This window comes from Novosphingobium sp. CF614 (genome assembly GCF_900113255.1).
Taxonomy (GTDB): Bacteria; Pseudomonadota; Alphaproteobacteria; order Sphingomonadales; family Sphingomonadaceae; genus Novosphingobium.
This window is the reverse complement of the sequence record NZ_FOOR01000011.1, coordinates 1-102483: the sequence shown is the minus strand read 5'-3', so window position 1 is coordinate 102483 and position 102483 is coordinate 1. Positions and strand designations below refer to the sequence as shown.

The following is a 102483-nucleotide window of genomic DNA, read 5'->3' as shown; positions in this document are numbered from 1 at the left end:
GACCTCAAGGCATGGCAGCGCAATCCCGATCCCAAACGGGCCAGAGCCCTGCGCGCCCGCTTCGATCGCATCTTCACCAGGCTCACCGGCAACGTGATGCTGGACCGGCTCCTGACGCGTCTTCATCGTCAGAAAGCCTCGCTGCTGCGCGTCCTCGAGTGCCCCGAGATCCCGCTGCATACCAACGGTTCGGAAAACGACATCCGGGCCTTCGTCACCAAGCGCAAGATCTCCGGCGGAACCGTCAGCGAGGCCGGAAGGATCGCTCGCGACACCATGATCGGCCTCATGAAAACATGCGCCAAGCTCGGGATCTCGTTCTACAAGTTCCTCGGTTGCCGCTTCGCCGTTCCCAAAGCACGACACATTCCCTGGTTGCCAGACCTCGTCATCGCAGCTCAGGCATAAATGCCCCGGGTTCTGCCCCGGTTACGTGCAATTCGGAATAATACACTGAAAAATAATCGTTCTATCCGGTAAGCTGTTGATCTAAATCCGCCGGTATCGAAAGTACCAGACCTTAACAGGGCTTTGAACATCGCCAGCGGCGGCCATGCCGGCTCGCCCTTGGCTGCCGAATAGAGTGGATCGAGCAGCATTGCGACCTGGCTCCAGTCGATCAGCGATACCAGCGCCTCGATCGACGAAGCCGCCCGCTCGCGCCCTGCAAAACCAAACTGCTCCTGTCCAATCGAACGTCGCGCCACCTGCCGCTCTCCTCCTGGGAAAGCCTATAGAATCAGCAATCAACGCTCCTGTCTACGACCACCCGCGCACAGGTCTCATAACGCATGCTCGTATTACTGCGGCACCGGCAGCGGAGCCTCCACGGTTGCCTTGGCGCTGGCATCCTCGGCGGCGTCCTGTTCGGCCTGCTGGCGCTTCTGTTGTTCGAAATAGGCTTTCTCGGCCTCTTCAACGCGTTGCTGCTGGGCGGCCGCATCAGTGTCGATGGCCGAGAGGCGCTTCTGGCGTTCGGCGGCGATCAATTCGCTGAACTTGACGTCGCTGCCGTTCTTCTTCTCGGCATAGGCGCGATCGATCAGCTGCTGGGTGCAACCGAGCGAACCGCCCGCGCCGACCGGCGAGCAGCTGAGGGTCCCGAAAGCGCCGACCGTTTCGTAGGCTTGGACTTTGTTGGTCCAGGCATCCGCCTTGGGCGAATCGATCCCACGCAGCGGTGCGGGAATGCGGTAGCGTTCCTCTTCCGGCTTGCGGGCGCAGACCGTAATCTCACCCTCGGCCGAGGCCGGGCAAGGGTCCTCGCCATAGACGATAAGCTGGTTGACCTTCTCGCCGTCCGGGCTCCCGGCCTCGTCCTGCGCGGCGGCGGGCATGGCCGTCAAAGCCAAGCCCGCCAGGAGCAGGCCCGAGGCGACAAGGGCGGCGGCAGTCGGACGGCGCGGCATCGGCATGCTCCAATCAATCGAATTGCTGTGTTTCAGGCCCCTTGATAGGGGCGCCCGGGGTTGAACGATAGCTTAAGCATGGTCCGGCACCTTGCCCACGATCAAACAAACCCGCGGATCGTCAAATCCGCTCCGAAAGCTTGATGGCGGCGCGGCAACCCAGCCGGATTGCGTTGAACAGCAGCGGATAGGCCGGCGCCTTTTCCGCCCCCGCCGCCAGCGCCGCGTCGCGGTGCTCACGCTCGTCCTCGCGGAATTCACGAATCGCGTCGCCAAGTTCGGGGTCTTCGCCGCCCAGCTCATCGAGCTGCTCGCCATAGTGCCGATCGATCTCGGTTTCGATCGCGGCGGTGCAGGCCATGGCCGCTTCCGGACCGATCAGGGCCGTCACCGCGCCAAGGGCGTAGCCGGCGGCGGACCATACCGGCTGCAGCAAGGTGGGACGCACGCCGCGCTTTGCCATCATCGCCTCGAAGCGGGCACGGTGATCGGCTTCCTGCGCGGCCATGCCCGCGATTTCGGTCGCCTGCGGCGCGCGGGTGCCCATCACGGCCAGTTGCCCCGCATAGATGCGCGTGGCGCCGTACTCGCCCGCCTGGTCGACACGCAGCATGCGCGCACTTCGGGATGAGGTCATGATCGCACCTTTCCGCCACCTTGTCCGCCACCTTGCGCCAAGAGAACGAACACCGCCAGCGCCCCGGCGGTGGAAATGAGGAAGTTCCAGCCCGCCAGCGATATTCCGAACAAGGCCCAAGGCGCCACGTCGCAGCGGATCACGGGGGCGCTCATGATCGCTTCAAGCGGATCGCCGCCCGCCGCGAAGGGGCTCGCGGTGCAAGCGGTCAGGCCTTTCCACCAGCCGTACTCGACCCCGGCATGAAACCCGCCGATGAGCCCCGAAACGAGGATTCCCAGCGCCGCCATCGCCACCAGCGGCCGTACCGGGCGCCAGAAGAAGGCCAGCGCGGCGAAGGCGATCGCGAACATGTGCGGATAGCGCTGCCACCAGCACATCTCGCAGGGGTGCAGGCCGAATCCGTACTGGCTGACATAGGCTCCGCCCAGCAGCGCGGTGGGAACGGCCAACGCCAGCCAGCGGGCAACGCGCAGCGGCGTGGCGACGGGAATGGCCATTGTCTCTGCCCTCTGGTCTGCCTGTGTCCCGTCCGTCAGTCCTTGCTCTGGCCCTGTGCGGCGGCGAGCGCGGGCTTGCCAGCGGTGCGTTCCAGCGTGCTGATCGCATAGTGCAGCTGGAAGTCGGTAATCCCTTCCTTCTTCAGTTCCTCGGCGGAGACCTTGAAGCGCGGATCGTCCATCTTGTCCGTTTCCAGCTCCTTGTCGTCGAGCGACGCCTCGTTGATGAGATGGCCGCGCAAATCCGATTCGCGCACGGCGCGCTCGGCCCGGGCACGCGCATCCGGATCGGAGAGCTGCGGCACCTTGATGTCAGGCACGATGCCGCCTTCCTGGACCGAATGACCCGAAGGGGTGAAATAGCGCGCCGTGGTCAGCTTCACCGCGCTCTTGGGATCGAGCTGGATGAACGACTGGACCGAACCCTTGCCGAAAGTGCGCTCGCCCATCACCACCGCGCGGTGCTGGTCCTGGAGCGCGCCTGCGACGATCTCGGAAGCGGAGGCCGAGCCGGCATCGACCAGCACCACCACCGGCAGGCCCTTGGCGACGTCACCCTTGAACATGGATTCAGCACGGTAGAACTGGTTCTCGCTGGCCAGGCGCCCGCGCTGCGAAACGATGTCGCCCTTGTCGAGGAACAGGTCCGACAAGGCCACCGCCTCGTCCAGCGAGCCGCCGGGGTTGGACCGCAAGTCCAGCACCAGCCCGACCAGCTTGCCGCCGCCCTTGAGCGCCGCCTGCTTCTTGAGGTCGGCAACCGCCTGGTTCACATCGTTGCCGACATTGCGCGAAAACTCGTTGACGCTGATGACACCGATATTGTCCTTGAGTTCCCAGGTCACCGGTTCCAGCTCGATCACGCCGCGCGTCACCGTCACGTCGAAGGGCTCGTCGCGGCCCGGGCGATAAATGGTCAGCCGGATCGCGGTTCCGGCCGGTCCGCGCATCTTCTCCACCGCCTCGTCAAGGTCGCGCTCGTAATAGAGCACGCCGTCGAGATGCGTTATGTAATCGCCGGCCTTGAGCCCCGCCTTCTCGGCCGGGCTGCCCTTGAACGGCGAGATGATCTTGACCGCGCCGTCGTCCTCGATGACGGAGAGGCCAAGGCCGGTGTATTTGCCGTCGATCATCGTCTCCAGCCGCTGGAGCGAGGGACCGTCGAGATAGTTCGAATGCGGATCGAGGCTGGCGAGCATGCCGTCGATCGCACCCTTGAGCAGCTTGTCATCGTCCACCGGGTCGACATAGTTCTGCTTCACCAGCTCGTAGATGGTGAAGAGCTTGTCGAATTCGTGGTTGGCACGGCTGTCCACCGCAGCCAGCCCGGACGTCGCCGCAGGGAGCACGGCGACGGCGGAAACCAGCAGCGTGGCGCGCATCAGGGGAGCGAGTTTCATCGGGCGATATGCCTCTCGTTCTTCACGTCCACCCTACACCGGGCGGAGTATTCGCGCCCGATCCTATCGATCCTTCGCGGCAAATGCCAGCGGCGCGCGTTGCAGGAAGCGACGGAAACGGGATTCGCATCATAGCGAGCGAATATATTGCAGGGGGTTAACGGGCTCACCGTCGCGGCGCAATTCGACCATCACCTGCGGCTCGCCCGGGCCGGTCATGCCGAGGGGCGATCCCGCGACCACGGTATCACCCACCGCCACGTCGAGACGGGCGAGGCCGGTGACCAGCGAAGTCCAGCCGCCCTCATGCTCGATGATGACGATGCGCTCATAGCCGCGATAGGATCCGGCAAAGGCCACGCGGCCCGGCGCGGGGGCGACAACTTGGGCATTGGCGCGCGTCGCCAGCACCAGCCCGACCGAACGCGCCTGCCCGGGCACATCCTCGCCGAAGCCGGTCAGCACCCGGCCGGTCGCGGGGAGCATGTAGCTGGGCAGCCCCTCGGGCGGCGGCGTGAACTGCGAGGCTTCCAGGACTTGCGCCTCTTCGGGGCGCGGCGGGCGCATGATCGGGCCGGGCAGCGCCGCCAGCTGCTCGCGCAGCTCGCCCTGCTTGCCCACCTCCTCCACCAGCTCGCCAAGGTCGCGCGCCTTTTCCGCCAGGGCCAGCGCCCGCTCGCTCTCGCGCGCGGCTATGCCGGATGCTTCGCGGCTGGCCAGCCGCTGGCCCGATTCGATGACGGCGAGCTGCCTGCGGCGCTCCCCCATCTCGTCCTGGGCCTGCCGCAATTCCATCGTGGCCGCCTGCGCCTGCACCTCCAGCACTTTCGCGCGCTGAAGCTCCGCTCGCAGGTCCGCCGTGCGCCGTTCCACTTCAGGCAGCATCGTATCGAGCAGCGCGCGCATGTAGACCGCGTCGCGCACCGTGCCGGGGCGCAGCAACGCGAGCACCGGGGGCCGGCGTGAAAGGCGCTGCAACGAACCGGTCAGCCGCACCAGAGGCTCCTGCCGCTCGGCCAGCCGCGCGCGCAATTCGGCCCGCTGCGAGGCGATCAGCGCGATCTTCGCCCGTTGCGCGGCGATCGCCGCCTCGGTCTCCTGGATGCGCGCCGCCACCGCCGCCGCCGCGCGCGCGGTCCGGTCGGCCTTCTCGGTAACCGCGCGCGCGCGCGCTTCGAGCTTTTCCGCCCGCCGGCGCGCCGCCTCGCCTTCGCGCCGGGCGGCCAGCATATCCTCCTGCGCCCTGGTCGCATCGACCGCCGGATCGAGCACGGCGAACGCGCCCTGTTGCGTCAAGGCCCGGCCTGCCAGCACGGCGACGATGCAGGCGGCGGCAATCAGGACGGGGCGCGTGACAGGCTTCACGGCGGATTAACTAGGACAGCGCGAGTCCCGCGGAAAGAGGGAACCGGCCACACGCACGGGAAGAAGGGACCGACGCACTCGATGCCGGCCCCTTCCCCATTCCGCCGAGGGGCGGTTTCGCGTTATTTCGCGGCGTTGACGTCGTCGGTGGTAACCGGAGTTATCTTGATTTCGACGCGGCGGTTGAGCGCGCGGCCTTCCGGCGTCGCGTTGTCGGCAACCGGGTAGTTTTCGCCCATGCCCTGGGTCTGGATGCGGGAGGAGGAGACGCCGCGGCTAATCAGGTAGCGCGCGACCGAATCGGCACGGCGTTTGGACAAGTCCATGTTGTAGGTTTCCGAACCGGTCGAATCGGTATGGCCGTAAACGTCGATCAGGCTGTTGGGGTACTGGACCATCGACTGTGCGACTTTGTCCAGGCTTGCCTGGAACGCTGGGCTGATCGCGGTGGAATCAACGGCGAACGTCACGTCCGGCAGATTGACCAGGATGCCGTTGCCTTCCTGCGAGACGTCGATGCCCGAACCGGCGGTCTGCTCCTTGAGCTCCTTGATCTGCTTGTCCATCTGGTAGCCCACGACACCGCCAGCGACGCCGCCGATGCCCGCGCCGACGATGCGCGCGGTCTTGCCGCCGATGACGCTGCCCAGCAGATAACCCAAGCCCGCACCGCCGATTCCGCCGATGGCCGTGCGCGAAACCTTCTTCTCTCCGGTATTGGGATCGGTGACGCAGGCAGACACCGCGATGAGCGACAGAATCGCCGCTGCCGATGTAATCAGGCGCGATTTGTTCATGATTATGGCCCTTCCTCTGTATGAACCTTGCCCGGTTTCTGTGTGGTAGTGAACATGAATGGCAAATGGATGATGGTGTCAGAACACGCCTGGGAACCTTGTGTTCCCTCTGGCGCTCGCAGGCGGCCGCGACGATCGAAATGCAAGCCGCCCTTCGCGAACGCGGCAATCTCTGCTAGCGCTGGCATATTGTGACGCCATTCCCCTGGACCGACCTCTTCATCATCGCCGGCCTGATCCTGCTCAACGGTCTGTTCTCGATGTCGGAGCTGGCCATTGTCTCGGCCCGTTCGGCACGCCTCAGGGTCGCGGCCGAGAAAGGCAGCGGCGGCGCCAAGGCCGCGCTCGAACTCGCGGCCGATCCGGGCAAGTTCCTGTCGACCGTGCAGATCGGCATTACCCTGATCGGCATCATCGCGGGCGCCTATTCGGGCGCGAGCCTGGGCGGGCCGGTGGGTGAACGGCTGGTGATGGTGGGCGTGCCCGAACGCTTCGCGGCGGAGGCGGGCTTTGCGCTGGTAATCATCGCCACCACTTACGCCAGCCTGGTGATCGGCGAACTCGTCCCCAAGCAGCTGGCGCTGCGCTTGGCGGAGCCGGTGGCGCTCGCCATGGCTCGGCCGATGGTCTGGCTGGCCCGGATGATGGCCCCGATCGTCTGGCTGCTCGACAAGTCGTCGGGAGTGATCCTGCGCCTGTTCTCGATCCGGGGCGGCGGCGGCGAGCAGCTGACCGCCGAAGAGCTGCACATGATCTTCGCCGAGGCCACCCGCTCGGGCGTGATCGAGGAAGAGGAACGGATGATAATGACCGGCGTCATGCGCCTGGCCGACCGCCCGGTGCGCGAGCTGATGACCCCGCGCAACCAGATCGACTGGATCGATCTCGACGCCGACGAAGCCGCGCTGCGCGCCAAGATCGAAGCTTCGCCGCATTCGCTGCTGCCGGTAATCGACGAAGCTTCGCCCGACAATGTGGTCGGCATCCTCAAAGTCAGGGAAGTGCTCGCCGCGCTGGTCGCTGGGCGCCCGGTGGATATCCGCGCCATGATGCGCAAGGGCGAAGTGATCCCCGATCAGCTCGATGCCATGGACGCCTTGCGCAAGCTGCAAACCGCCGAAGTGGCGATGGCCGCGGTGCATGACGAATACGGCCACCTTGAGGGGCTCGTCACGCCGTCGGACGTGCTGGCGGCATTGGCGGGCACTTTCGTCAGCCACCGCGACGATGGCGACGAGCCGCTGGTGGTCGAGCGCGAGAACGGATCGCTGCTGGTTTCGGGCGCGATGCCCGCCGATGCGCTGGCCGGCCGGCTGGAGATGGCCCTGCCCGAGGATCGCGAGTTCGCCACCGCCGCCGGCTATGTTCTCGCCGTGCTCAAGAAAGTGCCCAAGGAAGGCGAGCATTTCTTCGACCAGGGCTGGCGCTTCGAAGTGGTCGACATGGACGGCCTCAGGATCGACAAGATCCTGGTCGAGCGCGAGGACGACGAACACGGCGAGGAAGGGGTGTCCGGCGACTGACGCCGCCGGCCCAGGCAGGCCCGACGTCTTGGTCGGTGGCTTCGCCGCCCTCGCAACGACCCCTCCCGACGACAAGGGGGGAAGGGGGAAGGGGAACAAGAGTTCCGATCAATGGAATCCGGCATTCCTCGCGGATCGTTTGAAAGGATGGCCGTTTCGGCTCCTCCTCGCCTTGACCCAAAGGAAAACCCCGGCCGTTTCCGACCGGGGTTTGCCGTAATCCTGCGATGCAGCGCGGGTTCAAAGCTTCGAAGTCAGCTCCGGCACGGCGGTGAACAGGTCCGCCACCAGGCCGATGTCGGCGACCTGGAAGATCGGGGCGTCCTCGTCCTTGTTGATGGCGATGATGGTCTTGGAATCCTTCATGCCGGCAAGGTGCTGGATCGCGCCGGAGATGCCGACGGCGATGTAGATTTCCGGGGCGACGATCTTGCCGGTCTGACCGACCTGATAGTCGTTGGGCACATATCCCGCGTCGACCGCGGCGCGGCTGGCGCCGACCGCCGCACCGATCTTGTCGGCGAGCGGCATGATATATTGCTCGAACGTGGCCGAGTCCTTGAGCGCGCGGCCGCCCGAGACGATGATCTTGGCGCTGGTCAGCTCCGGACGCTCAAGCTTGGCAAGCTCCGCGCCCACAAAGCTGGACAGCCCCGCATCACCCGGACCGGCGACATCCTCGATGCCGGCCGAACCACCGGTGGCGGCGGCCTTCTCGAAGGCGGTGCCGCGCACGGTGATGACCAGCTTGGCATCGCTGCTCTCGACAGTGGCGATGGCATTGCCCGCGTAGAACGGACGCGTGAAGGTCTTCTCGCCCTCGACCGAGAGGATGTCTGAGACCTGCATCACGTCGAGCAGCGCGGCGACGCGCGGCGCGACGTTCTTGCCGGTGGTGGTGGCGGGCGCGAGGAAAGCGTCGTGGCTGGCCATCAGCTCGGCGATCAACGGCGCCAGGTTTTCGGCCAGGCCGTGACCGTAGGCGGCATTGTCGGCAAGGTAGACCTTGGCGACACCGGCGATCTGCGCGGCGGCCTCGGCCACGGCGCGGCAGCCGGAGCCGGCGACGAGCAAGTGGACCTCACCCAGCTTCGAGGCGGCCGTGACCGTGGCGAGCGTCGCATCCTTGAGCGACGCGTTGTCGTGTTCGACCCAAACGAGAGTCTTCATGTTCATGCTACTCCCATTTCCTTGAGCTTGGCGACGAGCGCATCGACGTCGGGCACCTTGATGCCCGCCTGGCGCACCGGCGGCTCGGTGACCTTCAGGGTCTTGAGGCGCGGGGCGGTCTCGACGCCGTAATCGGCCGGCGATTTCACGTCGAGCGGCTTCTTCTTCGCCTTCATGATGTTGGGCAGCGAGGCGTAGCGCGGTTCGTTGAGGCGCAAGTCGGTGGTGACGATCGCCGGCATCGCCAGCTTGACCGTCTCGAGGCCGCCATCGACCTCACGCGTGACCGAGACGCTGTCCCCGTCGATCACCACCTTCGAAGCGAAAGTGCCCTGGGGCCGGCCGAGCAGCGCGGCGAGCATCTGGCCGGTCTGGTTCGAATCGTCGTCGATCGCCTGCTTGCCCAGGATCACCAGGCCGGGATTCTCGTCACCGACGATGGCCTTGAGGATCTTGGCGACCGCGAGCGGCTCGACCTCGTCGTCGGTTTCGACCAGGATCGCGCGGTCGGCGCCCATGGCGAGCGCGGTGCGCAGCGTTTCCTGCGCCTTGGCCGGGCCGACCGAGACCGCGATGACCTCTTCGGCCTTGCCCGCTTCCTTGAGACGGATGGCTTCCTCGATCGCGATCTCGTCGAACGGATTCATGCTCATCTTGACGTTGCTCAGGTCAACGCCGCTGCCGTCGGACTTCACCCGCGGCTTCACGTTGTAATCGATCACCCGCTTCACGGGGACGAGGATTTTCATTGCGATCAGTCCTCTCACTGCGGCGCGGCAAGGGGTTTAACCGCGCGATTAAATCGGTCGGAGGCCGCTATTGCGCCCCGCGCGCCCGGCGTCAAGCCTTCGTGCCGTCGGATCGCGCCGATGTCACGGTGCAATTGACATGGGCCTAGAAGGCAATCCAGGGCACGGCGCCGGCGTGAAATGCGCGCGGCGGAGACCGGTGTGATCCCCGCCGCGGTAACGATCTCGCCGCGCGGCGCCGGGGCGCGGCGATCAGGCCGCCTTCTTGACTTCGGCGACGATCTTCTGGGCGGCATCACCAAGGTCGTTGGCCGCCACGATCGGCAGGCCCGAATTGGCCAGGATATCCTTGCCCTGCTGGACATTGGTGCCTTCGAGGCGGACCACCAGCGGAACCGAGAGGTTCACGTCCTTGGCCGCCGCGACGATGCCCTCGGCGATGATGTCGCACTTCATGATGCCGCCGAAGATGTTGACGAGGATGCCCTCGACCGCCGGGTCCGACAGGATGATCTTGAACGCCTCGGTGACCTTCTCCTTCGAAGCGCCGCCGCCGACGTCGAGGAAGTTGGCCGGGAAGGCGCCGTTGAGCTTGATGATGTCCATCGTCGCCATGGCCAGGCCCGCGCCATTGACCATGCAGCCGATGTTGCCGTCGAGCTTGATGTAGGCAAGATCGTACTTGCTGGCTTCGATCTCCGCCGGGTCTTCCTCGGTCTCGTCGCGCAGTTCCATCACGTCGGGATGGCGGTAGAGCGCGTTGGGATCGAAGCTCATCTTGGTGTCGAGCACCAGCAGCTTGCCGTCCTTGGTCTCGACCAGCGGGTTGATCTCGAGCATCGCGCAGTCGAGCGCCACGAAAGCGTCGAAAAGCTGCTTGGTGAGCTTCTGGGCCTGCTTGTTGAGATCACCGGTCAGCTTGAGGCCGAAGGCGACGGCGCGGCCGTGGTGCGGCTGGAAGCCCTCGGCCGGGTCGACGGTGATGGTGGTGATCTTCTCGGGAGTCGAGTGGGCGACTTCCTCGATATCCATGCCGCCCTCGGTCGAGGCGATGATGGCGACGCGGCCGGTCTTGCGGTCGACGAGCATCGAGAGGTAGTATTCCTTGGCGATATCGACACCATCGGTCACATAGAGACGATTGACCTGCTTGCCGGCTTCACCGGTCTGGATGGTGACCAGCGTGTTGCCGAGCATTTCCTTGGCGAATTCTTCCACTTCCTCCACCGACTTGGCGAGGCGCACACCGCCCTTGGCGTCGGGACCGAGTTCCTTGAACTTGCCCTTGCCGCGGCCGCCGGCGTGGATTTGGGCTTTCACGACATAGAGCGGCCCGGGAAGCTGCTTCGCGGCGGCAACCGCTTCCTCAACGGTCAGGGCGGGGATGCCGGCGGGGATGCCCACGCCAAACTTCGCAAGCAGTTCCTTGGCCTGGTATTCGTGAATGTTCATCGCTGAATCGCTTTCTGCTGGAGTTTCGTAGAAAGGCGCGGGGAGCCGGCGTTTTTTGCAGCGCCGCATAAGCACATCGCCGCGCGCTTGAAAAGTCCCGTTCCCCGCGCGATTTCATCGCCACGGCCCGAAAGAAGATTTCCCGAATGATCGATCGCCACAGACTCGAAGCCATCGTCCGCGAAGCCGGGCGCATCGCGCTGGCCGGCTGGCCGGGCGACGGCCATGTGCTCGACCACTGGGAGAAGTCGCCGGGCAATCCGGTCTGTGCGATCGACCTGGAAGTGGATTCCTTCCTCAGGCACGAACTGCGCGCGCTGCTGCCCGCCGCCGGCTGGCTTTCAGAGGAAACCACCGACGCGCCCGAGCGGCTCGGCGATTCGCTCGTCTGGCTGGTCGACCCGATCGACGGAACCCGCGATTTCATTCGCGGGCGCGATGGCTGGGCGGTATCGGTGGCGCTGGTCAACAATGGCCGGCCATTGTTCGGCCATCTCTATGCCCCGGCACGGCGGCGCGACGAACAGGGCGAATTCTGGTTCGGCGAGGCCGGCAAAGGATCCTGGCGCAACGGCACGCGGCTGGCCGCCAGCCGCCGCCAGTCGCTCGCCGGTGCACGGGTGCCGGCCCGCAAGCTCGCGCCCGAGGATATCGACCTGCAAACAGTCGACCAGCCCAATTCGATCGCGCTGCGCATGGCGATGGTCGCCGCCGACGAGGCGGACCTGCTGGCCACCCTGCGCTGGGGCTACGAATGGGATATCGCCGCCGCCGGACTGATCGCCCGCGAAGCCGGCGCCGTCGTCACCGACGCCTTCGGCCAGCCGCTCAACTACAACAAGCACGACCCGCGTGCTTTCGGCGTGCTGGTCACATCCTACGCCATCCACGGCGACGCGGTGGAGCGCCTCGCCGACCGGGCGCGCAAATTCTCCGCGTGACGGGCAAAGCGGCGTGGACGCGCGGCGCACGCGCCGGGTCGCTCACCTGCTCAGCCCGACCGGTGATAGGGATGTCCCGCCAGGATCGCCGTCGCGCGCCATAGCTGCTCGGCCAGCATCGCCCTTGCCATCAGGTGGGGCCAGGTCATCCGGCCCATACACAAGAGGTGATCGGCCCGGGCGCGGGCTTCGTCGCCGTGGCCGTCGGCAGCGCCGATCAGGAACCGGCATTCGCGCACGCCTTCATCGCGCCAGCGGCCGAGGAGGGCGGCGAATTCCTCGCTCGACATCGCCTTGCCGCGTTCGTCGAGCAGCACGTCGCGGCTGGGCGTCTGGGACGGGGGCGGTATCTTGCCGCCCACGTCGGGAAGCTCGCTGTGCCTGAACGGCCAGGTGATGCGCCGGGCATAGCGCTCCAGCAACTCGGCCTCGGGCGAGCGGGCGATCTTGCCCCTGGCGATGACGTGTAGAAGCATGGCCTTGGCATGCACGGCACCACGGCGCCGATCCGCGCTTGATCCTCTCTATTGACCCGGCCCCTTCGCGGCCGGGCTATTCCTCTCGGTCAGGCCGCACCGGACGGTCCGTCGAAGCCCCACATCCTCTCGAGGTTGTAGAAGCTGCGCACTTCCGGGCGGAAGAGATGGACGACAACGCCGCCCGCATCGACCAGCACCCAGTCGGCCGCCGGCAGACCCTCTATGCGGGGATTGCCGAAGCCGCCGTGTTTGAGCCGCTCGCCGAGTTTCTGCGCCATCGCGGCAACCTGCCGGGTCGAACGGCCCGACGCGATCACCATATAGTCCGCAATGCTGGATTTGCCTTCGAGGTCGATGGTCACGAGTTCCTGCGCCTGATCGTCGTCAAGGGACTGCAGGACAAGGGCCAACAGCGGATCGTCGCTTTCGACCATCGCCGGGGGCGTGATGCCGGTCGAAACCGGCTGTAGGTGTGCCTGTGGCATCTAGTTGGGTACTGCTCCTTTCAGGGATCGTCCGGGCAGGATGGAAACCATCGTCCCGTGCTCGATCGTGTGCTGGGTATGCCGGATGGGCAAAAGAAGGGCCGCTGGGCCGTTCACGCTGCCGTTCCGGGGATGGGGCGGTGCGTGACGGCGTCGCGCGAAAGTCCGGTAGGAGACTTCCGGGCCCAGTCCGGATCGGCGCGGCGCAATGCCGTTGCCGACCGCGTGTCGGGATCGAATCGCAATGTCACTAGCGCGGGTGCGCTCCACCTTTCCGGATGGACCAGACTGGATCGGGGCCTCCGGATTCGCCCCAAGCAGGCCATCGCGGGGCTCGCGAGGGCAGCAGCATCATACCCTGGACGCGCGATCACCGCAATCGGCATCAATTTCGCAATGTCGCGCCAGTGTTTCCACTTGTGGAACTGCGCAAGATTGTCCGTTCCCATCAGCCATACGAAGCGCCGCCGGGGATAGCGCAGCAGCAGCGCGCGCAGGGTATCGACGGTAAAGCGCGTGCCCAGTTCGCGCTCGATCGCGGTGACGCGAATAGGCGCACGCCGCGCCTGCCTGCGCGCCGAGGCGACGCGCGTGGCCAGCGGCGCCATGCCGGCGGCGGGCTTGAGCGGATTGCCCGGCGAAACCAGCCACCACGCCTCGTCGAGCGCAAGCGCCTTCATCGCGAACAGGGTGATGCGCCGATGCCCGCCATGCGCCGGATTGAAGCTGCCGCCCAGCAGCCCGGTGGCCGGGCCGCGACGCTTGCGCACGGCCATCCCGTTCAGGGACGCGCCTGCCCGCTGCCGCGCACCTGCCATTTGTACGTGGTCAGCCCCTCCAGCGCGACCGGCCCGCGAGCATGAAGACGGCCGGTGGCGATCCCGATCTCGGCACCGAGGCCGAATTCCCCGCCATCGGCGAACTGGCTGGAGGCATTGACCATGACGATGGCGCTATCGACTTCGACAAGGAAACGCTCGGCCGCCGCTTCGTCGCCGGTAACGATCGCGTCGGTGTGGTGCGAGGAATGCGCGGCGATGTGTTCGAGCGCCGCGTCGAGCCCATCCACCACCGCCACCGAGAGCACGGCGTCGAGATACTCGGTATCCCAATCCTCCTCGCTGGCGGGCAGCACGCGGGGGTCGAGCGCCTGCGCGCGGGCATCGCCGCGCAGCTCGCAGCCGGCATCGAGCAGTCCCGCGACCACCGAGGCGCTTTCCGGGAACTGCGTGTCGAGCAGCAGCGTCTCCATCGCCCCGCAAATGCCGGTACGGCGCATCTTGGCGTTAAGCGTTACCTTGCGCGCCATCTCCGGATCGGCGGCGGCGTGCACATATGTGTGACAGATGCCGTCAAGATGCGCGAGCACCGGCACCCGGGCGTCGGCCTGCACACGCGCAACCAGGCTCTTGCCGCCGCGGGGCACGATCATATCGATGAGCCCCGCCGCGGTCAGCATGGCTCCGACCACCGCGCGGTCCTGCGTGGGCACCAGTTGGATCGCGGCGGCGGGGAGGCCGACGTTTTCCAGCCCTTCGGCCAGGGCCGCGCGAATCGCCCCGTTCGAATGCAACGCCTCGCTGCCTCCGCGCAGCAGCACCGCGTTGCCCGAACGCAGGCACAGCGCAGCGGCATCGGCGGTAACATTGGGGCGGCTTTCATAGATGATCCCGATCAGGCCGATCGGGATGCGCACCCGGCTGAGTTTCAGGCCATTGGGCCGTTCGGTCGCTTCGATAACCTGCCCGACCGGATCCGGCAGGGCGGCGACCTGCTCCACCGCGTCGGCAACGCCCGCCAGGCGCGTGGCATCGAGTCGCAGGCGGTCCAGCATGGCGCCGCTCAGGCCCTTTGCCTCGCCGGCCGCAAGGTCGCGCGCATTGGCTTCGAGGATCGCCGGCTGCGCGAGGCGCAGCGCGGCGGCGGCGGCACGCAGCGCCTCGGCCTTTTGCGCATCGCTCAGCCGCGCGAGCACCCGCTGTGCCGCGCGGCCATCGCGGGCGAGGCGCGCAACCAATGCTTCAGGCGATTCGGCAACCATATCGGCGGGCATATCGGCGGGAGTAGTCTGCACGTTCATCGCCGCCGCCTAGCACTCCAGCGCGCGATTGTCACCGATCCCGCATGGCCCGGCCGCGACGGGCACGGCTTTTTGCCTGCCGAGGGTCCGATGCGTTAACTGCAAATAAGCATAGTTCCCTCAACTCGTCGCGCCTTTTGTTCGCTTCATCCGGATTCAGCAAAGGACCGGGCCAGGCCGATTCGCCTTTGCGGCCCTCCCTTGCTAGCCAGCCGTCCCGGGACTGAGATAGCAAATTTCAAGCGGGGTCGTTTTGAAATCCACATCTGCGGGGGCGTTCCTCTCACGCCTCAAGGCCGCGTTTCCCGACCGCGAGTTCATCATGCGGTCGCAGGGACAGGTTCGTTTTATCCGTATCTCGTCGCGCCTGCAGATCGCGGCGACAAGCGTCGTGGCCGCTCTCCTGGTGGCCTGGCTCGGCACGATGGGTACCATCGCCGTGACCCGCCTATCGGCCAGCAGCGAATATGCCGCCCTGCTTCACCGCGAGGCCGCCGTCACCAGTGCCGAAAGCCGTGTCGAGGCCTATCGCGACAACATCGACAACACCGCCGCCGACCTCGCCCGCCGCCAGCACTTCATCGAGCAGATGGTGGAAGCCCATATCGGCGATCTGCCCGACGACAAGCAGGCCGGAGAAACCGTCTCCGACAGCGCCGGCGAAGCCGCCGAAACCGTCAAGAAGGTCAGCGCTGTGGTTCCCGAGGCACGCGGCCTGGCCCGGATCGAAGCCGAACAGCTCGCATTCGCCGAACGCCTGACTCGGTACGCCGACCGCCGCGCCGCCGCCGCCAGCGCGGCGATCCGCCGGCTGGGCCTCAATCCCAACGCGATGATCGCCGGCTCGAGCCGGGCCGAGGGTGGTCCGCTGATGATCCTCGCCACTTCGGCCGATGGCACGCTTGATCCGCGCTTCCAGCGGATGGGCGCCAGCCTTGCCCGCATGGGCGCGCTGGAGAACGGGCTTGCATCGATCCCGCAGGTGAGCCCCGCGCATGTCGCCTATGTCTCGTCCAGCTACGGCTTTCGCGCGGACCCGTTCACCGGCGGCGCCGCGTTCCATGCCGGTCTCGACTTTCCCGGCCCGCTCGGCTCGCCGATCTATGCCGCCGCCAAAGGCATGGTCAGCTTCGTCGGCCAGCGCCAGGGCTACGGCAACTGCATAGAGATCAGCCACGGGAACGGGTTGATGACCCGCTATGCCCATCTTTCAGGCTTCCGGTCATACGTGGGCAAGGAAGTGGGCGCCGGCACGGTGATCGGCGCGATGGGCAGCACCGGCCGCTCGACCGGCCCGCACCTGCACTTCGAAGTCCGCATCTACGACCGCCCGGTCAATCCGCGCCCCTTCCTCGAGGCAGCCCGCAATGTTCAGCAAGAAATCCGGTAACATGGCCAAGGCTCCCGCGAGCGCCCGGCCCGCCGGCGCCTCGACTTTCTCGATGCTCGGCTCAGATACCGCGATTACCGGCAATATCGAAGCGAGCGCAGATCTGCATATCGACGGCCGCGTCGAAGGCGACGTCGCCTGCAGCGCGCTGGTGCAGGGCGAAAGCAGCGAGATCACCGGCGCCATCCGCGCCGAAACGGTGCGGATCGCCGGAGCCGTGCACGGCACCATCGCGGCGCGTGAAGTGGTGATCCTGAGGACCGCCCGGATCGAGGGCGACGTGGCCTACGACACGCTCACCGTCGAACAGGGCGCCCGCCTCCAGGGCCGGCTCAGCCCCAACGGAGGCCAGACCCCGCCTGCGATCGCCCAGCTTCCCAAGTCGCACGAGGCGGAGCTGGTGCTGGCGGAGTGAGGCGGGCGGCGCCCCTCAGACCGTAAAGCTCTCCCCGCAGCCGCAGCTGCCCTTCGCGTTAGGGTTGTCGAACACGAAGCCGGCGGTGAAATCGTCTTCCTTCCAGTCCATCGTGCTGCCGACAAGGTAGAGCACCGAGGCACCGTCGATATAGAAGACGCCGCCGGGGGTTTCGATCTTCTCGTCGAACCGGGCCTCCTCGGTCACGTAGTCGACCGAGTAGGCCAGGCCCGAGCAGCCCCGGCGCGGGGTGGAGAGCTTGACGCCGATCGCGCCTTCGGGGGCATCGCCCATCAGCTTGGCGATGCGCGCTTCGGCGCCGGCCGTCAGCACGACGGCGGCCGGACGCTGGCGAGGCTTGGTCGTGGTCGTCATAGCTTCTTTTCCCAGAATTGCGCCGTCCCCGCCTGCGGATCGAGCGCATAGTTTCCGTAGCCGAGCGCGGCGTAAAGCGCCTTGGCGCGTTCGTTGCCGCTCAGCACTTCCAGCGTGACCTTGCAGGCGCCGCGCGCCCGCGCCTCCGCCTCGATCGCGGCGAACAGCGCGCGGGCGATGCCCTTGCCGCGCTGGCCGGGGATCACCGAGACGTCGTGGATATTGACGAGCGGCCGCGCCGCGAAAGTCGAAAAGCCCGTGAAACAGGTAGCCCCGCCCACCGGCTCGCCGCCCAGCCGGGCGATGAAGGCGAAGGCGCCCGGGAATTCGGCCAGCACCGGGCAAAGCCGCTCGCGCACGTCCGGAGCCAGCGGCCGGCCCCCGCCCATCGGATCGCGCGCGTAGGCGTCGAGCACGAAAACCAGCGCGGCGGCATCCGCCGGATCGGCGAAGTCCACCGCGTCGATCCGCAGGTCAAGGGCGAGGGCGTCGCTCACAGCATTCCCAGCTCCAGCTTCGCCTCGTCGGACATCTTGGCCATGTCCCATGGTGGATCCCAGACGAGATTGACCTCGCAGTCGCGCACGCCGGGCACTGCCGAGACGCGCAGTTCGACTTCACCGGGCATCGATTCGGCGACCGGGCAATGCGGCGTGGTCAACGTCATCGTCACCGCGACCGAAGCCTCGGGCGAGACATCCACCCCATAGATCAGGCCGAGGTCATAGATATTGACCGGGATTTCCGGATCGAAAATTTCCTTGAGCGCGGCGACCACGCCCTCGTAGACCGCGCCGCCCGGCTCGGCGGGATCGGCATCCCGCGGTTTCTCGGCCAGGAAGCCCTCGAGATAATCGCGCTTGCGTTCCAGCTTTTCGGTCACCGTTTCGACAGCCATTTCGACAGGCGCATCCTCGACCCGCGCACGTTGCGGCGGCGGCGCCGATTCGACCTGCTCGACGGCGAAGGTGGGCTTCTCGTCGTTCATCCAAAGATTCTCCTGGTGCGCTCGATCCCTTTCAGGAGCGCGTCGATATCGCTTTCATCATTGTAGAGCCCGAAACTGGCCCGCGCGGTGGCGGGAACGCCAAGGTGGTCCATCAGCGGCTGCGCGCAGTGGTGGCCGGCGCGGATCGCGACCCGCGTTCCATCGGGGGCTTCTTCATCCAATATGGTGCCGAGATCGTGCGGATGAACCCCGTCAAGCGCGAAACTGACGATGCCGGCCGAATCCTCCGGGCCGAACAGCGTCACGTCGTTGCGCTTGCGCAGTTCCTCGCGCAGCCGGGTGGCCAGATCGCGCTCATGCTTTTCGGCCCGGTCGAGGCCGATGGCACCGAGCCAGTCCATCGCCGCCGCCATGCCGATCGCCTCGACGATCATCGGCGTGCCCGCTTCGAAACGCTGCGGCGGCGGCGCGAACGTCGTCCTTTCGAAAGTGACGCGCTCGATCATCGCGCCGCCGCCGTGCCAGGGCGGCATCCCGTCGAGAATCTCCTCGCGCGCCCAAAGCACGCCGATGCCCGTGGGCCCATAGAGCTTGTGCGCGGAAAAGACGTAGAAATCGCAATCGAGCGCCGCCATGTCGAGCGCGATGCGCGGCGCTGCCTGGCACCCGTCCACCAGCAGCTTCGCGCCCACCGCATGGGCAAGGTCCGCCGCGCGCCTGACGTCCAGCACCGAGCCGAGCACGTTGGAGACATGCGCGAAGGCGACCAGCTTGTGCGCCGGGGTGAGCATCGCCTTGGCCGCGTCGAGATCGATCCGCCCGTCCGCCGTCAGCGGGCAGACGTCGATCGCCACGCCGGTGCGCTCGCGCAGCAATTGCCAGGGCACGATGTTGGAATGATGCTCCAGCGTCGAGAGGAGGATGCGATCACCCGCCTCAAGGTTTTCCGCGCCCCAGGTATTCGCCACCAGGTTGATCGCCTCGGTGGCGCCGCGCGTGAACACCACTTCGTCCTCGCGCGCGCCCAGGAACGCCGCCGTGCGCCGCCGCGCCGCCTCGAAGGCGAGCGTCATCGTCGCGGAGCGCGTGTAGACGCCGCGATGCACGGTGGCGTAGTCGCGGCCCATGGCATTGACGGTGGCGTCGATCACCGCGCGGGGCTTCTGCGCGGTGGCGGCAGTGTCGAGGTAATGCCAGCCGCCGGCGAGGCCGGGGAACTCGTCCTTCAGAGTGAGAGTAGCCGTGCTCACAGTATCGCCTCCAGCCGGGCCAGCGCCGTTTGGCCAAGCTGCGCTTCGCCGGACGCGCCGGTGAAGGCCTCGGCGATGAAGGCCTGCAGCATCAGCCGCTTGGCCTGCGGCGGCGTGAGCCCGCGCGACATCAGGTAGAACAGGCCCATGGCATCGAGTTCGCCGACCGCGCAGCCATGCGCCGCCTTGACGTCGTCGGCATAGATTTCGAGCTCGGGCCGGGCATTGGCGGTCGCCGTGCGGTCAAGCAGCATGGCACGCACCGACTGTTCGGCATCGGTCCCGTCGCTCCCGCGCGCCACCGCCACGCGGCCCAGATAAGTTCCGGTGGCATGGCCGGCCAGCACCGTGCGCACGACCTGGCGCGACGTGGCGTTGGGCGCGGCATGCGTGACTTCGGTGACGATCTCCAGCGTCTCCGAACCAGTGGCGATCTGCGCCGCGCCGAGCGTGAAGCCCGCGCCTTCGGCAAGCCTCACATCGATGGCGATGCGGCCATAGGCCGGACCCGCCGTCAGGACGCGCAAGTCCAGCTTCGCGCCCTTCCCCAGCCGGATATCGAGATGCCGCGCCACCGTGCCTTCTCCCAGCTCGATCACCTGGCGCGATTCGACAAGACCCGCGACGACTTCGATCTCCTCGCGCGGGACCGGCCAGACCGTGCGCAGGGCATCGATGTCCGAGTAGCGGAAATCCTCATCCTTGCGCGTGGGAAGGGTCAGCTCGACGTTCACGCCCAGTCCTTCCCGGCACGGGGAGGGGAGCCGCCGAAAGCAGTGGTGGAGGGCACTCGCGGCAAGCGCCGCGCCCGGAGGAGACTCCCCTCCGTCAGCGCCGCGCGCTGCCACCTTTCCTTATGGCGGAAGACAAGTTCGCTCGGCATCACGCCACCGCCTCGTAGCCCTGTTCCTCCAGCGCCAGCGCCAGCTCCGGCCCACCGGACTTGACGATGCGCCCGCCCGCAAGGACGTGCACGAAGTCCGGCTTCACGTAGTCGAGCAGGCGCTGGTAGTGCGTAATCAACAGCACCGCCTTGTCCGGCGCGCGCATGATCGCGTTGATACCCTCGCCGCAGATGCGCAGCGCGTCGATGTCGAGGCCCGAATCGGTCTCGTCGAGGATCGCCAGCTTGGGATCGAGAATGCCCATCTGCACCATCTCGGCGCGCTTCTTCTCGCCGCCCGAGAAGCCGACGTTCACCGGACGCTTGAGCATGTCCATGTCCATGCGCAGCAGCCCCGCCTTCTCCCGCGCCAGCTTGAGGAACTCGCCGCCGGACAGCGGCTCTTGCCCGCGCCCCTTGCGCTGCGCATTGGCCGCCTCGCGCAGGAACTGGACGAAGGACACGCCGGGAATCTCGACCGGATACTGGAAGCCGAGGAACAGGCCGGCGGCAGCGCGCTCGTGCGGTTCGAGGGCGAGCAGGTCATGGCCGAGAAAATCCACCGATCCACCGGTCACTTCATAGCCCGGCCGGCCGCCCAGCGTGTAACCCAGCGTCGACTTGCCCGCACCGTTGGGGCCCATGATCGCATGGACCTCACCCGCGTTGATAGTGAGCGAGAGGCCCTTGAGTATCGGCTTGTCGACAACGGTGGCGTGGAGGTTGGAGATTTCGAGCATGCTCATCCTTCGACGCCCTCGATCCTGAGGGCGGTCTGCTTGCGAATCCTGGGCCGTGAGAACGGCTTGTTCAGTTCGGCGTTGATCTCCCTGACCACGCCGTCGATGCCGGTCAGCACTTCGCTTTCGGCAAAGCGCAGGACGCGTATGCCCACGTCCGTCAGTTTCCTGTCCTGCAAGGCATCGACGTCGGCGTTGCCGTCCTCGGTGCTCAGCGAGACGACGATCCAGCGCGAAGGACAGGCGAAATCGACCACCGAGGAACCCACCACCGCCTGGCGGGTGAACTTCACCCCGCCGAGCTTCGAGCCGGACATCTCGGTCCAGAGCGCCTTCTGTGCCTCGGTCGGGTGGCGCCGCTGCTCGCGCGCGCGTTCCTTCAGGCGTTCGAGACGCGCGCCGGTGAGGGCGAAACCGGCGGTGGCGTCCGCCTTCGGCGCGGCGGCGTGGCTGACGCCCAGGGTCTTGCGGGCGGCGGTCATGCGGGGATTCCTTCACAATGGACAGGTTCAGGACGACGGGGGAGAAGAGATGAGCCGGAATGCATCATCCCACGCTCCCTTCCAGCGAAATCCCCAGCAGCTTCTGCGCCTCTACCGCGAATTCCATCGGCAGCTGCTGCAGCACTTCCTTGGCGAAGCCGTTGACGATCAGCGCCACGGCCTGCTCGGTGTCGAGCCCGCGCTGCATGGCGTAGAACAGCTGGTCGTCGCTGATCTTGCTGGTGGTCGCCTCGTGCTCGATCTGGGCGCTGGGGTTCCGCACTTCAATATAGGGAACGGTGTGCGCGCCGCACTCCTTGCCGAGCAGCAGCGAATCGCACTGGGTGAAGTTGCGCACGCCCTCGGCACCTGGGGCCACGCGCACCAGGCCGCGATAGGTATTGTTCGACTTGCCCGCGCTGATCCCCTTGGAGATGATGGTCGAACGGCTGCCGCGTCCGTTGTGGATCATCTTGGTGCCGGTATCGGCCTGCTGGTGGTTGTTGGTGACCGCGACCGAATAGAACTCGCCAACCGAATCCTCGCCGTTGAGGACGCAGCTCGGATACTTCCAGGTGATCGCCGAGCCGGTTTCGACCTGGGTCCAGGAAATCTTCGAACGCGCGCCCTGGCACAGCCCCCGCTTGGTGACGAAGTTGTAGATCCCGCCCTTCCCCTGCGCATCGCCGGGATACCAGTTCTGCACGGTGGAATACTTGATCTCCGCGTCCTCCATCGCGACCAGCTCGACCACGGCGGCGTGGAGCTGGTTCTCGTCGCGCTGGGGGGCGGTGCAGCCTTCCAGGTAGGAGACGTAGCTGCCCTTGGCGGCGACGATCAGCGTCCGCTCGAACTGGCCGGTGTTCTCCGCGTTGATGCGGAAATAGGTGGAAAGCTCCATCGGGCAGCGCACGCCTTCGGGCACGTAGACGAACGTGCCGTCCGAAAAGACCGCGCAGTTGAGCGCCGCGAAGTAGTTGTCGTGCTGCGGCACCACTTTACCCAGCCACTTCCGGACCATTTCGGGATATTCGCGGATCGCCTCGGAGATCGAGCGGAAGATGACCCCCGCCTGTTCCAGCTCCTTGCGGAAGGTGGTGGCGACCGAAACCGAATCAAACACCGCGTCGACCGCGATCTTGCGCGCGCCCTCGACACCGGCGAGCACTTTCTGCTCCTCCAGCGGAATGCCCAGCTTCTCGTAGACGCGCAGGATCTCGGGATCGACCTCGTCCAGGCTTCGCGGGCCGTCCTTCAGCTTGGGCGCGGCCCAATAGTAGGCATTCTGGTAGTCGATCGGCGGGACCGAGAGCTTCGCCCAATCCGGCGGCGTCATCTCCAGCCAGCGGCGGTAGGCCTTGAGCCGCCATTCCAGCATCCACTCGGGCTCTTCCTTCTTGGCCGAGATGAAGCGGACGGTATCCTCGGACAGCCCCTTGGGGCCGAACTCCTGCTCGATATCGGAAACCCAGCCGTGCTCGTACTCGGCCACGCGCGCCACCGCCGCGCGCGCGGCGGCATCGCGCACGGTTCCGTCGTGCGCCTCGGCGCGGGCGGCAGGGAGGGCTTCTTCGGTCATTCAAATATCCTCGGCAAGCTGGGTAAGCGCCACTTGCGCCAGGGCCCCGCGCAGGGCCGCGTTCACCGCCGGCCAATGGCCGCGCACGTTGCAGCCGGCCTCCAGCGTGCAGTCGCTCTTCGCCTGGTCCAGGCAGGCGGTAAGCGCGATCGGCCCTTCCACCGCCTCGACGATATCCGCCAGCGAAATCGCGGCCGGCGGGCGGGCAAGCTTGAGCCCTCCCCCGACGCCACGCGAAGAACGCATCAATCCCGCCGCGGCAAGCTTGCTCACAAGCTTCTGCACCGTCGGCACCGGAAGCCCGGTTTCCATCGCCAGTTGCCCGGCCGAGACGCGCGCGCCGCCACAATGCCGCGCGGCGGCGGACATGATGACGACGGCATAATCGGCCATGCTGGACAGGCGCATAATGCTGGTTTCCGGACCCGTGAGCTAAATCGGATTGATTCTTTCCGATTTCACCTAGTGCAGCACCGCTTCTGTTTCAATGGGGCTGTATGTCAATAGGTGCGGGTGCCCGCAGGAACCTTCCGCGCCGCGAAGGCGTTCTCGATAGGAGAAAAAAGGCGGTTTCCGGTCGAAACCGGAAACCGCCATCAAGGTAATAAAGAACTCGTGCGCATCCCGCTACGAGCCCTTCGGGTCGCGGCTTTCGTGTATGCCCCGGTCCCGGCGATTCATTGTAGATTTGCGACATGTCTTGTCCGATCCAGGCGATGCAACCGATTTTACCCCGATGCGCGGCGGGACTGTCCCGCAAGGAAGCATTTGAGCAGCGCCCTCGTCGGGGTTATGCGCTGCCCCCGTGCTCTATTCCCTCATCAGACCCGCCCTGTTCCGAATCGAGGCCGAGAAGGCCCACGGCCTTGCCCTTGGCGCGCTGAAGCTGGCCGCGCCGATGCGCCCGCGCGCATCCCCGGCCTGCCTGGCGACGCGGGTGGCCGGACTGGACTTTCCCAATCCAGTCGGCCTGGCCGCCGGATTCGACAAGGACGGCGAAGTGCCCGATGCCGTGCTGGCGCTCGGCTTCGGTTTCGTCGAAGTCGGCTCGATCACGCCGCTGCCGCAAGCCGGCAATCCCAGGCCGCGCCTGTTTCGCCTCGTCGAGGACCGCGCGGTAATCAATCGCATGGGCTTCAACAACGGCGGGGCGCAGGCCGCCGTCTACCGGCTCGAGGCACGTGCGGGGCGCCGGGGCGTGGTCGGCATCAATATCGGCGCCAACAAGGATTCGGCTGACCGGATTGCCGACTATGCGATCATGACCCGGCTGATGGCGCCGCTCGCCAGCTATCTCGCGGTCAACATCTCCAGCCCCAACACGCCGGGCCTGCGCGCACTCCAGGACGAATCGGCGCTGACCGGCCTGCTCGATGCCGTTGCCGCGGCGCGCGATTCGGTCTGCGGCGAAGACCATCGCCCTCCCGTGTTCCTCAAGGTCGCGCCCGATCTCGAGCCGGCCGATATCGACGCCATCGCGCGCATCGCGATCGACGGGAAGCTGGGCGCGCTGATCGTTTCCAACACCACGATCTCCCGCCCGAAGCTCGCATCGCCGCACGGGGGCGAGGCCGGCGGCCTGTCCGGCGCGCCGCTGCGCGAGCTTGCCCATCGGCGCCTGCGCGACTTTCGCCGGGCGACCGGCGGCATGATCCCGCTGGTGGGCGTGGGCGGCATCGCCACGGCGGAAGATGCCTGGGCGCGCATCCGGGCCGGGGCCAGCCTCATCCAGCTCTACAGCGCCATGGTCTACCAGGGCCCGGGCATCGCCCGCGCCATCTGCAAGGGGCTGGTCGAACTGATGAAGCGCGATGGCTTCACCTCGATCGCGGAAGCGGTTGGAACCGAATAGGGCATCGTGCCCAAAGCCTGCTCCACCCTGGCCGGCGAAGCCCGAGTTGCCGCGAACACAAGGCCCGCGTAGAGCGTTGTCCGGGCCGGCCGTTCACCGCGGGCGGCTCGCAAACGGGCAACGGCCAACGATGACGAGCATTCCCGCTCGATTTCGTCTATAATCAAACGGGAGGACACAAGGTCGTCATGGACCTCGCGGATTTCGACAGGAGCACCAACGTCGTCTCGTTGTTCCTTGCCCGGGCCGATGCGCTCGGCGAGGCGCCCATGCTCTGGGCCAAGCATGACGGTCGGTGGGTTTCGCTCAGCTGGGCCGAGGCCGCCCGCCGCGTCTGCCTGCTGGCCGGCGCGCTGCGCCGGCTTGGTCTGGAGGGGGGAGACCGCGTGCTGATCGTCTCGGAAAACCGCCCCGAATGGTGCCTGGCGGACCTTGCGATCATGGCCGCCGGCTGCGTGACGGTGCCGGCCTACACCACCAACACCACCCGCGATCACACCCATGTGATCGAGAACTCCGGCGCCCGGGCCGCGATCGTCTCCAATGCCAGGCTGGGCAAGGCGCTGTTGCCGGCGATCGTGCAGACCGACATGTGCCGCCACGTGATCGCCATCGAACCGCTCGCCCCGCCGCAAGGCGGCATCGTCGAGACCCATCGGTGGGATGCGATGCTCGAAGGCGATCCGGTCCAGGCGCGGGCCGAAGTGGACGCCCGGCTCGCCGCCATCGGCCGCAAGGATCTCGCCTGCATCATCTATACCAGTGGCACCGGCGGCGCCCCACGCGGCGTGCGCCAGCACCATGGCATGCTGCTGATGAACGTCGCCGGCGCCGCCGAGGTCATTGCCGAGGACTTCGGATGGCAACCCGGCGAGACTTTCCTGTCCTTCCTGCCGCTCAGCCACGCCTATGAGCATACCGGCGGCCAGTTCCTGCCGATCGGCCTGGGCGGCCAGATCTACTATGCCGAGGGACTCGAAAAGCTCGCCGCCAATATCGAGGAAGTGCGCCCCACCATCATGATCGTGGTCCCGCGCCTGTTCGAGGTGCTGCGCGCGCGAATCATGAAGCAGATCGAAAAGCAGGGCCCGGTCCCAAGGCGGCTGATGGAGTGGGCCATGGCAAGCGCGGGGCGCCGGGAATGCGGCCGGCGGCGCATCGCCGACCGCGCGGTCGAGCTGCTCGTCGAGCACACCCTGCGGCCCAAGGTGCGCGCGCGGTTCGGCGGGCGCATCAAGGCCCTGGTTTCGGGCGGTGCGCCGCTCAATCCCGAGATCGGCGTGTTCTTCGACGCGATGGGCCTCACCCTGCTGCAAGGCTACGGCCAGACCGAGGCCGGCCCGGTAATCTCGGTCAACCGGCCCAAGGCGGGCATAAAGATGGACACCGTCGGCCCGCCGCTGCGCGGCGTCGAGGTCAGGATCGCCCCGGACGGCGAGATCCTGGTACGCGGGGAACTGGTCATGGCCGGTTACTGGCACAATGAGGCCGCGACCGCCGACGTGCTGAAGCATGGCTGGCTGCATACCGGGGACATCGGCCATTTCGATGCCCAGGGCCGCATCTGCATCACCGATCGCAAGAAGGACATGATCGTCAACGACAAGGGCGACAACGTCTCGCCGCAGAAAGTCGAATCGATGCTGACGCTGCAACCGGAAATCGCGCAGGCGATGGTTTCGGGCGATCGCCGCCCCTACGTGGTCGGCCTCGTCGTTCCCGACGCCGACTGGGCGCTGCAATGGGCGCGCGACAACGGCGAGTCCTTCGATTTCAGGAAACTGCAGTCCCTCCCTGCCTTCCGCGCCGCGATCCGCACCGTGATCGACCGCGTCAACACTGATCTCTCGGTGATCGAAAAGGTCCGCCAGTTCACGTTCGCCGACGAACCGTTCGGAATCGAAAACGAGGAAATGACGCCGAGCCTCAAGATCCGCCGGCACAAGCTCAGGGAACGCTACGGCGACCGGCTGGATGCGCTGTACAAGGGGTGATCCGACCGCTCGATCCCGGATCCCGTCCGGACATTCCGGCTCAGCCCTTCACGAATTTCCGCGCCGATCGATACGGGGCCCCGGACATGCATGATACCTGGCCGCTCGGAGCGAGGCTTGGCAATAGGCTATACCAAGTATTGCTGAAATCTAGAAATTCTATATATATGTCAATCAGATAGGGCCGCCCGTCAGGCGCTGGCAGATCAGATCGAGCTGGTCCAGCGTGGCATAGCGGATCGTCACCGAGCCCGACGTGGGATCGGTATCGGCGTTGATCTTCACCGGCAGGCCGAGGAATTCCTCGAGATGGCCCTGCACCGCGGCGATGTCCGCATCGGCGGAGGCGTTGCGCGGCGATCGGGCGCGGCGCGGGGCGGCGTCGCCGCGCTGCTTCTTGCGCACCAGCTTCTCGATCTCGCGCACCGACATCTGCCGGGCGATCGCGGCCTCGGCGATATCGACGGCATCGTCGCAGCCGATCAACGCCCGGGCATGGCCCATCGACAGCTCGCCTTTCTCGACGCGCTCGATCACGCCTTCGGGCAGCGCCAGCAGCCGCTGGAAATTGGCGACGTGGCTGCGGCTCTTGTCGACCATGCGGGCGATCTCGGCCTGGGACATGCCTTCGAATTCGGCGAGACGGTTGTAGGCGCGCGCTTCCTCGATCGGATTGAGATCCTCGCGCTGCAAGTTCTCGATCAGCGCCAGCGCCATGACTTCGCGCTCGGACAGTTCGCGCACCAATGCCGGTATTTCGTGCAGCCGCGCCTTCTGCGCGGCGCGCCAACGACGCTCGCCGGCGACGAGTTGGTAACGGCCATTGTCCATGGGCCGCACGATGATCGGCTGGATCACCCCGCGCTGGGCGATCGACGCGGCCAGTTCATCGAGCGCGGCTTCATCGAAGAACCGGCGCGGCTGATCGGGATGCGGCGTGATATCGCCGATCGCCAGGACGGCGAGCCCGCCCGAGCGTGACGGCGCCGGCCCCCTGCCCTCTGCAGCCGGCACGGGCTCTTCCCGCCGAGATTCCCCCAGCAGCGCGCCAAGCCCGCGCCCCAGGCCCTTGGGCTTCTGCTTGGACGAGGATTGCGACTGCGGTTGTAACTCGGGCTGCGGTTGCGGCTGCGGCCGGGGTACGCTGATGCGGATAATCGAATCGTCGTTCATGCCGCTTTCCTCTTTTCGGGCAGTCGGGTGATGAGTTCGCGCGCGAGCGCCATGTAGGCGCGGCTGCCGGCACAGGCGTGATCGTAGATCAGCGCCGGCACGCCGTGGCTCGGGGCTTCGGACAGGCGGACGTTGCGCGGTATCGTGGTTTCGAACACGAGCTGCCCCAGGCACGATCGCACGTCGTCCGAAACCTGGTCGGTCAGCCGGTTGCGCCGATCGTACATGGTGAGCGCGATGCCGATGATGCCGAGATCGGGATTGAAGCGCTGCTGAACCCGCTCGACGGTCTGGAGAAGCTGGCTGAGCCCCTCGAGCGCGAAGAACTCGCACTGGAGCGGCACCAGCAGGGTATCGGCGGCGGTAAGCGCATTGAGCGTGAGCAGGCCCAGCGAAGGCGGGCAATCGACCAGGCAGACGTCATAGCCCAGGTCGACGCGCAGCGCGGCGCGCAGGCGGTGCGCGCGGTCGTCTACATTCACCAGCTCAACTTCCGCGCCGGAAAGGTCGACGGTCGCGGGCAGCAGGTCGAGCCCGGGAATGCTGGTGGGCATGACGCATTCGCTGATCGCCGTGCGATCGACCAGCACATCGTATGACGAATTCCCACGTTCGGACGCGGGGACGCCGATCCCGGTCGAGGCATTGCCTTGCGGATCGAGGTCGATCAGCAGCGTCTTCCACCCCGTAGCGGCAAGCGCGGTGGCGACGTTGATCGCCGTCGTCGTCTTCCCGACGCCGCCTTTCTGGTTGGCAATGGCAATCCGGATCACTTGGCCTTACCCTTCCTGCCGGCAAGCGTGCCGACAATGATGCCTGCCTGCGGGTCCGTCAGGGACTGTTCCACGTGGAACACATGCCGCCACTCGCGAAGGTCGTGCAATTCTTGCTGTGCCGACTGCCCTTTGGGCAACAGCCATATCGTGTCACTTGTGGAAAATCGCGCGGATAACGTCAGAAGGCGCGTCAAAGGCGCGAATGCGCGGGCGGATATGACGGCGGCCTGACAAGACTCCACCATTTCGAGCCGCTGGCCGACCACGCGCGCCCGATCGAGGCCCATGGCGATTCGCGCTCGGTCGAGCCAATCGATTCGCCGCGCGCGCGATTCGATCATCAGCACCTCGCACTCGGGCCTGAGGGCTGCGATCACCAGGCCCGGAAATCCCGCGCCGGTGCCAAGGTCCATCCATGGTCCTGTTCCACGTGGAACAAACGGCAGCAGCTGGGCGCTGTCCGCGATATGACGCAGCCAGACCTGGCCAAGGCTGGCCTCCGAAACCAGGTTCTGCCGCTGGTTTTCCTGCGCCAGCAGCGCGGCCAACATTTCCAGCCGCGCCATCGCCGCATCGTCGCATTCGGGCAGCGCGCGCAGCCAGGCCCGCGCATCATCCTCGGTGGTAATCAAGCGGCCTCCCGGCGGGCGTGGACCAGCAGCGCGGCAAGCGCGGCCGGGGTGATGCCGGGGATCCGGCCAGCCGCCGCCAGCGTCGCCGGCCGCGCGCTGGTCAATCGCTCCACCATCTCGCGCGAGAGACCGGGAATGTCCTCGTAGGGAAAGTGATCGCCCAGCGGCAGGGCTTCGCTTGCCCGCAAGTCGCGCAGTTCGCGCTCCTGTCGTTCCAGGTACGGAGCATAGGCGGCATCTTCCACCATCTCCGCCACCAGGTCCGCATCGACGAGCAGGCCCGGATCGAGCCAGGGCGCCAGGCCCTGGAGATCGACACTGCCAAAGCGCAGCCACTCCCGGATCGGGAGGCGCCCGACATCGGTGCGCACCGGCAGGCCCGCGCTTGCCAGTTCCGCCGCCGAGACCGGGCTGTCGAACGCGCGGGCCAGGTCCGCTCTCACCGCTTCCCGGTTCTCGAACCAGGCGCGGCGCTCGGGGCCTGCTGCTCCCACCGCCATCGCCAGCGGCGTCAGGCGGGTCGCCGCGTTGTTGGCGCGAAGCCGCAGCCGGTACTCGGCGCGCGCGGTGAGCATGCGATAGGGCTCGCTGACCCCGTGCAGGGTCAGGTCGTCGATCATCACCGCCATGTAGCTGTTGGCCCGGTCGAGCGCCGGCGCCTCGCGTCCCAGCACCGTGGCCGCCGCGTGCAGGCCCGCGACGAGGCCCTGCGCCGCCGCCTCCTCATAGCCCGTGGTGCCGTTGATCTGGCCGGCGCAATGGAGGCCGGGAATGTCGCGCAGCTCCAGGCTGGGGCGCAGCGCGCGCGGATCGATGTGATCGTACTCGACGGCATAGCCCGGCACGACCATCTCGACCGCCTCCAGCCCTTCCATCGTGCGCAGCATCTCCAGCTGGACTTCGGCGGGCAACGAAGTGCTGATCCCGTTGGGATAGACCAGGTGCGTGTCGAGGCCTTCGGGCTCGAGAAAGATCTGGTGCCCGTCCCGATCGGCGAAGCGATGGATCTTGTCCTCGATCGAGGGGCAGTAGCGCGGCCCCCGCGCGCCGATCGCGCCGGAGAACAGCGGCGAGCGATGGAGGTTGGCCCGGATCACCTCATGGCTGCGCGGATTGGTGCGGGTGATCGCGCAGAACACTTGCGGGTTCGTCCGCCTCCCCTTCCCGAGCGCCGACGCCGTGGCTGACCCGATGGCCGACCCCATGGCGGACATCGTCCAGTCCTCGCCATCGGAGGGCTGCTCGTCGAGCCGCGCCCAGTCGATGGTGCGGCCATCGAGCCGGGGCGGCGTGCCCGTCTTGAGCCGGGCCATCGGCAGCGCGGCATCACGCAGCTGCGCCGCCAGCTTGCGCGCCGAAGCCTCTCCGATGCGCCCGCCGGCGATTCGCTCCTCGCCCCGAAACAAGGTGCCGCCCAGGAAGGTGCCGGTGCACAGCACCACCGCCGGCGCGGCGAGGCGGGTGCCGTCAGCCAGATCGATGCCAGTCGCCCTGCCCCCTTCGAGAACGAGCGCGGCGGCTTCTCCGGCCACCAGCGTCAAGTCGCCCTGTTGCTTGAGCAAGCGGTGGATCGCCGCCTTGAACAGCTTGCGGTCGGCCTGGACGCGCGGGCCCTGAACCGCGCTGCCCTTGGAGCGATTGAGCATGCGGTAGTGAATCGCCGCGGCATCGGCGGCGCGGGCAATCAGGCCGTCGAAGGCATCGACCTCGCGCACGAGGTGCCCCTTGCCAAGGCCGCCGATCGCCGGGTTGCAGCTCATCGCACCGATCGCCTCGAGATCGAAACTGACCAGCGCGACGCACGCACCCATGCGCGCGGCCACTCCCGCCGCTTCGCAGCCGGCATGGCCGCCGCCGATCACGATCACATCAAACGAACGCATGAGCCGCGCCTTACCCGAGCGCGGGATTCGCGTCAAAGCGCGAGCGCATGTTCCACGTGGAACCGGAAATGGGGCATATCTTGGCCGCGCTCACCCTCGCGCTCGGGTCACCTCGGCCCCCTCTTGAACCCCTCTTGCCCCCTGTTCATCCCCCCTTGGTCAAGCATCATTTGCCGATGCAAAAACGCCCGAACAGGGCATCGAGCATGTCCTCGGTGGTCGCCCGCCCCACCAGCGCATCGAAAGCGACGCGGGCCAGGCGCAGGGCTTCGGCCGTCAGCAGCGGGTCGCTTTCACGTGTGGCATCGCCCAGCGCCACCTCGGCCTGGGCCAGCAGCGCGTGCTGGCGGCGATTGAGCGCCGCGTCGCCCGGCCTCGGCAGTGCCCGCGCCGCGCTCTCGACGAGGTCGCGGCGCAGGCCGTCGAGGCCTTCGCCGGTCACGGCCGAGACGCGGTGGCGCGGGCCTATCTTGGATGGAATTCCTTCGCGGTCGCATTGGGCGGCGATTTCCCAGCTTCCTTCGGGACCCGCCCCTTCCCCGCCCAGCCAAAGCACGAGGTCGGCCCGTTCGAGCGCGGCGCGGGCGCGGGCGATGCCGATGACTTCGATCTCGTCGCCGGATTCATCGCGCAGTCCGGCGGTATCGGCAAAGACGAATGGAACGCCCTCAATCGCCACCGCGCGGGTGAGAACGTCGCGCGTGGTCCCGGCCAACGGCGCGGTGATCGCCGCCTCGTCTTCGACCAGGGCATTGAACAGGGTGCTCTTGCCGGCATTGGGCGGACCGGCGAGCACGACACGGAATCCCTCGCGCAAGGCTTCGGCGCGGGGGCGCGCGAGCCATTCCCGGAGCTCCCTGGCAAGCTCATCGAGCCGCGCGGCGAAATCGGGCGGGAGATGGGCAACGTCATCCTCGTCGCCGAAATCGAGCACCGCCTCGACCGCGGCGGATGACGCCAGGACCCGCTCACGCCAGCCTTCCACCAGCCGGGAGAAGGCGCCGCCCGCCATCGCCATCGCGGCGCGGCGCTGCAACTCGGTTTCGGCCGAGAGCAGGTCGGCCAACCCCTCCGCCTCGGCAAGATCGATGCGGCCATGGGCGAAAGCGCGGCGGGTGAATTCGCCGGGCCCCGCACGGCGCAGCCCGGGCATGCCGGCAAGCGCCGCCTCGACGGCTGCGACCACCGCCCTGCCCCCATGCAAGTGTAATTCCACCAGGTCCTCGCCGGTTGCCGTGCGCGGCCCGGGAAACCAGAGCACCAGCGCCCGGTCGAGCACCGCTTCATCCTGCATTGTTCCACGTGGAACACGCAAGGTTCGATAGCTCGCCAGGCGCGGCCGGGGCAAGCCGCCGGCCAACGCCGCGAGCGCCGCGCCGGCTTGCAGTCCGCTCACCCGGACGATGGCGACGGCGGCGGGCGGAGACCCGCTCGAAAGCGCGAAGATCGTATCGGCCATGATGATCCGGGCTTCCCCGATGGAAGCCCTCCCGATCCCTATTCGCCCTTCTTGGGCTTGCCGGGCGAAGAACCGCTCATCGCCATGGCCACGCCGCTTTCGAGGAATTTCTGAAAGAGCTTGAGCCCGAATTCGCCCATCGGAGCGATCTGCCTGGTCAATTCCTGCAACTGGTCGAAATTGCCGGCGCCCTGCATCGCGTTGGTCAGCGCGTCGACATAGACCTCGTTGGCCCTGGTCACGTCCGGCAGGCCGAGAAAGCGCCGAGCCTCTTCCGGCGAGCATTCGACCTCGACATTGACCTTCATACCGGGCCTCCCGCTGGAATTCTTTGACATAGCTGACACATGCGCTTCACAAAGTCCATTGCAAGAGCTTAGGCAGGAACAGCCAATTCAGGAGAGACGCCCCATGTCCACCAACACCGAAATTCCCACGCTCGACGGCGACGGCATGATCCCGGCTTACGTCGCCCGGCCCGAGGGCACGCCGCGCGGCGCGATCATCGTTCAGCAGGAGATCTTCGGCGTCGACGCCGGCATCCGCAAGAAAGCGGACGGCTGGGCCGCGAAAGGCTATCTCGCGGTGGCCCCCGACAGTTTCTGGCGCCAGCAGCCGGGCCTCGAGCTGGATGCCGACGTGCCCGAGCAGTTCCAGCAGGCCGTGGGCTACATGATGAAGCACGACTTCGACCTGGGCATTCGCGACATCGAAGCCGTGATCCATTGGATTCGCCGGGAAGCGGGCGTCGCCAAAGTCGGCCTTGTCGGTTACTGCATGGGCGGACGCATCGCCTACATGACGGCCGCGCGTACCGATATCGATGCCTCGGTCGGCTATTACGGCGTGTCGATCGACAAGATGCTCAATGAAAAGCACGCGATCGCCCGCCCGCTGATGCTGCACATCCCCACCGCCGACGGCTTCGTGCAACCCGAAGCGCAAAAAGCGATGCACGAAGGCCTGGGCGATCATCCGCGCGTGACGCTTTACGACTACGAAGGCCTGGACCATGGCTTCGCCGCCGAAATCGGCTCGCGCCGCAACGAGGCGGGCGCGGCCCTGGCGGACAGCCGCACCGAGGCGTTCTTCGCCGAACACCTCGGCTGAAGCAGGAGTGCATCGGGGGAGGCCGTGACGGGACACGGCCGCCCTGCCCGATGACCCATGCGGCCCAGAACCTTCAGGGCGCATGAACGAAAAGGACCGCCACCGCTCATGACACGCGGATACCGGATGATCGTGCGGGCCCACGGCGGCCCCGAGGCCATCGAGCGCGAGGAGTTCGAGGTTCCCTCGCCCGGTCGCGGCGAAGTGCTGATCGAGACCGAGGCGGTCGGGCTCAATTTCATCGATACCTATTACCGCAAGGGCCTCTATCCGGATGCGCTGCCGATCCGGCTGGGATCGGAAAGCGTGGGGCGGATCGTGGCGCTGGGCGAAGGCGTCGGCGGCTTCGCGATGGGCGAGCGGGTCGGGACCACCATGGCCGGCGGGGCCTATGCCTCGCACCGGCTGATCCCGGCGGACAAGGCCATGCGCATTCCCGCCGGCATCGCCCCGGAAACCGCCGCCGCGGTCATGCTCAAGGGGCTGACGGCCTGCTACCTGGCCGAGGATACATTCGCCGCCCGGGCCGGGCACGTCGCGCTGGTCCATTCGGCGGCGGGCGGCGTCGGATCGCTGCTAGTGCCCTGGCTGCTCGACAAGGGGGTGACGGTGATCGCTCACGCAGGTTCAGCCGCGAAGGCCGCGCAAGTGCCGACCCGGCACTCGCTTTCCTGTGATCTCGATGACTTGCCCGGGAACGTCAGCGCCGTGACCGGCGGCGCGATGTGCCATGTGGTCTATGACGGGGTGGGCGCGGCCTCATGGTCCGCTTCGCTCGCCTGCCTGCGGCGGCGCGGGATGATGGTAAGCTATGGCAATGCCTCGGGCGCGGTGCCGCCGGTCTCGCTGCTGGATCTGATGCGCGGCGGATCGCTCTATGTCACGCGCCCTACCCTGGCCGACTATGTCGCCACACCGGAAATGCTGGCTGCCAGCGCCAAGAAGCTGTTCGACCGCATCGCCGGCGGTGTGCTCGATCCCAAGATCGGCCAGACCTTCAGGCTTGACGATGCCGCCGAGGCGCACCGGGCGCTCGAAAGCCGCGCCACCACGGGATCGACAGTGCTGATCCCGTGACGGCATGCTTTTTCAGGCAGCTTCCTTCTCGATGAATTCGGGATAGAAGCTCGGCTCGCGTTCCGACCAGCCCGGCGCGGTGGCGGCGGCTTCGCTGATCGAATGGAGCAGCATCTTGCGCCGGTCGGGCCGGATCTGCGGCAGCGCGGCGGCGCCGCAGAAGGCGCCCGGCAGCCAGGGACGAATCCAGGCACCAAGCAGGCGCTCGTAGAGGAAGCGGAATGCCGAGAAGCTGCCAAGCTTCTCCTGCGCGAGATCGAACGCCGCCGTGCGCACCAGCTTGCCCATGAAGGCCTCGAGATCCTCGAAACCAATGTCGTCGGGACGCATCGCGCGCAGAACCTTGAGGTCCTGATAAGCCACGTACTGCTTGCGAATCGAAGCGACTTCGGCATCGTCGCGCGCCCAGAGCTTGAAGGCATCCTGGCGACCGAGCCCCACATCGAGGCTGCGCCGGATATAGCGCTGCTCGCAAGGCGTGAAACTGGCGAACTCGCGCAGTTCGCTGATCGTCAAAGTTGCCGTACCTGCATAAGCCATGGCCATGAACCCCCGTGACCGTTGCGACTCGTAAAGGATCCCCCCTTCACGAATCGCAGTTAACCATCACTCGGTTGCCAAGCCATTAACTATGCAAAGGTTTGTGTACTACCGGCACCGTAAGTAATCCGAAACGATTTGGTTAACCATCCTAACCGGCGTGTTTCCCAGAAATATGGCCCCTTCGCTTCGGCATTCGTTAAGAACGCGGCGACGCGGGAGGAGTGCCGGGTGAAGGAATGCGGCAAGGCCGACGATCCGGCGATCAGATCATGCCGGCCAGCGGGCTCGACGGGTCGGCATAGCGCCGGGTGGCCATGCGCCCGGCAAGGTACGCGTCGCGCCCCGCCTCCACCGCGAGCTTCATCGCACGCGCCATGCGGAGCGGGTCCTTGGCCTCCGCGATCGCGGTATTCATCAGCACGCCGTCGCAGCCCAGTTCCATCGCCACGGCCGCGTCCGAAGCGGTGCCGACGCCGGCATCGACCAGCACCGGCACATTGGCCCCCTCGACGATCAGGCGGACGGTGACCTTGTTCTGGATACCGAGGCCGGACCCGATCGGCGCGCCCAGCGGCATGATCGCCACCGCGCCCACCTCTTCAAGCTGCTTCGCCGCGATCGGATCGTCCACGCAGTAGACCATCGGCGCGAAGCCTTCCTTCGCCAGCACTTCGCAGGCCTTCAGCGTCTCGCGCATGTCCGGGTAAAGCGTGCGCGCCTCGCCCAGCACTTCGAGCTTGACGAGATTCCAGCCGCCCGCCTCGCGCGCCAGGCGCAAGGTGCGGATCGCCTCATCGGCCGTGAAGCATCCGGCGGTGTTGGGCAGGTAGGTGATCTTCTTCGGATCGATGAAATCGGTCAACATCGGCGCCTTGGGATCCGATATGTTGACCCGCCGCACCGCGACCGTGACGATCTCCGCACCGGAAGCCTCCACCGCCGCCGCGTTCTGGGCGAAGTCCTTGTACTTGCCGGTGCCGACGATCAGGCGCGAGGAGAAAGTGCGGCCGGCGACCGTCCAGGTATCGGCAAGGGCAGCGGCGCCGGGGGTGTCGGAGGTGTCGACAAGCGTATCGGTCAAGGTTCGCATCCTTTCGGGAGCGGGCTGGCTTTCGGGAGCGGGCTGGTCAGGAATAGCGGCACTGCGGGGCTCATCCGCCGCCCACGAAATGAACGATTTCCAGCACGTCGCCATCGGCGAGGGGCACATCGGCCAGCGTCGAGCGCGGGGCGATCTCGGCATTGCGCTCGACCGCGACCTTCCGCGGATCGAGTCCGAGACTGGCGACGAGATCGGCGATCGTCGCACCCGGCGCGATCCGGCGCGGTTCGCCGTTGACGGTGAGCAGGAGTTCGCCAGGGGTTTCCGAAGCCATCCTTGCGCAGATAGCGTTCAGCAGGCGGCGTGCAAGTTCCGAATGTGGGCGAAGGCGACCAGCGACACGCCCAGGACCGTCAGCACCGCCTCGGGCAACCCGTGCCCCACGGCGATCGCCGCCGCCATCAGCGACAGGCCCAGCCCGCCAACCACCAAGGGCCCGACCCGGCCATGACGCAAGGCGCCAAAGCCGAGCGAGGCAAGGCCGACGACCAGGGCCAGCGCCAGCCCGACTCGATGGATCGCCGGCGAAAGCAGCGCCTCTCCGCCCAGGCCCAGCAGGCCGACGAGCAGCACGCCAAGCAGGCAATGCACCGCGCACAGTCCGCTCAGGATGATTCCCGCCCGGTCCAGCCGGTCTCGAATCGCGGTAAGGGCACTACGCATGCCGTCGCAATATGTGATGTTGTATCATCAATCAAGGCCCGCCCCAAATTGGCCCCCGAAACAGGACACGCCCGCATACCGCAACGTCCGGTCGACGGGCCACTTGCACAAATCGCCGCGAAATCGCAGGGAGTCGCGCCATGGGAGTCACACGGACATGAGAGTTGCAGACGGTCGCCCCATCATCGGCACCACCGACGATATCGCACCGATGGTGCGCTGGCTGCTGACGGTAGCGGCGCTGGTGGTATTGATCGTGGCCGTTGGCGGGATCACCAGGCTCACCGAATCGGGGCTCTCGATCACCCAGTGGAAACCGATCACCGGCGCCATTCCCCCGCTCACCCAGGCGCAGTGGCAGGCCGAGTTCGAAAGCTACCAAAAGATCCCGCAGTACCTTGACGTCAACGGTCCGGCGGGAATGACGCTGGCCCAGTACAAGTTCATCTATTTCTGGGAATGGGTCCACCGCCTGCTGGCGCGCCTGATCGGCCTGGCTTTCGCGCTGCCGCTGGCCTGGTTCTGGTACAAGCGCACGATCCCGCTCGGCTACAAGCCCCGCCTGCTGGCGCTGCTGGCGCTGGGCGGGCTGCAGGGTGCGGTGGGCTGGTGGATGGTCTCCTCCGGCCTCACCCCGGAAGCAGCCGACCGGGTGAACCATTTCCGGCTTGCCGCCCACCTGCTGGTGGCGCTGACGACCCTGGGCGGCCTGGTATGGACCGCGCTTGACCTCAAGGCGCTCGACCGCGGCGAGCCGCCCGCGCGTTTCACCCGCCTTGCCGGTTTCGCGCTGGCGGCCCTGGCTTTCCAGCTGTTCATGGGGGCGATGGTCGCGGGCCTGCGGGCAGGCTATGTCTCCGGGGCAGGCTGGTTCAGCATGAACGCCTGGCCGCTGATGCAGGGCAGCTTCGTACCCGATGGCATCGATTGGTCGGGAGGATTCCCCCACGCCGTCTTCAACGATCCGTTCCTCACCCATTTCATCCACCGCTGGTGGGCCTGGGTCGTCGTCGCGGTGCTGGTCGTCCTGGCCCGCAAGTTGCGCGCGCGGGACCGGATGATCTCGGTCGCCGTGCACAGCGCCTTTGGAACCCAGGTGATCCTGGGCATCTGCACGGTGTGGTCGGGCATGACGCTGTGGCTGGCGGTCGCGCATCAGCTGTGCGGCGCCCTTCTCGTCGCCGCGACCGTATGGGGCGCGCACGCGCTAGGCCGGCGCGACAGCACGAACTTCCAGGGCGGCCCGCGCCGATGAGCGGCGCGGCGCTCATCTGGTGCCCTTTCCCCGACGAGGATGCCGCGCTCGCGGCGATCCATGTCCTGCTCGACGAAAGACTGATCGCCTGCGGAAACGTGCTCCCGGCGATGACCAGCATCTTCGTGTGGAACGGCGTGAAGGACACCGCGCGAGAGGTCGGCGTCCTGCTGAAGACCGGTACGGGCCTGCTCCAAACCGCCATCCGGCGGCTGACCGAACTCCACCCCTACCAGGACCCGGCCGTGCTCGGCTGGCACTGCGACGCGGCCGCGCCCGCGACCCTTGCCTGGCTGGCGGAAATCCCCGAAAAATCCTGACGGTATTATTTTACCTCCCTGCAATACCGCGGTCTTGCTTGACTTCCCGGCCCGTTTCGACGAATTGGCCGCCTTCCCGTGCGGCGGGAGATTCGTTGGAGCATCTGGCGCCGCGCGCACGAAACATAGGGATAAGACCAGCCATGAAGGCGCTTACGAAGGTCACCCGGTCGATCAAGCCGGCCGAGGTGGAAAAGAAGTGGCATCTGATCGATGCCGAGGGTCTGGTGGTTGGCCGCCTCGCGGTCGTGATCGCCGATCTGCTGCGCGGCAAGCACAAGCCGAGCTTCACCCCGCACGTCGATTGCGGCGACCATGTCGTCGTCGTCAACGTGGAGAAGGTCCGTTTCACGGGCAACAAGCTGAAGCAGCAGACCTACTACAAGCACACCGGCTATGCCGGCGGCATCAAGGAAGTGACGGCGGACAAGGTTCTCGCGGGGCGTTTCCCCGAACGTGTCCTTGAAAAGGCCGTTGAGCGCATGATCCCGCGTGGTCCGCTCGGCCGCGCGCAGATGCGCGCGCTGCACCTCTACGCCGGCACCGAGCACCCGCACGGTGGCACCCAGCCCGAAGCGCTCGACGTCGCTTCGATGAACCGCAAGAACAAGGTGGGCGCGTAATGTCCGATACCGATACCGTCCAGAGCCTGTCCGACCTCAAGGACATCGCCGGCACCGTGGTCGTCGAATCGACCACTCCGGCCGCTCCCGTTTCCAACGCCCCGCTGCGCGAGCAGGAGATCGACGCCCAGGGCCGCGCTTACGCCACCGGCCGCCGCAAGGACGCCGTGGCCCGCGTCTGGCTGAAGCCCGGCAGCGGCAAGGTCACCGTCAACGGCCGCGACCAGGAAGTCTACTTCGCGCGTCCGACCCTGCGCCTCGTCATCAACCAGCCCTTCGTGGTCGGCGGGCGTGAGGACCAGTACGACGTCGTCGCCACCGTCAAGGGCGGCGGCCTCTCGGGCCAGGCGGGCGCCGTCAAGCACGGCATCGCGCAGGCGCTTTCGAAGTACGAGCCCACGCTGCGCGCCGCGGTCAAGGCCGCCGGCTTCCTCACCCGCGACAGCCGCGTGGTGGAGCGCAAGAAGTACGGCCGCGCCAAGGCCCGCAAGAGCTTCCAGTTCTCGAAGCGCTAAGACTTCGAAATCTCGAACCTTTCAAGGGGTCGCGGGCAACCGCGGCCCCTTTTGCTTTGCGCCGCCTGCCAACGGGCGGTTTCGGCCGGCCACCCATGTTCCGCGCATGATACCTTGTCATAGCAAGGTATCATGTACCGCCCTGTACTTTTTATAACATGGTATCTTGCATAGAACAGTAGCTTGCGATACACACTCCTCATCCGCAGGAGATGATTCGATGTCCGAAATCGAAATCCAGTTGAAGAAAGGGGTCCTGGGCCTTTGCGTCCTGGCCTTGCTGTCGCGCGGGAACAGCTATGCCTACCAGATCGCCAGTCGCATGGCCGACGCGGTCGATATGGGTGAAGGTACGATCTACCCGCTGATGCGCCGCATGCAGTCCGAAGGGCTGGTGACCACCTACCTCGAGGAATCGCCCTCGGGCCCGCCCCGCAAGTACTATCGCATCACCGAGACCGGCCGTTCGCGCCTGGCCGAACAGGTCGAGGAATGGCGCGGCTTCACCGCCGCCGTCGACGGCATGATCGCAGAAGCCGCCGCGCCCGCGATGCCTCAGGACGATCGCATGCAGGAAGGGGAACCCAGCCATGAAGCGTAACGAATTCATCAAGCGCCTGAAGGCGGCCCTCAAGGGCATGCCCCAGGACGACATCGACGAGATCGTCGCCGACTACGAGGATCACTTCGCCGCCGGCCTTGCCGAAGGGCGAAGTGAAGAGGAAGTCGCCGCCGCCCTTGGCAATCCCGCCCGCCTGGCGCGCGAACTGCGCTTCGAGGCCGGTTTCCGCAATTGGGAAGCGGGACGCTCGCCCTCGTCCGCGTGGGGCGCGATCCTGGCGTTCATGGGCCTGGCCACCATCGACATCCTGATCCTGCTGCCGATCGTGCTGCCGGTGATAGGCGTGGTGTTCGGCCTGTTCGTGGCCGTGGTCGCCTGCTTCATCGCCGGCGGCTTCATCCTGATCGCCGGCCCGTTCAGCGGCTTTCCCGGTGGTTGGCTGGTCGCGATCCTGGCGGGCCTCGGCACGATGAGCGCCTCGGTCGCCGCCGGTGCCTTGCTGACGCTGGTCAGCATCTGGATCATCAATGCCCTCATGTGGTTCGGCCGCCTGCACTACAGGGTGATCGAACCGGCCATCCATTCCGAAGACTGACGAGACGAGAAGGAGGAACAAGAGATGCTCAGGAAACTGCTCATCGTATTCGCCAGCGGCGTGATCCTGTCGATCGTCGCGTTCGGCGCGGCCTGGGTCGCCGGCGGCGAGAAGCTGCACAAGGATTTCGCCAAGGGCGACGGCTGGTCCTGGACCATCGGCGAAGAGAATCACGGCCCCACCAGGAACCGCGCCTTCGCTGTCGCGCCGGGCACGCAGCTGGCCATGGAAATCCCGGTGGGTCTGACCTTCACCCGGGGTGAAAAGGCCGAAATGGTGGTGTCCGGCCCCGCCAGCCTGGTCGACCGGCTGATATGGCGCAACGGCCGCCTCTCGCTCCCCGGCAACACCCATATGCGTCATGGCCTCAAGGTCAGGATCACCGCGCCCGAGATCACCGGCCTCGATCTCGATGCCCCGGGCGACGTGACCCTGACCGGGCTGCAGCAGGACCGGTTCACGCTGAATTCGCATGGGCCCATCGATCTCGATGCCCAGGGCAAGGTCCGCCAGTTGTTCATCACCGTCACCGGCCCGGGCGACATAGACCTCGGCAAAGTCGAGGGCGAGGATGCGACCGTCCGCCTCGATGGCGTCGGCGACGTGACGCTCGGCGCGACCGGCCTGGTCGACGTGGAGATCAACGGCGTGGGCAACGTCACTCTGCTACGCAAGCCGCAAAGCCTGCGCAGCAGCATCCACGGCCTCGGTTCGATCGATCACGACTACTGACACGGGTTCGGGGAAGAAAACCGCCGCGATCACCCCCCGCCCGCGGCGGTCCCTGCACGAAGGCCGTGCCGTTCCCCCCGGCGGCGCGGCCTTTTTCGTGCAGCCGCTTTTCTTCAACCGCCTCTCAACCGCTTCAATGCACCGGTGGATCGACCGGCGGCACGGTGCCCACCGGAGCGACGGGCTCGCCCGGCTCGCGCGGCGGCAAGGCGTTTTCCGGCACTTCGGCGATCTGCATGTCCGGTGTCGCCACGTGTTCCAGGTTGCGCGCCTCCACGCGCAGATCGTCACCGTCGATCAGTATCTCGTTGAAGCTGGGCGGGGTCGAGCGGATGCGCCGCGAAAGCGTGCCCGCACCGATCATCCGCAGCGGGCCGGCCGCGGTTTCCGCCACGAGATCGAAGGGATCGTGGATATGGCCGGAAAGCACCGCCATCACCTTGCGTCCGGCAAGCGCTTCCATCGCCCTGGTTCCGTTGATCGTCAGCAGCTTGCCATCATGCCTGCGCTCGGTGAGCGGGTGGTGCGCGGCGACGAGAATCCGGGTCCCCTCGGGATGGGCATCGATCGCCGCGAGGCACTGTGCCAGCGCCTTGCCCGTCACCCAGCCGTTCGACCAGGGAAAGCGCTGGTACTGCGCCCGGGTAGTGGTCCGCAGCGGGACCACGGCGAGACCGGGAAGGTCCAGCTCCGATTCGACCATCCGCTTGATCGCCTTGAAGCGGCCATAGGGTCCAAGAAAGCGCTCGTAGAGGTTGAAATAGGGAATGTCGTGGTTGCCGACCTCGACCGTGACCGGCACTTCAAGCCCGCTGATCCACGCGCTGGCGGCGCGAAATTCGCGGTGCCGCGCGCGCATCGTCAGATCGCCGGTGATCGCGACGGCATGCGGCTTTTCGCGCGCGATGCACGCGCGGGCCCAATCCAGCGCAAGCCGATCCTCGAGCCCGAAATGAATATCGCTCAGGTGAAACAGCTTGAGCCGGCCGCCATACATCGCGGAAACCCTACCGTGCATCGGCCCGCCCCGAATCGCGCGTCGTCACCAGATCGACCTGGCAGGGCATGATTTCGAACACCTCTTCGGCGGCGCCCTCATGCGGTTCACCATCGATCAGCAGGCCCATCCGCTCTCCCTCCGGGCAGACCAGCCGGACCTGCCCGTGCCGGCCGAGTTCGTCATGCGGGCCATCGCGAAAGTTCCGATTGAGCAAGGCGATCCCCTGCCCGGCGTAGTCGCCGAGCGATTCGGCATAATAGCCGTTCGCTTCAAGGCCGTCGTCATGCGGAGTCACAGTGATCGCGGCATAGCCTTCCTCGCGCCCGCCGTCGATGTGTTCGCACACCACTTTCGGGCCGCTGGCGGAATAGCTTATGGCCTGGCGCGCGGTGGCGACGAATTCGAGGATGTCGGCCGCGCGCATCGCCTCGCGCACATCGTTCCATACCGCGCCCGGGCCGGCGAGGACACCGGTCAGGCCCATGCCATGGCGGGACCGGATAACCGCCGGACGGACGCGGCGCGGAGGCCCCCCGGCAAGGCGGGCGACGATCTCGGGCGCCGGCACGTCGCCGTGCAGGCGTTTGGCCAGCATGTTCATCGTTCCCCCCGGCAGGACCAGGACCGCCCCGCTCCAGCCGGAAGCCGCGGCGACCGCCGCATGGACCGTCCCATCCCCGCCGAACACGGCCAGCAGACCGACACCCGCGGCCTGGAGCTCGTCCGGCCGGGGCGCCGGCTCATCCGGGAAACGAATCGTGCGATCGATCGTGAAACCGGCATCGACCAGCGCGGTCCGCACGCCTGCCACCGCCTCTTCGTCGTTGCCGCCGCTCGCCGCATTGCAGACCAGCCAGACCCTTCTCGCAATACCGTCCTTGGATTGTGCCATACCGGGGTAAAACCAGGGACGCGGCCAGGTTCCCGTCAAACCCGGCCGCTGGCGATCAACCAGGCCGAAAACCCGTTCAACACCGTGTAGAACGCATAAAGCCCGATCCAGCCGACCGACCCAGCCGCCGCCATAATCATCGCACCCAGCAGCATGGCAAACTCCACGACCAGGCTGAGCCGGCCGCCCAGCGGCCGGAACAACCAGGAGACCTGCGCCAGCATCGGATGGCCGCTTTCCAGCACCGCCTTGTGCGCGGCGAAGTTCACCACGCCCAGGCAGAAGACGACGATGAGGGCCAGCATGACCCTGCTTCTACAACCTCACCTTCCGACTGGCCAGCGTCCGGGCATCATGGCCCGATGCGCACGATTCGATCCTCCAGGTGGGCCATTGGCGCAACGGCATTGCATGTTGTTCGTCGACTACAGATGTCGTTCGTCCAATCCTCTCGCGCTTCGTCGAACATCGATCCCCCGCAATCGAACCCCGCGTGATCGGCCCCGCGATCGGGCGCAGAACAGGTTCATCGAGCCGCACAGCCCCCCGCCGGCTCGCCCTGAGGAGGAAATCACGATGTTCAAGAACGCCCCTATCGCCGCCGCGCTGCTCGGCCTTGCCCTCACCGCCACGCCGGCCTTCGCCGGTGAAGCGACGAAAGTGCAGGTCATGTACAAGGACCTCGACCTGACCACGCCGGAAGGCCAGCGCAAGCTCGAACGCCGCCTGGACATGGCTGCCCGCGAGGCCTGCGGCTACGACCAGCGCGTCACCGGCTCCCACCTGCCGAGCGCCCAGTCGCAGGCTTGCTACAAGCAGGCGCGCGCCAAAGCGAAGGATTCGATGGCTGCCGCCATCGGCAACGCCGACGGCCGCCTGGGCGGCTGAGCGCGGCGAAAGCCGATCCACCCTGCTTCTCACCCTGATTTCTCCAGGTCCCAAAAAAGAAAAGACCCGGAAAATGACTGGCGGGCCCTAGCGGCCCGCCATTTTCTTTACCGCCGGCAGATAAGTGCGGCCGATCCGCAAGGCCTCGCCATCGGCGGTTTCCACCGACCAGACCCCCAGCCCTTCATGCCTGAGGCCGGCGACGTGATCGCGGCGCAGGATGCAGCTGCGATGGATGCGGATGAACCGATCGGGATCGAGCCGCTCCTCCAGCCCGGTGATGGTCTGCAGCAGCAGGAAGCTTTGCCCATTGACGTGCAGCCGGACGTAGTCGCGCTCGGCATCGATGCGCTGGACGTCGTTGGCCGGAACGCGAACCAGTTCCGAGCGAAGCGGCACCCAGAACTCCTCAAGCCAACGGCCGGCCTGCCCGTCTCCCGGTTCGGCCCGCTGGCCGCGCCGCGAGACGACGCGCCCAACGGCGCGCTCGAGCCGATCCGGCGCGACCGGCTTGAGCACGTAGTCCACGGCGTCGAGGTCGAATGCCTCGACGGCGAATTCGTCATGCGCGGTCACGAAGATCACCGCCGGCGGATCGGTCCGGCCCGAAAGCTGGCGGGCAACGGTGAGCCCGTCGGTGCCCGGCATGGTCAGGTCGAGCAGGAGAAGATCGGGCGTCAGCGCCTCGACCAGCCGTAACGCCGCCTGGCCGTCGCTCGCGGTGCCGATCACGGCAAGACCCGCGATCCGGGCGCAGATCACCTGCAGGCGCTCAACCGCAAGCGGCTCGTCGTCGACGATCAGCGTGCGCAAGGGGGGGCCGTTCGGCTGTTCGCCGGTTTGCGTCTCAGGCACGGCCAAGCTCCAGCGGCATGCGCAGCACCGTCTCGAAACCGCCTTCCGGTCGCTTGCCGAAAGCCAGGGTGCCGGCCCGGCCATAGCGGGCGTGCAGGCGGTCACGCACATTGGCGAGGCCGATGCCGCATCCTTCCGCCTTGCCCCGTTCGGTGCCCGGCCCATCGTCGCTGACAGTGATGACAAGCTGCCCGCCCTCGCGCCGCGCCTTGATGGTCACCGTCACCGGTTCCCGGCTGGCGGCGACCGCATACTTGACCGAGTTTTCGACAAGGGGCTGCAGGATCATGCCGGGCACCATCGCATCGACGGCGGCCGGGTCAACATCGATTTTCGTCAGCAATCGATTGGGAAAACGCACCGCCTCGATCGCGAAATAGAGCTTCTGCAACTCGATCTCGTCCACCAGCCTCAGGTCGCTGGTCGGATCGCCCGAAAGCGTGTGCCGATAGAAAGTCGAAAGTGTCTGGATCATCGTCTCCGCATCGTCCTGGCGGCCGGTCATGACCAATGCCGAGAGCGAGTTGAGCGTATTGAACAGGAAGTGCGGATTGACCTGATAGCGCAAGGACCGCAGCTCGGCCGCTTCCGCGGCGCGTCGGTACTCCCCTTCCCGGCGCTCGGCCGCGCGCGCCTGTTCGGCCTTGGCGAGCGCGAAATAGAGCGCGGCCCAGGCCAGGACCAGAAAGTAGCGTCCGAACGCGGTATCGGCGATCGCGGCCCAGCGCGCGTAGCTTTGACCCATTGTCTTGCCGGTTCGGATGGTGATCGCCGAACCGGTTTGGGCGGGCTCGCGGCCAACCTCGGGCACGGCCGGCGGCGTCTCCTCGGCGCTCCCGCTCGGCGGGACGGGCGGCGGGGCGGGCGGTGGCGGCACTTTGGGCAGGTCGACCAGGATGTTGCCGGCCTCATCGCGCGAGATGCGAACGTTTCCGGCCTTGATCGCGGCGGCATCCTCCTCGTCGCCATAGGCATGCGACATCTCGATGTCGGCGAAGACCGTATCGTTGATGACGCTCAGCAGCAGCGCGAGCGGGAGCGCGCCGATCAGGACAATCACCAGGCGCATCCCGCCGGACTTGCGGTCGATCATCTGCAGGAGCGGCCAGACCGCCGCCATGACCAGCATCGAAAGAATGCAGATCGTAAGCCGGCGCGAAATGATCGGCCAGGCAAGGTCGAAGCCCATGAAAGCCCCGCGCAGCGTCGCGACGAGGAAATAGCAGACCCACAAGGCGGCAAGCGAAAGCAGGACGAGACGCGCGGGAACGCGCGGGTTGGCGATTACATCCGTCATGACCGCCCGGGATAGCGCGAAAGCGTGCTTTCACGCCAGTTCTCCGGTCGGCGCGCGTGAGCGGTTCGTCGAACAAGGTCCTGGCAGGTCATCTTCCCGGGCCCTCCGAAAGCGAGGTCGCGTCGTCCTGGGGCGAGCCCGGGAGGAGGCTCAGGCCAGCAGCCCTTCCTTCGCGATCTTTACCTTCCACACCAACGGCGCCAGTTGGTGGACGTTCTGTCCCTCCGCGTCGACGGCGACCGTCACCGGCATGTCCTCGACGGTGAATTCGTAGATCGCCTCCATGCCGAGATCCTCGAAGCCCACCACTTTCGCCTCCTTGATCGCGCGTGCAACGAGGTAGGCGGCGCCGCCCACCGCCATCAGGTAGGCCGACTTGTGGTTGGCGATCGCCTGGGTCGCCGCCGGTCCGCGCTCGGCCTTGCCGACGCAGGCGAGCAGGCCCTGCTCCAGCATCATGTCCATGAACTTGTCCATGCGCGTCGCCGTGGTCGGGCCGGCCGGGCCGACCACCTCGTCGCGCACCGGATCGACCGGACCGACGTAATAGATCACGCGCCCCTTGAAATCGACGGGCAGTTCCTCACCCTTGGCCAGCATGTCCTGGATGCGTTTGTGTGCGGCGTCGCGGCCAGTGAGCATCTTGCCGTTCAGCAGCAGCCGGTCCCCCTGCTTCCAGCTCTGCACCTGCTCGGCGGTCAGGGTGTCGAGATCGACCCGGATCGCCTCCTTGCTCGGCGCCCACTGGACCTTGGGCCACTCGTCGAGCCTGGGGGTTTCGAGGAAGCTCGGCCCCGAACCGTCCAGCGTGAAATGCGCGTGGCGGGTGGCGGCGCAGTTGGGGATCATCGCGACGGGCTTGTTCGCCGCGTGGCACGGCCAATCGAGGATCTTGACGTCGAGGATGGTGGAAAGGCCGCCCAGCCCCTGCGCGCCGATACCCATGGCGTTGACCTTGTCGAAGATCTCGATGCGCAGCGCCTCGATATCGTTCCGCGGCCCGCGTGCCTTCAACGGGCCCATGTCGATCGGCTCCATCAGGCTCTGCTTGGCGAGCTTCACGCAGTGCTCTGCGGTGCCGCCGATGCCGATGCCGAGCATGCCCGGCGGGCACCAGCCGGCGCCCATCTGCGGCAGCATCTCCAACACCCAGTCGACGATCGAATCGCTGGGGTTCATCATCTTGAACTTGGACTTGGCCTCGCTGCCGCCGCCCTTGGCGGCGACATCGACCGAGACCTTGCTACCCGGAACCATGGTGACCGAGAGCACCGAAGGCGTGTTGTCCCTGGTATTGCGGCGGGTGAAGGCGGGATCGGCGAGCACCGAGGCACGCAGCTTGTTTTCGGCATTGCCGTAAGCGCGGCGCACGCCCTCATCGACGACTTCCTGCAACGAACGGTCGGATTCCAGGCGGCAGTCCTGGCCCCATTCGATGAAGACGTTGACGATGCCGGTGTCCTGGCAGATCGGCCGGTGTCCTTCGGCGCACATCCTGCTGTTGGTGAGGATCTGCGCGATGGCGTCCTTGGCGGCCGGGCCCTGCTCGGCCTCATAGGCTTCGCCCAGCGCCCGGATATAGTCCATCGGATGGTAGTAGCTGATGTATTGCAGGGCGTCTGCGACGGACTCGATCAGATCGTCTTCGCGGATGGTCACCATATCGGCCATGGAAAATGCGCTCCCGGTTTTCGCGGATCACGTGAATTCGCGCGCCCCCATAAGCCGCATGCAAGGTATCGTCAAAGTACTTGCATGGATCGACGAAGGTAGCGTCAAAGCGCTTGGCCTCCCTGGCGGCTTGGCCTAGAAGGCGCCGCACAAGTGCCGTCGTTGCGGAAACCCGATGCGCCCCCCGCGCGTCATCCGCGAATGCATGAGGGAATTGCACCAGATGACCTTGACCGAGGATCGGTCTGTGCCTGAAATCGCCCAGGCCACCGTAGCCAAGTCCGCCGCTCGCCATGCCATGATCGTCAGCCAGTTGCGCACCAGCGGCGTCAACGAGCCCTGGGTGCTCGCGGCGATGGGCGGCGTCGCACGCGAAGACTACGTGCCGGAGGCAATGCGCGATGCCGCCTATATCGACCGGGCGATCCCGCTCGGCGGCGGCCGCTTCCTCGCCGCCCCCCTCGTTCACGGCAAGATGCTGGCCGAGGCCGCGCCTTCCGGCACCGACAAGGCGCTGCTGATCGGCGACGGCGAAGGCTATCTCGCCGCGCTGCTGCGCCCGCTGGTCGGTTCGCTGGATGCCGTCGATCCCGCCGCCGTCCCGGGCTTTGCCGGGGCGGGCGGCTACTCGCTCATCATCGTCGACGGCGCCATCGAGGTCCTGCCCGAGGCGCTTGGCGCGCAGCTCGCCGAAGGCGGCCGCATCGTCACCGGCCTGCTGGTACGCGGCGTCACGCGCCTGGCGACCGGCCGCAAGATCGCCGGCGCCGTCTCGCTGCTCCCTCTCGCGGAGCTTGGCATCCCCGCCCTTCCCGAATTCGCAGCCCCCAGGCGCTGGAGCTTCTGAGCATGTCCCGGTCCGCCCGCCGGCTGCTGGCGAGTGCTGCCCTGCTGTCGGCAACGTTCGCGGCAACCGGCGGCATGACCGCGAGGGCGGATACGCTCCGCGAGGCACTGATCGCGGCCTACCAGACCAATCCCTCGCTCGAAGCCGCGCGCGCCCAGCAGCGCGGGATAGACGAAAACGTGCCGATCGCCCGCGCATCGGGCCTGCCCAGCGCCAGTACGGATGCCAGCTACACCGAATTCCTGAAGCGCAGTCCGAATTCCTTCACCAGCCCCGCGCGCACGCTGTCGCTCGGCGCGAACCTGGGCGTGCCGATCTATTCCGGCGGCGCGGTGAAGAACCAGGTCAAGGCGGCGAAATTCCGGGTCGAGGCTGGCCAGGCAAGCCTGCGCGGCACCGAAAGCGACATTTTCGCCGCGGTTGTCGCCGCCTACATGGATGTGATCCAGAACGAGGCGATCGTCGGGCTCAACCGCAAGAACGTCGATGTCCTGACCGTCAATCTCCAGGCGACCACCGACCGTTTCGAAATCGGCGACGTCACTCGCACCGATGTCGCCCAGTCCCAATCGCGTCTCGCGCTGGCGCAGAGCGATGCCCGCACCGCCGAAGCCAACCTGGCCGCCGCGCGCGAGGCCTACATCCAGCTAATCGGCAAGGCGCCCGAAGCCCTGGAGGCGCCGCCACCGCTGCCGAACCTGCCGGCCTCACCCGAAAACGCCGTCGACATCGCACTTGAGAGCAATCCGGACCTGATCGCCGCGCGCGAACAGACCAAGGCGGCCGACAAGGATATCGACGTGGCCGGGGCGGGCCGCCTGCCGCGCGTCAGCCTCTTTGCCTCGGGCGCTTACAACAATTATTTCGATACCCTGGGCGGATCCAGCGCGGCAGCCTTTGCCCAGACCGAGAAGACTGCCCAGGCCGGCGCGCAGATCTCGATCCCGATCTTCCAGGGCGGCCTGCCCGCGGCGCAGCGCCGCCAGGCCCAGGCCCAGGCCTCGGCGACCCTGGAGAACGAGATCGCGACCGAGCGCGGAGTGATCGCGCAAGTGCGTTCGGCCTACAGCTCGTGGCTGGCGGCAAACGACGTCATCCGCTCCTCGCAAGTCGCGGTCGACGCCGCCGCGCTCAGCCTTGAGGGCGTGCGGGCGGAAAACTCGGTCGGCAATCGCACGATCCTCGATATCCTCAATGCCGAGCAGGAATCGCTGAACGCGCAGGTCCGCCTGGTGACGGCGCGGCGCAATGCCTATGTAGCCGGCTTCAACCTGCTCGCCGCGATGGGCAAGGCAGAGGCGCGCGATCTCAACCTCGACAGCGACATTCTCTACGATCCCGAAATCAACTATGAACGGGTGCGTCGCAAGGTTTTCGACTGGGATGACGATCCGGCGCCCGTCGCGCGATCGGCCCGCACCGTTGACACGCCGGCGCAGGACGGGAACATTCCCGCCCAATAGGCATCGCCCGATTCGGGACCGGCCGGTGCATGCCTTACATCTGGATGTGGCGTCCGGATATGACTGGGGGACTGTTGGAATGCGTCAGAACGGTGAACCTTCGGTCGAGGAGATCCTCCAGTCGATCAAGCAGGTCATTGCCAGCGACAACCGGACAAGCGCACGCATCGAACGTCAGCGCCGCGCGACCAAGGGCGTACCGGAAGGCTCGGCCGCATCCGCACCGGAACCCGAGCCGGAACCCGAGGAAGACGTGCTCGAACTGCCGGAGACCGCGCAGCTGGAGAGCGATTTCGAAGAGGACGACGCGGAACCGGCGCTCGTCCATGCCGAAGTGCGCAACTCCATGCGCGAATCGCTCGCCGCGCTCGCCATGCTGTCCGAACCCAGCATGCCGCCGCAGATCGTCCGCTCGGGCGAGACATCGCTCGAAGGCCTGACCCGCGAGCTGCTGCGCCCGGCGCTCGCCGAGTGGCTCGACAAGAACCTGCCTCCGCTGGTCGAACGCTTGGTCGCGGCGGAAATCGCGCGGATAGTCGGCAAAAAGGGCTGAGCACGCCGTTTCGGGCCGACTTCGGGCCCGGGAAACCATGCTACCTGAGCGAGTTTTCATCCTCCAGCGGATCGACGATGCATTCGTCGTGTCCTGTTCCGCTCGAAAGGAACATCAGTCCCATCAGCGCCGATGCCAGCAACATCGTAAAACCGACGCCGAGCGCGGCCGCGATGTAGAAGTGGATCGGGACCATGCCGTTGGAGCGGTACAACAGGGCCACGGCGACAGCGACGAGGCCTATCGTCACCATCATCATCCAGCGCATGATCCGCAGATAGCGCGCCCAGGCATGCGCCGCGTTCCTGGGATCATCGAGGGGTGAAGGGGGTGTCATCGCCATTCCATGTGAGGCTTGCGGCGCCCGCCCGCAAGAGAATCGTGACCGGTGGGCCAAACGTGACTGTCGTCCAGTATCGCGCCCCACCGGCCTGCGGCTCGTCCCCGACCTGGGCAAGCGGCCGAAGTAGCGGATCAGCCCGGCTTGTGGTATTCTTCCCAGGTCCCGTCCGCAAACGACAGGATCGATCAAAAAACAGGGAGAGTCCGACGATGACAATTGGGCGCCTTATCGAAGGCCGCGACACCGTGCTTACCTGCGACGTCTCCACCACCGTGCACGAGGCGGCGGGCATTCTTGCGCAGCGCCGCATCGGCGCGCTGCCGGTCATGGAAGATGGTTCGATCGCCGGCATCTTTTCCGAACGCGACGTGATCTATCGCCTGCACGAATTCGGGCCGGAGATGCTGACCATGCCCGTCGGCAAGGTCATGACCGCGCCGCCCGTCACGGTCGAGCCGGCCACCCCGGTCCTCACCGCGCTGGCGCTCATGACCCGGCGACGGATCCGTCATCTTCCCGTGGTGGATGGCGGGCGCATGGTCGGCTTCGTCTCGATCGGCGATCTTGTGAAGTACCGGATCGACAAGGTCGAATCCGAAGCCGCGGCGATGCGCGATTACATCCAGATGGCATAGGCCGTCTTCGATCTCCATGTTCTCGAGGGCGGCTCGCGCCTTGCCGCGCGGTGTCGGGACGCTTACATTCCAGGCATGGACCAGCACAGCCTGACGCTCAGCCCCTCCGCGGCCGCCCGCATTGCCACGATTGCCGACAAACAAGGCAAGCCAGCGATCCTGCGCCTATCCGTCGAAGGCGGCGGATGCTCCGGCTTCCAGTACAAGTTCGGCCTGGCCGATGCGCCGGAGACGGAAGATTCGGTCGCGGAGACCGATGGGGTGAAGCTGGTCGTCGACCCGGTCAGCCTCGACCTCGTCCAGGGCTGCATCGTCGATTTCGTCGAATCGCTGGGCGGCGCGGCGTTCCGGGTCGAGAATCCCAACGCGGCGGCCGGCTGCGGCTGCGGATCGAGCTTCTCGGTGTGAAAAAAGTCGCCACGTTCAATATCAACGGTGTCAAGGCGCGCCTGCCGCGCCTGCTCGAATGGCTTGAAGAGACTCGCCCGGCTGTGGCCTGCCTGCAGGAGATCAAGTCGCAGGACGAAGGCTTTCCGATCGCCGAGTTCGAGAAGCTGGGTTACAAGGGAATCTGGCACGGCCAGAAGGGTTTCAACGGCGTCGCCATCCTGGCCGATGGCGAGCAGCCCGTCGAAGTGCAGCGCGGGCTCGACGGAGAGCCCGAGGACGATCATTCGCGCTACCTCGAAGCCGATGTCCTCGGCCTGCGCGTGGTGTGCATCTATCTGCCCAACGGCAATCCGGTGCCCGGCCCCAAGTTCGATTACAAGCTGCGCTGGATGCAGCGGCTGCGCCACCGCATGGCCGCGATCAAGGCCGAGGAAGTGGCGGCGATCGTCACCGGGGACTACAATGTGATCCCAACCGACCAGGACGTCTGGTCGCCGCCGGCCATGGCCGCCGATGCGCTCATGCAAAGCGAATCGCGCGATGCCTGGTTCCGACTGCTCGGCGATGGCTGGACGGACGCCCTGGCGACTCACAATCCGCGCGGCGGCGTGTGGACTTACTGGGATTACCAGGCCGGCGCCTGGCAGCGCGACCATGGCTTTCGCATCGATCACGCCCTGCTCTCGCCCGAGCTTGCCGACCGCCTGGTCGCCTGCGGCGTCGACAAGATCCATCGGGGCCGCGAGAAGGCCAGCGATCACGCGCCGGTGTGGGTGCAGTTCAGGGATTGAAGCGGGGAAGGGGCCGTTTGAACGTCCCTTCCGCTCCTCAGCGATAGAAGATGTGGTTATCGACGCGCGCCAGGCGCGTCAGGCGCCAGTTCGGCGAGACGCTGGCGGCGTGGAAGAACAGCGCACCCTTCGCCGGAGTCTTCCAACTGCCGTCGTGGGCGATCTGCGCGATCGCCAGGGCCTCGTGCCAGTCGCGCGAACTCTCGCGGATCGCCGGCATCGCGCGGCCGCGCACGAAGGAAAATTGCGATGGCTGGTAGACGACCCCGCAATAGCTGCCGGGGAAACGCCCGGATTCCGCTCGATTGACGATTACGCGGCCAACCGCGAGCTGGCCTTCAAGCGATTCGCCGCGTGCCTCGAAATAGATTGCCCCGGCAAGGCAGCGCATCTCGCCGCTCAGCGGCTGCGGGATCGCCTGCCGCGAAACCAGCTGCGAAAGCGAGGTTGCGTTGATGAGGCTATCCGCCGGCGCTTCTGCCACGGCTTCGGCGGGAAGGGGCTGGACAACCGGCTGGGAAACGAATTCCACGGCGGGTTCCCGTTTGGTCAGGATCGGAACCATGTCCGATGCGACCGCGCCCGAACCCTGGGCACTGAATAGCAGGGTCAAAACCGTTGCGGCCAGCGCGATCGCGCTTGCCCACTGAACCTTGCTTCGCATTATGTCTTGATCGAGGGCGGTGAACCAGTCCGACACAGGCTGGAACAGAGCACCGCGATACCGCGTTCAACCTCTGTTCACGCCTGCCGACGATTCCCCGTCTGCGTGCTAGCCGGGAAACCGAAGTGTCGCCCATGCCGCTTCCGCGCTTGCGAAGGGCCCCTTAGCCCGCATTCCTTACCAGTCAACTAATTTCGCCGGTGAGCCCGATGAACCGTTCGCCTTGCGCGACGTCCAACTCGATGATCCACAAATCCGGATCCTGGGCACTTCTGCGCGTCAGATACTCTGAGAATTCCTGCTTGTTTTCAATATCCTGTTCCTTCGAGCAGGACCAGGCACGGGTTCCATCCAACTGCGGCATACGCTCATAGGCGCGCGCCTTCCCGCCTTTTTCGGTCAGCACGACCATGATCGCGCCGGCATCGCGTTCACCCTTGCTGAGCACCGCGGCAAAGCCGCCCTCGGCCTCGACGCTGCGAATCAGCGCCGCGACTTCAAGATGGGCCGGAAGGCGCGATGCCAAGGTTCAGGACGCCGGCCGCCGACCCGAATAACCGGGCAGGCTCGATAGCGCGACGCGCGAACGCATGAAGGTTCCAGTGCCGCGCCCGACTTCTTCACCCTCCTCATCGACCAGCCGCGATTCCGCGACGAGGACCCGGCGGCGACCGCTCACCCAGTGGCCCTCGGCTACGATGCTGCCACCCTTGATCGGCTTGCTCAGGTGCAGGTTGAAGGACGTGGTCAGCAGGAAACGGTCGGTGACAAGCGTATTGGCCGCATAGAACGCGGCGTCGTCGAGCATCTTGAAATAGATCGTGCCGTGCGCGGCACCGGCGGCGTGAAAGCAATCCGGCTCGACCGTGAACGTGATGCGCGAAAGCCCCTCGCCGACAATCTCCAGCACGGAGCGGAACTTGTGGTTGATCGGCGCGGAAGCATAGAGCCCCTCCAGCGCACGCCAATGCAGGTCGGCGCCGGAAACATCCGGCGCCGTGCCGGGCTTCAGGTCAAGCGGCATCGCGGTCGATGACATTGCTCAGCAGGCTGTAGAGCACTTCCGGCCCCGGGGCCGCCAGCAGCGCTTCACGCATCCGCTCGTCACGCATCAAGCGCGAGATCGCCGCCAGGGCGTGAAGGTGCGTGGCTCCCGCGCCGTCGGGAGAAAGCAGGCCGAAGACGAGATCGACCGGCATCCCATCGGCGGCATCGAACTCGACCGGTGATTCCAGGCGCATGAACGCGGCGACCGGTCGGCCGAGCCCGGGCATGCGGGCATGCGGGATTGCGATACGGCGTCCGAAGCCCGTGCTGCCCAGCCCTTCCCGCTCGACCACACGCTCAAGAACCGCATCGCGATCCAGATCGTAGACCTCGGCGAACAGCTTCGCGAGCCGCCCCAGGATAATGTCCTTGCTGTCCGCGCTCACCGTGATGACGGCCTCGGGCAGCAGTGTGAAAAGACCGCTCATATCGCTTCTGATTCTAGGATTTGACTGATGTTCAATGATGGCATGCCCCCAAACTCCCGGCGAACCGGGAGCCTTTTCCTCTCCTCCGATCAGAAATATGCAACGCCGCCAGGGGCGTCAGTGCGGTTCGACCCAGCCGATCGAACCGTCGCCGCGGCGATAAACCATATTATGGCGTCCAGTGCCAGCATTTTTGAACAGAAGAGCCGTGGTATTGCGCAAGTCGAGCATCATGACCGCGTCCGAAACGGTCGCCTCGGGAACGTCGACACGAGTCTCGGCGATGACAACCGGCGCGTCCGCTTCGAACTCTTCCTCGTGGTCGCCCGCCGGTTCTTCGAAGATCGTGTAGGCTGCTTCTTCGTAGGCCGCGTCTTCCACCGCCATCGCATAGGCGGCCTGCTCGTGCCGATCCTTGAGCCGGCGCTTGTAGCGGCGCAATTGCTTGTCGATCTTCTCAGCCGCCTGGTCGAGCGAAAGGTGCGCGTCCTGCGCCATGCCGGTGCCCTTCAGCACAAGGTTCTGCATGACATGCATGATGATGTCGCAGCGAAAGGCCCCGGCCGGAGCCCGCCCGAACGTCACATGCGACGACAGCGCCCGGCTGAAGTACTTTTCTATGATCGCCGTCAGTCGTGCACTGGTGTGGATCTGCAAGGCCTCGCCAGTATCGACCTGGTGACCGGAGACGCGGATTTCCATGGGCGAATTCTCCTTGTGCTAGAGTTCATGCACCCCAGAGCGGGGTATCGACCGACTTGAGAAACTCCGCGTGCGCGGCGAGTTCCTCCTCGGTGGCCGCGTGTGGGCGCGGCTGACGATAGATACGGTCCTTTCGAACGAGAACCTTGATTTCCGTCACGATTTCGGTGGTTTCGGCAACCAGCTCAAGGCCGATCTGGCGCCCGCCGCACAGCTCCACATAGACCTGGGCGAGCAGCTCGGCATCGAGCAAGGCGCCATGCTTGGTGCGGTGGCTGCGGTCTATGCCGTAGCGGGTGCACAGTGCGTCGAGCGAAAGCTTGGCGCCGGGATGGCGCACTTTGGCGAGCGCGACGGTATCGACCATGCGATCGCGGCCGACCGCCGGCAAGCCGCACAGCGCCAGTTCGGCGTTGATGAAGTTGAAATCGAACCCGGCGTTGTGCGCCACCATCGGGCTGTCCGCGATGAATTCAAGGAATTCCCGCGCCAGTTCGGAAAACAGCGGCTTGTCGGCCAGGAAAGCGTCGGACAGGCCGTGCACCGCCTCCGCCTCGGCAGGCATCGGGCGCTGGGGATTGAAATAGGCATGGAAGGTCCGGTTGGTGACAACCCGGTTGACCATCTCGATGCAGCCGATTTCTACCATTCGATCCCCGTTTTTCGGGTCGAAACCGGTCGTTTCGGTATCGAAGATGATCTCTCGCATCCCTTTTCATATCTGCCTGCAAAGGCCCGGACGCAAGGGGCTGCCAGCGATTATTCCGCTCGTGTCAGCGTCCGCACGATGCCGGCCACCTGATCGCGCGTCGCTTCGAGCGATCCCCCGGTATCGATGACGAAATCGGCGCGCGCGCGTTTTTCCGCGTCCGGCACCTGAAGTGCCAGAATCTGCTCGAATTTTTCGGACGTCATGCCCGGCCGCGCAAGCACCCGCTGGCGTTGCTGCGCGGCCGGAGCGGACACTACGGCCACCGCATCAAGCCCCGCCTGACCGCCTTTTTCGTAGAGCAGCGGAACGTCGAAAACGATCAGCGGCGCCCCCGCGTTTTCGCGAAGGAAATCGCCGCGCATCGCGCCTACGGCGGGGTGAACGATTCGCTCGAGTCGCGCGAGCTTTCCTGGGTCCCCGAAGACCGCCGCGCCAAGCTTTTGCCGGTCGACACCCAGCGGTCCAGTGGTGCCGGGAAATTCCGACTCGATCGCGGCGAGCAAGGCGCCGCCCGGACCCTGCAAGGCGTGAACCGCCGCGTCGGCATCGAACACCGGCACGCCAAGCTCGCGAAACATGCCCGCAACGGTGGACTTGCCCATGCCGATCGAACCGGTAAGGCCAAGGACTTTCCGGGAGGTCATGACAGGATCAGCGCCCGCAGCGCCGCATCGTGCTCACGCGGGGGCCTGGTGCCGAAGAAATGCGCGAAAGCAGCGTCGGCCTGGCCGATCAGCATGGAAAGCCCGTCGATCGTTGTGAAGCCGGCGGTTCGCGCGCCCCGCAAAAACGCCGTGTCGAGCGGGCTGGTGACGATATCATAGACCAGGCTGCCGGGCGGCGCATGGCTGAAATCGAAGGCGAGCGGGGGCTGGCCGGCCATGCCGAGCGGACTGGCATTGACGATCAGGTCCAGGCAACCCTCGCGGTCGTCGAAGGCGAAGTCGGTGGGATCGCTGAAATGAGTGAGATCGATGGCGTGATGGTCGGTGCCGGGGGCAAGCTCGTCCAGCATGGCCCGCGCCTTGTCCGGATCACGCCCGGCCAGCACGATCACGAAGTGCTCCGCCGCCAGTGCGGCCACTATCGCCCGCGCCGCGCCGCCGGTGCCCAGTACCCGGGCCATGCGGAACAAATGCGTCTTCGCCAGTTCCGGCCGCAAGGGTTCGAGGAAACCGGGTGCATCGGTGTTATGGCCGGTCAACGTCCCGTCGGCTTCCCGCACCACCGTGTTGACCGCCCCGATCCGCGCCGCGAGCGAGTCCAGCCGATCGAGCAAAGGGACGATCGCCAGCTTATGCGGCATGGTAACGTTGCAGCCGCGCCAATCGGCGTCCGCGCGGCGCGTCGCAAGATAGTCGCCAAGGCCTTCCAGCCTGACCAGGCAATGGTCGTAACGGCCGGCGATACCCAGCTTGCCCAGCCAGAAGTTGTGGATCGCCGGCGACTTGGACTGGGCGATCGGATCGCCGATCACTTCGGCGTAAGGAACGCTCACTGTGGCATCACTCCCAGCTTGCGCAGCGCCGCCTGCACCAGCAGCAACGGCATGCCTAAGATGGTGAAATAATCGCCTTCGATCCTTTCAAACAGCTGCACTCCGCGCGCCTCGATCCGAAACACGCCGACACAGCCCGCGACTTCGGGCCACTCGGCATCGAGATAGCTGTCGATGAAGGCATCGGAGAGGGGGATGACATGCAGCCGCGCAAGCGACGGCCCGGCCCAGAGCACTTCGCCGTCCCGCACCAGTGCCGCCGCGCTGTGCAGGTCCATGATCCTGCCGGAAAAAAAGCGCAGGTGCTCGGCGGCCTGCGCGCGCGATTCCGGCTTGTCGAACCGCCGGCCCTGGCACGCAACCAGCGAATCGCTTCCCAGCACCAGCTCACCCGGCGCGGAAACGGCGAGCGCCTTGGCCTTGGCGAGTTCCAGCGCGATTTCGGCGGGCGGCGCGCCTTCCAGCGCCGTTTCGATGGCGCGCTCGTCGACATGGGCCGGCTGGGCGCGGAAACCAATGCCGGCGGCTTCGAGCATGGCGCGGCGCGATGCGCTCTGGGATGCAAGGACGATCATTCAGTTAATTTACCCGGGTTCAAATCGGCTTGGGGCCCACCTGGCCCTGTTCGCCAGCGGCCTTGCGCTCATTGTAGAGGTTGATGACGGCTGCGGCGGTCTCTTCGATCGAGCGGCGCGTGACGTCAATCACCGGCCAGGAATTGTCAGCGAACATGCGCCGGGCATATTTCACCTCGCTCTCCACCTTGTCGTTGTTGACATAGTCGGTATCGGGAGACTGGCTGAGCGAGAGCAGGCGATTGCGGCGGACCTGGATCAGCCGCTCCGGCGCGGTGGTCAGGCCCACCACCATCGGCCGCTTGAGCCCGAACAGCGCGGGAGGCGGCGGGCTTTCCACCACGATGGGAATATTCGCGACCTTGTAGCCACGATTGGCAAGATAGATGCTGGTCGGCGTCTTGCTGGTGCGCGATACCCCGGCCAGCACGATGTCGGCATCCTCCCAGTCCTCCCAGGCAACGCCGTCATCATGGGCGATGGTGAACTGGATCGCGTCGACCCGGGCGAAATAGGCATCGTCGAGCCGGTGCTGGCGACCCGGGCGGCCCTTGGCCTCCTGTCCGAGCAGCGCCTCGAGCGCGTCGGTCACGCCGTCGAGCACCGCGATCGCCGGCAGGCCCAGCGTCTGGCACCGTTCCTCAAGCCGGCCGCGCGTCTCCTCATTAACGAGGGTGAAGAAAACCAGGCCCGGGTTGGCGGCGATCTCGCCCATGATCCGATCGAGATGCTGCTGGGATCGCACCATCGGCCAGAAGTGCCGTAGCACATCGGAATCGTCGAACTGGGCAAGCGCGGCCTTGGCGATCATCTCCAGCGTTTCGCCGGTGGAATCGGAAAGGAGATGCAGGTGGAATCGCGCCATGAAAAGGGGTCCGCGAGAAGGTCTGACTGCTTGTGGATATCTATCGGCATAAACCACGGGAGCGTTCCGGTGACAACTCGCGAGGCGCATTTCATGCCCCTTACCGCGATTCCACCGCCCAGGTTGTGGACAGCCGGCAGGCCCGTTCCACAGCCTGTGGACAAGGCAGACAACCTTCGCTTGACCACGCCCGACACGGGAGTCGCCCGGGCCACTTCACCCTGTTCATTCCGGGACAAATCGGGCAAGGCGCGCTCGTCCCCACTATCCACAGGACCAACAGACTCCATCAACCTTTATAAGAATCTTATATTATTTTGATTGGATGAAAGACGCGATGCCCGGCCTCCTCCTGAACACGCTGCGTGGCGAGAATGCGAACAGGCGCCCCATCTGGCTGATGCGCCAGGCCGGACGCTACCTGCCGGAGTACCGGGCGCTGCGGGCGGAGAAGGGCGGCTTCCTGGCCTTGGTCTACGATACCGACGCGGCGGCAGAGATCACGTTGCAACCGATCCGTCGTTTCGGGTTCGACGGGGCGATCCTGTTCTCCGACATCCTGATCGTGCCTTACGCCATGGGGCAGGATCTGCAGTTCCTGGTTGGCGAGGGGCCGAAACTATCCCCAAGGCTGGTCGATCACACCCTCGGGGGTCTGAACGAAGTGCCCGCGCGGCTCACGCCGATCTACGAAACCGTCGGGAAAGTGCGCGCCGCGCTGCCTGTGGATAAAACCATGCTGGGTTTTGCCGGCTCGCCCTGGACGGTCGCGACCTACATGGTTGCGGGCGAAGGCAGCCGTGACCAGCATGAGACCCGTGCCATGGCCTATCGCGATCCGGGTGCCTTCCAGGCGATCATCGACGCAGTGGTGTCGGTAACCGTGGACTATCTCTCGGGCCAGATCGACGCGGGCGCGGAGGCGGTGCAGCTGTTCGATTCCTGGGCGGGCAGCCTTGCTCCGGCGCAGTTCGAAAAGTGGGTGATCGCACCCAATGCGGCGATCGTCGCAGCCGTAAAGGCGCGCCATCCGGAAACGCCGGTCATCGGTTTTCCCAAGGGATCCGGTGAGAAGCTGGCGGCTTACGCGCGCGAAACGGCCATCGACGCGATAGGGGTGGATGAAACCATCGATCCGTTCTGGGCGGCCACCACATTGCCGGAAGGGCTTCCGGTACAGGGCAATCTCGACCCGCTGCTGCTGCTTTCGGGCGGCGAGGAACTGGACGGAGAGGCCCGCCGCGTGCTTGATGCCTTTGCCGGACGTCCCCATGTGTTCAACCTCGGCCATGGCATCGGCCAGCATACGCCGATCGAAAACGTCGAGCGGCTCCTTGCGACAGTGCGAGCCTGGGAGCACTGACAGGGATCGAAACAGACGGAAGCCGCCTCGCTCCGGCGAGAGGCGCTGACAGGATGACCTCATGGAGCAGATCTTGCAGACCACCTATCTCTGGCTGAAGGCCGGGCATATCATCTTCGTGATCTTCTGGATGGCCGGCCTGTTCATGCTGCCGCGCTATTTCGTATACCATCAGGAAGCAGAGCGTGGTTCGGCCGAAGAGGTGCGCTGGATCGACCGCGAGGCGAAGCTGCGCAAGATCATCCTGACGCCATCGCTGATCGCGGCCTGGGTCTTCGGCATTGCGCTGGCCAGTGCGGGAAACTGGTGGGTCGCACCATGGCTTCACGCCAAGCTGCTTTTTGTCGTCGCATTGACGGGCTATCACGGCTGGCTGGTGGGTTATGCGAAGAAGCTGGCCAAAGGCGAACGGCCATTGGTCGGCAAGACGCTGCGCCTGCTCAACGAGGTTCCCGGGCTGGCGGTGGCGGTGATCGTGGTGTTGGTGGTGGTGAAACCCTTCTAGAAGGAGGCTGGCACCGGCTTTACCAATCGATCGCCTCGCGCCCATGGGCTTTCAGGAACGCGTTCGCGCGGCTGAAGTGGCGGCAGCCGAAGAAGCCCGCGTGGGCCGACAGCGGGCTGGGATGCGGCGCGGTCAGCACCAGGTGGTGGCTTGAGGCAAGGCCAGGCACGCGCATCGCCTTTTTCCTGGCATGACTGCCCCAGAGCAGGAAAACGCATGGTTCCGGCTTGGCTGCGACCGCGGCGACCGCGGCATCGGTGATCGCTTCCCAGCCCCGGTTCTGGTGTGATCCGGCCTGTCCCTCCTGCACCGTGAGCGCATTGTTGAGCAGCAGCACGCCCTGGCGCGCCCAGTGTTCCAGGTTGCCGTGACGCGGCGGGGTCACTCCGCAGTCGCTCGCCAGTTCCTTGTAGATATTGACCAGCGAGGGGGGCATCCTGACTCCCTCCCGCACGGAGAAGGCGAGGCCATGGGCCTGCCCGGCGCCATGGTAGGGGTCCTGCCCCAGAATCACCACTTTCACCGAATCCAGCGGAGTCAGTTCCAGCGCGCGCAGCCGGCTGCCGCGCGGGGGATAGATGCGCTTGCCCGCCGCTTCCTCCGTCTTGAGCCAGCCGCCAAGCCGGCGCGCCTCTGCGCTCGCCAGTACCGGCGTCAACACCGGCTGCCAGCTGGGCGGGACAGCTTGCGTGCCGCCTGTTGCAGTCATGCCCTAAGCCTCCCGAAAATACCGGCGCCCATTGCGAAACACGTGCCTAGTCCCTAAGCATTTCCGGACCATGGCTGTCCATCTCCACGAAGAAGATCTCCCCGAAGGCGTGCTCGCACCCGGGTCTGTCGCCATCGACACCGAGACGATGGGGTTGATTACCCCGCGTGACCGGCTGTGCGTGGTGCAGATTTCCGATGGCCTGGGCGATGAGCACCTGGTGCGCTTCGCCCCCGGCAGCAGCTATGCCGCGCCCAACCTCAAGGCCGTGCTGGCTGACCCGGGGCGGCTCAAGCTCTATCACTTTGCCCGCTTCGACCTTGCCGCGATCGAACATTACCTGGGCGTCATGGCCGCGCCGGTGTTCTGTACCAAGATCGCCAGCAAGCTGGTGCGCACTTATACCGACCGCCATGGCCTGAAGGATCTGGTGCGCGAGCTGCTGGGCAAGGAAGTATCCAAGCAGCAGCAGTCGAGCGACTGGGGCGCGCGCGAGCTGACTGACGCGCAGAAGGATTATGCTGCTTCGGACGTGCGCTATCTCCATGCCATGCACGCGATCCTGGTCGAGCGTCTTGCCCGTGAGAAGCGCACCCAGTTGGCCCAGGCCTGCTTCGACTTCCTGCCCGCTCGGGCACGGCTGGACCTTGCCGGCTGGCCCGACCATGACATCTTCAGCCACGAAGCCGCCTGACCCGCCGGCCTTCGAATCACACCGGAGCCTGATCGCCGATGTCGGTGGAAGCCATCCAGATCCGCAACCGCCGCCGGCACTTTGCCGCGCCCGGCGGTTCGCATGACCGGCTGGTCGGCTTCCTGGCCAAAGCGCTGCCCGCCGCGGTCGGCCTGGTGAGTGCGGTGATGATCCTGATGCCGCTATCGCCGCGCGGCGAGATCAGCTTCCTGCTCGATCGCAACAAGGTGGCGATGACCAATGAACGCATCAAGCTTGAGGATGCCTCTTATCGAGGGCAGGACGATCGCGGGCGCGGCTTCGTGGTGACGGCGGGCACAGCGGTGCAGCAATCGGCCACCATTCCGATAGTCGAAATGCTGGATCTTTCCGCGCGGATCAGCCTGAACGACGGGCTCGCCCAAGTTGCGGCACCGCGTGGTGCCTACAATTACGATACCGAGAAGATCGCCATTTCCGGACCTGTCCAGTTGGCCGCGCCCGACGGCTATCGCATGTCGACACGCAACGTGGCTGTCGACGTCAAACGGAAAGTCGCGGTTGGTTCGGGCGGTATCGAGGGTACGGTGCTGACCGGAACGTTCCGCGCCGATTCGATGACAGCCGACCTGGAAAACCGCACGGTCACCCTGGAAGGCAACGCCCGGTTGCACATGACGCCGGGGAAGTTGAGGATACCCCAATGACGCTTCGTCTCCCGCGCCTGCCCGCATTTCGCCCGCTGGCCTTGCGCGCGGCGGTGGCCGTCCCGCTCCTCGGCATGGCTGCCCTGGCCGTTTCCCAGCAGCTGGAGGCACAGGTCTTTCCCGGCCACAACACCAATGCCCCGGTGGACTATTCCGCCGATCGCATAGAGTTGCAGGACAAGGAGAACCGCGTCGTGCTCTCCGGCAACGTCGATGTGCGCCAGGCGGATCTGCGGCTGCGCGCAGCGCGAACGGTCGTCAATTTCACCAATGTTGGCTCGCTGCAGCTCCAGCGCATCACCGCCAGCGGCGGAGTGGTGGTTACCCGTGGCGATGAACGGGCGACCGGCGACGTGGGTGTCTACGACTTCGGCCAGAAGATCATCACCATGACCGGCAACGCCACGCTCAAGCGCGGGAACGGCGATACATTGCACGGCGGACGTTTCGTGATTGATCTCAAGAGCGGTGTGTCGTCGGCATCCGGCGGACGCGTCTCGGGTACGTTCAGCGTTCCGAAGAAGAACTGATACCAAGTCTTTTGAAGCGAGACTCATCGCCCCCCTCGTCACCCGCGAGGCGGCGAAGCCGCCGACGCAATCCAGGGTAGTACAAAACCGCCCTGGCCGACACTCTGGATTGCCGCACTGCCTACGGCGGCTCGCAATGACGAAGGCAAGGAGAACAAGAATTCCGATCGCTGCTGCAATGAGCCAGCCGAGGGGCAGGGCGCTTGACACCCTTCGAGAGGTTCAGGGTGAGCGGTCTTGATCCGGATTTCGGGGTCTGCGCCTTGGATCGAGAGCGGTGTTGCGCCGCCCCGGATCAGAACGCGCGGTCGTGGACGAGCACCCGCAGGGTCAGGAAGATGATCTGGATGTCGCGCATGATGGTCCAGCCTTCAAGGTATTCGAGGTCGGACTGGAGGCGGTTTATCAGGTCGGATTCATGGTCGGTGGCGCCGCGGTAGCCGCGCACCTGGGCCAGGCCGCTGAGGCCGGGCTTGAGGCAATGGCGCTGCCAGTAGCGCAAGTCCACTTCCCAGAACAGCTTGTCGCCGGCCAGCGAGCCGGTGGCATGCGGGCGCGGACCGACCAGGCTCATGTCGCCCAGGAGCACGTTGAACAGCTGCGGCAGTTCGTCGATGCTGGTCGAACGGATGAACCGGCCGACACGGGTGATGCGCTGGTCGTCCTTCGATGCCGACTGGTTGCCGTCCGTGTCGCACAGGGCCTGTGTCATCGAGCGGAACTTGTACATGTTGAAGAAGCGGTTGCCGCGCCCCATGCGGCGCTGCATGAAAAATACCGGCCCGCCGTCCTGCAGCTTGACCGCGATCGCGATCGCGATCAGCAACGGCGAGAGCGCGACGATGGCAGAGCCGGCGAAGGCGACGTCGAACAGGCGCTTGATGGCGCGGTCACGCAGGCCCAGCGGACCCGCGGAAACCAGCAGCAGCCCGTGCTTGCCGACAACCCTCGCGCCCTGGGCGCCAAGGCGGGCGACCTCGTCGTCAAGCACTTCGCCATCGACATTCGCGCCCTTGAGCATCATCGCCCAGTCGGCGCGGCGCCCGGCGGGGCAGCTGACGATCACCCGATCGATATTGCGCAGGACCAGCCCCAGGCGATCGAGCGAGTGTGGATCGTTGAGATTGGGCCGCAGCCCCATCGCGGCGGCCGAGATACGAATGGAGCCGCGCAAGTTCACTTGCGGCCCGCCATCGTCGATGATGAGTTCGTTGATTACGTTGGCGCCGCAGCGCCACGCCACGAAACCGCGCAGTTGCAGGCGCATCCAGGCGATCAGCAACATCGCGCCGAGCGAACCGCCGTTGAAGACGGAGCGCGATACGTCCGTATCCGGGCGGATGAGGAACTGCACGAAGACGACGACGACCATGGCTATGACCATGGCGACCACCGCGCGGAATATGCCCGACCAGCTCTCCCGCAGCGAATCGATCGAATAGGAGCCATTGTAGAGCGCCAATGTCAGGTAGATCGGCAGGATCAGCTGCGCATGGACCAGCGAGTCGGACAGACCGGCGTTGCCGGCAAAGAGATAGCCGGTGACGCTGAAGCCCACGACAGTCGAGAAAATGTCCCCGATGAAAAGGGCCAGGTAGCATTGCAGCCGGCGTCGCTCCCGCGATGGAGCGACGAGAAGTTCATCGGTTTCCGCGCGCTCCTTCAACAGTGCACGCGCAGCAAACGGCGCGTTCATCGGTCCTGCACTCCCCGTTACCGTCGTCACGCCACAAGCCCCGGTCCCGATCAGGAACTATTGCAGCCCCCGCAGCATCGGGCCCATGCTGCAGTGCAATAGGTATACGCACTTAACGGGCGAACAGACAACAGGGAAAGCATTATCTGTCAGACCGTTCTTTTTATCCGTTGTTTTACATCCGCAGAGGCTATTCTTGTTATCGTTAACAAACCCTCGGCCAGAAGCAGCTCCGCATCCTGACTGTTGAGCATAAGCGATTGGTGCATGGCAATAAGCCGTGCGACGAGTCGTTCCAATCGCGGGCCGCGCCAGATCTTGAGCTGGATGCCCAGTGCCGGCTGGTCTTTCCAGAAGATGCGCCGGGCGCCGGCCTCCGCCTTGAGGAAGTTGGCGACGTCCGGATTCTGCCCGAGTCGCGCATTAAGCCCGGCTAGCTGCGCGGCGCGGCGTTCGAATGCCAGCAGCAGGCCGACCGGATTGAGCCCCAGTTCGCGCATGCGTTTGAGTTCCGGGGCGATCGCCTCGCGCCGGCCGCCGAGTACGGCATCGACAAGCGGCATGAAATCATCGTCCTCGGTCTGCGCGCCGATGGCGTCGAGGTCGGTTGCCGAGACCGGGCGGGGGGTTTCCGGAGAGGCGTCCAGATAGAGCGCGAGTTTGGTTACTTCGGATCGGGCGATACGGGTGTCGAGACCGCCGGCCCGCGCGATCCGTTCGGCGATCTCGCTGCCCAGCTTCAACCCGGCGGCATTGGCCATGGCCCTTACCGCAGCGGTGACAGCGCCAAGGTCGGGCGGGTAGAACATCGCGACCAGCCCGTCACCGCGATTCGCCAGCAGCTTGGCGGTGCGCGACTTGTCGGTGGCACCGGTCGCGACGATCAGCACAGGGCAGGCTTCGACCGCATTCTCGAGCAGGATCTCCACCGCGTCATGCGCCTCGTCGCCCTGCGCGCGCACCCAGACATGGCGCGTGCCGCCGAACAGTGAATTGGAGCGTGCCTCGTCGCCCAGCCGCACCGGGTCCTTGCGCAGATCCGAGCCCACGAGCTCGACCCGCTCGCCGGGGTCGGGCAGGAGCGAGACGATCCGTGCCGCCGCATCGCCGGCACCGGCCTCGTCGGGGCCGCAGAAGAAGAACACGCGCGCCTGCTGGGCGGCGCGGGCGGCAAGGCCGGCGAAGTCCTTCTGAGTCGCTTTCATGCGCGGCTTCGTCGATGGGTGCCGATCCCGCCCCTGCGGGGGAGCGGGAATGAGGCCTGCTCAACCGGGAACGACGCCACGAGCCCTTACTGGCGGGTATCGCCGCGCAGGCGCAGCGCGACACTGGTGACGATGCGGCTGGCGACGTCCTTCGACAGGTTTTCCAGCGCGGTCTGCTCGGCGGCGATCGTCGCATAGTCGGAGGAGACGACGTCGATGCCCGCGTCCGAACCGGCAGTGGCGTCGAGCACGATGTCACCGCTCGCCAGGTCGACAAGCTGGTAGCGCGCGCGCAAAGTGCGCCGTTCGCGGCCGATGGTATCGTCGGAAAGCAGCGCGAAGCCCTCCAGCTTGTCGTCAAGCCGCACGTCGAGCCGGTAGCGCGGCGCGGCGTTGCCCCCGGCCCCGAGTTCATCGACCAGCGCATTGCGCACCAGCCAGCCGGCGCGGCCATCGATCGCGGCGACCTGGACACCCGAAAGCCCGCGCGCGACCGCGCCGTTGCCGCCCCCGGCGTACATCGGCTTGAGCCCGCATCCCGAAAGCATCGTGGCAGCGAGCGTCAAGGCTCCGGCAAGGGCGACCGGCACTCTCACGCGACGAGGTTCACCAGGCGGTCAGGCACGACGATCACTTTGCGCACTTCGGCTCCATCGAGGGCACGCTGCACCTTCTCGCTGGCAAGGGCAAGCGCCTCCAGCTCGTCCCTCGCCATGCCCTTGGCGACTGTCAGGGTATCGCGCAGCTTGCCCTTGACCTGGATGGCGATGGTGACTTCGTCCTCCACCAGCAGCGCCGGATCGACTTCGGGCCAGGCGGCGGTGGCGACCAGGCCTTGGCCGAAGACCGCATAAGCTTCTTCAGCCAAGTGCGGCATCATCGGCGAGATGAGCAGCAGCACGGTGCGGATCGCGGCGGAGCGGCTGGCGGAAGGCGGTGCTTTCTCGATCACGCCGGTCAGTTCGTAGATGCGCGCGACGGCCTTGTTGAAGCCGAGCGCCTCGATATCGTCGGCGACGGCGGCGACGGTCTGGTGGGTCTTGCGGTCGACCGCCTTGTCCTCGCCTTGGGCCGCTGCGTCATATTGACCGAACAGGCGCCACAGGCGCTGGACGAAGCGCGCGCAGCCCTCGATGCCGGCTTCCGACCAGGGCAGGTCGCGCTCGGGCGGGCTGTCGGACAGCATGAACCAGCGGATCGCGTCGGCGCCGTAAGTTGCGACGATCTCATCGGGATCGACGACGTTCTTCTTCGACTTCGACATCTTGATGACGCGGCCGATCTCCACCGGCGCGCCATCGGCGGCGAGGATGGCGCTCTCGGCACCGCGCTCGATTTCGCCGGGCGAGAAGAACACCGGCTGGCCGTTGCCGTCATCGATGCGAAAGTAGGTCTCGTGCGTCACCATGCCCTGCGTGAACAGGCTGGCGAAGGGCTCCTTGACCTCGATCTTGCCGATCCGGGCCAGCGCGCGGGTCCAGAAGCGGGCGTAGAGCAGATGGAGGATCGCATGCTCGATGCCGCCGATATACTGCTCGACCGGCAGCCACTGCGCGATCTGCGCGGGATCGAAGGGGCGATCGTCCGGCTGGCTGGCGAAGCGCAGGAAATACCACGAGGAATCGACAAAAGTATCCAGCGTGTCGGTTTCGCGCCGGGCCGGCTTGCCGCATTGCGGGCAGTCGACATGCTTCCAGGTCGGGTGGCGCACCAGCGGATTTCCGGGGGTGGAGAAGTCGACATCCTCGGGCAGGGTCACCGGCAGGTGCTTCTTGGGCACCGGGACGACGCCGCAGACCTCGCAGTGGATGAACGGAATCGGCGTGCCCCAGTAACGCTGGCGGCTGACGCCCCAGTCGCGCAGGCGCCACACGGTCTTGCCTTCACCCCAGCCTTCGGCTTCGGAGCGAGCGATGACGGCGGCCTTGGCCTCGGCAACGTTCATGCCGTCCAGGAAGCCGGAGTTCACGCAGACACCGTCACCGGCTTCCGCTTCACCGGCGAAGGGCTTGTCGGCATCCTCCAGGCTCGCGGCGATGACGCGCGGGATCGGCAGGCCGTACTTGGTCGCGAAATCGAAATCGCGCTGGTCGTGGCCGGGCACGGCCATGATCGCGCCGGTGCCGTAGTCCATCAGCACGAAATTGGCGATGAAGACGGGCAGGTACGCTCCGGTGATCGGGTGCCTGGCGCCGATTCCGGTATCGAAGCCGAGCTTCTCCGCGGTTTCCACCTCGGCCGCCGTGGTGCCGCCCTGCTTGCACAAGTCGATGAACTTGGCCGCGTCGCAATTGCTCATGGCGACGGCCTGGGCGATCGGATGATCGGCCGCGACCGCCACGAAGCTGGCGCCGAAGATCGTGTCCGGCCGGGTCGTATAGACTTCGAGGTGCTCGCCGTTCGAAAGATCGAAGCGGAACTGCAGGCCCTGGCTCTTGCCGATCCAGTTCTCCTGCATGGTCCGGACCTTCTCGGGCCAGTTTTCCAGGGCGCCGAGCCCTTCGAGCAGATCTTCGGCGAAGTCGGTGATCTTGAGGAACCACTGGTTCAGCTTGCGCTTCTCCACCAGTGCACCAGAGCGCCAGCCGCGCCCGTCGATCACCTGCTCGTTGGCGAGCACGGTCTGGTCGACCGGATCCCAGTTGACCGCCGATTCCCGCCGGTAGACCAGCCCCGCTTCGTAGAGGTCGAGGAACAGCGCCTGTTCGTGGCCATAGTATTCGGGCTCGCAAGTGGCGATCTCGCGGCTCCAGTCGAGCGCGAAGCCGAGGCGCTTCAACTGGGCCTTCATGTTGGCGATGTTCTCGCGCGTCCAGCCGCCAGGGTGTACGCCCTTTTCCATCGCCGCGTTCTCGGCCGGCATGCCGAAAGCGTCCCAGCCCATGGGATGGAGCACTTCGAAGCCCTTCATCCGCTTGTAGCGGGCCAGCACGTCGCCCATCGTGTAGTTGCGGACGTGCCCAATATGAATGCGCCCCGAGGGATAGGGGAACATTTCCAGGACATAGCTGCGCGGCTTCACGCTCGTATCGTCCGCCTTGAAGCACTGCGCTTCGTCCCACGCCGCCTGCCAGCGTGTGTCCGCCTGAGCCGGATCGAACCGCTCGGTCATGTCACTCAAATCTCCTGCGAGCGTCCCGCTCGCCAAAATCGATCAAGTCGGAGCCGGGATCAGCCGCCCAGCGAATCGCGGCGCAAGTCGCGCGCGCGGGTCAGGATGACGTCTTCCAGCTTCTGCACGGTTGCCGCCTGGACCGGAGCCGAAACCCAGCCCCCGCCTTGCGCCACCTCGCGCACGGCCGTTACCCGCAGCGCATCTGCGCGCAAGTCCTTGTCGAGGATCATGACCGAGACTTTGACTCGCTCGCCCGGGTTCTTCGGATTGGTATACCAGTCGGTAACGATGACGCCGCCGGCACTGTCCGACTGAAGCAGCGGCATGAACGAAAGCGAATCGAGGCTGGCCCGCCAGAGGTAGCTGTTCACGCCGATGGTGTTCACCTGCGAGGGCGCCAGGGCGCCGCCCACATGCTTCCTGCCGCCGCCGCAGCCGGCCAGCGCGAGCGCCACCACGGCGCAGGAAGCCGCGGTCACCAGCGCGCGTGCGGTGAAAAGGCCGGTATCGGTGCTGCCTGTCATTGTCGTTCCAGTTCCTGTCTTGGCCGACGGGAGGCCGGAAAAACCGGAACCCGCCATCAAACGCCTCTATAGCCGCCGCGTCACGGCCGGCAAGTGCGCCTTCCTCGGCATCCGCGCCTAAATCGTTGCTGAACGCTGCGCGCGTGCCGCGCGATAGGATCCCGGGAACGATACGCCCCCGCGCCTTTCCCATCTCCCGCCGGCGATCAGGCTGTGTTAATGCGATGGTGCGAATAGATGGTATCGGCTGCGCGAGCCCTGGCGGGGGAAAGGCGGTCTGATGAACACGGGAAACAACAGGGCTGTACCATGGTTTCGGAACGCGGCACCGCGTCCAGAGGTGGCATGAAGACCGGGCTGCTGCTTGCGGCAAGCGTCGGCGTGCTTGCCTTGCCGAGTGCGGTAATGGCGTTTTCCACCAGCTTTTCGATGCTCTCCGCACCGGCCGCGCCGATCGGCTCGCTCGATCCGGACGCTTCGCCCGAGAAACTCTTTCGCGCCATCGCCATGCGTTCGCTGGCAAAGGGGCAACTCTTTCCGTTCACGCCGGCAGGCACGCCCAACCGCCCGGACCGTGCGGTGACCGTTGCCGTCCGCGTCGATCCGGAGGCGGCAAAGGCGATCATCGTGCGCGGCCCGTCGCAACTGGCGCAAAACGCCGCCGAGCCAGGGCGCATGCGCATGGCGCCGACCGCGTTTAACCTCGGCATTTCGCGCGGTTACCAGAATTTCGCGCAGGAACTCACGTCGCAACCGGCCAGCAAGCCCTTGGCAGACTTGCCCGACCTCAGGAAGTTCAGCTTGGCACCGGGCGTTATCGAAGGAAAGGAACCCCGGTTCAGCACGCGCCTCTCGATCGACGAGAAGCGCGCTCCCGGACGCGCGCCGCGCACGTTCGCCGGCGACGCCGGCGAAGTGGACTTGAGCGGCGCCTATCGCGTGACCGACAATCTCGATGTCACCGCCGGCGTGCGCTATTCCCAGGAACGCGAACGCCTGTTGCCGTTGACCGACGGCAAGCAGGACAGCCAGGCCGTCTACGTGGGAACCCAGTTCCGCTTCTGATTGCAGCAATGTAGATTGCGGAATATGCAATTCCATTGCTGCCGAATGGCCCGTCGAATGCGCCCGCGCGGCCTTGCCCATTTCGCTGGCATTTCCTAGCACTGTGCCTGGTGGATGCACACTAAGGCGAAAGGCTTCATATGGCGCGCGTTGCTATTGTTACCGGCGGGACCAGGGGTATCGGGGAAGCCATCTCGCTGGCCCTGAAGGATAGGGGCCATGCGGTTGTCGCGAACTATGCCGGCAACGAGGAGAAGGCCAAGGCGTTCACCGAGGCGACCGGCATTCCCGCTTACAAGTGGGACGTGGGCGATCACGAGGCCGCACTGGAAGGCTGTGCCCGGGTCGCCGCCGAAGTGGGGCCCGTGGATATCGTCATCAACAACGCGGGGGTCACGCGCGACGGCGTGCTGCACAAGATGAGCTTCGAGGACTGGAACGATGTCATGCGCATCAACCTGGGCGGCTGCTTCAACATGGCCAAGGCTTGCTTTCCCGGCATGCGCGAGCGCGGCTGGGGCCGCATCGTCAACATCGGTTCGATCAACGGCCAGGCCGGGCAATACGGCCAGGTCAACTATGCAGCCGCCAAGTCCGGCATCCACGGCTTCACCAAGGCGCTGGCGCAGGAAGGCGCCAAGTACGGCGTGACCGTGAACGCCATCGCGCCCGGCTACATCGATACCGACATGGTTGCGGCCGTCCCGGCGCCGGTGCTGGAAAAGATCGTCGCCAAGATCCCGGTCGGCCGCCTCGGCCACGCCTACGAGATCGCGCGCGGCTGCGCTTTCCTCTGTTCCGAAAACGCCGCCTTCATCACCGGTTCGACGATGAGCATCAACGGCGGCCAGCATATGTACTGAGAGTGGTGGAAGGACGACCGGCCGTGAGCCGGTCTTCCATCTTCTCGTCAGCCGATCCAGTAGCCGACCACCTTCCATTGGGAGTCCTCGCGGATGAGCGAGACCGTTTCGATTGTATCTGGTTTGTTCACGAAGCTGGTGCGAAACTTGACGACTTCATAACCGTAGGGTGGCGCGGGTATGCTTTCCTGGCTGCTGACAGTCCGCGAGAGCACCAAGCCCAGCGGCGGGCGCACCTCGTCTGATACTGTGGACCATTTCTGGCTGGTATTGAGTGCCCTGAACGCCTTTCCTGTCGCGCTCCAGCTTTCTTGCCAGCGCCCCTCGTCGACGAGCGCTAGCCATCGCCGTGCCGATTGTACAACTTCGGTTTCGGCCGCTGGTGCGGGTGATGCGGTAGTCGCTCCGGCGACGGACGCAGCGCCCTGCATCGTCGTCATCGTGGACAGCGCAAGGGCTGCAAGTAGTAGGGACATGGTGACCAATCCTCCGATAACCCAGATATGGCGGTGATTCGCCGTCTGGCCGTCATCCGACCGCCCATCCTGTTTCACGGCAGCATTGGTTTCGGCTTCCCCCAATTGCTTGTCCGTCAGAAATTGGGGGAAGCCATTTGTATCCTTACCTTCGGTCTCGAATAGCAGTCGTGCTGCCTCGCGACTGCTGGATACGGACAGTTTCCGCCGCGCATCCCGCAATCGCTCATTCACGGTGTGCACCGACAATCCGAGATGGCGCGCCATCGATTTTGCATCGTGCCCTCGGACGATCAGACGCAGCGTTTGTTTTTCCTTCTCAGTGAGTTCGCGATAACCCTCTGACATCCGATTGCTCGTGTCTGTTCAAATCAAACATACAGTCTATGGTCCGCCGCCAGGCATCGCCACCCCAAAAAATTCGTATCTGGGTGACCACGGGGCTACTATATCTGTTATATCTGTCCGCGATGACCTCCCCCTATCACCCGCCGGTCAAGCGCTCTGTGGAAATCGCCGGGCACAAGACCTCGATCAGCCTCGAACCGGTGTTCTGGGACATGCTGAAGGCGGCGGCGGAACGCCGGGGGGTGCCGGTCAATGCACTGGTCGCCCGGATCGATGCCGATCGGCTGGAAGCGGAGACGCCGCCTGGCCTTGCCGGCGCGATCAGGGTGTGGCTCGTCACCACATCCTGACGCGGACGGGGAGCGGCGTGCGCGGTCAGTACGTGCCCGGCGGATCGCTGGCCGGAAAGCTTTCGTCGATCGCCTCGTCGGTCTTCGACCAGCGCTTGGGCGCGCTTTCCATGTTCTCCGGCCCGGCGTCGCGCACATTGGTGAAATGCGCGTCGCCGGCATAGGCCGACTGCGGTTCCTTGTCGCGGGTTGCGTATTTGTAGAGTGCGTAACCGACCGCTCCCACGGCGGCCATCTTTATCAGTCCCATGTCAAAACTCCTCGAAACCCCCATCGGGATTCGAAGACGAAACGCGCTGGGGCGCGCAGGGTTTCCTCAGTCGCCGCCGACTCGTTCGATCTGCGCGCCCACCAGGGCCAGCTTCTCCTCCAGCCGCTCGTAACCGCGATCGAGGTGGTAGAGCCGGTGGACGTGAGTCTGCCCCTCGGCGGCGAGGCCCGCGATGACGAGGCTCATCGAGGCGCGCAGGTCGGTCGCCATGACTTCGGCGCCGGTCAGCTTGCTCACGCCGTGGACGATCGCGGTGCGGCCCTTGGTCTCTATATGCGCGCCCATGCGGTTGAGCTCGGGTACGTGCATGTAGCGATTCTCGAAGATCGTCTCGGTCAGCACGCTGGAGCCTTCGGCTAGCGAGAGCAGCGCCATGAGCTGGGCCTGCATGTCGGTGGCGAAGCCGGGGTAGGGCGCGGTCGAGAGCGTGACCGGCCGAAGCTTGCCGTTGGCGGCGACATGGAGGCCGTCCGCCGTCGGTTCGACATGAACCCCGGCATCGCGCAGCGCCTGCACGGTCGCCTCCATTTCCTCGATCTTCGCGCCCTTCAGCGTGACCTCTCCGCCGGTGATCGCGGCGGCGCAGGCATAGGAGCCGGCCTCGATGCGGTCGGGCATCACCATGTAAGTGGCACCGTGCAGGCGCGGGACGCCGTGGATGGTGAGGTCCGAGGTGCCGATGCCCTCGATCTGCGCGCCCATCGCCGCGAGCATGTTGCACAAGTCTACAATCTCCGGCTCGCGCGCGGCGTTGTGCAGGGTCGATTTGCCGCTTGCGGTGACGGCGGCCATCAGCGCGTTCTCGGTCGCGCCGACCGAGACCACCGGGAAGGAATAGCGCCCGCCCGGCAGCCCGCCATCGGGCGCGATCGCCTTCACGTAGCCAGCGGCCAGTTCGATCCGCGCGCCAAGCGCCTCCAGCGCCTTGAGATGCAGGTCGATCGGGCGGTTGCCGATGGCGCAGCCGCCGGGCAGCGAGACGGTCGCCTCGCCCATGCGCGCCAGCATCGGCCCCAGCACCAGGATCGATGCCCGCATCTTGCGCACCAGGTCATAAGGCGCGACCGAACTGGTGATGCGGGTGGCCTGGAGAGTCATCACCCGGCCGAAGTCCTCCGGGCGCGATCCGGCGATCATCGTCGAGACGCCGAACTGGTTCATGAGGTGCTGGAATCCGTCGATGTCGGCAAGCCGCGGCAGGTTGCGCAGCGTCAGCGGCTCGTCGGTGAGCAGTGCGCAGGGCAGCAGGGTGAGCGCGGCGTTCTTGGCGCCGGAAACGGGAATGATGCCGGAAAGGCACTTGCCGCCTTCGATGATGATCTTGTCCATCGTTCGCCCTTTAGCGGGAAACGCGGGAGGGGCAACGGGGCGACAGACCGGCATCCGATTGATGACAGCTTCGGTAAGATTGCGGTCTCCCTGTTGCACACCCCTGATCGAGCGGCTTTAATCGCACTGCAACACAGGAAGGCAATGAACCCGCCCATGAGTGACTCGAACTTCCGCAAACCCGTCCGCAAGGCCGTATTCCCGGTTGCCGGGCTCGGCACCCGTTTTCTCCCCGCCACCAAGGCGATTCCGAAGGAACTGCTCCCCATCGTCGACCGTCCGCTGATCCAGTACGCGGTGGACGAGGCGCGCGAGGCGGGAATCGAGGAATTCGTCTTCGTCACCGGCCGCGGCAAGACCGCGATCGTCGAGCACTTCGACACCGCTTTCGAACTGGAAGCGACGATGACCGGCCGCGGCAAATCGCTCGAGCCGCTTGATTCGACGCGCATCGAGCCGGGCAACCTCGTCACCGTGCGCCAGCAGGTTCCGCTCGGGCTGGGCCACGCGGTCTGGTGCGCGCGCGCCGTCGTCGGCGACGAGCCTTTCGCGATCTTCCTGCCTGACGAGCTGATGTACGGTACGCCCGGCTGCATGGCGCAGATGGTGGAAGCATACGGCGAAGTGGGCGGCAACCTCGTCTCGGTGCTCGAAGTGCCGATGGAGGAAGTCTCCAGCTACGGGGTGATCGCGCCGGGCGAAACGCTCGATATCCTTGGGGGCAACCTGACCGAGGTCAAGGGCCTGGTGGAAAAGCCCAAGGTGGAGGACGCGCCTTCCAACAAGATCGTATCGGGCCGCTACATTCTCCAGCCCGAAGTCATGGGCCTGCTCGCCAGCCAGGGCAAGGGCGCGGGCGGGGAGATCCAACTGACCGATTCGATGGCGAAGCTCATTGGCATGCAGCCGTTCCATGCCGTTACTTTCAACGGCCGCCGTTTCGATTGCGGTTCGAAAGTCGGCTTCGTCGAGGCGACCCTGGCCATTGCCCTCGACCGCGCGGACATGGGCGCGGAAGTGCGGGAGATGGCGATGAAGATGCTGGGCTGAGGGAACGGAGGTATCCGGGGGCGGCGCGGCAAGTCCGCGCGGCCCCTGCTTCAAACCCCCAGCTTGCCGCGCACGTCGCGCTGGTCCTTCCAGCCGTCGAGCCGGCGGGCGAGGTCCGCGTCGCTTTCGGGCAGGACGATCTCCAGCGAGATCAGCTGGTCGCCGCGCGTGCCGTCCTTGCGGGTCATGCCCCTGCCCTTCAGGCGCAGCACTTTGCCCGAACTCGAACCCGGCGGGACCGAGAGCATCACCGCGCCCGAAGCGGTCGGAGCCTTCACGCGGGCGCCGGCGAGCGCTTCGTCGAGCGTGATCGGCAGGTCGAGCCGCAGATCGTCGCCGTCCTGCCGGAAGAAGGGATGCGGCTGGATGTGGATGGTTATCAGCGCATCGCCGGCGCCGCCCGGACCCGGCTCGCCCTTGCCGGACAGGCGCATCTGGGTGCCGTCCTCCACTCCGGCCGGCAGCTTGAGATCGATGGTCTTGCCGTCGGAAAGGGTGATGCGCTGGTCCTTGCGCTCGGCGGCGTCGGTCAGCGGCACGGCGAGCCGATAGGAAACGTTGGCGCCGCGCGGCGCGGCACGGCCGCGCGGGCCGCCCCCCATTCCGCCGCCCATTCCACTGCGCGGGCCGCCCCCGAAGATCCCCCCGAACAGATCTTCCAGGTCGATCCCGTCGTTGCCGCCGAAGTTGCCTGAAAAGCCGCGCTGGCCGCCGCCGCCGCCGAAGCCCCCGCCAAATCCGCCTCCGGCGCCGAAGGGCGTCGTCGGATTGCCGTCGGCATCGATCTCGCCGCGATCGAACTGCGCGCGCTTGGCCTTGTCGGACAGGAGGTCGTAGGCCTTGGTCACGTCGGAAAACTGCTCCGCCGCCTTGGGATTGTCCGTGTTGGTATCGGGGTGGAGTACTTTCGCCAGCTTGCGATAAGCGGACTTGATCTCCTTCTCGCTCGCGCCGCGCGAGATGCCCAGGGTGGAATAAGGATCTGCTGCCATGATGACGCTTAGCTAGGTGTCCGGGCCGGTTACGGCAAGCAATGTGTGCGGGTGCGCTTTCCTACTCGGCGCGCGGCGGCTATCCTTTGCATATGCTCTTTGCATATGCCCTGGCCGCCGCCGGCGAATTGTCCCCGATCAAGGCACCGCAGGCCGTTCCGCGCGATGAGCGCGGCCCACCGATTTTTCTTTTCCAGGATAGTGTAAACCGTGCCAACTTCATCAAGAGACCGCCATGGAAACTGAACAGGCGCGCGAAGTCATTCCGCCCGGCGATCCGTTCGATCTGTTCAAGGCCTGGTACGACGCGGCGCGGGCCGCCGAACCCAACGATTCGAACGCGATGGCGCTGGCCACCGCCACGCCTGACGGCCACCCCTCGGTGCGCATGGTGCTGCTCAAGGGCCATGGTCCGGATGGCTTCGTGTTCTACACCAACGGGCACAGCCGCAAGGGACGGGAAATCGCAGTGAACCCGCATGTCGCGCTGCTGTTCCACTGGAAAAGCCTGCGCCGCCAGATTCGCATCGAGGGCGTGCTGGAGCCGGTGACCGCCGGGGAGGCCGATGCCTACTTTCATTCGCGCGCCCGCGATTCGCAGCTTGGCGCGGTCGCCTCGGACCAATCCGCCCCGCTCGATCGCCGCGAGACTTTCCTGGCTCGCTACGAAGCCGTGCGCGACCGGTTCGAGGGACGGGAGGTCGAACGCCCGGCACATTGGGGCGGCTACCGTGTCGTGCCAGCCTCGATCGAATTCTGGCATGACCGGCCGCACCGCCTGCACGAACGGCGCCGCTTCGAACGCGATGGAACGGGCGGTTGGACCAGCACGTTGCTTTATCCGTGACCGATCCGACCGTGACCGACCAGGACCATCTCAACCGCACCGCCGCCCTCGCCAGCATCGGCGTGGCGACGCTGCTGCTGGCGATCAAGGCCTGGGCGGCCTGGTCCACAGGTTCGACGGCGATGCTCGGCAGCCTCGCCGATACCACGCTGGACCTCGTCGCCAGCCTTGCCACCTTGCTGGGCGTGTGGATCGCGGCGCAGCCGGCGGACGACATGCACCGCTTCGGCCACGGCAAGGCCGAAGCCATCGCCGCGCTGTTCCAGATCGTGCTGATCTCGATTTCGGCGCTGGCCATCGCCAGCCGCGCGGTGGAGCAGTTCCTGTCCGGCGCCCGCGTCGCCGCGGCGGGGGCAGGCATCGGCGTCTCGATCGCGGCCATCGCCGTGACGTTCGCACTGCTGGCCTGGCAGCGCCACGTCATCCGCAGGACCGCCAGCCTGGCGATCACCACCGACAACGTCCATTACCAGTCGGACGTGCTGCTTAACCTCGCGGTGATCGCGGCGCTCGCGCTGGACCGGTATGCGGGGCTGGCGGGCGCCGACCCGCTGTTCGGCCTCGGCATCGCGCTGTGGCTGAGCTGGGGCGCCTGGAACGCTTCGAAACAGGTGCTCGGCCAGTTGATGGACCACGAATGGCCGGAGGAGAAGAAGCAGCGCTTCCTCGACGTGCTCGCGCGCAATCCGGACATCACCGGGGTTCATGACTTGCGCACGCGGACTTCCGGCAACAAGGACTTCGTGCAGTTCCACGTCTGGGTGGACGCGAACATGACCGTTCGCCAGGCTCACCGCGTGATGGACGAAATCGAGGCGCGTCTCCGGGCCGAATTCCCCGATGTCGAGATCCTGATCCACCCGGACCCCGAAGGCCTCGTCAACGAAACCAGCGAGGCCGCCAAGGACGTCCTGCCGCCGATCCGCGTGAACCTGGAATAGCGCCGGCCTTCGCGGCGTTGCGGTTTTGCCTCAGTGCGGCGAGTGTCATCAAAGTGTCTCGGCAATGGCACGCGACTGTCATGCGGCATGCCTAGGGCTCCTGCAATTCGATCGCAACAGGGGTCCCTCCAGATGAAATCCTCCCTCCGCCTCGTCGCGGGGCTGCTCGCCTCGGCTTCTTTCGCCGCCATCGCCCACGCGGGTGAAATCTCCGGTGACGTTCATGACGCCGCCGGCACTCGGGCGCTGCAGTCCGCCGGCGTGCGGATCGTCGAACTCGATCGCACCACCGAGACGGACCGCAGCGGTCATTACATCTTCGCCGATGTTCCGGCCGGCACTTATACGCTCGAGGTCCGCTACGTCGGCGCCGCAGTCGAGACGCGCTCGGTGACGGTCTCCGAGACCGGCCGGGCAGAGGGCGACTTCGATCTAACCGCGATCGGCGGCGGCGATATCCTGGTAGTCGGCCAGGCGGCGAACCAGTTCAGCGCCCTGTCGCGCCAGAAGGCAGCCGACGGCGTCGTATCCGTGCTGACTCGCGATGCCATCGGCCAGTTCCCCGATCAGAACGTCGCCGAATCGCTGCGCCGCCTGCCGGGCGTGAACATCCTCAACGACCAGGGCGAGGGCCGCTTCGTCTCGGTGCGCGGCCTCGATCCAGAACTGAACAGCACTTCGCTCAATGGCGTGCGCCTGCCAGCGCCGGAATCGGATATTCGCGCCGTAGCGCTCGACGTCGTTTCCTCAGATACCATCGAATCGGTCGAGGTGAAGAAGTCCTTCACGCCCGACATGGACGGCGATTTCATCGGCGCCTCGGTCGAGATCAAGACCACCAGCGCCTTTGAAAGCAAGAAGAACCGCTACTCGGTTAGCGCCGAGGGCAGCTACAACGATTACTCGGGCGAGGTCACGCCGAAAGCCTCGTTCGATTTCACCCAGAAGCTGGGGGACGACTTCGGCGTCGCCGGATCAGTCAGTTACTATAAGCGCAAGTTCGAAACCGATAACGTCGAGGCCGCCGACTGGACCGAGGACGAAGACGGTAATGCCTGGGTCCAGAGCCTCGAATACCGCGACTATGACGTGGAGCGCACGCGCATCAACGCCGCGCTCTCGTTCGACTGGCGCGTTTCCGATACCACCAAGGCCTACCTGCGCGGCAACTGGGCGCAGTTCGACGATCACGAATACCGCCGGCGCACGACGTTCGACTTCAGCGACTTCGAGGATGACGGCCCTAGTGCTTCGACCGCGACGGACGCCTCGTTCGACAGCGAAGACAACGACATCACCATCGAGCGCGATCTCAAGGATCGCTTCGAGCGCCAGCGCATCCGCTCCGTCTCGGTCGGCAGCGACACCGATACCGGCATCTGGAAGTTCAACTGGCAGGCGAGCTACGCCAAGTCGACCGAGAAGGAGACCTTCTCGCTCGATCCGAACCGCTTTGCCGCCGAATTCGAGGACGATTCGGGCGTGGTGATCGACACCGATTACTCCAACGCCTATTATCCGGTCTATTCGGTGACCAGCGGCGCGGCCACGGTGAACAGCGCGGACAGCTATGGCTTCGACCGCCTGGAGCTGACCACGCTTTCGGACAGCCAGGATGAGGAATGGGCGGCCAAGGCCGACCTCGCCCGCACGTTCGCTGGCGATAGCGGCGATTTCACCGTGCAAGCTGGTGCCAAGGCGCGGTGGCGCAAGAAGTCCTATGACTTCAACATGAGCCGTTATGATGATTATGACGGTGATTACACGCTCGCCGATGTGCTGGGCACGCAGACCTACCGTCTGCTCGACATGGGCCCGGTCGCGGACAAGGGCGGTTCGGCCGACTTCTACCGCGCCAATACGGGCGGTTTCGAGCTCAACCCGGTCGACAGCCTGATCGACAGTTCGAGCAGCGATTACTCCGTCAAGGAAGATATCACCGCCGCCTATCTGCTGGGCCGCTGGGACAGCTCGGCCCTGCGCGTGATCGCGGGCGTTCGCATGGAGCATACCCGCAACCAGCTTGACGGCAACCTGGTTGTCGTCACCGAGGAGGAAGACGAGGAGGGCGAGGATGTCACGCTCGTCGATGTCACCCCCGTCGGTTACAAGCGCAGCTACACCAACTGGCTGCCGAGCGTGACTCTCCGCTGGAGTCCGCAGACCAACCTCGTTGCGCGCCTCGCTGGCTACAAGACCGTCGTGCGTCCCAAGCTCTCGCAACTCGCGCCGAAATATTCCATCAACGAGGATGGCGAGGCCGAGTTCGGCAATCCGCAGCTCAAGCCCTACCAGGCCTGGAACCTCGACGCGGGGTTCGAATACTATTTCGCCAGTAATGGCGCGTTGTCGTTCGGCGCGTTCTACAAGTCGATCAAGGACTACACTTACAGCAGCTTTCTGGACGAGGGCGGTACGTTCAATGGCGTGGAATATACCGAGATCACGATCCCGGTGAATGGGGACAAGGCGGAAGTGGCCGGTGTGGAAGTCAGCTACAGCCAGGTCTACTCGATGCTTCCCTCGCCCTTCGACGGCCTGTTGACCCAGCTCAACTATACCTACACTTACGCCAGGGGCACGGTGGTGGACGAGGACGGCGTGGCACGCCGCATATCGCTGCCCAGCGCTTCGAAGAACACCTTCAACGCCGTCCTCGGCTATGAGAAGGGTCCGATCAGCCTGCGCGCGGCTGGCACCTTCCGCGACAAGTACCTTGACGAGGTGGCCGATGCGCCCGACGAGGACCGCATTGTCAATCAGCACTTTCAGCTCGATCTTTCGGCCAAGTACAAGCTGACCGACAACATCCGCCTCTTTGCCGACTGGGTGAACGTGAACAACGCCAAGTACTTCGCCTACCAGAACTTCGCGGGCGCCAAGCGCTTGCTCCAGTATGAGGAAAACGGCTCGACCGTGAAGTTCGGCGCGCGTGTGACGTTCTGATGAAGGCGCGTGATCTCGTGAAGCGGGGGGCGGGGGTGATGCTGCCGATCCTGCTGCTGTCGGCCTGTGCCACCGCTTCGGTGGCGCCGGGGCCGTTCCTTCCCGCCACCGACGTTCCGGCTCTGGTTGAGACCGATCCGGTCGGCACTGGCCATGCCGATGCCGCCGACGATCCGGTGATTTGGCGCAACCGTGCCGATCCCGCCGCCAGCCTGATCCTGGGCACGGACAAGAAGGCGGGCCTCTACGTCTATGGGCTCGACGGCAAGGCGCGCGATTTCGTGCCGGCGGGCGCACTCAACAATACGGACCTGCGCGAAGTGCGCATGGCCGACGGCACCACGCGCATCCTGGTGGGCGCCAGCGACCGCACCGACAAGGCCGAGCCGCGCATAGCGCTGTTCGGTCTCGACGGCGCGACCGGAAAACTGACAGGGCTGGGTGCCGACAGTTTCCTGCCCGCCGGTCACGCTCCGGCGGAAGCCTATGGCTTCTGCATGGGCGGTCCGCTCGCCGCGGGAGAACTGGCGCGTGCCTATGTCGTGCTGAAGGACGGCACCGTCGCGGAAAGCCGGCTGATCGAACGCGCCGGGCACATCGTCCCTGAACATTTGCGTGATGTGAAGTTCGCGACCCAGTCCGAAGGCTGCGTCGTCGATGACGGGACGAAGACGCTCTACGTCGCCGAGGAAGACCACGCCATATGGCGCGTGGCGCTGGGCGCGGCCACGCTTTCGGGCGAGGCTTTCGCCCGTGTCGGTGCCGCCGCTGGCCTTGTCGCCGACATCGAGGGACTCGCCGTTGCCCGCGAGCCGGACGGCCGCGCCTGGCTGGTCGCATCGAGTCAGGGCGACAACGCCTATGTCCTGTTCGATCTCGCCACCGGCAAGCCTATCGGCCGTTTCCGCATAAACGGCGGCGCGATCGACGGCACCAGCGACACCGACGGCATCGAGGTCATGCTCGGCGATTTCGGGCCGCGCTTTCCGCAAGGACTGTTCGTGGCGCAGGATGGCAACAATGCTCCGCAGGCGCAGAACTTCAAGCTGCTGTCCTGGCAATCGATCCGCGCGGCCCGCGGCATCGAATGAGCCCCCGTTCACGCCGCTGGCCGCCCGGCCCTTGAGTTTCCTGCTGCATTTGCGTTAGGACGGCCGCATGGTGAGGGAATCGTTGAACATGCGCGGCGCCGTCGGCGCGGCTTTGGCCGCAGCGTTCCTCGCCGTGCCCACGATGGCCATGGCCGACGTGCTGCAGATCGGCGATTCGGGGGCGGAATGGGTTGCCGGCGGCCCATCCGCCACCGCGCTCGCCCCCGGCCAGTTCGCGCCGGTGCAGACCGACGAAACCTCGGGCGTCCAGTTCATCGGCAGCAGCCAACCCGCTGCGGGACTGGAGGCACCGCTCGCCGTCGATGCGGGGCTTCACCCGCAGTCGATCACGGAAGCGCTTGATGCCGCCGGGCCTGTCCGCTGGCGTGCCCGGGTGGCGCAGCTCGCGGCCAAATACGACATCAGCCCCGCCCTGCTCGAAGCCGTCGTCTGGCAGGAGAGTCGCTGGAACGAACTGGCCATCTCGCCCGTCGGCGCGCGCGGCCTGGCGCAGCTGATGCCCGGCACGGCGGCGCAGATGGGTGTCAACGCGGGCGATCCGATGGCCAACCTTGAAGGCGGTGCCCGCTACTTGCGCATGCAGTTGGATGCCTTCAACGGCAACATCGAAAAGGCGCTGGCCGCCTACAACGCCGGTCCTGCACGGGTCACGAAAGCGGGCGGCATCCCCAACATCCGTGAGACCAGGGAATACGTTGCCGCGATCATGGCGCGGCTGACCAATCCGGTGCGGCAATAGCGGCAATAGGAGAGCGCCGGCCGGGCGGCGCTATATCTCCTCAGTCCCCGTGCTTCCTCTCGCGCGTGGATTCCACCATGCCCGGCGCGATGAAGCCGATCGGTGCCACTTCCATGGCGCGCTTCTTCAGTTCGCCTTTCATTTTTTCATATTCGATTTCCATTTCGGACGTCACCGTGGCGCGGCTGTCTTCCAGGGCTTCCTCGAAGTCGGCCATGGTCACGGCCTGGACATCGGCGCCGTGCTTGCGGATGGCGATCAGGCCGGCGCGGCGGACCACGTCTTCCAGATCGGCGCCGGTGAAGCGCTCCGTGCGGTCGGCGATGACGCCCAGCGCGACGTCTTCGGCCAGCGGCATCCTGGCGGTGTGGATCCCCAGGATGTGCTCGCGCCCGGCCGTGTCCGGCGTGCCGACGTAGACCAATTCGTCGAAGCGGCCGGGCCGCAGCAGCGCGGGATCGACCAGCGCCGGGCGGTTGGTCGCGCCGACCACCACTACCGATTGCAATTCCTCCATCCCGTCCATTTCGGCCAGGATCGTGTTGACCACCCGGGCGGTCACTTGCGGCTCGCCCATGCCGCCGCCGGTGCCGCGCGCGGGCACCAGGCTGTCGATCTCGTCGATGAAGATCACGCAGGGCGCCACTTGCCGCGCGCGGGCGAAGAGGCGGGCGATCTGCTGCTCGCTTTCGCCGTACCACTTGGAGAGCAGGTCGGAGGACTTGATCGAGATGAAGTTCGCCTCCGCCTCTCTGGCGACCGCCTTGGCGAGCAGCGTCTTGCCGGTGCCGGGCGGACCGTAGAGCAGGAAGCCCTTGGCGGGGCGGATGCCCAGCTTGTGGAACGCCTCGGGATTCTTGAGCGGAAGCTCGATGCCTTCCTTGAGCTTGAGCTGCGCATCGTCCAGCCCGCCGATGTCGGCCCAGCCGATGTTGGGAACCTGCACCATGACTTCGCGCATGGCCGAAGGCTGCACGCGCTTCAGCGCCGCGAGGAAGTCGTCACGCACGACCGAGAGGCTTTCCAGCACGTCGGCCGGGATTGTGCGCGCCTCCAGGTCCAGCTTGGGCATGATCCGGCGCACCGCCTCGATCGCCGCCTCGCGCGCGAGCGCGGCCAGGTCGGCGCCGACGAAGCCGTGGGTGGTGCGCGCCAGCTCGTTGAGATCGACGCCGGCGCCGAGCGGCATGCCGCGCGTATGAATGCCCAGGATTTCCCGCCGGCCGCTCTCGTCGGGCACGCCGATCACGATCTCGCGGTCGAACCGGCCGGGGCGGCGCAGCGCCTCGTCGATCGCGTCGGGCCGGTTGGTGGCGGCTATGACGACGACGTGGGCGCGGCTGTTGAGGCCGTCCATCAGCGTCAGCAGCTGCGCGACAAGGCGCTTTTCGGCCTCGCCGTGAACCTGGCTGCGCTTGGGGGCGATCGAATCGATCTCATCGATGAACACGATCGCCGGCGCGGCCTTGGTGGCTTCCTCGAAAACCTCGCGCAGCGCCTTCTCGCTCTCGCCATAGCCCGAGCCCATGATCTCGGGCCCGTTGATCGAGAAGAAATTGGCCTCGCTTTCGTTGGCGACCGCCTGGGCCAGGCGGGTCTTGCCGGTTCCCGGCGGGCCGTGCAGCAGCACGCCCTTGGGCGGCGCCACGCCCAGGCGCGTGAACAGCTCGGGATAGCGCAGCGGCAGCTCCACCATCTCGCGCAGCTGGCGGATGGTGTCGCTCATGCCGCCGACGTCGTCGTAGTTGACCTCGCCGCGCGCGTCGTGGGCTTCCTCGAAAGTCTCGCGCAGCTCGATTTCGGTGTTCTCGTCGATATGGACGATGCCGCGCGGCGTGGTCGACACCACGTTGAGGCGGATTTGCGTCAGGGCATAGGCGGGCGCGTTGAACAGGCGGCGCAGCTGCGGCGGAATGTCCGCGACCTGCTGCTGGCCGGTGGTGGCGACAAGGTCCCCCTGGACCATCGGCCGGCCGAAGAAATTGCGCTTGAGCGCGCCCGACGGACCCTGCAGCCGCATGTCCTTCTGCGCAGGAGCGAAAACGACGCGCTGGGCGGGCCGCGATTCGGCCTTGCGGACGGTCACCTGATCGCCCGAGCCGACTTCCGCGTTGCCGCGCTGCAAGCCGTCCAGGCGAATCACCTCGAGCCCCTCATCCTCGGGATAGGCGAGCACGGCGCGCGCGACGGTGACGGACTTGCCGGTGATTTCCAGCACATCGCCTTCCATCGCGCCGATCGCGGAAAGCGCGCCGCGCGAAAGGCGGGCGATGCCGTGGCCGCTCTCTTCCTGCCGGGCTGCCGCGACCTGCAGCTTCACCATGCGATCTTCCACTTGCGTATCAGCGTTCGCCATAGGTCTTCCTTCCGCTCCCACCCGCCGCGGTCCGCGCGGCTTGTCGCGGTGGCTGGCGATGTGACAAACCGCAGCTAGGTATCGCCGTCCGGGATTTCAAATCGAACGATGCGGGTTCCGTGCAGCTTCCGTTGGGCGAGGGCCAGGAAGAGGCTCCGACCGGCCAGATCGGAGGGACAAAAAAAGACCCGGTCGTTGCCGACCGGGTCGTGGAAGTTTTGGGAGAGGATGCCTGAAAGGCAGCTTCTGTATGCCTTCGATACGGCTTTTGTGCAAGTGCGAAACGCCATTGCAATGATGCAAAAATTGCAACCATGGTTGCAAAGAACCAAACAAACTGTCACGAAAACCCCGGATCGCTCGGAAATCCGCCGTTCAGCCCGGTGAATCGATATTTACGTTGCGTGGCGATCAAGCGCCCCGACAGCGCTGTCGGGGCTTCTCGAAATCCGCGCCTGCTGCATCGCGCAATGCGCTTAGCATGTTGAGCACTTATGCTTTGAAATCAATTACACACGCGGGCACCGGTCTGCCGTTCGCGGGTCGGCTCAGTGCGCGAAGAGCACCGCGGGCACCCTGGCTTCGTCGAGGAAGTAGGCCGTCACGCCGCCAAACAGGAATTCGCGCATCCGGCTTTTGCCATAGGCGCCCATGACCAGCAGCTCCGCCTGGGCCTTGGCCGCCGCCTCGGCGATCGTCTCCTCGGTCGAACCGTGCCGTGCGTGTTCCTCGAATTCGGCGTGAATGCCGTGGCGCGAGAGATAGCGCAGCGCCTCGGTCGCGGGAAAGCCGCCGGGTTTTTCGACGACGGTCACGACCTTGACGACCTGGCAATCGCCCAGCAGCGGCACTGAGGCGCGCAAGGCTGCCGCTGCCTGGTCGCCGCCATCCCAGGCGATGCAGGCGCGGCGAACCGGCAGTTGCAGCGGCTTGTCGTCCGACAGCGCAAGCACCGGCGTGCGCGAGGCAAGCGCCAGCTCGCCAGCAAGCCCGCTCGATCGCGAGACGATGGCGAGATCGGCCAGGCGCGCGGCGGTGGCAAGGGCATTGACCGGACTGTCCTCGCTGCGCAGCACGTCGAAGGGCACGTCGTCGCGGGCCATGCGCGCCTCGATCGCGGCGGCGGCGGCATCGTCCTCGGCACGTGCCTGCTCCAGCGCTTCGGAGATGACATAGCTGCCGCCCATCGGGTCCATCGCGATATAGCGCGTGACGGGCGTGTCGACGAGGACGGTAACGTGTCCATCGAACCGGCGGGCAAGGTCGAGCGCGGTTTCGATCCGGACATCGTTGCCGGCCGTGCAGTCCGCGTTAACGAGAATTGAGCGCATGTCTGATCTCCCTCTGGTCCATCCAGGCTAGCCGGTGCCGGCACGGTAGCCATGATCGAGATCAACTGCCGGCGGAGCATCCGGTTGCAGGAACGCGGTGTCGCCGATGCGATGGAACGGGTCCGTGTCTGCCGGATCACGCTTGCGCATTCGGATGGCATGTCGTTCCATCGGCATGGCCCAATCGATGCCGATGGAAATAATCGCTATTCGGATTCAGGGAGGTTGTCTAGCTTTCGCCCGGGAACCGGAGAATCTCGATGAACAAGCTTTATCCCAATGCCGAGACCGCGCTTGGCGACCTGCTCAAGGACGGCCTGCTGATCGCCTGCGGAGGCTTCGGCCTTTGTGGCATTCCCGAACGCCTGCTCGACGCGGTGCGCGATTCGGGCGTGAAGGACCTGACGTTCGCCTCCAACAACGCCGGCATCGATAACGAGGGCATCGGCAAGCTGCTGCGCACCCGGCAGGTCAGGAAGATGATCTCGTCCTACGTGGGCGAGAACAAGGAGTTCGAGCGGCAGTTCCTTTCCGGCGAGCTGGAGGTGGAGTTCTGCCCGCAGGGCACGCTGGCCGAACGCATGCGCGCGGGCGGCGCGGGAATACCCGGTTTCTACACCAGGACCGGCGTCGGCACCCAGGTGGCCGAGGGCAAGGAAGCGAAGCTGTTCGACGGCCCGAACGGACAGCAGGAATATATCCTGGAACACGGCATTTTCGCCGACCTCAGCCTGGTCAAGGCGTGGAAAGCGGACGAGACCGGCAATGTCGTGTTCCGCAAGACCGCGCGCAACTTCAATGTGCCCGCCGCCACGTGCGGCAAGGTCTGCGTGGTGGAAGTGGAGGAGATCGTGCCCACCGGCAGCCTCGATCCGGACTGCATCCACTTGCCGGGCGTCTTCGTCCAGCGTCTGATCGTGGGCGCGCCTTACGACAAGAAGATCGAATTCGTGACGACACGCGAGAGGGAGGCCGCCTGAGATGTCCCAGCAAACCAAGGGCTGGACCCGCGATGAAATGGCCGCGCGCGCGGCGAAGGAGCTGCAGGACGGGTTCTATGTGAACCTGGGCATCGGCATTCCGACGCTGGTGGCGAACCATGTGCCCGAGGATATCACCGTCACGCTGCAGAGCGAGAACGGCATGCTCGGCATTGGTCCGTTTCCCTATCCCGACGAAGTGGACGCGGACCTCATCAACGCCGGCAAGCAGACGATCAGCGAACTGGCGCACTCGGCCTATTTCGACAGCGCCACCAGCTTCGGGATGATTCGCGGCGGCCACATCGACCTGACCGTGCTGGGCGCGATGGAAGTGGCGGAGAACGGCGATATCGCCAACTGGATGATCCCGGGCAAGATGATAAAGGGCATGGGCGGCGCGATGGACCTCGTCGCCGGTGTCAAGAAGATCATCGTCGTCATGGAGCATACCAGCAAGAACGGGGATCCCAAGTTCATTCCCGCCTGCACCTTGCCGCTGACCGGCCGGAACGTGGTCGATATGGTCATCACCGACCTGGCCGTGTTCCAGCGGCCGGATCACGCCTGCCCGTTCAGGCTGATCGAACTGGCCCCGGGCGTCACTGCCGAGGAAGTCGCGGCCAAGACCACCGCGCATTATGTGAGCTGAGGAGCAAGGCCGTTGCGCATATTGCTGACCGGTGCTTCGGGCTGGCTCGGCCGGCACCTTGCACCGCTGCTGGAAGCGCGGGGGCACGAAGTTGTCGGGCTGGACGTCGTCGCAGGCGCGTTCACCCGCATCGTCGGTTCGGTCGCCGATCGTGCTTTGGTGTTCCAGGCGATCGCGCACCACGCGATCGAGGCGGTGATCCACGCCGGCGCGCTGCACAAGCCGGACATCGCCCGGTTTCCCCGCCAGGCCTTCGTGGATGTCAATGTCACCGGCACGCTCAACTTGCTCGAAGCGGCGGCCGAGGCGGGCCATGCCCGTTTCCTGTTCACTTCGACGACATCGCTGATGGTGCGCGCCGATGTCCGCGCCGGCGCGGGCGAGGCTGGCGCGTGGTGGATGGACGAGTGCTTCGGGCCGCTGGAGCCGCGCAACATCTATGGGATCACCAAGCTCGCCGCCGAGAACTTGTGCCGCCTGATCTCGCGCGAGAGCGGAATGGCGGTGGCGATCCTGCGCACGGGGCGCTTCTTCCCCGAGGATGACGATACCCACGCGGTCCCCTCCGGCCCCAACCTCAAGGCGAACGAGTTCCTGAACCGCCGCCTGACGGCGGGCGACGCGGCGCTGGCGCATCTGGCCGCGCTGGATCGGTGGGAGCGGGGCTGCGAAACCTTCGTCCTTTCCGCCCCGCCGCCGTTCCGCCGCGACGAGGCCGCCGAACTCGCGCGCGATGCCCGTGCGGTGATCGCCCGTCGTTTTCCCGATGCGGTGGAACTTTACGAACGCCGCGGCTGGACGCTGCCGGCGCGGATCGAACGCGTCTACGACCCGGCCAAGGCCGAGCGGCTGCTGGGCTGGCGGGCAAGGACCGATTTCGCCGCTATCTTGTCCACGCTGCGGACGGGGGAGGAATTGCCCTTCGCGCATGATCCCGACTGGATTTCGCCGGTATTGCGGCAATCCCGCTGAGGCAGGGACCCATCTTCCAACGCCCAATCGATCCGGATAGCAGGAGAGCCGGATTTTGCCTCGCATCCGTCTTGCCGCCGTCTTGGAGCCGGCCCATACTTGCCGGAACACACCCCCGGGAGAATCCGAAATGGCCGACTTATCCGCAATCCCGCTCACCCGTATCGATGGCGCCAGTGACAGCCTTGCCGCGCATGAAGGCAAGGTACTGCTCGTCGTCAACGTCGCCAGCAAGTGCGGCTTGACGCCGCAGTACGAAGGGCTGGAGGCGCTTTACAAGCAGTACCAGGATCAAGGCTTCGAGGTGCTGGGCTTTCCCGCCAACGATTTCGGCGCGCAGGAGCCCGGCACGGCGGAAGAGATCATGGAGTTCTGCTCGATCAACTACGGCGTTTCCTTTCCGCTCTTCACCAAGGCCCCGGTGACCGGGGAGGCCAAGCAGCCGCTCTACGCCGCGCTGACCGAGGCGATGCCGGAAAAGCAGGGCGATACCCAGACGATGAAGGAACGTTTCCGCGGCTTCGGCATGACTCCGAACGAAGATCCGGAAGTGCTGTGGAACTTCGAGAAGTTTCTGATCTCGCGCGATGGTTCGGTCGCCGGTCGCTTCGCGCCGGGCACCACGCCTTCGGACCCGCTGCTGGTGGGCGCCATCGAGACGGAACTGGCGAAGTAGCTGGCCGCCCGTTCGATTGCGCCGACGTTCTGGATGTCCCGCTGTCCCCGGGACGATTCCGGGACGGCGGCTCGTTCCAAAGGCGGCCGGATCAGGCCTCGCCGATGGCCACTGGCCGGGCCGGGTCGGTGATCCACTCGCTCCACGAACCGGGATAGAGCCGTCCCGGCGCAAGACCCGCGATCGCCATCGCCAGGGCATTGTGGCAGGCGGTGACGCCTGAACCACACTGCAGGATCGCGGGCCTGCCTTGCAGCAGCGTCGCGAATCCGGCGGCAAGCTCTTCCGGCGAGCGGAACCGGCCGTCCGGTCCCAGGTTGTCGCGAAAGCAGCGATTGCGGGCGCCGGGAATGTGTCCCGCCACGGGATCGATCGGATTGGGCTCGCCGCGGAAACGCGAAGGATCGCGCGCGTCGAGCACTTGCGCCGCGCTCGTAGCGATGTTGTCGAGGACTTCCCCGGCGTCGACGGGGGACGGCACAAGCGGATCGCTTGCCTCGAAGTTACCCGGCGTTGCCGGGGGCGGCGGGCCACTCTCGAGGGGTAGACCGGCTGCCACCCAGGCTTGTTTGCCGCCATCGAGCACTGCGATCGGGGCATGGCCCATCCAGTGCAGCAGCCACCAGGCCCGCGCCGCCCATGCCCCGCCGTTGCTGTCATAGGCCACCACCTGCTGTCCCTTGCGCAGGCCCAGCCCGCGCAGCCACGCCGCCAGCGCGACACGGGCCGGCAGCGGATGACGCCCGTTGCTCCCGTCAGGCGGCCCGGCAAGGTCGTTGTCGAGATGGGCATGGTGCGCGCCGGGAAGATGGCCTTCGGTATAGATCGCCAGGCCCTTGTCCGGCGCGCCCAGTTCGAACTCGCAGTCAAGCAACAGCACGTCGTTGCCCGAGGCCAGCAGGGACTGGAGGTCGGTGATTCCGATCAATGTTTCGAATGCCATGCCCTCAACCCCAGCAGCGACTCAATTTCGGCCACACACTGGCCGCGTGTACCATGTCTAGACCGCTTTCAACCCCGGGTGGGAAATCGATTCCCGCGTCCTTGCCCCTGGGTTAAGGGCGTTCGGGACTTGGCGAAGGACGGCGGAAGGGCAAGCTTCGAGAGCGGCAGGGGGCACAACGGCATGACCGAAGATTTTACGGATTGGATCGGACGAAGCGAGGAGGCGCACGACGTGCTGGACCCGGCACGCGGTAACGCGCTGCGGGCCAGCATGGGCGAGACGCGGGCTCTCGTCGCGGGTGAGGCGTTGCCGCCACTTTACCACTGGCTCTATTTCTGGAACGTTCGACCGCCGGAGGGACTGGGGCCGGACGGGCATCCGGCCAAAGGGGGGTTCCTGCCGCCGGTCGCCCTGCCGCGGCGCATGTGGGCCGGCGGGCGACTGCGCTTTATCCGGTCCCTGCGTCTTGGCGAAAAAATCGTCCGATCGTCGACGATCCGCAAGGTCGAGACCAAGAGCGGCAAGAGCGGCACTCTGGTCTTCGTCACAGTGGAGCACATCGTGTCCGGCGAGAGCGGCGTCGCGGTCATGGAGGAGCAGGATCTCGTCTACCGCGACGCGCCGCCTGCCGGCGCGGCACCCGCCCCGCCGCGCGAGGCACCTGCTCCACCGGCGGAATGGCGCGAAACGATTATGCCCGACCCGGTTCTCCTGTTTCGCTACTCGGCGCTGACGATGAACGGGCATCGCATCCACTACGACAGGCCCTATGCGATCGGCGAGGAAGCCTATCCCGGACTGGTGGTGCAAGGCCCTCTGCAGGCCACGATGCTGGCCGGCCTTGCCGCAAGGCGGCTGGGTGCGGATCTTGCGACGTTCGATTTCCGTGGCATGGCTCCGGCGTTTGACGGGGCGTCGCTCCACATCTGCGGGGAGCAGGACGCATCCGGCGCGAACCTTTGGGCCGAGCAGGGCGGCATCAGGACGATGAGCGCGCGGGCGACGACGATTTAGGTAAGCATGCGCGCGCGCCGTCAGGTCGCCGCGAGCAAGCCGCGCGCGATGACTTGCGCCTGGATTTCCGCCGCGCCCTCGAAAATGTTGAGGACGCGCGCGTCGCACAACACCCGGCTGATCTCATATTCCAGCGCATAGCCGTTGCCGCCGTGCACCTGGACGCCCGCATCGGCATTCGACCATGCGACCCGCGCCGCCAGCAGCTTTGCCATGCCCGCTTCCATGTCGCAGCGCTTGCCGGCATCCTTGGTGCGCGCGGCAAAATAGGTCAGTTCGCGCGCGACGATGGTTTCGACCAGTGCCAGCGCCAGCTTGTCGGCCACGCGGGAAAAGCGGATGATCGGGCTGCCGAACTGGCGCCGATCCATCGCATAGGCGAGGCCCAGGTCGAAGGCCTTCCACGCGACGCCCACGGCGCGCGCCGCCGTCTGGATCCGGGCGCCCTCGAAGGTGCGCATCAACTGCCGGAATCCCTGCCCTTCCTCGCCGCCGAGCAACCCGTCCGGATCGACCGCGAAGCCATCGAAGCCGAGCGCATATTCCCGCATGCCGCGATAGCCCAGCACGCCGATCTCGCTTCCCGCCAGTCCCTCGTCCGGAAAGGCGTTGCCGGTGGTCGCGCGGGTCTTGGCGGCGAGGAGGACTGACAGGCCGCCGTGACCGGGGTTGGCGGGATCGGTTCGGACCAGCACCGTCATCAGGTCGCTGCGCGCGGCATGGGTGATCCAAGTCTTCGCGCCGTCTATCCGCCAGGAGCCATCTTCGCGCCGCGTGGCACGGGTCCGCAGCGAGGCAAGATCGGATCCCGTCTCCGGCTCGGTGAACACCGCCGTCGGCAGGATCGCGCCGGATGCGATGCCGGGCAGCCACCGCGCCTTCTGCGCTTCGGTCCCGGCTCCGGCGATCAACTCGCCCGCGATCTCGGAACGGGTGCCCAGCGAGCCGGTCGCGAGCCAGGCGCGGCTCAACTCCTCCGAGACGATGCACATGGCAAGTTTGCCGAGACCAAGGCCGCCATGGGCCGGATCGATGCAGACGCCGAACACGCCCAGCGCGCCCATTTCGCCGACCAGGTCGTCCGGGATCAGATCGTCGGCAAGGTGCCACTGGTGCGCGAAGGGTGCGATGCGCTTGGCCGCGAAACGGCGGAATTCGCTTCGCACGGCATCCAGCACATCGTCGTCCAGCCCCTCGCGGGGGCGCCAGCCGGAGACCAGCAGGTCCACCAGCGCGGCGCGGCTTTCCGCCGAATTGCCATGCGCGAGGAACCAGGCCACGGCGGAATCGTGTGCCAATCGCCGCGCCGCATCCGCCGCGAAATAATCCGCCGGCCGGACCAGTTCATTCTGGCTCATTGGCAGGCCGCCGAGCAGCTGGTGCAGATATTCGCCGAACGCGATGCGCAAGACCAGCAGTTCGCCCTGGCCCAGCGCGTCTTGCGCGGCGCTGCGGGTGGCCCATCCGTTCAACTGCGCCAGTGCCTCCGCCACGGTGGCGGCCCAGGCCAGGCCATGCAGGCCGCGCTGCTCGGCTTCGGCGCGCTTCGGATCGGCCTTTGCCAGCACTGCCTTGCGGGCATCGTCGACGAAGCGGTGGAGCGCTTCCTCCGCTTGCGCGGCGCGCGGCAGGATGCCGGCCATATCGTCAGGGAGGGTCGCCTCGGAAATTGCCATCGTCATGCTCCGGACCGTGCGCCGGCGATTACGCCCTTGTCGTGCAATCGCGCTATTTCGAGGTCGCCCAGGCCGAGCAGCCCGGCCAGCACCTCATCGGTATTCTCGCCAAGGCGCGGCGCTGGCAGGACCGTGCCGCGCGCCAGGCCAGGGAAGGTGGCGGCGGGGCCGGCGGCCGGATAGCGCAGGCCGCTGGGATGCTCGGCTTCCTGAAACACCGGATTGTCCCGGAACAGGCCGCCGGGCCCGGCCACGGCTTCGGAAAGGCTGCGATAGGCGGACCAGCATACGCCGCGCGCATCGAACAGGGGCTTGAGCGCGGCGGTGTCGAGCCGTGCGAACGCTGCCTCGAACAGCGGGAACAGCCGCCGCCGATGCGTGAAGCGCGCGCCCTCGTCGGCGGCGAAGGAAAGGCCAAGTTCCGCTTCGATCGCGGCGGTCGGTGCCTGCAGGCCCAGCAGTTCCACCAGATCGCGCCATTGGCGCGGGGTGATCGCGATCACGATGATCCGGCCGTCGCGCGTTTCGAAATCCCGGCCGAACGCGCCAAACAGATCGTTGCCCATGCGCGGCCGGTCGGTGCCGGTCGCCAGCACTTCGGCGACCTGCCCCAGGTGCGACAAAGTGGTGGCCGCGATATCGGACAGCGGCACCCTGATCTCCTGCCCCTGGCCCGTCGTCCGCCGCGCGCGTTCCGCCGCAAGGAGGGCAAATGCGGCATAGGCGCCGGTCAGCAGATCCCAGGCCGGCAGGACGTGGTTGACAGGACGGGGATCGTCGGCGGGACCGGTCATCATCGGCACGCCGACCGCGGCGTTGATCGTATAGTCGACCGCCGACGTGCCGTCCGCCCATCCCATGACCCGCAGGCAGATAAGGTCCGGCCGGCGCGCGCTGAGCGCCGGATAGGACAGGAAGCCGTCGACGGGAAAGTTGGTGACGAACATGCCGCCGTCCGGCCCGGGCGCCGTGGCGAGGGCCATCGCAAGTTCCCTACCCTCGGGCGAGGACATGTCGATCGCGACCGACTTCTTGCCTTTGTTGAGGCCTTCCCAATAAAGGCTGTGGCCGGTTTCGGAGAGCGGCCAGCGGCGAAAATCCGGGCCGCCGCCGATATTGTCGAAGCGGATGACCTCGGCGCCCATCTGGGCGAGATGAAGACCGCAGCTGGGACCGGCGATGAACGCAGCCCCCTCCACGATGCGCATGCCTTGAAGCAGGTGATAGACCATCAGACGATCGCGCCCGGCAGGCGCAGGGAGGCTGGCAGAGCGATACCGCGACCGGCGACGCCGCGGGCTTTCAGCCTCGCGCGAACCGGTCCTTCGGTTTCGCTCGGGACGAATGGTATTTCTTGCACCAGCAAGATTTCGGATGACATCGCCCCTCCTCCCGCTTTTTCATCGCGCCGCCGTCTTGATGGAGGAGACCCAGGTCCAGGGTAAGTAACGCGTCAGCATTGTGCAATGTCAGTTGCGCATTGCGGCAACCCGGAATCCACTAGGGGCCGCTGCTTGACCGCCTTGTCCTTTTAGTGAGACGCTCGGCCGATAAGGAAGGCCCGGCGCGGCCGCAACGAAGGAGGGGGCGCTCACGCGCTTGAACCATGGCAAATCGTATTCTGACCACGCATGTCGGCAGCCTTCCCAGGCCCGCGTCGCTGTTGCAAAAAATGCAGGCCCAGGCTTCGGGCGAGGCTGTCGATCCCGCCGCCCTCGCCGCCGATATCGCACAGAGCGTCAAGGACGTGGTCGCCCGGCAAGTGTCGCTGGGCATCGACCTGGTCAGCGACGGTGAATTCAGCAAGCCGAGCTATGCCACCTACATCGTCGAACGGCTCACCGGCTTCGGCGGCGAATCCAAAGGCGATGCGGCGGCGGACCTGCGTGCCTTTCCGGAGTTCGCCCAGCAGCAGGTCAGGATCGGCGCGGTCGTGCCGCGCGCGGGCGGCGCCTGCTGCCAGGGGCCGGTCGCGCCCAAGGCCAATGACGGGCTCGCCAGCGACATCGCCAATCTGAAAGCCGCCGTCGAGGCGAGCCAGCCCACCGGCGCGTTCATCAACGCGGCGTCGCCGGGCGTGGTCGCGGTGTTCCAGAAGAACGAATTCTATCCCGATGAGGATTCGTATATCGAGGCGGTGGCGGAGGCGCTGCGCCCGGAATACGAGGCGATCGTCGCGGCGGGCTTTTCGGTGCAGCTCGATTCCCCGGACCTCGCGATGAGCCGGCACCTGACTTATGCGGACATGGACGAGGAGTCTTTCCTCAAAATCGTCGATCGCAATGTGGCGGCGCTGAACCATGCGACGCGGAACATCCCGGCCGACCGGATGCGCATGCATGTCTGCTGGGGTAATTATGCCGGGCCGCACCATTTCGACATCCCCTTCGCGGTGATCGCGCCGCGCGTCCTGAAGGCCCGGCCCCAGATGGTCCTGCTGGAAGGCGCCAATCCGCGCCACGGACATGACTGGGCGGTGTTTCGCGATGTCTCCCTGCCGGAGGACAAGATCCTCGTTCCCGGCGTCATCGATTCGACGTCCAACTATGTCGATCACCCGGAACTGGTGGCCGAGCGGCTGCTGCGCTATGCCGATGTGGTCGGGCGAGACCGGTTGGCGGCCGGATCGGATTGCGGCTTTTCGACATTCAGCGGCGTGCCGACGGTGTTTCCCGACATTGCATGGCTGAAGCTGAAGTCGCTGGTGGAAGGCGCGGCGATCGCCACCGATCGCCTCTGGCAGCCTGTGCACTGAATTCCTGAAACCCGGACCCCGACATAGGGGGACCTCGTTGGGGTCTGGGTGGAACGCCGCCGGAAAACGGCCGTATCAGCACCAAGGCCTCTTTACCGCTCAAGGCTTTGGAGGGGTTTCAGGGGTAGTAACCGATGGTGCCCCCGAAGGGAGAGGAATTAAACTCACTCTTTGAAGAACTTGCACGCTGGAACCACGTTCTTGAGGCCGAGAACATAGACTGGGAGGCGCTTGAAGGACCGAAGCCCGCGAGTCAGCCCATACGGCTGAATGAGAAGGGCAAGGTTTCGCCAAAGCCCCGACGCAAGCGAAAGCCAAGGAAGCGGCAGCTCACCAGACCGCAAGCGCCAGAGGGGCCGTCGCCATGACGATAAGCTCCCAGCCCCATTTCGCAGAAGCGGCCAAGCCGCCGCTACCGGGCAGGAAGAAACCCCCTCGACCAATCTCCGTGCGTGTCACTCACGAAGAACGGGCAGAGCTGGAAGGACACGCAGGCGCACAGACCTTGAGCGTCTACGTGCGCTCGGTTTTATTCGATAGCCCCGGCAACCGCCGACACTACCGCAAGCGGCCAGAGGCTGACCGCGTAGCGCTGGCACGCATCCTCGCGGTACTCGGACAGTTGGGCATCGCGCCCAATCTCAGGGTGATCGCCGAATCCGTGCGCACCGGCACGCTCGAATGCAGCCCTGAACTGCTGGCGCAATTGGAACAAGCTTGCCGGGACATCATGCTCATGCGTGCCGAGCTGATCCGCGCGCTTGGGATCAAGGCTGAGTGATCCCCGATGATCCTTGTCGGCACCCAGCGCGGCGGCGCGAAAAATTTGGCGCTCCATCTGCTCAAGCCGGACAATGATCATGTCGAGGTGCACGAACTGCGCGGCTTTGCATCGGACAATCTGCATTCAGCGTTGAACGAAAGCTACGCGATCAGCCGGGGAACGCAGTGCAGACAGTTCTTGTACTCCCTCAGCATAAACCCCCCGCCCGATCGGCACATAAGCACCGAAGAGTTTGAGAACGCGATTAATCGCGCCGAAAGCACCCTGGGCTTGGGCGGCCAGCCGCGCGCCATCGTCTTTCACGAAAAATCGGGCGCAGATGGAATCCCGCGCCGCCATGCTCACGCCGTCTGGAGCCGGATCGATACCGAGCAGATGAAGGCAATCCAGCTCTCGCATGATCACCGAAAACTCACGGCGCTATCTCGCGAACTCTACATCGAACATGGCTACAAGATGCCGCGCGGGCTGATGGCCAGCGAGGAACGGGATACGCGCAACTTCTCGCTGGAAGAATGGCAGCAGGCCAAGCGGGCCGGAAAGGACCGTCAGGCCATCAAGGATGCCATTCAGGATTGTTGGGCCGTCAGCGACTCGCGGCCCGCCTTCATGCAGGCACTGGAATCGCGCGGCTGCAAGCTCGCGCGCGGCGACCGGCGCGGATATGTCGCCGTGGACAGGCAAGGCGAACCTTACGCAATTGCACGCTGGACTGGCGCGAAAACCAAGGACGTGCGCACGCGCCTCGGCGAGCTTGAAAAGGACTTCCCATCCGTGGAGGATCGGAAGCAGGAATTTGCGGAGGAAATTTCGCAGCGCCTAGCGGAACTGCACCGCGACGAACAACACAAGGAAGCCGAGGAGCGCCAGCGTCGGGAAGCAGAGCGTCACGTGCTGGTCGAGCGCCAGCGTATCGAGCGCATGGAACAGACCGATGCGCTCAAGGTACGTCAGGAGCGCGAAACTGCCGAGCGCCAGCAGCGTTTCAATCGCGGGCTGCGCGGACTGATCGACCGCATTACGGGGCGTCACGGGCGCACGCGCGAACAGAATCTCCGGGAAACTGAGGAAGCCTTACGACGTGATCGCGCAGAGCGGGACGCAACCGTCGCCCGCCAACTTCAAGAGCGCCGGACACTCGATAAGCAGCGGCGGGATGCCTTGGCGCAGATGCAGGACTGCCAGCGTGAATTGCGCAACGACATGCAGCAGTATCGAACCTTACCGGCTGATCAGAGCCGCGTTGTCCCGTCTCGTCCTGAGGTGAACGCGCAGGAGCCCGCCCGCGCGCCGCCGCAACCTGCCGCTGGCCCGGCTGTTGTCCAGCCCGGTCCTATCCCGGCTCAGGCCAACGATGAACAGACGGCCCGTGACGCCCGGCGCGAGGAATTCATTCGCCAGCGGCAGGAACAGGCCACACCTCAGCCAGCGCGTGACCGCGGGCCGGGCATGAGCCGCTAGAGATCGAAAAGATCGCGCTGCTTGGCCCGCAACCCGTTCAGCACGGCCAGATGGGCAAGATCATTGAACAGGTGGTTGTGTTTCAGGCTGATGCTCTGATGGACGCTCTCGCAGCGCGGCTCGCCCACTCCATGCCTGTCGCGGCGAATGCGATGCAACTGGACGGCGACTTCGCGATATCGGGAAAGGTCAGCCCGGTAAGCCGCAAGCGCCTCGGCTTTCATGGCGCACAATGCTTCCGAGCGCTTCGGTTCGGGCAGAGCATCGATGCGGTCGATCTCGGCGGCGAGATAGCCGCGATAGCCGCGCGCGATTACCACTTCCAAGATGCACCGGGGCGGCAGCACAGCGCCGCCCAACACGTAATACGATGGATGGCCAGCGCCATAGCCGCCGCACTGCGGTTCGCGTTTGTCGATGTGCCCCATGTCACACCCCCGCGAACACATGCACTTCATCGTGCGCGGTCTCTACGGTGAAAAGGTCGCCGCTCATCTCGGCGTCCCGTGCCATGGCTTGCCAATCGATATAGTAGCGCAAGGATTCCGGTATGGCGGTGCAGCCTTCCGTCATGTCCTGCACATAATCGGCAAGGCTGGGATACGCGCCGTGATAGCGTTCCTCGATAGCTTCCCGCGCCTCTGCGATGTCGCCGAAATGCCCGAACAGTTCCGCGCCCAGCTTGCCATGCCCGGCGATGAACGCCGCGATTTCAGCGACGCTTTCGATCCCCGCATATTCGCTGATATGGACGCCCTCGAAGCCCTCATGGTCGTGGATGGCCCAGTCTTCCGCGTCCGCTATGGGCGAAGTAGCCAGCATCGCGCGGATGCCGTCGTAGATCGTCCACGGTTCCTGATCGGCATCGATCCATGCGCCGTGCAGGATGCCGTTGTTGTAGGATGCCAGACAGGCGACATAGATTCTGATTTCGGGTTTGTTCTCCAACTTCAATTTCCTTGGGCTTGGGGTTCACATCTGAACCCCTGCCTTCCGGCGAGGATGGGGTAGCAAGTGCAAGGAGGCTCCGAACGAGGGTCCGCGCCCGCAGGGCGTGGAGACGTTGGGATGCCTTGCGCGCGCGAGGGCAACGCCCTTAGCCCTTGAGAAAATCAGCGCCCGCTTCGGCACGAAGCGGTCAGCATTTGCATCAGGGATCGTAACCCGCATGGGCTGAGACGCGAATGCGGCTCAGTGCCCGCAGGGCATAGAGCCCGCCCGGATGCCCTAAATTATGGATATTTTCGGATAGATTTCCGGCTATCCGCCGCCAAAATTGCCTTTTTGGATATTTTCGGATATATTTACGGGTATGAGCATCAAAGCCGACACCCTTGTTATCGCCCCTGAAATCCTCTCGCTGATTGCCGAGCTGGATGAATTCAAGGGCGCTTGGCGGGCATTGGGAACACTGGCGCCGGAACGCCTGTCGGCGCTGCGCCGTGTCGCGACGATCGAAAGCATCGGCTCGTCCACCCGGATCGAGGGCAGTAAACTCTCGGACAAAGAGGTAGAACGCCTGCTGTCCAACCTCGAAATCCGGCAGTTCGAAACACGCGATGAGCAAGAGGTCGCCGGTTACGCCGAGGTGATGGAAACCGTGTTCGCGCATTTCGATGCGATCCCGCTCACGGAAAACCACATCAAGCAACTGCACCGCGACCTGCTCATTCACAGCGGCAAGGATCAGCGCCACCGCGGCGAATACAAAACCACCACCAACCATGTCAGCGCCTTCGATTCCGAAGGCAAAGAAATCGGCGTCGTGTTCGAGACGGCCACGCCTTTCGACACGCCCCGCCTGATGGCGGAGCTTGTCCAATGGACACGCACCGCGCTGGATGAGCGCCAGCTTCACCCGTTGCTGGTCATAGCCATCTTCGTCGTCGCCTTCCTCGAAATTCACCCGTTCCAAGATGGCAATGGGCGCTTGTCCCGCGTGCTGACGACGCTCCTGCTGCTACGCAGCGGTTATGCCTATGTCCCCTACAGTTCGCTGGAAAGCGTGATCGAGCAGAGCAAGGAAGGCTATTATCTCGCCCTGCGCCGTACCCAGGGCACGATCCGCAGCGACGTGCCAGATTGGGAACCGTGGACAGTCTATTTCCTGCGCGCGCTACAGCAGCAAAAGGCTCGGCTTGAGAAAAAAATCGAGCGCGAGCGCATCCTCATGGATCGACTGCCCGAGCTTTCCGTCCAGATTCTCGAACTGGCCAAAGAGCACGGCAAAATCACGGTCGGTCAAATCGTGGCCGTGACCGGCGCAAACCGCAACACGATCAAGAAGCACCTACAAGCGCTGGTGTCGACCAATCATCTGGCCCAACATGGAATGGGTAAAGGGACCTGGTATGGCAGGGCATGACCCCAAATCATGATATCGTATTGCCTGGATACTAAATCCCAAAGGTAATCCCCCGGCTATGCCGGGGAGACCATCATAGTTTGACGTATCCGGGAACCCATCGCGACATTTGCTTTCGTGAGCCGCC

The 102483-nt window shown here is 65.8% G+C and carries 114 protein-coding genes; 47 read left to right on the top strand and 67 right to left on the bottom strand.

All coding sequences use genetic code 11. The features are described from left to right. Positions 1–408, top strand: a 408-nt coding sequence (locus BM052_RS13270; protein ID WP_143084844.1) for an IS66 family transposase, incomplete at its 5' end; no start/stop codon positions are given. Here BM052_RS13270 and BM052_RS19530 read toward each other — a convergent pair. The 7 genes from BM052_RS19530 to BM052_RS13240 all read right to left on the bottom strand — a co-directional run bounded on the left by BM052_RS19530 (position 399) and on the right by BM052_RS13240 (position 6108). Continuing rightward, the gene (locus tag BM052_RS19530; RefSeq protein ID WP_143084843.1) at positions 399–707 is read right to left on the bottom strand and encodes a transposase; all 309 of its coding nucleotides are present in this window, start codon (positions 705–707) and stop codon (positions 399–401) included. The genes BM052_RS13270 and BM052_RS19530 overlap by 10 nt on opposite strands. Before the next feature lie 93 nt (positions 708–800). Next, the gene (locus BM052_RS13265; protein WP_091147653.1) at positions 801–1409 is read right to left on the bottom strand and encodes a hypothetical protein; all 609 of its coding nucleotides are present in this window, start codon (positions 1407–1409) and stop codon (positions 801–803) included. Positions 1410–1530: 121 nt separating this feature from the next. Beyond that, positions 1531–2046 carry a demethoxyubiquinone hydroxylase family protein gene (locus BM052_RS13260; RefSeq protein ID WP_091147628.1) on the bottom strand — a complete coding sequence of 172 codons (516 nt, stop codon included), beginning with the start codon at positions 2044–2046 and terminating at the stop codon, positions 1531–1533. Further along, positions 2043–2546 (bottom strand): disulfide bond formation protein B, encoded by a 504-nt coding sequence (locus tag BM052_RS13255; RefSeq protein ID WP_091147627.1) that lies wholly within the window; start codon positions 2544–2546, stop codon positions 2043–2045. Before BM052_RS13255 ends, BM052_RS13260 begins: the two co-directional genes overlap by 4 nt. A 35-nt stretch (positions 2547–2581) precedes the next feature. Then, positions 2582–3946, bottom strand: a complete 1365-nt coding sequence (locus BM052_RS13250) for a S41 family peptidase (RefSeq protein WP_091147625.1) — start codon at positions 3944–3946, stop codon at positions 2582–2584. Positions 3947–4075: 129 nt separating this feature from the next. Then, complete coding sequence (locus tag BM052_RS13245) at positions 4076–5311, bottom strand: murein hydrolase activator EnvC family protein (RefSeq protein ID WP_177198471.1); 1236 nt, start codon at positions 5309–5311, stop codon at positions 4076–4078. 122 nt (positions 5312–5433) lie between these two features. After that, complete coding sequence (locus BM052_RS13240) at positions 5434–6108, bottom strand: YiaD family glycine zipper/OmpA-like lipoprotein (protein ID WP_091147623.1); 675 nt, start codon at positions 6106–6108, stop codon at positions 5434–5436. Between the two features lie 191 nt (positions 6109–6299). On the opposite strand from BM052_RS13240, the gene BM052_RS13235 reads away from it, so the two are divergent. Continuing rightward, positions 6300–7631: a hemolysin family protein gene (locus BM052_RS13235; protein ID WP_091147622.1), complete on the top strand. Its 1332-nt coding sequence runs from the start codon at positions 6300–6302 to the stop codon at positions 7629–7631. Between the two features lie 240 nt (positions 7632–7871). Here the strand turns inward: BM052_RS13235 and BM052_RS13230 are convergent, their stop codons facing one another. The 3 genes from BM052_RS13230 to sucC all read right to left on the bottom strand — a co-directional run bounded on the left by BM052_RS13230 (position 7872) and on the right by sucC (position 11002). Then, positions 7872–8801, bottom strand: a complete 930-nt coding sequence (locus tag BM052_RS13230; protein WP_091147649.1) for an electron transfer flavoprotein subunit alpha/FixB family protein — start codon at positions 8799–8801, stop codon at positions 7872–7874. A 2-nt stretch (positions 8802–8803) separates the two neighbouring features. After that, positions 8804–9550: an electron transfer flavoprotein subunit beta/FixA family protein gene (locus tag BM052_RS13225; protein ID WP_091147620.1), complete on the bottom strand. Its 747-nt coding sequence runs from the start codon at positions 9548–9550 to the stop codon at positions 8804–8806. Between the two features lie 252 nt (positions 9551–9802). Beyond that, entirely contained in the window at positions 9803–11002 is a 1200-nt protein-coding gene (gene sucC, locus BM052_RS13220; RefSeq protein ID WP_091147618.1) for an ADP-forming succinate--CoA ligase subunit beta, read from the bottom strand. Between the two features lie 146 nt (positions 11003–11148). Between sucC and BM052_RS13215 the strand changes: the two genes are divergently transcribed. Then, positions 11149–11943, top strand: coding sequence for a 3'(2'),5'-bisphosphate nucleotidase CysQ (locus BM052_RS13215; RefSeq protein ID WP_091147617.1), 795 nt, complete (start codon positions 11149–11151; stop codon positions 11941–11943). A gap of 50 nt (positions 11944–11993) precedes the next feature. On the opposite strand, the gene BM052_RS13210 is transcribed toward BM052_RS13215, so the two are convergent. The 4 genes from BM052_RS13210 to BM052_RS13195 form a co-directional block, all read right to left on the bottom strand. Then, on the bottom strand, positions 11994–12419 hold the full coding sequence (locus tag BM052_RS13210; protein ID WP_091147647.1) for a 23S rRNA (pseudouridine(1915)-N(3))-methyltransferase RlmH: 426 nt from the start codon (positions 12417–12419) through the stop codon (positions 11994–11996). 89 nt (positions 12420–12508) lie between these two features. Next, on the bottom strand, positions 12509–12907 hold the full coding sequence (gene rsfS, locus BM052_RS13205; RefSeq protein ID WP_369821534.1) for a ribosome silencing factor: 399 nt from the start codon (positions 12905–12907) through the stop codon (positions 12509–12511). A gap of 113 nt (positions 12908–13020) precedes the next feature. Continuing rightward, positions 13021–13683, bottom strand: a complete 663-nt coding sequence (locus tag BM052_RS13200) for a nicotinate-nucleotide adenylyltransferase (RefSeq protein WP_255406129.1) — start codon at positions 13681–13683, stop codon at positions 13021–13023. Between the two features lie 5 nt (positions 13684–13688). Continuing rightward, the gene (locus BM052_RS13195) at positions 13689–14987 is read right to left on the bottom strand and encodes a glutamate-5-semialdehyde dehydrogenase (RefSeq protein ID WP_177198470.1); all 1299 of its coding nucleotides are present in this window, start codon (positions 14985–14987) and stop codon (positions 13689–13691) included. A gap of 253 nt (positions 14988–15240) precedes the next feature. Here BM052_RS13195 and BM052_RS13190 point away from each other — a divergent pair, with 253 nt between their 5' ends. Together BM052_RS13190 and BM052_RS13185 are read left to right on the top strand one after the other, a co-directional pair. Then, positions 15241–16377 (top strand): M23 family metallopeptidase, encoded by a 1137-nt coding sequence (locus BM052_RS13190; protein ID WP_255406128.1) that lies wholly within the window; start codon positions 15241–15243, stop codon positions 16375–16377. Between the two features lies 1 nt (position 16378). Beyond that, positions 16379–16792 carry a bactofilin family protein gene (locus tag BM052_RS13185; RefSeq protein WP_091147613.1) on the top strand — a complete coding sequence of 138 codons (414 nt, stop codon included), beginning with the start codon at positions 16379–16381 and terminating at the stop codon, positions 16790–16792. Between the two features lie 15 nt (positions 16793–16807). Here the strand turns inward: BM052_RS13185 and BM052_RS13180 are convergent, their stop codons facing one another. The 9 genes from BM052_RS13180 to BM052_RS13140 form a co-directional block, all read right to left on the bottom strand. Then, on the bottom strand, positions 16808–17167 hold the full coding sequence (locus BM052_RS13180) for a HesB/IscA family protein (protein ID WP_091147611.1): 360 nt from the start codon (positions 17165–17167) through the stop codon (positions 16808–16810). Further along, on the bottom strand, positions 17164–17664 hold the full coding sequence (locus BM052_RS13175; RefSeq protein ID WP_255406127.1) for a GNAT family N-acetyltransferase: 501 nt from the start codon (positions 17662–17664) through the stop codon (positions 17164–17166). The genes BM052_RS13180 and BM052_RS13175 overlap by 4 nt, the downstream gene beginning before the upstream one ends. Next, positions 17661–18155 (bottom strand): SUF system Fe-S cluster assembly protein, encoded by a 495-nt coding sequence (locus BM052_RS13170; RefSeq protein WP_091147608.1) that lies wholly within the window; start codon positions 18153–18155, stop codon positions 17661–17663. The genes BM052_RS13175 and BM052_RS13170 overlap by 4 nt, the downstream gene beginning before the upstream one ends. After that, positions 18152–19366, bottom strand: coding sequence for an aminotransferase class V-fold PLP-dependent enzyme (locus BM052_RS13165; protein WP_091147607.1), 1215 nt, complete (start codon positions 19364–19366; stop codon positions 18152–18154). Before BM052_RS13165 ends, BM052_RS13170 begins: the two co-directional genes overlap by 4 nt. After that, entirely contained in the window at positions 19363–20100 is a 738-nt protein-coding gene (locus BM052_RS13160) for a SufD family Fe-S cluster assembly protein (protein WP_091147605.1), read from the bottom strand. The genes BM052_RS13165 and BM052_RS13160 overlap by 4 nt, the downstream gene beginning before the upstream one ends. Before the next feature lie 148 nt (positions 20101–20248). Continuing rightward, the gene (gene sufC / locus BM052_RS13155; protein WP_091147604.1) at positions 20249–20989 is read right to left on the bottom strand and encodes a Fe-S cluster assembly ATPase SufC; all 741 of its coding nucleotides are present in this window, start codon (positions 20987–20989) and stop codon (positions 20249–20251) included. Positions 20990–20991: 2 nt separating this feature from the next. Further along, positions 20992–21471 carry an endonuclease domain-containing protein gene (locus BM052_RS13150; RefSeq protein ID WP_091147602.1) on the bottom strand — a complete coding sequence of 160 codons (480 nt, stop codon included), beginning with the start codon at positions 21469–21471 and terminating at the stop codon, positions 20992–20994. 64 nt (positions 21472–21535) lie between these two features. Then, the gene (gene sufB, locus BM052_RS13145; protein ID WP_091147600.1) at positions 21536–23050 is read right to left on the bottom strand and encodes a Fe-S cluster assembly protein SufB; all 1515 of its coding nucleotides are present in this window, start codon (positions 23048–23050) and stop codon (positions 21536–21538) included. After that, positions 23051–23458, bottom strand: a complete 408-nt coding sequence (locus BM052_RS13140; RefSeq protein ID WP_091147599.1) for an SUF system Fe-S cluster assembly regulator — start codon at positions 23456–23458, stop codon at positions 23051–23053. 397 nt (positions 23459–23855) lie between these two features. On the opposite strand from BM052_RS13140, the gene BM052_RS13135 reads away from it, so the two are divergent. Next, positions 23856–24902, top strand: a complete 1047-nt coding sequence (locus BM052_RS13135) for a quinone-dependent dihydroorotate dehydrogenase (protein WP_091147597.1) — start codon at positions 23856–23858, stop codon at positions 24900–24902. A gap of 188 nt (positions 24903–25090) precedes the next feature. Continuing rightward, positions 25091–26896, top strand: coding sequence for an AMP-dependent synthetase/ligase (locus BM052_RS13130; RefSeq protein WP_091147596.1), 1806 nt, complete (start codon positions 25091–25093; stop codon positions 26894–26896). Positions 26897–27070: 174 nt separating this feature from the next. Here BM052_RS13130 and BM052_RS13125 read toward each other — a convergent pair whose 3' ends face one another. From BM052_RS13125 to BM052_RS13100, 6 genes are all read right to left on the bottom strand, one after another. Continuing rightward, a complete protein-coding gene (locus tag BM052_RS13125) occupies positions 27071–28069 on the bottom strand; it encodes a ParB/RepB/Spo0J family partition protein (RefSeq protein ID WP_091147594.1) in 999 nt (332 codons plus the stop codon). Continuing rightward, the gene (locus tag BM052_RS13120; RefSeq protein WP_091147592.1) at positions 28066–28842 is read right to left on the bottom strand and encodes a ParA family protein; all 777 of its coding nucleotides are present in this window, start codon (positions 28840–28842) and stop codon (positions 28066–28068) included. Before BM052_RS13120 ends, BM052_RS13125 begins: the two co-directional genes overlap by 4 nt. Next, positions 28839–29477 carry a 16S rRNA (guanine(527)-N(7))-methyltransferase RsmG gene (gene rsmG / locus BM052_RS13115; protein WP_177198469.1) on the bottom strand — a complete coding sequence of 213 codons (639 nt, stop codon included), beginning with the start codon at positions 29475–29477 and terminating at the stop codon, positions 28839–28841. The genes BM052_RS13120 and rsmG overlap by 4 nt, the downstream gene beginning before the upstream one ends. After that, entirely contained in the window at positions 29474–31360 is a 1887-nt protein-coding gene (mnmG, locus tag BM052_RS13110; RefSeq protein WP_091147591.1) for a tRNA uridine-5-carboxymethylaminomethyl(34) synthesis enzyme MnmG, read from the bottom strand. Before mnmG ends, rsmG begins: the two co-directional genes overlap by 4 nt. 166 nt (positions 31361–31526) lie before the next feature. Then, complete coding sequence (gene mnmE / locus BM052_RS13105) at positions 31527–32819, bottom strand: tRNA uridine-5-carboxymethylaminomethyl(34) synthesis GTPase MnmE (protein WP_091147589.1); 1293 nt, start codon at positions 32817–32819, stop codon at positions 31527–31529. A gap of 38 nt (positions 32820–32857) precedes the next feature. Then, positions 32858–33127, bottom strand: coding sequence for a DUF6489 family protein (locus tag BM052_RS13100; protein WP_091147587.1), 270 nt, complete (start codon positions 33125–33127; stop codon positions 32858–32860). Between the two features lie 103 nt (positions 33128–33230). On the opposite strand from BM052_RS13100, the gene BM052_RS13095 reads away from it, so the two are divergent. Both BM052_RS13095 and BM052_RS13090 read left to right on the top strand, forming a co-directional pair. Then, a complete protein-coding gene (locus BM052_RS13095) occupies positions 33231–33929 on the top strand; it encodes a dienelactone hydrolase family protein (protein WP_091147586.1) in 699 nt (232 codons plus the stop codon). Positions 33930–34037: 108 nt separating this feature from the next. Further along, positions 34038–35006: a quinone oxidoreductase family protein gene (locus BM052_RS13090; RefSeq protein ID WP_091147583.1), complete on the top strand. Its 969-nt coding sequence runs from the start codon at positions 34038–34040 to the stop codon at positions 35004–35006. Between the two features lie 12 nt (positions 35007–35018). Here BM052_RS13090 and BM052_RS13085 read toward each other — a convergent pair whose 3' ends face one another. The 4 genes from BM052_RS13085 to BM052_RS13070 all read right to left on the bottom strand — a co-directional run bounded on the left by BM052_RS13085 (position 35019) and on the right by BM052_RS13070 (position 37314). Further along, positions 35019–35546, bottom strand: coding sequence for a hypothetical protein (locus BM052_RS13085; RefSeq protein WP_091147641.1), 528 nt, complete (start codon positions 35544–35546; stop codon positions 35019–35021). A gap of 265 nt (positions 35547–35811) precedes the next feature. After that, positions 35812–36630: a bifunctional sulfur carrier protein/thiazole synthase protein gene (locus tag BM052_RS13080; RefSeq protein WP_255406126.1), complete on the bottom strand. Its 819-nt coding sequence runs from the start codon at positions 36628–36630 to the stop codon at positions 35812–35814. A gap of 70 nt (positions 36631–36700) precedes the next feature. Then, positions 36701–36925: a sulfur carrier protein ThiS gene (thiS, locus tag BM052_RS13075; RefSeq protein WP_091147577.1), complete on the bottom strand. Its 225-nt coding sequence runs from the start codon at positions 36923–36925 to the stop codon at positions 36701–36703. A 17-nt stretch (positions 36926–36942) separates the two neighbouring features. Next, positions 36943–37314 (bottom strand): MerC domain-containing protein, encoded by a 372-nt coding sequence (locus BM052_RS13070; protein ID WP_091147576.1) that lies wholly within the window; start codon positions 37312–37314, stop codon positions 36943–36945. A 157-nt stretch (positions 37315–37471) separates the two neighbouring features. On the opposite strand from BM052_RS13070, the gene BM052_RS13065 reads away from it, so the two are divergent. The 7 genes from BM052_RS13065 to BM052_RS13035 all read left to right on the top strand — a co-directional run bounded on the left by BM052_RS13065 (position 37472) and on the right by BM052_RS13035 (position 41916). Further along, positions 37472–38569 (top strand): COX15/CtaA family protein, encoded by a 1098-nt coding sequence (locus BM052_RS13065; RefSeq protein ID WP_091147574.1) that lies wholly within the window; start codon positions 37472–37474, stop codon positions 38567–38569. Continuing rightward, entirely contained in the window at positions 38566–38889 is a 324-nt protein-coding gene (cutA, locus tag BM052_RS13060) for a divalent-cation tolerance protein CutA (protein WP_091147572.1), read from the top strand. The genes BM052_RS13065 and cutA overlap by 4 nt, the downstream gene beginning before the upstream one ends. A gap of 143 nt (positions 38890–39032) precedes the next feature. Beyond that, positions 39033–39512, top strand: coding sequence for a 50S ribosomal protein L13 (gene rplM, locus BM052_RS13055; protein WP_091147569.1), 480 nt, complete (start codon positions 39033–39035; stop codon positions 39510–39512). Then, positions 39512–40027, top strand: coding sequence for a 30S ribosomal protein S9 (gene rpsI / locus BM052_RS13050; RefSeq protein WP_091147566.1), 516 nt, complete (start codon positions 39512–39514; stop codon positions 40025–40027). The genes rplM and rpsI overlap by 1 nt, the downstream gene beginning before the upstream one ends. Before the next feature lie 220 nt (positions 40028–40247). Further along, complete coding sequence (locus BM052_RS13045) at positions 40248–40628, top strand: PadR family transcriptional regulator (protein WP_091147564.1); 381 nt, start codon at positions 40248–40250, stop codon at positions 40626–40628. After that, positions 40618–41184 carry a DUF1700 domain-containing protein gene (locus tag BM052_RS13040; protein WP_091147562.1) on the top strand — a complete coding sequence of 189 codons (567 nt, stop codon included), beginning with the start codon at positions 40618–40620 and terminating at the stop codon, positions 41182–41184. The genes BM052_RS13045 and BM052_RS13040 overlap by 11 nt, the downstream gene beginning before the upstream one ends. Positions 41185–41208: 24 nt before the next feature. Continuing rightward, complete coding sequence (locus BM052_RS13035; RefSeq protein WP_091147559.1) at positions 41209–41916, top strand: GIN domain-containing protein; 708 nt, start codon at positions 41209–41211, stop codon at positions 41914–41916. 133 nt (positions 41917–42049) lie between these two features. Here BM052_RS13035 and BM052_RS13030 read toward each other — a convergent pair whose 3' ends face one another. The 3 genes from BM052_RS13030 to BM052_RS13020 are packed head-to-tail and all read right to left on the bottom strand — an operon-like array spanning position 42050 to position 44113. After that, positions 42050–42934: a metallophosphoesterase family protein gene (locus BM052_RS13030; RefSeq protein ID WP_255406125.1), complete on the bottom strand. Its 885-nt coding sequence runs from the start codon at positions 42932–42934 to the stop codon at positions 42050–42052. Beyond that, the gene (locus tag BM052_RS13025) at positions 42924–43808 is read right to left on the bottom strand and encodes a diacylglycerol/lipid kinase family protein (RefSeq protein ID WP_091147555.1); all 885 of its coding nucleotides are present in this window, start codon (positions 43806–43808) and stop codon (positions 42924–42926) included. Before BM052_RS13025 ends, BM052_RS13030 begins: the two co-directional genes overlap by 11 nt. A 35-nt stretch (positions 43809–43843) precedes the next feature. Further along, the gene (locus BM052_RS13020) at positions 43844–44113 is read right to left on the bottom strand and encodes a hypothetical protein (RefSeq protein ID WP_091147552.1); all 270 of its coding nucleotides are present in this window, start codon (positions 44111–44113) and stop codon (positions 43844–43846) included. Between the two features lie 271 nt (positions 44114–44384). Between BM052_RS13020 and BM052_RS13015 the strand changes: the two genes are divergently transcribed. After that, entirely contained in the window at positions 44385–44696 is a 312-nt protein-coding gene (locus BM052_RS13015) for a UrcA family protein (RefSeq protein ID WP_091147550.1), read from the top strand. An 87-nt stretch (positions 44697–44783) separates the two neighbouring features. On the opposite strand, the gene BM052_RS13010 is transcribed toward BM052_RS13015, so the two are convergent. The 3 genes from BM052_RS13010 to BM052_RS13000 all read right to left on the bottom strand — a co-directional run bounded on the left by BM052_RS13010 (position 44784) and on the right by BM052_RS13000 (position 48519). Beyond that, a complete protein-coding gene (locus tag BM052_RS13010; protein ID WP_255406124.1) occupies positions 44784–45551 on the bottom strand; it encodes a LytR/AlgR family response regulator transcription factor in 768 nt (255 codons plus the stop codon). After that, a complete protein-coding gene (locus BM052_RS13005; RefSeq protein WP_091147545.1) occupies positions 45544–46848 on the bottom strand; it encodes a sensor histidine kinase in 1305 nt (434 codons plus the stop codon). The genes BM052_RS13010 and BM052_RS13005 overlap by 8 nt, the downstream gene beginning before the upstream one ends. Positions 46849–46998: 150 nt before the next feature. Next, on the bottom strand, positions 46999–48519 hold the full coding sequence (locus BM052_RS13000; protein WP_091147542.1) for a fumarate hydratase: 1521 nt from the start codon (positions 48517–48519) through the stop codon (positions 46999–47001). Positions 48520–48742: 223 nt separating this feature from the next. Between BM052_RS13000 and BM052_RS12995 the strand changes: the two genes are divergently transcribed. The 3 genes from BM052_RS12995 to BM052_RS12985 all read left to right on the top strand — a co-directional run bounded on the left by BM052_RS12995 (position 48743) and on the right by BM052_RS12985 (position 51382). Continuing rightward, positions 48743–49366, top strand: coding sequence for a protein-L-isoaspartate O-methyltransferase family protein (locus BM052_RS12995; RefSeq protein ID WP_091147540.1), 624 nt, complete (start codon positions 48743–48745; stop codon positions 49364–49366). A gap of 2 nt (positions 49367–49368) precedes the next feature. Then, positions 49369–50829, top strand: a complete 1461-nt coding sequence (locus BM052_RS12990; protein WP_091147538.1) for a TolC family outer membrane protein — start codon at positions 49369–49371, stop codon at positions 50827–50829. Positions 50830–50908: 79 nt separating this feature from the next. Beyond that, positions 50909–51382 carry a DUF2497 domain-containing protein gene (locus tag BM052_RS12985; protein ID WP_091147537.1) on the top strand — a complete coding sequence of 158 codons (474 nt, stop codon included), beginning with the start codon at positions 50909–50911 and terminating at the stop codon, positions 51380–51382. Between the two features lie 40 nt (positions 51383–51422). On the opposite strand, the gene BM052_RS12980 is transcribed toward BM052_RS12985, so the two are convergent. Continuing rightward, positions 51423–51719 (bottom strand): hypothetical protein, encoded by a 297-nt coding sequence (locus BM052_RS12980; protein ID WP_091147639.1) that lies wholly within the window; start codon positions 51717–51719, stop codon positions 51423–51425. Between the two features lie 215 nt (positions 51720–51934). On the opposite strand from BM052_RS12980, the gene BM052_RS12975 reads away from it, so the two are divergent. The 3 genes from BM052_RS12975 (at position 51935) to xth (ending at position 53541) form a co-directional block, all read left to right on the top strand. Further along, positions 51935–52360, top strand: coding sequence for a CBS domain-containing protein (locus tag BM052_RS12975; RefSeq protein WP_091147535.1), 426 nt, complete (start codon positions 51935–51937; stop codon positions 52358–52360). 75 nt (positions 52361–52435) lie between these two features. Beyond that, the gene (locus BM052_RS12970) at positions 52436–52768 is read left to right on the top strand and encodes a HesB/IscA family protein (RefSeq protein WP_091147534.1); all 333 of its coding nucleotides are present in this window, start codon (positions 52436–52438) and stop codon (positions 52766–52768) included. Beyond that, positions 52765–53541: an exodeoxyribonuclease III gene (xth, locus tag BM052_RS12965; RefSeq protein WP_177198468.1), complete on the top strand. Its 777-nt coding sequence runs from the start codon at positions 52765–52767 to the stop codon at positions 53539–53541. The genes BM052_RS12970 and xth overlap by 4 nt, the downstream gene beginning before the upstream one ends. 37 nt (positions 53542–53578) lie before the next feature. Here the strand turns inward: xth and BM052_RS12960 are convergent, their stop codons facing one another. From BM052_RS12960 to BM052_RS12915, 10 genes are all read right to left on the bottom strand, one after another. Further along, entirely contained in the window at positions 53579–54205 is a 627-nt protein-coding gene (locus BM052_RS12960) for a cell wall hydrolase (protein ID WP_091147636.1), read from the bottom strand. 184 nt (positions 54206–54389) lie between these two features. Continuing rightward, complete coding sequence (locus tag BM052_RS12955) at positions 54390–54731, bottom strand: DUF1491 family protein (protein ID WP_091147532.1); 342 nt, start codon at positions 54729–54731, stop codon at positions 54390–54392. Between the two features lie 3 nt (positions 54732–54734). After that, on the bottom strand, positions 54735–55229 hold the full coding sequence (locus BM052_RS12950; protein WP_091147531.1) for a PaaI family thioesterase: 495 nt from the start codon (positions 55227–55229) through the stop codon (positions 54735–54737). Next, positions 55219–55680, bottom strand: a complete 462-nt coding sequence (locus BM052_RS12945; protein ID WP_091147529.1) for a PTS sugar transporter subunit IIA — start codon at positions 55678–55680, stop codon at positions 55219–55221. The genes BM052_RS12950 and BM052_RS12945 overlap by 11 nt, the downstream gene beginning before the upstream one ends. Positions 55681–55797: 117 nt before the next feature. Further along, complete coding sequence (gene hpf, locus BM052_RS12940; protein ID WP_091147527.1) at positions 55798–56382, bottom strand: ribosome hibernation-promoting factor, HPF/YfiA family; 585 nt, start codon at positions 56380–56382, stop codon at positions 55798–55800. A gap of 25 nt (positions 56383–56407) precedes the next feature. Beyond that, entirely contained in the window at positions 56408–57091 is a 684-nt protein-coding gene (dnaQ, locus tag BM052_RS12935) for a DNA polymerase III subunit epsilon (protein WP_091147526.1), read from the bottom strand. Positions 57092–57141: 50 nt separating this feature from the next. Next, positions 57142–57738 (bottom strand): dephospho-CoA kinase, encoded by a 597-nt coding sequence (coaE, locus tag BM052_RS12930; protein WP_091147523.1) that lies wholly within the window; start codon positions 57736–57738, stop codon positions 57142–57144. Next, complete coding sequence (locus BM052_RS12925; RefSeq protein ID WP_091147522.1) at positions 57735–58592, bottom strand: shikimate dehydrogenase family protein; 858 nt, start codon at positions 58590–58592, stop codon at positions 57735–57737. The genes coaE and BM052_RS12925 overlap by 4 nt, the downstream gene beginning before the upstream one ends. Then, entirely contained in the window at positions 58589–59167 is a 579-nt protein-coding gene (locus BM052_RS12920) for a Maf family protein (protein WP_091147519.1), read from the bottom strand. The genes BM052_RS12925 and BM052_RS12920 overlap by 4 nt, the downstream gene beginning before the upstream one ends. 19 nt (positions 59168–59186) lie before the next feature. Beyond that, positions 59187–60032 (bottom strand): pyruvate, water dikinase regulatory protein, encoded by an 846-nt coding sequence (locus BM052_RS12915; protein WP_091147516.1) that lies wholly within the window; start codon positions 60030–60032, stop codon positions 59187–59189. Positions 60033–60369: 337 nt separating this feature from the next. On the opposite strand from BM052_RS12915, the gene hemE reads away from it, so the two are divergent. Further along, positions 60370–61395 carry a uroporphyrinogen decarboxylase gene (hemE, locus tag BM052_RS12910; protein WP_091147634.1) on the top strand — a complete coding sequence of 342 codons (1026 nt, stop codon included), beginning with the start codon at positions 60370–60372 and terminating at the stop codon, positions 61393–61395. 61 nt (positions 61396–61456) lie between these two features. Then, positions 61457–61900 carry a CopD family protein gene (locus BM052_RS12905; RefSeq protein ID WP_091147514.1) on the top strand — a complete coding sequence of 148 codons (444 nt, stop codon included), beginning with the start codon at positions 61457–61459 and terminating at the stop codon, positions 61898–61900. A 19-nt stretch (positions 61901–61919) separates the two neighbouring features. Here the strand turns inward: BM052_RS12905 and BM052_RS12900 are convergent, their stop codons facing one another. Next, entirely contained in the window at positions 61920–62609 is a 690-nt protein-coding gene (locus BM052_RS12900) for a uracil-DNA glycosylase (protein ID WP_091147512.1), read from the bottom strand. Between the two features lie 70 nt (positions 62610–62679). Here BM052_RS12900 and BM052_RS12895 point away from each other — a divergent pair, with 70 nt between their 5' ends. The 3 genes from BM052_RS12895 to BM052_RS12885 are packed head-to-tail and all read left to right on the top strand — an operon-like array spanning position 62680 to position 64519. Continuing rightward, complete coding sequence (locus BM052_RS12895) at positions 62680–63303, top strand: ribonuclease D (RefSeq protein ID WP_091147510.1); 624 nt, start codon at positions 62680–62682, stop codon at positions 63301–63303. Positions 63304–63341: 38 nt separating this feature from the next. Further along, on the top strand, positions 63342–63989 hold the full coding sequence (locus BM052_RS12890) for an LPS export ABC transporter periplasmic protein LptC (protein WP_091147508.1): 648 nt from the start codon (positions 63342–63344) through the stop codon (positions 63987–63989). Then, the gene (locus tag BM052_RS12885; RefSeq protein ID WP_091147506.1) at positions 63986–64519 is read left to right on the top strand and encodes an LptA/OstA family protein; all 534 of its coding nucleotides are present in this window, start codon (positions 63986–63988) and stop codon (positions 64517–64519) included. The genes BM052_RS12890 and BM052_RS12885 overlap by 4 nt, the downstream gene beginning before the upstream one ends. 295 nt (positions 64520–64814) lie before the next feature. Here the strand turns inward: BM052_RS12885 and BM052_RS12880 are convergent, their stop codons facing one another. The 5 genes from BM052_RS12880 to BM052_RS12860 all read right to left on the bottom strand — a co-directional run bounded on the left by BM052_RS12880 (position 64815) and on the right by BM052_RS12860 (position 71059). Beyond that, entirely contained in the window at positions 64815–66215 is a 1401-nt protein-coding gene (locus BM052_RS12880) for a sugar transferase (protein WP_091147504.1), read from the bottom strand. Between the two features lie 149 nt (positions 66216–66364). Beyond that, positions 66365–67420, bottom strand: coding sequence for a DNA polymerase III subunit delta (holA, locus tag BM052_RS12875; protein WP_091147501.1), 1056 nt, complete (start codon positions 67418–67420; stop codon positions 66365–66367). A gap of 86 nt (positions 67421–67506) precedes the next feature. Continuing rightward, the gene (lptE, locus tag BM052_RS12870; RefSeq protein WP_091147499.1) at positions 67507–67968 is read right to left on the bottom strand and encodes an LPS assembly lipoprotein LptE; all 462 of its coding nucleotides are present in this window, start codon (positions 67966–67968) and stop codon (positions 67507–67509) included. Between the two features lie 44 nt (positions 67969–68012). Further along, positions 68013–70532: a leucine--tRNA ligase gene (leuS, locus tag BM052_RS12865; RefSeq protein ID WP_091147497.1), complete on the bottom strand. Its 2520-nt coding sequence runs from the start codon at positions 70530–70532 to the stop codon at positions 68013–68015. 59 nt (positions 70533–70591) lie between these two features. Continuing rightward, positions 70592–71059 (bottom strand): DUF3576 domain-containing protein, encoded by a 468-nt coding sequence (locus tag BM052_RS12860; protein WP_091147495.1) that lies wholly within the window; start codon positions 71057–71059, stop codon positions 70592–70594. A gap of 345 nt (positions 71060–71404) precedes the next feature. Here BM052_RS12860 and BM052_RS12855 point away from each other — a divergent pair, with 345 nt between their 5' ends. Beyond that, positions 71405–72124, top strand: coding sequence for a hypothetical protein (locus BM052_RS12855; protein ID WP_091147493.1), 720 nt, complete (start codon positions 71405–71407; stop codon positions 72122–72124). A gap of 140 nt (positions 72125–72264) precedes the next feature. Beyond that, positions 72265–72987 carry an acetoacetyl-CoA reductase gene (gene phbB / locus BM052_RS12850; protein WP_091147491.1) on the top strand — a complete coding sequence of 241 codons (723 nt, stop codon included), beginning with the start codon at positions 72265–72267 and terminating at the stop codon, positions 72985–72987. Positions 72988–73034: 47 nt separating this feature from the next. Here the strand turns inward: phbB and BM052_RS12845 are convergent, their stop codons facing one another. Continuing rightward, on the bottom strand, positions 73035–73811 hold the full coding sequence (locus tag BM052_RS12845; protein ID WP_091147489.1) for a helix-turn-helix domain-containing protein: 777 nt from the start codon (positions 73809–73811) through the stop codon (positions 73035–73037). Between the two features lie 122 nt (positions 73812–73933). On the opposite strand from BM052_RS12845, the gene BM052_RS12840 reads away from it, so the two are divergent. Then, positions 73934–74161 (top strand): ribbon-helix-helix domain-containing protein, encoded by a 228-nt coding sequence (locus BM052_RS12840; RefSeq protein ID WP_091147487.1) that lies wholly within the window; start codon positions 73934–73936, stop codon positions 74159–74161. Between the two features lie 25 nt (positions 74162–74186). On the opposite strand, the gene BM052_RS12835 is transcribed toward BM052_RS12840, so the two are convergent. After that, the gene (locus tag BM052_RS12835; RefSeq protein ID WP_091147485.1) at positions 74187–74411 is read right to left on the bottom strand and encodes a hypothetical protein; all 225 of its coding nucleotides are present in this window, start codon (positions 74409–74411) and stop codon (positions 74187–74189) included. A gap of 66 nt (positions 74412–74477) precedes the next feature. Further along, positions 74478–75761, bottom strand: coding sequence for a UDP-N-acetylglucosamine 1-carboxyvinyltransferase (gene murA / locus BM052_RS12830; RefSeq protein ID WP_091147484.1), 1284 nt, complete (start codon positions 75759–75761; stop codon positions 74478–74480). Between the two features lie 156 nt (positions 75762–75917). Here murA and BM052_RS12825 point away from each other — a divergent pair, with 156 nt between their 5' ends. Further along, positions 75918–76811 carry a UTP--glucose-1-phosphate uridylyltransferase gene (locus BM052_RS12825; protein WP_091147482.1) on the top strand — a complete coding sequence of 298 codons (894 nt, stop codon included), beginning with the start codon at positions 75918–75920 and terminating at the stop codon, positions 76809–76811. Positions 76812–76861: 50 nt separating this feature from the next. Here the strand turns inward: BM052_RS12825 and BM052_RS12820 are convergent, their stop codons facing one another. Then, positions 76862–77803: a DnaJ C-terminal domain-containing protein gene (locus tag BM052_RS12820; RefSeq protein ID WP_091147481.1), complete on the bottom strand. Its 942-nt coding sequence runs from the start codon at positions 77801–77803 to the stop codon at positions 76862–76864. 235 nt (positions 77804–78038) lie between these two features. On the opposite strand from BM052_RS12820, the gene pdxH reads away from it, so the two are divergent. The 5 genes from pdxH (at position 78039) to BM052_RS12795 (ending at position 84388) form a co-directional block, all read left to right on the top strand. After that, positions 78039–78650 (top strand): pyridoxamine 5'-phosphate oxidase, encoded by a 612-nt coding sequence (pdxH, locus tag BM052_RS12815; RefSeq protein WP_091147480.1) that lies wholly within the window; start codon positions 78039–78041, stop codon positions 78648–78650. Continuing rightward, positions 78647–79591 (top strand): cation diffusion facilitator family transporter, encoded by a 945-nt coding sequence (locus tag BM052_RS12810; protein ID WP_369821533.1) that lies wholly within the window; start codon positions 78647–78649, stop codon positions 79589–79591. Before pdxH ends, BM052_RS12810 begins: the two co-directional genes overlap by 4 nt. Before the next feature lie 132 nt (positions 79592–79723). After that, positions 79724–82537 (top strand): TonB-dependent receptor, encoded by a 2814-nt coding sequence (locus tag BM052_RS12805; RefSeq protein WP_091147479.1) that lies wholly within the window; start codon positions 79724–79726, stop codon positions 82535–82537. Continuing rightward, positions 82537–83628 carry a phytase gene (locus BM052_RS12800; protein ID WP_091147477.1) on the top strand — a complete coding sequence of 364 codons (1092 nt, stop codon included), beginning with the start codon at positions 82537–82539 and terminating at the stop codon, positions 83626–83628. The genes BM052_RS12805 and BM052_RS12800 overlap by 1 nt, the downstream gene beginning before the upstream one ends. An 88-nt stretch (positions 83629–83716) precedes the next feature. Then, positions 83717–84388 carry a lytic transglycosylase domain-containing protein gene (locus BM052_RS12795; protein WP_255406123.1) on the top strand — a complete coding sequence of 224 codons (672 nt, stop codon included), beginning with the start codon at positions 83717–83719 and terminating at the stop codon, positions 84386–84388. A gap of 40 nt (positions 84389–84428) precedes the next feature. Here the strand turns inward: BM052_RS12795 and BM052_RS12790 are convergent, their stop codons facing one another. Next, complete coding sequence (locus tag BM052_RS12790) at positions 84429–86744, bottom strand: CDC48 family AAA ATPase (protein ID WP_091147474.1); 2316 nt, start codon at positions 86742–86744, stop codon at positions 84429–84431. Between the two features lie 548 nt (positions 86745–87292). Then, positions 87293–88075 carry a universal stress protein gene (locus BM052_RS12780; protein WP_091147470.1) on the bottom strand — a complete coding sequence of 261 codons (783 nt, stop codon included), beginning with the start codon at positions 88073–88075 and terminating at the stop codon, positions 87293–87295. Positions 88076–88126: 51 nt separating this feature from the next. Here BM052_RS12780 and BM052_RS19955 point away from each other — a divergent pair, with 51 nt between their 5' ends. The 5 genes from BM052_RS19955 to BM052_RS12760 all read left to right on the top strand — a co-directional run bounded on the left by BM052_RS19955 (position 88127) and on the right by BM052_RS12760 (position 91355). Continuing rightward, the gene (locus BM052_RS19955; RefSeq protein ID WP_177198467.1) at positions 88127–88339 is read left to right on the top strand and encodes a hypothetical protein; all 213 of its coding nucleotides are present in this window, start codon (positions 88127–88129) and stop codon (positions 88337–88339) included. Continuing rightward, positions 88336–89055 carry a CoA transferase subunit A gene (locus BM052_RS12775; RefSeq protein WP_091147469.1) on the top strand — a complete coding sequence of 240 codons (720 nt, stop codon included), beginning with the start codon at positions 88336–88338 and terminating at the stop codon, positions 89053–89055. The genes BM052_RS19955 and BM052_RS12775 overlap by 4 nt, the downstream gene beginning before the upstream one ends. A gap of 1 nt (position 89056) precedes the next feature. Further along, positions 89057–89707: a CoA transferase subunit B gene (locus BM052_RS12770; RefSeq protein ID WP_091147467.1), complete on the top strand. Its 651-nt coding sequence runs from the start codon at positions 89057–89059 to the stop codon at positions 89705–89707. 12 nt (positions 89708–89719) lie between these two features. After that, positions 89720–90679: an NAD-dependent epimerase/dehydratase family protein gene (locus BM052_RS12765; protein WP_091147465.1), complete on the top strand. Its 960-nt coding sequence runs from the start codon at positions 89720–89722 to the stop codon at positions 90677–90679. A 130-nt stretch (positions 90680–90809) separates the two neighbouring features. Beyond that, on the top strand, positions 90810–91355 hold the full coding sequence (locus BM052_RS12760) for a glutathione peroxidase (protein ID WP_091147464.1): 546 nt from the start codon (positions 90810–90812) through the stop codon (positions 91353–91355). A 91-nt stretch (positions 91356–91446) separates the two neighbouring features. Here the strand turns inward: BM052_RS12760 and BM052_RS12755 are convergent, their stop codons facing one another. Then, complete coding sequence (locus BM052_RS12755) at positions 91447–92298, bottom strand: sulfurtransferase (RefSeq protein WP_091147462.1); 852 nt, start codon at positions 92296–92298, stop codon at positions 91447–91449. Positions 92299–92481: 183 nt separating this feature from the next. Here BM052_RS12755 and BM052_RS12750 point away from each other — a divergent pair, with 183 nt between their 5' ends. After that, on the top strand, positions 92482–93315 hold the full coding sequence (locus BM052_RS12750) for an HTD2 family dehydratase (RefSeq protein ID WP_091147631.1): 834 nt from the start codon (positions 92482–92484) through the stop codon (positions 93313–93315). A 20-nt stretch (positions 93316–93335) separates the two neighbouring features. Here the strand turns inward: BM052_RS12750 and BM052_RS12745 are convergent, their stop codons facing one another. Together BM052_RS12745 and BM052_RS12740 are read right to left on the bottom strand one after the other, a co-directional pair. Further along, positions 93336–94958, bottom strand: coding sequence for an acyl-CoA dehydrogenase family protein (locus tag BM052_RS12745; protein ID WP_091147630.1), 1623 nt, complete (start codon positions 94956–94958; stop codon positions 93336–93338). Between the two features lie 35 nt (positions 94959–94993). Next, a complete protein-coding gene (locus BM052_RS12740; protein ID WP_091147461.1) occupies positions 94994–96223 on the bottom strand; it encodes a CoA transferase in 1230 nt (409 codons plus the stop codon). A 374-nt stretch (positions 96224–96597) separates the two neighbouring features. On the opposite strand from BM052_RS12740, the gene BM052_RS12735 reads away from it, so the two are divergent. From BM052_RS12735 to BM052_RS12730, 3 genes are all read left to right on the top strand, one after another. Next, positions 96598–97746, top strand: coding sequence for a cobalamin-independent methionine synthase II family protein (locus tag BM052_RS12735; protein ID WP_091147459.1), 1149 nt, complete (start codon positions 96598–96600; stop codon positions 97744–97746). A 505-nt stretch (positions 97747–98251) separates the two neighbouring features. Next, positions 98252–98527, top strand: a complete 276-nt coding sequence (locus BM052_RS19525) for a hypothetical protein (protein ID WP_143084842.1) — start codon at positions 98252–98254, stop codon at positions 98525–98527. A 6-nt stretch (positions 98528–98533) separates the two neighbouring features. After that, a complete protein-coding gene (locus BM052_RS12730) occupies positions 98534–99991 on the top strand; it encodes a relaxase/mobilization nuclease domain-containing protein (protein ID WP_091147457.1) in 1458 nt (485 codons plus the stop codon). On the opposite strand, the gene BM052_RS12725 is transcribed toward BM052_RS12730, so the two are convergent. Both BM052_RS12725 and BM052_RS12720 read right to left on the bottom strand, forming a co-directional pair. Then, entirely contained in the window at positions 99988–100419 is a 432-nt protein-coding gene (locus BM052_RS12725; protein ID WP_091147455.1) for a hypothetical protein, read from the bottom strand. The two genes, BM052_RS12730 and BM052_RS12725, sit on opposite strands and share 4 nt — an antisense overlap. A gap of 1 nt (position 100420) precedes the next feature. After that, positions 100421–100939, bottom strand: coding sequence for an antirestriction protein ArdA (locus tag BM052_RS12720; protein WP_255406121.1), 519 nt, complete (start codon positions 100937–100939; stop codon positions 100421–100423). Positions 100940–101303: 364 nt separating this feature from the next. On the opposite strand from BM052_RS12720, the gene BM052_RS12715 reads away from it, so the two are divergent. After that, entirely contained in the window at positions 101304–102356 is a 1053-nt protein-coding gene (locus BM052_RS12715; protein WP_091147451.1) for a Fic family protein, read from the top strand. Positions 102357–102483 lie beyond the last annotated feature (127 nt).

Coding starts and splice junctions, on each gene's coding strand:
- BM052_RS13265 (WP_091147653.1), bottom strand. CDS start 1,409: ATGCCGCGCCGTCCGACTGCCGCCGCCCTTGTCGCCTCGGGCCTGCTC.
- BM052_RS13260 (WP_091147628.1), bottom strand. CDS start 2,046: ATGACCTCATCCCGAAGTGCGCGCATGCTGCGTGTCGACCAGGCGGGC.
- BM052_RS13255 (WP_091147627.1), bottom strand. CDS start 2,546: ATGGCCATTCCCGTCGCCACGCCGCTGCGCGTTGCCCGCTGGCTGGCG.
- BM052_RS13250 (WP_091147625.1), bottom strand. CDS start 3,946: ATGAAACTCGCTCCCCTGATGCGCGCCACGCTGCTGGTTTCCGCCGTC.
- BM052_RS13240 (WP_091147623.1), bottom strand. CDS start 6,108: ATGAACAAATCGCGCCTGATTACATCGGCAGCGGCGATTCTGTCGCTC.
- BM052_RS13230 (WP_091147649.1), bottom strand. CDS start 8,801: ATGAAGACTCTCGTTTGGGTCGAACACGACAACGCGTCGCTCAAGGAT.
- BM052_RS13225 (WP_091147620.1), bottom strand. CDS start 9,550: ATGAAAATCCTCGTCCCCGTGAAGCGGGTGATCGATTACAACGTGAAG.
- sucC (WP_091147618.1), bottom strand. CDS start 11,002: ATGAACATTCACGAATACCAGGCCAAGGAACTGCTTGCGAAGTTTGGC.
- BM052_RS13215 (WP_091147617.1), top strand. CDS start 11,149: ATGATCGATCGCCACAGACTCGAAGCCATCGTCCGCGAAGCCGGGCGC.
- BM052_RS13210 (WP_091147647.1), bottom strand. CDS start 12,419: ATGCTTCTACACGTCATCGCCAGGGGCAAGATCGCCCGCTCGCCCGAG.
- rsfS (WP_369821534.1), bottom strand. CDS start 12,907: ATGCCACAGGCACACCTACAGCCGGTTTCGACCGGCATCACGCCCCCG.
- BM052_RS13200 (WP_255406129.1), bottom strand. CDS start 13,683: ATGGCCGTGCGCAAGCGTCGCGGCCCGGCCACCGGGCTGCTGGGCGGC.
- BM052_RS13195 (WP_177198470.1), bottom strand. CDS start 14,987: ATGAACGTGCAGACTACTCCCGCCGATATGCCCGCCGATATGGTTGCC.
- BM052_RS13185 (WP_091147613.1), top strand. CDS start 16,379: ATGGCCAAGGCTCCCGCGAGCGCCCGGCCCGCCGGCGCCTCGACTTTC.
- BM052_RS13180 (WP_091147611.1), bottom strand. CDS start 17,167: ATGACGACCACGACCAAGCCTCGCCAGCGTCCGGCCGCCGTCGTGCTG.
- BM052_RS13170 (WP_091147608.1), bottom strand. CDS start 18,155: ATGAACGACGAGAAGCCCACCTTCGCCGTCGAGCAGGTCGAATCGGCG.
- sufC (WP_091147604.1), bottom strand. CDS start 20,989: ATGCTCGAAATCTCCAACCTCCACGCCACCGTTGTCGACAAGCCGATA.
- BM052_RS13150 (WP_091147602.1), bottom strand. CDS start 21,471: ATGACCGCCGCCCGCAAGACCCTGGGCGTCAGCCACGCCGCCGCGCCG.
- sufB (WP_091147600.1), bottom strand. CDS start 23,050: ATGACCGAAGAAGCCCTCCCTGCCGCCCGCGCCGAGGCGCACGACGGA.
- BM052_RS13140 (WP_091147599.1), bottom strand. CDS start 23,458: ATGCGCCTGTCCAGCATGGCCGATTATGCCGTCGTCATCATGTCCGCC.
- BM052_RS13130 (WP_091147596.1), top strand. CDS start 25,091: ATGGACCTCGCGGATTTCGACAGGAGCACCAACGTCGTCTCGTTGTTC.
- BM052_RS13125 (WP_091147594.1), bottom strand. CDS start 28,069: ATGAACGACGATTCGATTATCCGCATCAGCGTACCCCGGCCGCAGCCG.
- mnmG (WP_091147591.1), bottom strand. CDS start 31,360: ATGCGTTCGTTTGATGTGATCGTGATCGGCGGCGGCCATGCCGGCTGC.
- mnmE (WP_091147589.1), bottom strand. CDS start 32,819: ATGGCCGATACGATCTTCGCGCTTTCGAGCGGGTCTCCGCCCGCCGCC.
- BM052_RS13100 (WP_091147587.1), bottom strand. CDS start 33,127: ATGAAGGTCAATGTCGAGGTCGAATGCTCGCCGGAAGAGGCTCGGCGC.
- BM052_RS13095 (WP_091147586.1), top strand. CDS start 33,231: ATGTCCACCAACACCGAAATTCCCACGCTCGACGGCGACGGCATGATC.
- BM052_RS13090 (WP_091147583.1), top strand. CDS start 34,038: ATGACACGCGGATACCGGATGATCGTGCGGGCCCACGGCGGCCCCGAG.
- BM052_RS13085 (WP_091147641.1), bottom strand. CDS start 35,546: ATGGCTTATGCAGGTACGGCAACTTTGACGATCAGCGAACTGCGCGAG.
- thiS (WP_091147577.1), bottom strand. CDS start 36,925: ATGGCTTCGGAAACCCCTGGCGAACTCCTGCTCACCGTCAACGGCGAA.
- BM052_RS13070 (WP_091147576.1), bottom strand. CDS start 37,314: ATGCGTAGTGCCCTTACCGCGATTCGAGACCGGCTGGACCGGGCGGGA.
- BM052_RS13065 (WP_091147574.1), top strand. CDS start 37,472: ATGAGAGTTGCAGACGGTCGCCCCATCATCGGCACCACCGACGATATC.
- cutA (WP_091147572.1), top strand. CDS start 38,566: ATGAGCGGCGCGGCGCTCATCTGGTGCCCTTTCCCCGACGAGGATGCC.
- rplM (WP_091147569.1), top strand. CDS start 39,033: ATGAAGGCGCTTACGAAGGTCACCCGGTCGATCAAGCCGGCCGAGGTG.
- rpsI (WP_091147566.1), top strand. CDS start 39,512: ATGTCCGATACCGATACCGTCCAGAGCCTGTCCGACCTCAAGGACATC.
- BM052_RS13045 (WP_091147564.1), top strand. CDS start 40,248: ATGTCCGAAATCGAAATCCAGTTGAAGAAAGGGGTCCTGGGCCTTTGC.
- BM052_RS13040 (WP_091147562.1), top strand. CDS start 40,618: ATGAAGCGTAACGAATTCATCAAGCGCCTGAAGGCGGCCCTCAAGGGC.
- BM052_RS13035 (WP_091147559.1), top strand. CDS start 41,209: ATGCTCAGGAAACTGCTCATCGTATTCGCCAGCGGCGTGATCCTGTCG.
- BM052_RS13030 (WP_255406125.1), bottom strand. CDS start 42,934: ATGCACGGTAGGGTTTCCGCGATGTATGGCGGCCGGCTCAAGCTGTTT.
- BM052_RS13025 (WP_091147555.1), bottom strand. CDS start 43,808: ATGGCACAATCCAAGGACGGTATTGCGAGAAGGGTCTGGCTGGTCTGC.
- BM052_RS13020 (WP_091147552.1), bottom strand. CDS start 44,113: ATGCTGGCCCTCATCGTCGTCTTCTGCCTGGGCGTGGTGAACTTCGCC.
- BM052_RS13015 (WP_091147550.1), top strand. CDS start 44,385: ATGTTCAAGAACGCCCCTATCGCCGCCGCGCTGCTCGGCCTTGCCCTC.
- BM052_RS13005 (WP_091147545.1), bottom strand. CDS start 46,848: ATGACGGATGTAATCGCCAACCCGCGCGTTCCCGCGCGTCTCGTCCTG.
- BM052_RS13000 (WP_091147542.1), bottom strand. CDS start 48,519: ATGGCCGATATGGTGACCATCCGCGAAGACGATCTGATCGAGTCCGTC.
- BM052_RS12995 (WP_091147540.1), top strand. CDS start 48,743: ATGACCTTGACCGAGGATCGGTCTGTGCCTGAAATCGCCCAGGCCACC.
- BM052_RS12990 (WP_091147538.1), top strand. CDS start 49,369: ATGTCCCGGTCCGCCCGCCGGCTGCTGGCGAGTGCTGCCCTGCTGTCG.
- BM052_RS12985 (WP_091147537.1), top strand. CDS start 50,909: ATGCGTCAGAACGGTGAACCTTCGGTCGAGGAGATCCTCCAGTCGATC.
- BM052_RS12980 (WP_091147639.1), bottom strand. CDS start 51,719: ATGACACCCCCTTCACCCCTCGATGATCCCAGGAACGCGGCGCATGCC.
- BM052_RS12975 (WP_091147535.1), top strand. CDS start 51,935: ATGACAATTGGGCGCCTTATCGAAGGCCGCGACACCGTGCTTACCTGC.
- BM052_RS12970 (WP_091147534.1), top strand. CDS start 52,436: ATGGACCAGCACAGCCTGACGCTCAGCCCCTCCGCGGCCGCCCGCATT.
- BM052_RS12960 (WP_091147636.1), bottom strand. CDS start 54,205: ATGCGAAGCAAGGTTCAGTGGGCAAGCGCGATCGCGCTGGCCGCAACG.
- BM052_RS12950 (WP_091147531.1), bottom strand. CDS start 55,229: ATGCCGCTTGACCTGAAGCCCGGCACGGCGCCGGATGTTTCCGGCGCC.
- BM052_RS12945 (WP_091147529.1), bottom strand. CDS start 55,680: ATGAGCGGTCTTTTCACACTGCTGCCCGAGGCCGTCATCACGGTGAGC.
- hpf (WP_091147527.1), bottom strand. CDS start 56,382: ATGGAAATCCGCGTCTCCGGTCACCAGGTCGATACTGGCGAGGCCTTG.
- dnaQ (WP_091147526.1), bottom strand. CDS start 57,091: ATGCGAGAGATCATCTTCGATACCGAAACGACCGGTTTCGACCCGAAA.
- coaE (WP_091147523.1), bottom strand. CDS start 57,738: ATGACCTCCCGGAAAGTCCTTGGCCTTACCGGTTCGATCGGCATGGGC.
- BM052_RS12920 (WP_091147519.1), bottom strand. CDS start 59,167: ATGATCGTCCTTGCATCCCAGAGCGCATCGCGCCGCGCCATGCTCGAA.
- BM052_RS12915 (WP_091147516.1), bottom strand. CDS start 60,032: ATGGCGCGATTCCACCTGCATCTCCTTTCCGATTCCACCGGCGAAACG.
- hemE (WP_091147634.1), top strand. CDS start 60,370: ATGCCCGGCCTCCTCCTGAACACGCTGCGTGGCGAGAATGCGAACAGG.
- BM052_RS12905 (WP_091147514.1), top strand. CDS start 61,457: ATGGAGCAGATCTTGCAGACCACCTATCTCTGGCTGAAGGCCGGGCAT.
- BM052_RS12900 (WP_091147512.1), bottom strand. CDS start 62,609: ATGACTGCAACAGGCGGCACGCAAGCTGTCCCGCCCAGCTGGCAGCCG.
- BM052_RS12895 (WP_091147510.1), top strand. CDS start 62,680: ATGGCTGTCCATCTCCACGAAGAAGATCTCCCCGAAGGCGTGCTCGCA.
- BM052_RS12890 (WP_091147508.1), top strand. CDS start 63,342: ATGTCGGTGGAAGCCATCCAGATCCGCAACCGCCGCCGGCACTTTGCC.
- BM052_RS12885 (WP_091147506.1), top strand. CDS start 63,986: ATGACGCTTCGTCTCCCGCGCCTGCCCGCATTTCGCCCGCTGGCCTTG.
- BM052_RS12880 (WP_091147504.1), bottom strand. CDS start 66,215: ATGAACGCGCCGTTTGCTGCGCGTGCACTGTTGAAGGAGCGCGCGGAA.
- holA (WP_091147501.1), bottom strand. CDS start 67,420: ATGAAAGCGACTCAGAAGGACTTCGCCGGCCTTGCCGCCCGCGCCGCC.
- lptE (WP_091147499.1), bottom strand. CDS start 67,968: ATGCTTTCGGGATGCGGGCTCAAGCCGATGTACGCCGGGGGCGGCAAC.
- leuS (WP_091147497.1), bottom strand. CDS start 70,532: ATGACCGAGCGGTTCGATCCGGCTCAGGCGGACACACGCTGGCAGGCG.
- BM052_RS12860 (WP_091147495.1), bottom strand. CDS start 71,059: ATGACAGGCAGCACCGATACCGGCCTTTTCACCGCACGCGCGCTGGTG.
- BM052_RS12855 (WP_091147493.1), top strand. CDS start 71,405: ATGAAGACCGGGCTGCTGCTTGCGGCAAGCGTCGGCGTGCTTGCCTTG.
- phbB (WP_091147491.1), top strand. CDS start 72,265: ATGGCGCGCGTTGCTATTGTTACCGGCGGGACCAGGGGTATCGGGGAA.
- BM052_RS12845 (WP_091147489.1), bottom strand. CDS start 73,811: ATGTCAGAGGGTTATCGCGAACTCACTGAGAAGGAAAAACAAACGCTG.
- BM052_RS12840 (WP_091147487.1), top strand. CDS start 73,934: ATGACCTCCCCCTATCACCCGCCGGTCAAGCGCTCTGTGGAAATCGCC.
- BM052_RS12835 (WP_091147485.1), bottom strand. CDS start 74,411: ATGGGACTGATAAAGATGGCCGCCGTGGGAGCGGTCGGTTACGCACTC.
- murA (WP_091147484.1), bottom strand. CDS start 75,761: ATGGACAAGATCATCATCGAAGGCGGCAAGTGCCTTTCCGGCATCATT.
- BM052_RS12825 (WP_091147482.1), top strand. CDS start 75,918: ATGAGTGACTCGAACTTCCGCAAACCCGTCCGCAAGGCCGTATTCCCG.
- BM052_RS12820 (WP_091147481.1), bottom strand. CDS start 77,803: ATGGCAGCAGATCCTTATTCCACCCTGGGCATCTCGCGCGGCGCGAGC.
- pdxH (WP_091147480.1), top strand. CDS start 78,039: ATGGAAACTGAACAGGCGCGCGAAGTCATTCCGCCCGGCGATCCGTTC.
- BM052_RS12805 (WP_091147479.1), top strand. CDS start 79,724: ATGAAATCCTCCCTCCGCCTCGTCGCGGGGCTGCTCGCCTCGGCTTCT.
- BM052_RS12800 (WP_091147477.1), top strand. CDS start 82,537: ATGAAGGCGCGTGATCTCGTGAAGCGGGGGGCGGGGGTGATGCTGCCG.
- BM052_RS12795 (WP_255406123.1), top strand. CDS start 83,717: ATGCGCGGCGCCGTCGGCGCGGCTTTGGCCGCAGCGTTCCTCGCCGTG.
- BM052_RS12790 (WP_091147474.1), bottom strand. CDS start 86,744: ATGGCGAACGCTGATACGCAAGTGGAAGATCGCATGGTGAAGCTGCAG.
- BM052_RS12780 (WP_091147470.1), bottom strand. CDS start 88,075: ATGCGCTCAATTCTCGTTAACGCGGACTGCACGGCCGGCAACGATGTC.
- BM052_RS19955 (WP_177198467.1), top strand. CDS start 88,127: ATGATCGAGATCAACTGCCGGCGGAGCATCCGGTTGCAGGAACGCGGT.
- BM052_RS12775 (WP_091147469.1), top strand. CDS start 88,336: ATGAACAAGCTTTATCCCAATGCCGAGACCGCGCTTGGCGACCTGCTC.
- BM052_RS12770 (WP_091147467.1), top strand. CDS start 89,057: ATGTCCCAGCAAACCAAGGGCTGGACCCGCGATGAAATGGCCGCGCGC.
- BM052_RS12760 (WP_091147464.1), top strand. CDS start 90,810: ATGGCCGACTTATCCGCAATCCCGCTCACCCGTATCGATGGCGCCAGT.
- BM052_RS12755 (WP_091147462.1), bottom strand. CDS start 92,298: ATGGCATTCGAAACATTGATCGGAATCACCGACCTCCAGTCCCTGCTG.
- BM052_RS12750 (WP_091147631.1), top strand. CDS start 92,482: ATGACCGAAGATTTTACGGATTGGATCGGACGAAGCGAGGAGGCGCAC.
- BM052_RS12745 (WP_091147630.1), bottom strand. CDS start 94,958: ATGGCCGGCATCCTGCCGCGCGCCGCGCAAGCGGAGGAAGCGCTCCAC.
- BM052_RS12740 (WP_091147461.1), bottom strand. CDS start 96,223: ATGGTCTATCACCTGCTTCAAGGCATGCGCATCGTGGAGGGGGCTGCG.
- BM052_RS12735 (WP_091147459.1), top strand. CDS start 96,598: ATGGCAAATCGTATTCTGACCACGCATGTCGGCAGCCTTCCCAGGCCC.
- BM052_RS12730 (WP_091147457.1), top strand. CDS start 98,534: ATGATCCTTGTCGGCACCCAGCGCGGCGGCGCGAAAAATTTGGCGCTC.
- BM052_RS12725 (WP_091147455.1), bottom strand. CDS start 100,419: ATGGGGCACATCGACAAACGCGAACCGCAGTGCGGCGGCTATGGCGCT.
- BM052_RS12715 (WP_091147451.1), top strand. CDS start 101,304: ATGAGCATCAAAGCCGACACCCTTGTTATCGCCCCTGAAATCCTCTCG.